Genomic DNA, 115343 nt, shown 5'->3' on the forward strand with positions numbered 1-115343 from the left:
ATACCGCTACACGGCGCTGCATTTTTGGCACGCCAGTAACTGTATCCAGAGCATAAATATAGCCGTTTGCTGAAGCAATCAGTACATGACGTGGGTCAAGTGCGACTGGTGCCGCCATACCACGCAGGCTGAATTGTACATTAGGTAGCTTATAAGTCCACACCTGTTTACCAGTACTGACTTCATGAGCGAAGACCATACCATCATTCGCCACGGTAATCACACGGTCTGCATGCACTAAAGAGGGCGCAATAATGGCACCCGACAATTGGGCAGCCCAACGCTGTTCACCCGTCTGCTGATCTAAAGCAAACAGCTGACCTTTGGTATTGCCTGCAATCACCAGACCAGAAGCCGCCTCCACACCTGCGCTTAAGCCGGCTTTAGACACTTTTTTCTGCCAAAGACGTTGCTTGCCCTGATAAGCAGAAATTTCCCCATTTGGATTAATGGCAAAAATCACACCGTTGTCTGCATCGAGGCGTAAACGTAATGGATCTGCTTCATCCGTAGAAGAAACACTGCTAGAAAATACAGGAACTAGTGATTTTGCCTGTGCAAGTTTAGGAAGTGGATTTGGCTTGGCTTCTTCCACTTTAATGGTTTTCCCCGCACAACCTGCCAAAGCAAGAGTTAAAACGGTTAAGGCACAGGTGAGTTTGTATTTTCTATTCATTCAGTTTCTTCCACTTGTGTATCTATAATCGGGCGTTCAATTTCAGGATCATCGACCAATACGCCAACACTTTCTAGTTTAATTTGTAAAATCTGACGTTCTTCTTTGCGTTCTACCAAAGCATCCCATGCACTTTGATACACTTTCTTGGCATTTTCAATATCATTTTTGGCAACATAGATATCTCCACGTGCTTCATCCGCAGTTGCTTTAAAAGCAGGCTCATTCACCGCTTCTAAAGTTTTCAATGCTGCATCATATTTTTTCTGTGCCAGCTGGGCATATGCCAGACGAAGTTTAACTACTTGCACCAGACCTGCATCATCCACCTTGGAGTTTTCAACTTTCTTCAGTGCACGTTCAGCTGCTGCATAATCTTCTTTGTCATAAGCCAGTTTTGCCATTACTAGCTGAGTCTGAATCGCCTGCGCTGAGTCAGGTGCTTCCTTGACAATCTTGTCCGCAGTATCAGACAGTTTAGCAAATGCATCGCCCTGAGTAGACCGTGCATCATCCATTAACTGCTGTACCTTGGCAGTTTGCTTCTGCGACTCCGCCAGGTTCTTCTTCTGCCAATATTCCCATCCAAAAAAGGCAATCAGCGCAACCAGAATCCCGGTAATGATTGAAGAGCCATACTTCTTTGTGAAGGATTTCAAACTTTCAAGTTGTTCATCACCACCAATTGCGCTCATGTGATTACCCCTTTCCTAATGTCTTATCGATTATTTTGAAGAAATTTTAGTTGTGAAGAATGCCACAAAATCAGTAAATGGCACATCTGATTGCTCTGCTGTTGCCAGCTCTTTTACAGTAAAGGTCTGTGCTTCAAGTTCACGTTCACCAATAATCGCGGCATAGATCGCCCCAGACTGGTCTGCCTTTTTCATTTGCGATTTCATTGAACCTTGTGAGCCAACTTTCAGGCGAATGCTACTCCCGGCAGCTTCTATCTGGTCACGGATCTGTTCAGCCAAGACCAGTGCCTGACCTTGAGAAGCAGGGTCTGCCACCAGAAATACTTCACAATCACGTACAGGTGTGTTGTTTTCAACTTGCTCCAGTAAAAGCAGTAAGCGCTCCATCCCCATTGCAAAACCAACCGCAGGTACAGACTGGTCCGCCTTACCTTTTAACTGACCCACCAGCCCATCATAACGACCGCCGGCACAGACTGTACCTTGTGAACCTAAATGTGTTGTGGTCCACTCAAATACGGTTTTGTTGTAGTAATCCAGACCACGTACCAGTTTCTGGTTGATGACAAAGCTGACGCCTGCATCAGTCAGGTATTGCTGTAACTGGTTAAAGTGCGCCAGTGTTTCTTCACCCATAAAGTCATGCAGTTTAGGTGCATTTTCTAAAATAGACTGAGTTTTGGCATCTTTAGAATCCAAGATACGTAAGGGATTGGTGGTCAAACGACGCTGAGAATCTTCATCCAGATCGGTTTTATGCGCTTCCAAAAATTCAACCAATGCCGCGCGGTATGCTGCACGTTCATCCGACTCACCCAAAGTATTGAGTTCAAGCTGGACTTTATCGGCAACACCCATACGTTTCCATAAACGCGCTGTCATTAAAATCAATTCAGCATCTTGATCTGGCGTGGCTACACCAAAAGTTTCCACACCAAACTGGTGGAACTGACGGTAACGGCCTTTTTGTGGTTTTTCATAACGGAACATAGGTCCGACATACCACACTTTCGGGGTCGCACCACGCAGCAGGTTATGCTCAAGCATGGCACGTACGCAACCTGCTGTACCCTCAGGACGCAGCGTCAAAGACTCCGGTGGATTGCCTTTGTCCAGAAAAGTGTACATTTCTTTTTCAACGATATCCGTTGCATCACCGATTGAACGTTTGAACAGATTGGTCTGTTCAACGATTGGCAAACGAATTTGTTGATAACCATAAGCATCCATCAGACCCGATAAATGCTGTTCAAGACGTCTCCAAGCTGGGGTTTGCGTTGGGAGAATGTCATTAAAACCTTTGATTGCGACGATTGAACTCATGATCTACTCAGGAAAACTTGTACGAATAATTTCTTTAGATTTAGCTTCTTCAAGCTCGGAAACACGTTGACGAACCATAGCCTCGATTTCATCAACCAGTTGATTAGTATCAATTAAATGACTTTTTTCGCCATTACGATACACCAGTGAACGTGGACTTGCACCTACTACACCAATGTCGGCTTCCTTAGCTTCACCCGGACCATTTACTTTACAGCCAATCACCGATACATCCATTGGTGTACGAATATCTTCCAAACGTTCTTCAAGCGATTGCATCACTTTAATTACATTAAATTCCTGACGTGAACAGCTCGGGCAGGCAATGAAGTTAATCCCGTTAGAACGTAAACCCAGCGATTTTAAAATATCGAAACCGATCTTCACTTCTTCTTCAGGTGCTGCTGCCAATGAAATACGCATGGTGTCACCAATGCCTTCCATCAACAGACCACCAAGGGCGATTGCAGACTTCACCGAACCTGTACGGTAAATGCCCGCCTCAGTCACACCCAAGTGCAGCGGGTTATCAATCTGTTTAGACAGCAGACGATAAGCATCCATAGTCAGAAACACATTCGATGCTTTTACCGATATTTTAAATTCATGGAAATCTAAACGGTCTAAAATATCGATATGACGCATCGCCGATTCAAGCAGTGCCTCGCCTGTTGGCTCGCCATATTTTTTCTGGATGTCTTTTTCTAATGAACCTGCATTGACACCAATACGCATCGAGATATCGTTATGACGCGCAGCTGCCACGACTTCACGAATCTTGGCTTCTGAACCGATGTTACCTGGGTTAATACGCAGACAGTCTGCGCCCAAGTCAGCTACTGCTAGGGCAATTTTGTAGTCGAAGTGAATGTCTGCAACCAATGGCACACTCACCTGTTTACGGATTTCCCCAAACGCTGCCGCTGCTTCCATACTTGGTACAGAAACACGCATGATATCAGCACCCGCATCGACACAACGCTGGATCTGTGCGACCGTTGCAGCTACATCACAGGTTTCGGTATTGGTCATACTCTGGATGCTGATAGGCGCATCACCACCGACATAAACAGAACCAACACGAATCTTGCGGGTTGGACGGCGTTGAATCGGATTCACAATCATGATTTGTATCTACTCTCTTGCCATTAACGTGATAAACGGAATTCTGCTTTTCCGTTTACAGTATATGGTGACAATGAAATATTTTCGTTATTCAGGGTCATGGCCACAGCGGTTGCATCATCAAGACGGATCTGAAATGGAGTTTCACCATTTAAATCCAATGTTGATGATTGACGACCAGTAGCGAGTACTTTACCGGTTGAGTCAACAATATGGACTGAAGTAGGACGGCTAAATTCAAGTTTTAGCTGATCACCAGATACTGCTACATTGGAATCCATATTAATGATTTCAACGTCTGATGCCTGAGTCATTACTTCTGGTTCTACTTCAGCGCTACTATTGCCTGACCAGTTTTGGATCATCGCGACCAATGCGCCTAAAACTGCTAACGCCACTAATGCGATTAAACCGCGTTTTAACCATTTACGGTTACGGTCACGATTAGAGCCTGGTAATTTACCCATAATCTTGATTGGGGAGTTGTTCAAGGCATGATTCGGCAACAGACCGGTATCATTAGCATAAATCTCATCAAAACGTTGAATGATATTCGATGCATCGACGCCTAAGAACTTCGCATAAGTACGATAATAACCCTTGATAAAGGTCGCTTCCGGTAAAGCTTTATAATCATCCTGTTCCAGTGCAGTCAAAGTTTTGACTGGAATATTCAGTTCACTTTCAACATCTTCCAGCTCAAGTTTCTGGTTGATACGAATCTGGCGCAAGTACTCACCTGGACGTTGAACATTTCCTAACGCGTTTGGCGCTACGCTCGAATTATTCGATGGTGAATTAGGATTTACTTCCATACGGCCTCAGTAGTGTACTGTAATTGCAAATAACGTTGGTATTCCGGGCTTTCAGGGAATAATGCGCGCAATTGGTTGACCAATACTTGCATGCCCATTTGATCACCCTCGGCACGCGCAGTACGAATGCCGATCCAGAGCGCACGAGCACCCTGGTTTTTGTGTCCCACTGAACGTACAAATTGTTGATACATATTCGACGCTGCCGGGAACTGCTGATTCAGATAAAAAATCTCTGCCAACTCTAACATTGAAATGTAAGAATCGCGATTGGCTTGCAGGGCCTGTTTGAATGATTTTTCAGCATTCACCAGATCACCTTGCTTCAGGTAGATCCGCCCCATATTTTCAAGCGCAAGATAACGCTGGTCATAGCCCAGTGTCGCGCCTGCAATTGCAAACTGTTCAATTGCATCATTATAACGTTCAAGCTGATACAAATAGGTGCCATAATTGTTACGTGCCTGTGCATTTTTAGGTTCGACTGAGATCGCGCGCTTAAAATAAGTTTCGGCACGATCCAAGTTCAGCTTACTGCCTTCCTGCTGTAACAAAACACCCATCATCATATTAGCTTGAGCATCACGTGAATTAATTTTAAGCGCCTCATCTAGCGCTCTTTTCGCTGAATCCAGATCACCAGTCTTCAGATATTCAACCGCCAATTGAGTACGCACCTGGGTCGCTTTTTTAGGATCTTTTTTGCCCACTTCTGCTGTTTGACATCCAGATAGAGCAATAGAAACACATACTGTTGAAATAAAAGCAATTTTAGATGTGAGATTTCTCAATTGGTGACCTCTTGTTATCCTTGTGAGCGCATAATCTCATTCGACTGCGCGATTTTCTTCTTCCACTGTTCCGCACGACGGGTACGGTCAGCAACTTGTCCCACTAATTGACCACACGCAGCATCAATATCATCACCACGTGTCTGACGAATCGTACACACAAAACCGGCATCAGACAAAGTTTTTTGGAAAGAAATAATCCGGTTACGGCTTGAACGGCCATATGGCGCATGCGGAAACGGGTTAAATGGAATCAGGTTAATCTTGCTTGGCAGGTCTTTGAGTAGCTTGATCATCTGCTGGGCATGTTCAGGTTTGTCATTTACGCCATCCAGCATCACATATTCGATGGTCACGTGCTTACGCGCACTTTCATTACCATCTTTAGTGATGTAGCGCTGACAAGCGGCAATAAGTTGCTCTAGCGGATATTTTTTATTGATTGGCACAAGTTCATTACGCAGTTCATCATTAGGTGCATGCAATGAAATCGCCAGAGCGACATCAATATCTTGAGCCAATTGGTCAATTTTAGGCACCACACCTGATGTTGACAGTGTCACACGGCGTTTTGACATACCGTAGGCAAAGTCATCCAGCATGATACGCATTGAATTGAGTACAGCATCGTAATTCAATAACGGTTCGCCCATCCCCATCATGACGACATTCGTCACTGAACGTTCACGCTCAAGCACGGGCACATCTTCCATATAGGAATAGTTTGCCATCCATAACTGGCCGATAATTTCAGCCTGGCTTAAATCACGCTGGAAACCCTGTTTACCCGTTGAACAGAATGAACAGTCCAGTGCACAGCCTACTTGTGAAGAAATACACAAGGTCTTACGTGAGCCAGTTTTATCTTCTGCCGGAATCAGGACAGTTTCAACCAGTGAACCTTCACCATCACCGACACGGAACACCCATTTACGCGTACCGTCTTTAGAATAATTTTTATGCACCACTTCTGGCGCTTTAATTTCACAAATCTTTTCCAGCTTTTCACGTAACTTGCCTGAGATATTAGTCATCTCAGCAAAATCAGTCACAAAAAATTGGTGAATCCACTTCATCACCTGCCCGGCACGAAACTTCTTCTCACCCATATCTTCGAAGAATTTTTCCATTTGTGGACGTGACATGCCAAGTAAGTTCACTTTCTCGACAGCCTTTTGCTGTGCTGGAGCGGATGGAGTGTGTTGCTGTGCATCAGAAACTGCTGATACAGCGACTGCTTCAGTACTCATGTGTATTACCTAAACCATGTCTAAAGATGAAAGGAGAAGCTCAATATCTGAGCAAAGAATTATTCAGGGAATAAAAAAACCAGATAAGTATAATAACACTTATCTGGCTTGAATACTGCGAATTAACGAGTACGTGGAGCAATCTCAGTTTGAGCGAAGAAGTAGTTAACTTCACGGTCAGCAGATGCTACAGAGTCAGAACCGTGAGCAGCATTTTCGTCGATGCTTACAGCGAAATCTGCACGGATAGTACCAGGAGCAGCTTCTTTAGGGTTAGTCGCGCCAAGAATTTCACGGTGAGCAAGAACTGCGTTTTCACCTTCAAGAACTGAAACAACAACTGGACCAGAAGTCATGAATGCAACTAGGTCACCAAAGAAACCACGTTCTTTGTGCTCAGCGTAGAAGCCTTCAGCTTCAGCTTGAGTCAGGTGCTTCATTTTAGTCGCAACAATTTTAAGACCCGCTTTTTCGAAACGAGCAAAGATTTCACCGATTACGTTTTTAGCAACTGCATCTGGTTTAACGATAGATAATGTACGTTCAATAGCCATGATTGGCTCCTTTAGTCAATGGTTGACATGAAAATTTGGCGCATTATACCGAGATAATCCGCAATTTTCTGCTTTTACTCTGTAAAAAAAATCGCTTTTTTAGATTAGGTCCTAGCGCGCCTCGTCAATCCATGCCATTTGAATGGCTTCAAGCAGACCTTCAGTTGATTTTTCAGGATTATCTTCAAAGTCTGGAAGTGCACAAACCCATGCATGCAAATCAGTAAAACGAATCCATTGCGGATCCACGTCCGGGTGTGCTTCATACAGTTCAATTGCGATATCAAGAGTATCAGTCCAACGTAAACCCATATCTATTCCTAACAGCCATTTGCTTCGATGTGGTACTTTAGCAAATCTGGCAGAATCTGCGAGTGTTTAACGGTTCCAGAGCTATATTTTTATAACACAATGTTCAAGAGCGGTGCCAGAGATATAAAACTTACCGCCACAGTTATACCGATGACAGCCCCCATTGCTACATCACTCGGATAATGCAGACCGAGTATCATTCGTGAGGCTGCGACTAACACAGTAAAAGGCAGCATTAAAATCAGTAGAACTGGAACTGCATAACCCAGCATCGTCGTTGCCATGACGGCATGCAAGGTATGTCCTGAGGGAAAACTGTAATAGTCTAGAGGATGGTCACCGAGACGAATAAGCTGATGCACCTGATAAGGTCGGGGGCGTACAGTTTTAGTTTTTAGTACTTTGTAGATTGCCGTACCAACAGTACTTCCCAAAATTAAATACAGCATTTGTAGACTGTATAATAAACCTTGTAGCGCCCAGGTAGCGATGATCATCACGTACCAGAATACGCCATTGCCAAGCCGACTGATAATTTTGAAAAAAGCAGCCACACGTCCAGAATGCGAAAGATGATTTAATACTACGCAACCTTTTAAATCCATCTCCATTAATTTTTGTTTTGCATGATGGAATTTCACCGTTTGGCTTCCTGTAATATTTTCAGTTCATTTTATCGATTCTTAGCTACCGAATTATTTAAATCAAATTTAGAAATTAATATCGACTGAAATCCGATCACGATAAGTACCTGCTGGAACACCATTAAAAGGATTATCTACCAGTTGAACAGATACGATAAATTTCTGTCGCTGGGCTGCGCTCTGTTGGAGTGGTACTCCCCACGCATTACCGCTTGCTCCTCTTAAATTTAACTTAGTGCGGAGTTTATAGGCGCCATTAGATACATAACTCATACCATCAGTACTAACCAGATTTTGGCTATTAAATAAAATTGAATAACCAGTATCACAACTGATATTAAAAGACGTGGCTGCCTGGCTACGCTGGTAGCTTTGCAAACGAAGCTCATCATTAGCAAAGCCATCAATTGAACAATATTGAGCAGATGCTATGGTGCTCATCGCGGATACTGCTATTAATAACAAGAGCTGTTTCATTATAATTTTCTCCTACTTGCAAACCGTTTCAAAAACATGTTTGTCCGCATTCTGAAATTGTATTTCATTCAGATTAAATTGTGCCTGGCATTGCTTTCCGCCTTGAGTTTTAATTTTCAGGTTATATGCACCTGCCTTAAATAAATAAAGATAGACCATACCCTGGCTATCAACAAAAGAAGATTCCTGACTGAGCCCGTCTACAAGAACTTCAGACCCTGCAACCAGCGAATTTTGCTGTGCATCCTTAAGTTTGACAGCAACCCGTTTTGTTTTATAAATCGGGAAATCCAGACGATATCCGCGTTGATCTAAGCCCACCAGTTTCTTAGAAGAGTGTTCAAAAGTTTCATCCATTGCCAGCTGGTTATGATCAAAAGAAATGTCATAATGAATATAAGGAATAAGATTATGAACAAACATATACCCTTGTTTATTGGTACTTCCTACACGTGTTGCCGAGCGATAAATATCAATATCTGAATGTTGGTCCACATTAACCAAGGCAAAAGCGTTATCAGCATATTTGGTCAAGGCAACTTTATTCCCCATCCAAACTAATGCGCCATCAAATGTAACTTGTGAATTACGGCGATCCTCATATTCATCATGAGATAATTGCAAGTTACCTACGCTGGTTTTCCATAAACCATAAGCATTGTAGTTAATTTCTTCATCACTTCGGTTTACACCCACGACATAATCAAAGCCATTCTGGGTCATGGTTCGATGGGCATAACTTAAACTTGTTTCATTATCTGCGGTATCATGATCCAGAGAAATCCGTCCTCGTTCGCCCCAATTATAATAAAAGGCGATACGAAATCCCTGATCTCCGTCCTCACTAAAATCTTTATAATAGCCAAAATCCGTATATAAGTTTCTCGTTAGACCTTTTGTCGCTCTAATATCAAAAAACTTACGGTCTTCTCGGGGTGAATCATCAAATTCATTATAATAAGATTGATAAATAAAATTAAAATTTAGACCATCAATAATTTTAAGATTAGAAAAGTTAAAATATAAAATACTTGAAGTCTCGATTTCGGAATCATATAAGTCAGTATTTAAATATTGATACTCTTGAGTAAAATATCGACTATTTAAGCCAACTGACCAGTATTGGGAACTTCGACTCAAGCCAACTGCAGCAGCATAACCTTGCTCATCTATACGATCTGCCTTGCTTGCTGATACGGCGGTATCTAAAAGAAAATACTTACTGATACCTTGGGTCCACAACACATCTACATTGCTAACATCTTCACTATAAAGTAAATCTAGGCCCAAGGTTGTAGAAGAGGTGATTCCTCGGCGAAAATAGAGTTTGCTAAAAAAATCACGATAATCATCATCCACAAGATCATAGTTATAACGCAGCTTTCCTAACGAAATATTGTATTCATTTAACCTTGGCTTCAATAACCGGCTATTAATATAAACAGGAAAACTCCGAACAGTACGATTTCCAAGTATATCCTCCACCACAATTTGAGCATCACCTGCCTGATTGACAACTCCTCCAGCTGGTAAATTGTAATTACCCGGGGTGATTGAATCCCGGTAAAGTCTTACACCATTAATAAAAAGATCTACCGTAGAGGGTAAGCTGGCGCTACCATTTAAGGCCGGGATATTCCAATACACAAAATCAGGACGATCAATATAATTGGTTCCAAAACTTAAACCGCCAAAACGAAAAGAATTATTTAGCAAGTTATAGGGACTGGTCGTATCACCGAAAGTCAGCTTTAAAAATTTTGTCGGAAAATCGATATCTAAGGTACTGTTTACGCGCAAAAACGTTTGTTCTGTTTCCTCAGGTTCATTCCGATAGAGAAACGCATTTTTAAACAACCAATAATCTTTAAAGATCCCAAACTCTGAGAACGTATTAAACTCCTGATCTTCTTCATCCTTACCATAGAACAGACTATAGTTCACAAAGCCACCAAAGTTTGCTTTTTCCGGAACTTCTATTTCCAGCTCATAATCGGTTCCTACGAAAAAATCTGCAGGAAAGAAGATTTTAATCGCCTGAAGACTATAATCATCCTCGACTGTAATTCCTGGCTGTGTTAATGAACAAAAATCTTTCTTAGCTAGGTGTCGTGAAATTTTTTCTACCCGTATTCCAATATCAGATAAAGCTTCACATTCAACAAATCTTTTCCCATTCTCAGAAAATGTTACAGTTTCAGTGTGATAATCCACACCATTGATCCATATATTAACGATAAGTACTTCTGGACTTTTTAGTTGATTTGATTCTTGACTAAGTTCTGCATTTGCATTTATCGCTCCCATACCACATGCAATCATTAGGAAAAGTTTTGTGGCTTTCATAGCATGATCCTTTTACTATTTCTTATTTTTATGAGATAGAACTATCACCCTTTTACTGGAAACTCTAAATACCCTGCCTGCTCATCTAACTTAATTTTTAATTTGGCTATATTCCCAGTTTTAATTTCACCTAATTCAAATTTAATTTTATTACCGCTTAACACATACAACGCCAAATCTTGTCGCAGTAATTCATTATTTTTATTATCGAGCACAACAACTTCAGTAATTTTCGCAAAAGAATTTTCTGAATTAATGATATTGAGATAGGCTACATTATTAATTTTATGTAGATCCACACTGAGCTTTGGAGGAACTACCTTTCCAGCAAAAAGTGGTAAAGAAAAATTAAATAAAAAGTTAATTGCAGACTCCTCTACAACCGGTGTTACTTCCTTAAAAACTACTCTCCAAGACTGTTGTTTTTCCAGGTTTTCTGGCGGCTGACTAAAGCCAATACGCACAATCTGCTTACTTTCTGGTTTAAGTTCAAAAGTTTTTGGATTAAATAATAAAGTTCTATCTTCTACGAGAACATCTTCTCCTTTTTCATCCTGCTGCCATTTAAATGCATTAACTTCATAGATTTTAGATTTAGATAGACCAGTACTTTCGATATTAACCGTAGTACTTTTCTGTCTTTTAAAATCTTGGATATTTAATTGTATTGGATTAAATTTAATTCCTGCAGACAAAGAAGCACTGTAGAGGAGCATAATTAGCAACCCTATTAATTTTATATTCACCTTTGACTCCAAATATTTAAATATAATTATTATTAATTTTTTATATTAAAGTAGGAGATGTTTAAAACATCTCCTAACGGTGTAACTATTTTATAAGAATGATTTTCTTATTTTTAGAATCGAACCGCTACTGTATAAGTACCACGGTAAGTACCAGCATCAGCGTTGTTATAATCATTTTGTGCAACTGTTGCAGTTACATTAAATGCCTGATCGGCATTGCCTGTACTAGCTAAAGTACCACCATTGTACGCATCAGCAGCGCCATTTTGACGTGTGCTCACTTGTACCGGTACTGCGCCACCCGCTCCAGTTAAAGTATTTGGTGCTGAGATTTGCAGTCTGTATGGTGCATTTGTACGTACATTAAATGTTCCTGTATCTGTCCAAGTACCATTTTGTGCTTGAGCCAGCGTTAAGGTTTCATCTACGACATCTAGGTCGCAATGTCGAGCAACATCTAGAACTACATTAATTTTTCCATCACACTTATCACCACAAGCATGCTTGCCTGGTTTATGTGGTTTAGTCGGTTTAGATGGACCTGGGCCACGATCTGGGCCACCTGCATATACACTTGCTGATCCTAAGCCAAGTACAACTGATGCTAATGCTGTTAGAACTATTTTATTCATTTTTTTCTCCATTCTTTTAAAAGAATATAAATATTTATTTCGAAGAACGGTTAATGCAAAACTCTTATTATTATGAGTGCAGCTACCTAACCGTAGGCTTATCTTATTATTATTAGTTCCAAAACATACAAATGTGATAACTTTCACAATATGTTTTATTATTCTTTCACAAAAGCACACTTTTATCTTAGATCACTATATTCTAAAGAATTATTTTTTTGAATTTTACAATTAAGGCAAATTAAAGAGAAATTTATAAAAACCAATTTTCTATCAATATTTTTAATCAAAAAAATCGATTAAAAATAAGTTATTGTTTTTTATTTTATTTATATTAAATAAAAAATAGTTGCATTAAATATTAAAACCTTACAAAATCTTACAATTTACAATCCAATATTTTAAAATAAAAAAATTACTAATTTTATTTTTTGATTTTTCATATATTTACATTACCTTTCTCATCAAAAACATTCAATATAAATAATTAAATTTTTACAATCAACAACTTAATAAATTATTTTTCACTATTTTAATACTTGTATCATAATTAATGACTTTTATTTCTTTTCTATACAAATTTATTCAACCTTAAATTTTATGATAATTTTACTGGATATAAATTTAGTTCAAATAATAATTTAATTAACTTTACATTAAAATAATTAAATTATTTTTCATTTTAAATATAAAAAATTTAATTATTCCTAAGTTATTAAGACCTGTTAATACTTAAAAACATTTTTACTTATTAATTAATTATATAAGCCACTATCTTCTATAGTTTATTTTATCTTAATTTTATTTATTAACTTTCTTTAATTCACCCTTAGATCTAATTATTCGCATTTCTAACTTATTAAAGAAAATTAATAGTCAACAAATAATCAATTATTTTTAAACCAAATAATATACATCTCTAAAAATAAAAATATAAAAACATCATTCAATTTGAGTGGTTTTTTCCTTTAAATCAAATGATCCGAGAAATTAGTTTTACGCTTTATAACGATCTTGTTTGCTTGAATTCAAGGTATGAACGAGTACAAAACACTGTTTTGTAAGAAGTGTAAGGAGGCAAAGCACTGCTTTGAATGAAGCACAAGAAGTGAAAGCACACTGTTTTCATCTATTTGAGGCATGAAGTTCAACTCAAATAAATCAGTTTTGTTTTTACAAGACATCAAAAAAGCCCCTGTTAAAAACAAGGGCTTTTCGACTTAGAAATTAGAACTTAGTTCTTTTCTTTGTCTACGATTTTGTTTGCTTGAATCCAAGGCATCATCGCACGAAGTTTGTTACCCGTTACTTCGATACCGTGAGCAGCATTTTGACGACGACGTGCAGTCATAGATGGGTAGTTCAACGCACCTTCTTGGATGAACATCTTCGCATATTCACCTGATTGAATACGTTTAAGTGCATTGCGCATTGCTTCACGAGACTGTTCGTTAATAACTTCAGTACCAGTTACATATTCGCCGTATTCAGCGTTGTTAGATACTGAGTAGTTCATGTCCGCGATACCGCCTTCGAACATTAAGTCAACGATCAATTTAAGTTCGTGTAGACATTCGAAGTATGCCATTTCAGGCGCATAACCAGCTTCAACCAAAGTTTCGAAGCCCATTTTAACCAATTCAACAGCACCACCACAAAGAACTGCTTGCTCACCAAATAAGTCAGTTTCAGTTTCTTCACGGAAAGAAGTTTCGATGATACCTGTACGGCCGCCACCAACACCTGATGCATAAGAAAGCGCAACGTTACGAGCGTTACCAGAAGCATCTTGATGAATAGCGATTAGATCAGGAACACCTGAACCACGTTGATATTCAGAACGCACAGTGTGACCAGGCGCTTTAGGCGCAACCATGATTACGTCAAGATCAGCACGTGGAACAACCTGGTTGTAAAGAACAGAGAAACCGTGAGCAAATGCAAGAGTCGCGCCTTGTTTGATGTTTGGCTCGATTACGTCACGATAAAGTTGTGCTTGGAACTCGTCTGGAGTCAAGATCATCACTACGTCAGCTTGAGCAACAGCAGCAGGAACTTCAGCAACTTTAAGACCAGCGTTTTCAGCTTTTTTCCAAGAAGTAGAACCAGCGCGAAGACCTACAGTTACGTCTACACCAGAATCTTTAAGGTTAAGCGCGTGCGCGTGACCTTGTGAACCATAACCAATGATCGCTACTTTCTTAGATTGGATGATAGATAAGTCGCAGTCTTTATCGTAAAAAATTTGCATTGCTGTCTCCGCTTAATGCTTGTTTGTCTGTTTAACCAGGCAGTGAATCTTGTATTTACACTGCCTGATACCCCCTTCTTTTTAGGATGAGGAAATACTTTAAAATTAGATTGTCAGTACTTTTTCGCCGCGTGCGATACCCGAAACACCTGAACGAACCACTTCTAAAATGGTATGTTCCGCAAGTGCATCAATAAACGCATCCACCTTTTCAGTTGTACCTGCAATTTGAATGGTATAAGTCGTTGGTGTTACATCAACAATCTGACCACGGAAAATATCGGCAGTACGTTTGATTTCATCACGCGATGAACCGAGTGCTTTGACTTTAATGAGCATCAGTTCACGTTCAATATGCGCACCTTCTGACAGATCCACTACTTTTACCACTTCAACTAATTTATTCAGCTGTTTAGTAATTTGTTCGATCTTGTGATCATCGCCATAAGTGGTCAATGTCAAACGAGAAAGTGTTGGATCTTCAGTTGGCGCAACGTTCAATGTTTCGATGTTGTAGCCACGTTGTGAGAATAAACCCACTAAACGGGAAAGCGCGCCTGCTTCGTTTTCAACAAGTACAGAGATGATATGTCTCATGCTGTGCGCTCCCCTTTTGCCAACCACATATCCTGCATTGACTGACCTGCAATAAGCATCGGATAAACGTGCTCAGAGCGATCAACCATTACGTTAATAAATACGCACTTATCATTGATTGCCATCGCCTCTTCAAGCTTAGACTCAAGCTCATCTGCATGATCAATCTGAATACCAACATGACCATAAGCTTCCATCAATTTTGCAAAGTCCGGCAATGACTCTACATAAGAGCTAGAGTGACGACCTTCATAGTTCATATCCTGCCACTGTTTTACCATACCCAAGGCACGGTTGTTCAGGCACAGAATTTTCACGTTCAAGCCGTATTGCTTACAGGTTGAAAGCTCCTGGATACACATCTGGATCGATGCTTCACCAGTGATACACACCACTTGCTGATCCGGGAATGCAAGCTTAGCCGCCATTGCATATGGCAGACCTACGCCCATCGTTCCTAAACCACCTGAATTGATCCATTGACGTGGACGCTTGTAGCGGTAGTGCAATGCGCCGAACATCTGGTGCTGACCCACGTCAGAGGTGATGATCGCTTCGCCATTGGTCACTTTGTCGAGCGCACGAACTACTTGTTGAGGCTTCATCGAACCATCAGTCGGTAGATCAAACTTCAAGCAGTTCACTTGACGCCATTCATCAATTTGCTTCCACCATGCCGCAATCGCTTCAGGATTTGGCTTGGACACATTCATCTGTTTCAGCTGGTTCAGCATTTCCTTTAATACAGGTTCTACTGCACCCACGATTGGAATGTGCGCCATGATGGTTTTAGAAATCGTCGCTGGGTCAATATCAATGTGAATGACTTTGGCATTTGGACAGAATTTCGCAGGATTATTGGTTACACGGTCATCGAAACGCGCACCGATACACAGAATCACGTCTGCATTGTGCATGCTCATGTTGGCTTCATAAGTACCGTGCATACCGAGCATGCCCAGGAACTGTGGATCATCGCCCGGGAATGCACCAAGACCCATCAAGGTATTGGTTACCGGGAAGCCCAACAGATGTGCAAGTTCAGTCAATTGTGCTGAAGCATTGCCTTGAACCACACCACCGCCAGAATAAATCACTGGGCGTTTAGCATGAATCAGTTCGTCAATCGCTTTACGGATTTGACCTGAATGACCACGGTATGGTGGCTGATACGAACGCATCTTCACTTTTTCAGGATATTCGTAAGCAAATTTCTCTGCTGGATTGGTCGCATCTTTCGGAATATCAACAACGACTGGACCTGGACGACCAGAAGCAGCGATATAGAATGCTTTTTTGATAATTGCCGGAATTTCGCTGGCATGACGAACCTGGAAGCTGTGCTTCACAATCGGACGGGAAATACCAACCATGTCCGTTTCCTGGAACGCATCCTCACCAATTAAGTGACTTGCAACCTGGCCAGACAGGATCACCATTGGAATGGAATCCATATAAGCTGTTGCAATTGGGGTTACGGTATTGGTTGCGCCCGGACCTGATGTCACAAGCACGACACCAGTTTTACCTGTTACGCGCGAGTATGCATCTGCCATATGGCCGGCAGCTTGTTCGTGACGTACGAGGTAATGATTAATTTTGTCTTGTTGAAATAGCGCGTCGTAGATATGTAGAACTGCGCCGCCTGGATATCCAAAAACATGTTCAACGCCTTCATCCGCTAATGCGCGAACGAGCATTTCACCACCAGATAGAAGTTCCAACGTGATTCACCCTAATATTATTCACTGCACAAATGGGAGGCATTTGCAGTGTTCATTCATTAACTGTCTGCACTGTTATAGCACATAAATTTCATAGTTTTCATAGCAATAGGAAAAAAAATCTGGCCTCTTTACTGTTCGAGCAATACAAGACCTAAAACATGTTGGGATAAACATATTTTGCTTAGCTTTGTTCAATTTCTCGGCTAGAGAAATCGCCCACTGCATGAAATGACACTTATTCGAAGGGTGATCGATCTAAGGCATATAAAACTATTGCAGCATTCTTGTGTTTTCAGTCTGTAAAGTCAAGTTCAAAAAACACTCTGTTTCATCTAGCTTATAGGGTTTTTGCTGTTTTTCTAAACTTTTATTAAAGATATAGCTTTACACCCCCTCTTTATAAAGAAAAAAATATTCAATAAAATCATTATGATAAATATTTATTTTTATAAAATTTTAGTATGCCTTATATAAAAAAAATGAATGAATTTTTCTATTTTTTGATTTTAATGTTTATAAATAAATTTACTTATTAGTCTGTTTATATTTTCTTCAATTAGCTTTTTCTGCATTTATTACGAAAAGTCGATAAAAATACTCCTCTGATTATTTAAACTGACTACAATATGCACAACCTGAATGCTGAAACTGCAAAGGATCAATAACCATGAGACATTCACTGTTTGCCATGTTAACAAACACCCTTCTACTCTGTTTTATGAGTGGAAACACCATGGCAAATCAATACTATAAATGGGTCGATGCCAAGGGAGTAACGCATTACACCAAAACACCACCGCCAAAAAATGCAAAAAAAGCAGGTAAAGTGGAAACTTATGGCTGGAAAAATTCAGCCCCAACCCCTCCTAGAAATACTGAACCTGCTGAACAAACTGAGCACGCATCTCAAGAACAGCTGCAACAATCGCCTCAAGCTCCAGCGAATCAAGACCAGCAGCAACGCGAAGCGAACGAAGCCTTGCAACAATCTAAAAAGCGTGCAGTCGCTTTATAAGGCATCCCTTTAATAGGACAGTCGTTTTTCTTCGGGAAATGTGAGTGCAAAATTCACTATAAGTGCATTTTGCGCTATGCTGTGCCTCATAATTTTTTAACCGTTCTCTTGTATTACGTATATGACTACTCACATTGACTCAGAATACCAAGCCAGTGCGATTGAGCCTCAAGTCCAACAGGACTGGGAATCGCAGAAAGCCTTTAAAGTTGCCGACACTGTAGAAGGTCCACGTCGTTATATCCTCTCGATGTTCCCTTACCCAAGTGGCAAACTGCATATGGGTCATGTGCGTAACTATACGATTGGTGACGTGATCAGCCGTTTCCACCGTTTAAAAGGTGAAACTGTGCTTCAACCAATGGGTTGGGATGCATTCGGTCTACCTGCTGAAAACGCAGCGATTGCACACCAAGTTGCACCGGCTAAATGGACCTTTGAAAACATTGATTACATGCGTAATCAGTTGAAAAAACTCGGTCTATCGATTGACTGGGATCGTGAATTTGCCACTTGTACACCAGAATACTATCGCTGGGAACAATGGTTATTCGTTCAGCTTTATAAAAAAGGTCTGATCTACCGTAAACTTTCAACCGTAAACTGGGATCCAGTGGATCAAACTGTTCTTGCAAACGAACAAGTTGAAAATGGTCGTGGCTGGCGTTCAGGTGCATTAGTTGAGAAACGTGATATTCCAATGTACTACTTCCGCATTACCGACTATGCGCAAGAATTACTGGATGATTTAGACACACTCAAAGACGGTTGGCCACAACAAGTCTTGACTATGCAACGTAACTGGATTGGTCGCTCACAAGGGATGGAAATCACCTTCCCTTCAGCGAATCCAGAAACCTATGCAGACGGCTTAACGGTATTTACGACTCGCGCTGACACATTAATGGGTGTGACTTATGTTGCGGTTGCAGCAGAACACCCAATGGCGCTGAAAGCAGCTGAAACCAACCCTGAATTACAAGCATTCATCGAAGAATGCCGTATGGGTTCTGTGGCAGAAGCAGACCTTGCCACTGCCGAGAAGAAAGGCATGGCAACAGGTTTGTCAGTTAAGCACCCTGTAACAGGTGAACAAGTTCCAGTTTGGATCGCAAACTACGTGCTTATGTCTTACGGTTCAGGCGCGGTGATGGCGGTGCCTTCACATGATGAACGTGACTTCGAATTTGCTAACAAATATGGCCTCACCATTAAGCAAGTCATTGATGCGAAAGGCGCTAATGATGCGGACTTTAATGCAACAGAGTGGCAAGAATGGTATGGCTCTAAAGAAGGTAAACTGGTCAATTCAGGTGAATTTGACGGTTTAGACTTCCAAGGCGCATTCGATGCATTCCTGGCAAAACTTGAACCTCAAGGTCTTGCCAACGTTAAAGTTCAATTCCGTTTACGTGACTGGGGTGTCTCTCGTCAGCGTTATTGGGGTTGTCCAATTCCAATGATTAACTGTGACACCTGTGGTCAAGTGCCAGTGCCAGAAGATCAACTTCCTGTTGTACTTCCAACGGATGTGGTGCCAGACGGTTCAGGTAACCCGCTTAATAAAATGCCTGAGTTCTATGAAACGAAATGTCCTTGCTGTGGTGGCGACGCTCGTCGTGAAACAGACACCTTGGATACCTTCGTAGAGTCTTCTTGGTACTATGCACGTTATGCATCGCCAGACTTTACTGATGGCATGGTGAAACCTGAAGCAGGTCAAACCTGGTTGCCTGTAAACCAGTATATCGGTGGTGTTGAGCATGCGATTCTACACTTGCTCTATGCACGTTTCTTCCACAAATTGATGCGTGATGAAGGTGTGGTACAAGGCAACGAACCATTCACGAACTTGTTAACACAAGGTATGGTACTTGCTGATACTTACTACCGCGAAGCTGAATCAGGTAAGAAAACCTGGTTTAACCCTGCGGATATCGAGTTAGAGAAAGACGAAAAAGGTCGTATTCTTTCTGCCAAATACAAAGGTGATGGTCAAGAAGTCACTGTCGGCGGTCAAGAGAAAATGTCGAAATCGAAAAACAACGGGATCGACCCGCAAGCGATTATTGACCAATACGGCGCAGACACTGCACGTGTATTCATGATGTTTGCTGCACCACCTGATCAATCTCTTGAATGGTCAGATGCAGGTGTGGAAGGTGCAAACCGTTTCTTGAAACGTGTATGGCGTTTGGCAACGGGTTTCCTTGAACAAGGTAACAATGTATCAGCTATTGATAAATCTACGCTTTCTACTGCTGCGCAAGACTTACGCCGTAAAACGCATGAAACCATCCAAAAAGTGGGTGATGACATCGAACGTCGTCATGCATTTAACACTGCCATTGCAGCGATGATGGAACTTCTGAACGCAAACAATAAGTTTGAAGCGAAAGATGACAATGACGTGGCGGTTGCACGTGAATCGATCATTACGCTTTTAACGTTGCTTGCACCATTTGCACCACACTTAAGCCAGACTCTATTGGCGCAGTTTGGTATTGAGTTAACTTCTGCTCAGTTCCCAAGCGTTGATGAGTCTGCATTAACCCGTAATACCCAAACCATCGTGGTTCAAGTGAACGGTAAACTTCGTGGCAAATTAGAAGTATCTGTCGATGCGTCTAAAGATGACATCTTGGCGCAAGCGAAAGCATTGCCAGAAGTTCAACAATTCTTGACGGGTCCAACCAAGAAAGAAATTGTGGTGCCGAATAAGTTAGTGAATTTGGTGGTTTAATATCCTCAAGTTCCCTCTCCTATTAGGAGAGGGTTAGGGAGAGGTAAGTTGAAAAAATCACCTCATCCTAGCCTTCTCCCAGAGGGAGAAGGGACTTTATAAAGGATTTCACAATTCCCAAACAAAGCCCGTTGCCAGTCAACGGGCTTTGACTTTACAATCCCCTACAGAATTTCAATATTTTCCCATTTTGGAAAAACAGAGGACAGCGCATGCATTTGGGCAAACGTTTAGCAGTAATTGTTTTAACTTGTGGCCTGAGTGCAGGCCTAGTCGGCTGTGGCTTCCATCTTAAAGGTAATAATCCAAGCTCAGTACCTGTGGCTTATTCAGTAATGAGTCTGGCTTTACCTGCCAATACCGAGGAACTTCAGGAAAAACTAGCAATTTATCTGGGTGCGGCCGGCGTACAATTGTCAAATTCACCAAATGCCTATGTATTGCGTGTACTGGATTATACTCCGCGTCGTTTGGAATTAAACGGTAAACTGGTAGAAACATTATTACGTCTCAATGTGACTTTCCGTATTGAAGATGCACAAGGTAATCCTGTGACTGAACCGCGTACGATCGTCGCGACCCGCACCTATCAATATGATATCGAGACAGTAAATACTGATGACCAGGAAGAAGTTTTCTTAAGACAGGTACTTGTAGATGATGTAGCACAACAGATTGCGCGTCAGATTTCGTCGAACCGTCTACCTTTGGCAAAACCTGCCACTCCTACTCAACCGGCACAATAAGACTGAACCATGAAACTTGATTACCTTCAGGCATTAAAACGTGTCTCCGATGCTCGCGGTGCCTGGGTGTTACATGGTCAGGAACCTCTGCTTGAGCAGAACTTGATGGATGCTTTTCGTACCAGCTGGCAACAGCGGGAAGTTGAACGTCAGCGCTATGATGTCAGTTCGGTCAGTGACTGGAAAAATGTCTTTAATGCATTAAATAGTTTGTCTCTGTTTTCGACTCAATTAGCGGTTGAAGTACATGGCAACATCAAGCCGGACGCTAGTGGCATCAAGCTATTAAAAAGCTATTTGCAGCAGGACAGTGACAATTTATTGCTGATCATCATGCCTAAACAGGATAGTAGCAGCCTGAAATCCAGCTTTTTCCAGGTCATGGATGCCAATGGCGTCAATGTCTCTCTGACAGCCAATTATCCGCGCGACCGTCAGCAAATTTTGTCAGTTGAGGCAGAAAAGCTCGGCATTAAACTTGCCAATGATGCCTGGGTATGGTTGGAACAACACCATGAGCATAACCTGCTGGCAGCCAAAAATAGTCTGATGCGTGTTAGTGATACCTTTGCTGAGATCGATGTAATCCAGGTGGATCATCTGTATGCCTGCCTGCAAGATCAATCACGTTATAGTACCTATGACCTGAGTGATGCCTTGCTAAATGGCAATCTGGCACAATCGATTAAAATTTTTCAGTATCTGATTGCTTCTGGTGAGCCATTGAGCTTAATTCTGTGGAGTATCAGCAAGGAAATGCGTTTGTTAATGCAACTGTTTGAACAGCCACAAAATGCGCTACAGATCGGTATCTGGAAAACCAAAGTTAGCCTATATCAACAGGCTTTACGTCGACTTAGCCCACAAACCTTTTTAGCTTGGCCGGCCCTGTTATTAAGAGTTGATGCTTCTATCAAAGGGTTGGGGCATGAAAACCCTGAACATTTGGTGCAGCAAGCCATTGCCAGCATGTGTGGCAAAACTTTATTTCATTAATAGCTTAATCATCAGATAAATAAAATAATAATCATTCTTATTTGTTAAAAAAATTCACGATTTATCCTTAATTCGCTTTTATAATCACTCACATATCTCTGACTTAAATCTGTTCACTATGCCAAAAATAAAACCGTCCAAACTGATCATGGCAGTAGTCATTGCCATTGCACTTATAGCCACCGGGTGGTATTTCCTCAAACCTGAAGAACAGCCAACACAATACATTACTGCTGAGGTGACTCAGGGAGATATTGAAAACTCGGTACTGGCAACAGGTGTACTGGAAGCCACCAAAATGGTCAGCGTCGGTGCGCAGGTTTCTGGTCAGGTGAAAAGAATGTATGTGCAACTGGGCGATCAGGTTAAACAGGGTCAGTTAATTGCTCAAATTGATTCTGTACGTCAGGAAAATGATTTAAAAACTGCTGAAGCCAGTATTAAAAACCAGATGGCTCAATTGGCAGTGCGACAAGCAAATCTGGCCAAAGTTGAAGCAGAATATAACCGTCAGAAAGCCATGTATGCACAGGATGCGACTTCTCGTTCAGAGCTGGAATCAGCCTTGGCAAGTTATAAGACAGCACAAGCGGACATTACTGCAATTAATGCTCAGATTGAACAGTCACGTTTAACTTTGGCCACTGCAAAAGAAGATCTGGGCTATACCCAAATCGTGGCACCGATGGATGGCACCATTGTGGCGATTGTGACTGAAGAAGGCCAGACCGTAAACGCGAACCAGAGTGCACCGACCATTGTGAAGCTGGCAAAACTTGACACCATGACCATCAAAGCCGAGATTTCTGAAGCAGATGTCATGAAAGTTGAAGAAGGCCAAACGGTTTATTTCACTACCCTAGGCAACAGTGAAAAGAAAATCTACGCGAAACTACGTCAGGTAGAACCAGCACCAAATTCAATTAATACCGATACCAATACTTCAAGTTCATCTTCTAGTTCTGCAGTGTATTACAACGCCTTGTTCGATGTACCGAATGAAGATGGCAAATTGCGTATTGATATGACGGCGCAAGTTTATATTGTGCTGGATGAAGCACGAAATGTATTGACCATTCCAGCCGCTGCGATTCAAACCTCTAACCGTCCACAACGTCCAAATCGTGGTGAAGGCGCTCAAGAAACACGCGGCGAGGGTCGTCCACGCAGCGAAGAGTCTGCTGCTCGTGATGAAAGCCGTGCTGACAATGCAAAAGGTGAACGCCCTGCCCGTCTGGAACTTTCTGATGCAGAACGTGCTCTGATTGAACAAGGCAAAGCTCAACGTGCCATGGTTCGCGTATTACAAGCGGACGGCACTGCTAAACCGACACCAGTGCTGATCGGTCTGAATAACCGTGTGACAGCGCAAGTGATTAAAGGCCTGAAACGTGGTGATCAGGTGATCATTGCCGATGGTTCAGACACTTCAAATGACGGTGCTAAACGAAGCGGTGGTGGTCGTAGTGGCGCCGGCCCAATGAGAATGTAAGCATGAGTCAACAACAACAGCCTCTGTTAGAGGTCAAGAATCTGATTCGTGAATTCCCAGCGGGTGAAAGTACGGTTCAGATTCTCAAGGGTGTTAACCTCGAAATCTATCCCGGCGAGCTGGTTGCCATTGTTGGTCAGTCCGGTTCAGGTAAATCCACCTTGATGAATATTCTGGGCTGTCTGGATAAACCCACTGCTGGTAGCTATAAAGTCAAAGGGCGTGAAACCCGCGAACTGGAAGCGGACGAGCTGGCCCAGTTACGCCGTGAATACTTCGGCTTTATTTTCCAGCGTTATCATCTTCTTGGTGACTTGAATGCTGCAGGCAACGTTGAAGTGCCTGCCATTTACGCGGGTGCGGACTCAACTGAACGCCATGAGCGTGCTGTCAAATTGCTGACAGATTTGGGGCTAGGTGAAAAAACCGAAAACCGCCCAAGTCAGCTGTCTGGTGGTCAGCAGCAGCGTGTTTCAATTGCTCGGGCCTTAATGAATGGTGGTGACGTTATTCTTGCCGATGAACCAACAGGGGCATTGGACAAGAATAGCGGTATTGAAGTAATGCGCATTTTGCGCGAGCTGAATGCCAAAGGTCATACCATTATTCTGGTTACACATGATCATAATGTGGCCAAGAATGCGACCCGTATTATTGAGATTTCAGACGGTAATATTATTTCTGATCAGCAGAATGTACCTGAAGTCGATGATGGTTTTACAAAGCAAACACTAGAACGCAGTGAACAGAAGAAAATCTCCAGCTGGCGTTCAGCGGTAGATCGTCTTGGTGAAGCATTCCGTATGGCGCTACTCGCCATGAATGCCCACCGCATGCGAACCTTTCTGACCATGCTTGGGATTATTATCGGGATTGCCTCCGTGGTTTCCGTGGTTGCGCTGGGTAACGGCTCGCAAAAGCAGATTCTGGAAAATATTAGCAGTCTCGGGACCAATACTATTACTGTATTCCAGGGCCGTGGCTTCGGGGATAATTCACGGTCCTCCCAAGCCAAAACCCTAATTCCTGCGGATGCAGATGCTTTGGCAGAACAGCCGTATGTTGATGGTGTCAGTCCATCGGTCAACAGCAGTGTCACTGGACGGTATAAAGAGATTGAAGCTTCAACCACCGTCAACGGCGTCAGTGAAGACTTCTTCTATGTCAGAGGCATGACTTTTAAGTCCGGTCAGCCTTTTGATAAGGAAAGTGTGACTGAACAGGCCCAAGATGTGGTCATTGATACCAATACCCAAAACACTTTCTTCAAAGATGGTACCAATCCGGTTGGACAGGTGATTTTGCTGGGTAGTGTACCAACCCGAGTGATTGGAGTCATTGATGCGCAAAAAGGCATGATGGGCAACAATGATACGCTGAATGTATACCTGCCTTATTCAACTGTCATGAGCCGTATGCTGGGACAGTCAAATGTGCGTCAGATCATTGTACGTATTAAAGATGAGTACCCAAGTGCCGCGGCTGAAAATGCGATCCTGAACTTACTGGTACAGCGCCACGGTGCGCAGGATGTATTCACTCAGAATGCGGACAGTATTCGTGAAACCATTCAGCAGACGACCCAGACCATGACCTTGCTGATTTCTGCGATTGCAGTCATTTCTCTGGTCGTCGGCGGTATTGGTGTGATGAACATCATGCTGGTGTCGGTAACAGAACGTACCCAGGAAATTGGGGTACGTATGGCGGTCGGTGCCCGTCAAAGTGATATTCTGCAGCAGTTCCTGATTGAAGCAGTACTGGTGTGTATTCTGGGCGGCATTTTGGGTGTGCTGCTATCCCTCGGGATTGGTCAACTCATTAACCATTTTGCTGGAGGTACTTTCCAGATGGCATATTCGACCACTTCCATTGTGGCAGCCTTTGTCTGCTCTAGCCTGATCGGTATTGTGTTCGGCTTTATCCCGGCGCGTAATGCAGCACGACTAAATCCTGTCGATGCTCTCTCTCGAGAATAAGGAATCTGATATGCAAATGAATTTAACCAAACTTGCCAGTGCCCTGCTTCTCGGGAGTTCACTGGTGGGGTGTGCAGCTGTGGTAAAAACACCCTATGAACAGCCAAGCATAGCTGTGCCTGGCAGTTTTCAGAATAATACTGCGCTAAGTAAGCAGATTTATGATGATGTCCTGGCTGACCAGTGGTGGACCTTATTTAGAGACCCACAGCTAAATACGCTTGTCGAGGATGTATTATCACGCAATAGCAACCTTGCAGTAGCCGGGATTAATCTGCAACAGGCACGTATTCAGACCAGACAAACACAAAGCCAGCAAGGTATACGCATTGGTGATGCACGTGTTTCAACTGGTCGTCAGTTTAGTCTGGATGGCGACGGTGACCGTTCTACTGGAATTTCACTAGGTTATCCTGGTCTTAGTTATGAGCTGGATCTATTTGGCAAGCTTGCCAATCAGACTGAAGCAGCCCGTTGGGAAGCTCGTGCTACTGAACAAGACTTGCAGGCAACGGCGCAAAGCCTGATTGGAACGACTGCACAGCTTTACTGGCAATTGGCTTATTTAAATGAGCGCTATAGTGTCGTACAGCAGAACCTGGCAACGGCACAGAAGACTTATGACCTGGTACGGGTACAGTATCGTGCTGGTGCAGTTTCCGGACTAGATCTGACCCAGGCTGAACAGGCAATCCAGAGCCAGCAAGCTACTTTAAGTCAGATCGAGCAACAACGCGTTGAAACACGTACCGCACTTGCAGTCCTTATGAATATGCCGGTGCAGCAGCTTTCTATTCAGGAACCACAACGTCTGCCGAATATTGCCTTGCCTGCGATTGAAGCGGGTTTGCCTGCAAGTCTGCTGTCACGTCGTCCAGACTTAAATGCTGCTGAATTGCGTTTACGTAAAGCGCTTACCAATAAAGATGCTAACAAGGCCAGCTATTATCCATCAATTAGTCTGACCGGTAGCTTAAGTACGGGTATTGGTACCAGCACGTCTTTGTCAGATGCGCTAAAAAATCCGGTTGCAACATTGGGCGCAGGTCTCACCTTGCCCTTCCTGCAATGGAATGACATGAAACGTGATCTACAAGTGAATGAACTGGAATATGAAAAAGCAATTCTGCAATATCGCCAAACCATTTATGAAGCTTTTGCCGATGTAGAAAATGCCCTGTCAAATCGTACTGAGCTGACAAAACAGGTCGAGCTACAGCGTCGTAATGTCGAGCTGGCAGAGAAAACAGAACGTTTGACTGAAGTACGTTATCGTAATGGTGCAGTTGCCTTGAAGAACTTACTTGATGCGCAGGAAACCACACGTAATGCGCGCCTCAGTCTGGTACAAACGCGTCAAAATCAATACAACGCTTATGTTACTTTGCTGCAGGCGCTGGGTGGTAGTCCAATCAAGCAATTACCATAATATCTTCAAATAAAAAACCGCTGCCGAGGCAGCGGTTTTTTATGCCAGTCTGTTTTTCATTTGCAGATAGGCATTTAAATTATTGAGCTGCTCCTGCGAAGCCGCATGTCCTAGCAAGCTTCCCTTCTCTAGCCATGCTCGGGCAAGCGTTACATCACGATCTACGCCAATACCCTTGGTGTATACACGTCCCAGATGACCATAAGCGTCAGCATTTACCTGTGCAGCAGCTTTATGATAGAACTGGATCGCTTGATCTATATTAGCTTCAACACCAATACCGTGTTCCATCACTTCCCCGAGTGCATTCAAGGCCATGGCATTCTGCTGGGCAGCTGCCTGCTTTAAATAATTCAGACCTAAAGCAATCTCCTGCTCTATGCCTTCACCTTTAAGATAATTCATACCGAGCTGTGCTTGTGCGTGTGCATGACCGAACTGGGCCGCTTGATGCAAATAGCGTTTGGCCTGTTCCTCATTCACTTCAAAGACTGGATAAAAACCAGAATATGCTTGATACAGATACCAGGCAGCCTTACTTGAACCTTTCGCCACCGCCTGATTCAAATATTGAATTGCCTTTTCTCGTGTCGGCAGTGGATATTCAGGCAAGCCATAAAAACGTCCCACTATATAAATCAGATCAGCTTCAGACTGTGCTGCAAGTTGCTCTTGCTGTGCAATTTCCTGAATCATTTGGGTAGCTTTAGCCGTATCTTTTGCTACACCTACTCCGTTTAAATAGCAGAGTGCCAGACCCATCTGACTAAAGCCATGATCAGGATCATTTTGCAAGGCATGTTGATAGAGTTCAAATGCTTTCTCCGGTTCATGTGCGACCAGATAAGACTCATAATATAACGCTGCAATCATGCACAAAGCTTGAGGAAACTGAGTATTCGCCGCTTCACTCCAATAGCGAAAAGCCATGGTTTCATTCTTATCGACAAACCAACCATAAAAATAGGCTAAACCAAGTAAAGTTTTGGCTTGAGCATCTTTATGCTCATAAGACAGCTGTTGCAAATGCTGCAAGATCCGCTGCCGCTGATCAACATCAATCGTACCTAGCAATACACCAGCATAATAATCATACAAACCATTCTGATCGCCCAAATTAACGCTTTGTTTAATGAAGCGTAAGGCTTTTGACTGATCCTGTGGTAATAGCTCACCGCTTGCATACAGTTGTGCAATCTGTTGGGTTGCTTCGAGATGATCTTGCTGCGCGGCCAGAAACAGATAATGGATTCCCAAGCTTAAATCTTGGGTGGTGCCCTCTGCCAAATAGTATTGTGCCAACTGGTACTGTGAACCAGAGTGTCCCTGATCTGCATTCTGAATCAGCAGTTGTAGACGATGCTGTTCTGCTGCATCCTGAATGGGTTCGGACAATTCGGTAATTCGATACTGGGCTTCCAGATTACCGCGTGCCACGGCATGACGATACCAATACAGTGCTTTTTCGCGATCTCGATGCTGATAACGGTCATCCTCAAAGACCTGTCCCAAATGGTAAGCAGCTTCATCACTGCCAAGACGGAATGCATTTTCAAACAGATTAATCGCATTTTCGGTACTTTGCGGACGCCCCAAACCTTTGAGTTGCATCAGCCCCATACCGACATAGGCCTGAGGGATTTCCTGCTGTTGAGCCAGATCCTGATAGATCTGATAGGCACGCGCATAATTCGACTGCTGCCCTTCAGTACTGAGACGAGCAGCGTGCTTGAGCTGGGCCTCAACCTGTTCAATCCATAGGTCATGTTGCACTGCCCTGGCTTGATCTCGTGTTACCGGGTCAGGACGCTTCCACATCCAGATCCCCAACGCCACGATTCCCAAAATCAGCACCAGTAAGAACCACATAGCTGCTCCCTGATATTGTTTTTTGTTATATGAATATAGTCTTCATTCTAAACGCAGGCACAAAAAAAGCACAGTAACTGTGCTTTTTTATTTTGTATATCAGTCTTTTGCTCGCTTCATATCCAACTTTTTCAACACTTCTGATACTGCAACCATGGCAAAACTGGAAGTCACCACTACCGCTGAACCATAGCCACCGCAACGTAAGCCCGCGCTTGGACAGACATCGGCACTGGAGAAGGGATTGTCGATTGAATAAACACAGGTGATGCCAAATTTTTCTTTCGGTTTTTTACAGATACCTTTTGCACGTAATTGCGTACGTAATTTTGCCAGCATCGGGTCCTGTTCAGTTTTGGATAAATCAGCCACCCGGATTTTTAATGGGTCCAGTTTACCGCCTGCTCCACCCGAGACAATCAGAGGAATTTTATTGAAACGGCAATGCAGCATCAAAGCAAATTTAGCTTTTACATCATCAATACAGTCCAGAATGATGTCAGGATTACCTGCCAGGATTTCTTTGACATTTTCAGGCGAGAGATAGTCATCAATCAAGTTTACTTTAATACGTGGGTTAATCGCACGGCAGCGTTCTGCCATGATTTCAATCTTTTCACGGCCTAAGGTGGTCGTCATCGCGGGTAACTGACGATTGATATTCGATGCCGCCACTACATCCATATCAACAAGAGTCAGTTCACCGATTCCGGTACGTGCCAGTGCTTCGACTGCCCATGAACCGACACCGCCAATTCCAATCACCATCACATGACTGTTTTCATAATGATTAAAGCTGTCATCGCCATAAATTTTGGCTACACCGGCAAAGCGGCGGTCATATTCATCATCTTGAAGCAGATCAGTCATAGGTCATCAATAGCAAGAAAAACATCGGGGGCATTTTAGCAAATTCGCAGCCGGTTGACTGCCACTAAAATTCAGACACAAAATCAGTCAAAAAACTATTCTTTAACCATCCATAAAAAGCTTAAAATCGATCAAATTCTATTCGCCATTAAAATCATCACAATAGATCTTTTTCAAAAATCAAAAAATGATCGTTATATTCATATTTAAATAGATATTGAAAGTTTCTTCTCCCTCTAGAATGAGAAGTATTACTTCGCAAGAGGAGAAGGGAGATTTCTTAGATATAACCTTTTCCTTGCGCAGTAGTGCTACTCATCTCCTACAAAGAGGAGAATTTCATTTTAATGATTAAAAAATGATTTATGAAAGAAGCCTAATAACCAGAATATTTTAATCCTTCTCAGCTTATAGGGAGTCAGGTCAGTATGCTATTTAACGCTCTTTATGCACTCATGGTTGTTCTGTTCCTGCTTTATCTTTATGGCTTAGTTTTCAAAAAGCAGAAAAATTATTATATCAGTATCATGATTCGCTTACTGACTTTGGGATTATTTGCTTTAATTGTCTTTGATCAACATGAAACCCAGATCCATCTTGCTTTGGTCCTGCTCACCTGGGTACTGTTTGAAAGCAGCGACAATTTTTATAATAAAAGACTCTCTTCAAGTAAATAAAAAAGAGGCTTTACGCCTCTTTTTCAATGTCCGGATTACTTGTTCATAATGAAAAAATATTCACGATAGTATTTCAGTTCAGCAATTGAATCACGAATATCATCCATCGCCAGATGTGAAGCATTTTTCTTAAGACCACTCATGATTTCCGGACGCCAGCGTTTTGCCAACTCTTTCACTGAAGACACATCCAGGTTACGGTAATGGAAATATTGCTCCAGTTCTGGCATCAGACGGTGCAAGAAGCGACGATCCTGACAGATCGAATTACCACACATGGGTGATACTTTTGGATTGACCCATTTTTTCAAGAATTCAATGGTTTGTTGTTCAGCATCTTGTGCAGTAAGTTTGCTGCGACGCACACGCTCCACCAGACCCGATTGTCCATGTTGACGGGTATTCCATTCATCCATGGCATTGAGCACACGATCCGACTGATGAACTGCAAGGACAGGACCTTCGGCAAGAATATTTAAATTGTCATCGGTTACAATCGTTGCAACTTCAATAATCTGGTCATTGTCTGTATCCAGACCTGTCATTTCCAGGTCGATCCAAATCAGGCGGCTATCAGGGGTGCTGCTCATAAATGTGCAATCTTATTAGGCTATAAAACATTTATAGTAGCAAATTTATTACGTCGATGCTGTAACTGACACCCTGCTTCATGCTATTTTTGCCATCTCACTCCCATGGTTTTTTAGGATTTGAATGGCTTTAATACGTAAACGTCGTTTAACTGAACAACAACAACGTCGTATTCAAAAACAGCACAAAACGCGTCAGGAAGAGGCGGATACCTCCCAAGACCTGGAAGGACTGGTCGTGCAGCATTATGGTCGACAGCTAGAAGTCCAGGCGCTCTCGGTTCCTGAACTACATCCTGAAAAACCGGTGGTGGCTGAAGGTGAACCTGAACCCTTCTGGAAAGAAATTGAAATGGGCAGTGTGTGGCGCTGTCATACCCGTACTAACCTTGAATTGCTGGTCACAGGTGACCGGGTCAAATGGCAGGCTGATCCAAATACTGGTTTGGGAATTATCACTGCGATTCATCCGCGTAAATCGCTGCTGACCCGACCTGACCGTTATCACAAGGTTAAACCGGTCGCAGCCAATATTTCCCTGATTGTGATTGTATTTGCACCATTGCCTGAGCCAGCACCAGGCCTGATTGATCGTTATCTGGTGGCTTGTGCCGATGCAGAGATTCCCGCACTCCTAGTCCTGAATAAATCAGACTTGCTCAAGGAAAATGATCCAATTCTGGAACTGCTCAAAGAATATGAAAATCTGGGCTATGAAGTCATGCAGACCCAGTCTGATGGAGATCTGACTGAACTTTCTGCGCGTCTCAATGATGAAACAGTCGCATTTGTGGGGCAATCAGGTGTAGGCAAAAGCACCCTGATCAATGCCATCGTGCCGGATGCAGCTCAAAAAACGAATGTTATTTCTGAAAACTCGGCATTGGGTCAGCATACAACAACTTCAACACGCCTGATTTCCTTTGGTGATGGCGCAGCGCTGATTGACTCTCCGGGGATTCGTGAATTTGGCCTGTGGCATTTGACTTTAGACAAGGTACAAACCGGTTTTCCAGAGATTGAAAATCTGCTAGGGCACTGTCAGTTCCGTAACTGCACGCATAAACATGAAAAGCAATGTGCTTTACGTCAGGCAGCAGATTCAGGTGAAATTTTGCCGCGTCGTTTGGACAGCTATCTGCGATTAATTGATGAAATCACGGAAGCTCAACAAAAAAATTGATATTCTTAAGCTTTAGCCCTTGAAGCGGTGATTTTGATCACCATATTTATGAGCTATACTCTTGGCAATTTTGAAATTGTAATTAGGTGAATTGTGGAACGTTGGTTCGAGTTTATGGGGAATCACCCCTTTTTGTTTGGTGCACTTGCAGCATTGGTGGTTTTGTTCTTCATTATCGAAGGTCAACGTAACGGTCGTAAAATTTCTCCGCAATCGCTGGGAATTTTGGTTAAGGCAAAAAATGCCATGCTGATCGACCTGCGTGATGCCAAAGATTTCCGTGAAGGTCATATCAGCGGTAGCCGTAATATTCCATACAGCCAAATTACCAAACATGTCGAAGAGTTAAAAACAGCAGATCGCCCATTGGTGTTCATTTGTAATCTTGGGCAAGTTGCAGGTACTGCGCTACAACAGGTCGGTCATGCAGATGCTTACCGTCTTGATGGCGGCATCAGCAACTGGAAAGCCCAAGGCTTACCTCTGGTGAAAAGTAAATAATTTACGATCAGGAGATTCATTCATGGCTGAAGTCATTATCTATTCAACGACTGTGTGTCCATACTGTGTCCGTGCAAAACAGCTCCTTGAGCGTAAGGGCGTAGAATATAAAGAAATCAATCTGTCTAAAGAAGATCCGCAGGTTCGTCTTGATTTGATGCAACGCACCAATCACCGTACCGTGCCACAGATTTTTATTAATGAACAATTTATCGGCGGTTTTGACCAGCTTTACGCTTTAGAGCGTGAAGGCAAACTCGACGAATTACTGGCTTAATTGCCTTTTAATTATCACCTCATATTAAGGATTAAAGAATGAGTGAAGAACAACAAGCTCAACCACAATTGGCATTAGAGCGTATTTATACCAAAGACATTTCTTTTGAAGTACCTGGGGCACAAGTTTTTACCAAGCAATGGCAACCCGAGCTGAACATCAACCTTTCTTCTTCTGCAGAAAAGATTGATCCAACTCATTTTGAAGTCGCTTTAAAAGTGGTAGTACAGGCAAACAACGAAGGTGATACAGCATTTATCGTTGATGTCACTCAAGCAGGTATCTTCCTGATTGATAGTGTTGAAGAAGAGCGTCTGCCTTACATTCTTGGTGCGTACTGTCCGAACATCCTGTTCCCATTCCTTCGTGAAGCAGTGAATGATCTGGTCACTAAAGGTAGCTTCCCACAGCTACTTCTTACACCGATCAACTTTGATGCTGAATTCGAAGCCAACATGCAACGTGCGCAAGCTACTGCTGTTGAAGGTCAAGCTTAATTGTTTGATGCTGAATCAAAAAAGACCGCAATTGCGGTCTTTTTTATGGTCTGTTTATAAGTTATTTAAAGGCTTGATGCCCCTTCTTTTTAATCTCATCCATTTTCACGGACAAATTTTGGGCTTCCTGTAACTGCTTAGCAGCAACCAGCTGTTCTGCCTTTTTAATCTCTATTAGCAAATCCTTTAGCAATCCCTGATAGGCCACTACATGTGCATCTTCGGCTTTCAGTTTTTGCAGCTTGGATGGTAAATGTTTCTGGTAGCTTTCTACAGTTTGCTGCATGATCTGTAATGCTGATTGTGCCTCTTTAGAATCCTCTGCAGCTTTAAATTTTTTCAAATTTTTATCCAGGTCATGCATGCTGTAATGCTGGTGCTCTTCTACTGCCATAGCCGAAGTTCCCAGACCTAAGCCTATAACGAAAATGATGCTAATCCACAGTGATTTAAACATGGTTATTTTCCTGATTTTTTTGTTTTAAGCATCTTAATGGCAAAATATTAAAAGATAAATTATCTTCATCCTATTTTTTTAGACTTGATGTCATCAGATTTACATCATTGTCCATTAGCATAAAAAATAAAAACCCCTCAATTGAGGGGTTTTCTTTGCTTGAAATAAGTATTAAAAATCTTATTCTGCATCCAGCATCAGCTCTGCGCTCATACCAACCGTATTATAACCGGCATCAACATACATGATTTCGCCAGTGATGCCATTTGCCCATGGTGAGCACAGGAATAATGCAGCATTACCAACATCTTCAATAGTGACATTACGTTTAAGCGGAGCCACTTTTTCATTCAGATCCAGCATTTTACGGAAAGATTTAATGCCAGACGCTGCAAGGGTACGGATTGGACCAGCTGAGATGGCATTAACGCGGATACCGTCTGCGCCCAAGCTAGATGCCAGGTAACGTACACCCGCTTCTAGTGATGCTTTCGCCAGACCCATCACGTTGTAGTTCGGCATCACGCGCTCAGAACCTTGATAAGTCAGAGTGAGTAGACAACCTTGGCGTGCAGCTAAAAGTGGCTTTGCAGCACGTGCCATCGCGATAAAGCTATAAGCACTGATGTCATGTGCAATCTTGAAACCTTCACGATCCGTCACATCAGTAAAGTCACCGTCTAAGGTATGTGCAGGTGCAAAACCGATTGAATGCACGACTCCATCCAGACCATCCCAGTGTTTTGCCAGTTCTGCAAATGCATGGTCAATTTCTGCATCTACCGCCACATCACAAGGAAATACCAATTCAGAACCGAATTGTGCAGCAAAATCATCTACACGTTTTTTCAGCTTTTCATTTGGATAGGTAAAAGCAAGTTCTGCACCTTCACGGTGTAATGCCTGAGCAATACCAAAAGCAATTGATAATTTACTTGCAATACCTGCGATCAGGAAGCGCTTACCCGCCAATAGTCCTTGTGCCATGTGAATCTCACTCAAAATAATTTATATGCATGATGCCAAGTCTAAAGCATTTTAGAAATTGCATAATGCGCCTTTTTTCATTGGATCATACATTGAAATACAGTTTTCGACTGATGCAAGGATTTTATATTAGATATCCAGATGCAAAGCCTGATGGGTATTTTTCCAGAGCTGTTCTGCCAGTTCCTCTTGATCCATATGCAAACTTTTAGCCAGTCCTTGCAGCACATAGGGCAGATTTACAGGCGTATTGCGGGTACGCTGTTCAGTAGAATGCTGACAACATAAGGGCGTCATGTCTGGACAATCGGTTTCAAGGACCAGATGTTCCGGGCCCATCTGCTGTACCACCTGATGCAGTTTTCTGGCATTAGGATTGGTAATTTGTCCTGTCACCCCAATCTTGAAACCCAGTTTAATAAAAGCCTTGGCTTCTTCGATTCCTCCACCAAAGGCATGCGCAATACCGCCCTGTTGAAATTGATGCTCTTTCAGTATTTTGAGTACTTCCGCATGGGATTTACGGATATGTAGTAAAATCGGTTTGTCATACTGCTGTGCCAGTTCAATCTGAGCAGCAAAAAAGTCTTTCTGCTTCTGGAAAATTTCTGCTTGCTTATGCTGTTTCAGAAACGTATCCAGGCCGATTTCACCAATGGCAATACAGTCTTCAGTTTGCAGGATCTGCTCTAAATCCTGCAAATGCTCCTGCTGATGTTGCTCGATATAAAAAGGATGTAAGCCGGGGGCTAGATAGCTCCTTGGCGCATCGGCAAGATTATTTAAAAAATGCTGGGTTTGAATCAGGTCCTGAAAACGCTGCTGTAAAAAGCCGATCAGGATTAGTCCTTCCACGCCTGCCTTTTTAGCGGCATAAGCTAACTGTTCCCGATCATGCTCAAAATCAGGAACATCGAAGTGGGTATGCGTATCAAACAGTTTTAGGCTCATTTTGCAACTTGGGCTTCTGAAGCAGCCTGTTCAGTTTTCGGCAGATACTCTGGTTTTAAGATTCCCTGTAAATCACTATAAGGAATATTTAAACGCGGCAAGCCGACCACATAAGGTCCAATTTCATATTCTGCATATTGCAGTGCCAGACCTTGTTTGGTCAGGAAGAAATTATCCGTTAACTTGAATTTCCAGGCCTGCTCGTATTCTGCAACATCAGTTGCCAGCTCTGAATCAATTACCCAGGTTTTAAAGGCTTCATGCGCTTTGGCTTCCAGTTGCGCCTTTTGTTTTGGCAGGACAATATCATCCAGTTTGACCAACTTTTTACTATCCAGGTCAAAGTTATAATAGTTCTGTGCAGTAGAACCATGTGCCCCACCCAAATAATGTGTGCTATTTAATACTACTGTTGCCAGCGGATTTCCAGGATTCAGGATCTTCGGCTTGATCATCAGGCTAATACTGTGATTGGCACTGAGTGCTTTCAGCTCCTTGTCCAGATTCAGGAAAGTCTGCATATAAGGAATAGTCTGCTTTTCCAGCTGCTGACGTGCACTGAGCTGGGGTTGAGTTACAGCTGCCTCTGAAGCTGCGGATTGAACAGGTGTTGGCTCACTGGCAGCTTGTACTTTCGCTGACGTAATCGCATCAACATCAAGCATACCCTTCAGTCGGGTTAAAATCTGTTGATCAATAAATTCATCAATAAAACGCTGATTACTGTTCAGACGTTCAATGGTGATTTCAGGACAGCTTTTACCATCACATTCCGGGAGATCCAGGTTAAGCTTTTCGGTTTCACCCTTGAGCTGGACGATTTCAGGCTCTGCCTGAGTGACTTCCGGTGGATTAACCTCTTTGGCTTCCTTTTCTCGAGGTTGACAGGCAGTCAACAGAATCGCTGTCGCCAGTACAGACAGGCCGAATATCTTGTTATATTTTGGCATTCAATAACCTTTTGTGTTACATCACATTCCACCCGTTCTCGGGCATCAATCCTAAAACATATGCTGATACACTTCAGCTTTCAAGACCTGTTGTGTTTGTTCTTGACTAAGATAAATATCAAGTTGTTTAGCATCCTTGACAATTTCCCCACCACGATAATGCAGCCCAATCCCCTCCTGATCAAAGAACCAGTCAGCTTGCCCCCAATACAATTTTTTCGGGGCAGTTTGTCGTACTTCTTTACTATTTTCTTTTAGCCATTTTGCATAAGCATCTTGCACGATCTTGTCCATCGTGACCCGCTTTTGTGGATCAATAATATCTAAGGCCGTCAGATTTTTTTGACTGCGGCGATCTGCCACATAAAAATAATAACGTTCCTTCACCGTAACATTTTCCTGCTCTGTATCCACCCCAATCTGCATTAACACATACTGATTATGCTGATAAGGGATGCGGGTATACATGGATAGTTGATAGGCTTTATTGATTTTAATCTGTTCCTGCCAGGCATCTGACTTTTTTATATAGGCATTGACGGCCTGCTGTAAGCTCATATCCTGCTGCTGATCTTTATCCCGAATCTGATCCTGAATCACCAGTGCCTGTTTACGTTCCATCCACTGGTTCAGCCATGGATCTACCGTATCTAGGGTCTGAATATCCAGTTCGATACAGTTTTTGGTTTCACAAAATGGGAGTGCAATCTTGGCCGGCTGTTCCTGAATATTTAGATAAGGCAATACATCTGCCTTTTCTACTTGCTCAATTTCGACTACCGCATCCTGAGTTTTTGTTTCTGGTTCTGATTTTTTTTGATCGCAGGCGCCCAGCAATAATCCTAAACTGATTGCTGAACTCAGCATGACTGCATTGCTAAGTTTCATATTCCCAAGCAAATTTGAAAAGATAAGTGAATGTAGCACAAAATAAAACAGCTTCCTGAGAAGCTGTTTTATTTTTAAATCATTTTATTAGTTAATGTTCACGGGTATTGCGGAACACGATGTCAGGGTAACGTTCCTGCATCAGTTGCAGATTGACACGGCTTGGTGCCAGATAAGTCAGGTGGCCGCCACCATCAACAGACAACTGGTCATGGGCTTTTTTCTTGAATTCATTAAATTTCTTTTCATCCTCACAAGAAACCCAACGCACAGTATTAATACTCACAGGCTCATACACGCAATCTACTTTGTATTCTTCTTTCAGACGATACGCCACCACTTCAAATTGCAGCACACCCACCGCACCAACGATCAGGTCATTATTATGTTGCGGCATGAAGACCTGAGTTGCGCCTTCTTCAGAAAGCTCTTTCAGACCTTTTTGTAACTGCTTAGATTTCAATGGATCTTTCAGACGTACACGGCGGAACATTTCCGGCGCAAAGTGTGGAATACCTGTGAACTGCAGATCTTCACCTGAAGTAAAAGTATCACCAATCTGAATAGTGCCGTGGTTATGCAGGCCAATAATATCGCCTGGCCATGCTTCTTCCAGATGCTGACGGTCACCCGCCAGGAAGGTCAATGCATCACTAATACGTACATCTTTACCCAGACGCACATGCTTCATTTTCAGGCCTTTTTCATACTTACCTGAACAGATCCGCATGAAGGCAATACGGTCACGGTGCTTCGGATCCATATTGGCCTGGATCTTGAAGACGAAACCACTAAAACCTTCTTCAGTTGCTTCAACTTTACGGTTTTGTGTTGGATGCGCTTTCGGCTCTGGTGCATATTCACTAAATGCATTCAGGACATGGTCTACACCAAAGTTACCCAATGCCGTACCGAACAACACTGGTGTTTGGCGACCTGCCAGGAATTCTTCACGGTCTAATGGCTCATTGGCCATTTGAACCAGTTCAAGAGATTCTTCAAATGCTGCCCATGCCAGCTCACCTACTTTTTCACGCAGGTCTGCATGGTCATAACCATCCCGTACTTCGATGTCAGTAATCACTGAACCGAAACCCGCCTTATAGACATAGAATTTTTCTTCGATCAGGTTGTATACGCCAGCGAAGTCACGACCAGTACCCAGCGGCCAGGTAATTGGCACACATTTAATTTTCAGGACGTTTTCGATCTCGTCCAGAAGCTCAAGCGGCTCACGGATTTCACGGTCCATTTTGTTGACGAAAGAGATGATTGGTGTATCGCGCATACGACACACTTCCATCAATTTAATGGTACGGTCCTCGACACCTTTTGCACCATCAATCACCATCAGCGCCGAGTCCACAGCAGTCAGGGTACGGTAGGTATCTTCCGAGAAGTCTTCATGCCCCGGGGTATCAAGCAGGTTGATCATCTTGTCTTTAAACGGGAACTGCATGACCGAGGTCGTGATCGAAATACCACGTTCCTTTTCCATTTCCATCCAGTCCGAAGTCGCCGCACGGTCAGACTTACGGCTTTTTACCATACCGGCAACCTGGATTGCCTGCCCCCATAACAGCAGTTTTTCTGTCATGGTCGTTTTACCGGCATCGGGGTGGGAAATAATCGCGAAAGTACGTCGCTGAGCGACCTGCGCCGCTAACTCTTGTTTAAAACTCATGGAAAATACCTACTGCAGATTCGCAGTGCAAAAGATCAAGCACGATCAATATGAAAAATTGGCGATATTGTAGCAGAATTTCTAAATGCAGTGCTCATTCCTGAATGCCCACCCTCTCCTGCACTTCTTCTTTACAGAATGGACAGTTTTTAGAAAAATACCGTCTTCAAGTTGAAATTTCGGGAGAAATATGGGCTTTTATCTCATGGTGAAACCTATTTAAATAGATTTATATTTTAAGAGATCTTTTAGCCTTTATAAATTTATTGAAGCGACTGATCACATTTAAATAAGGATAAAAAAATGACAAGGATTGCCTTTCAGGATCTGTATGCTGAACCCTACACCCACTGTTATGGCTGTGGACGTGACAATCCACATGGTCATCAACTGAAAAGTTACTGGGACGTTCCTTTTGTACAGACTATTGCACATATTTGCCCCGCCTCTCATTATACCGGCGGTGTACCCGATCATCTGTATGGTGGCTTGATTGCATCTCTTCTGGACTGTCATGGTACCGCCTCTGCGGCAGCATTTAAAAGTCATGCAGCTGGCATCGCCTTTGACGGTGGTGAAGCCTTAATTCGATGTGTCACTGGTAGTTTGAATATACAGTTTATTCGACCGGTACCTGTGAATACTGAATTGGTGTTGACGGGTAGACTACTAAAAATTGAAGGCCGAAAAATCCAGATCGTACTTTCTCTATCTGCCAATCATATAGAATGTGCTCAAGCTGAAATGCTCGCTATTCAAATTAAGCAGCTCCTGAATTCAGAGGCTGATTGATAAAATTAAACAGATTAAGAAACGATAGCGGCTTCGGGTAAATCCTTCACACTAACTGGTCTACTGAATAGGAATCCTTGTAACTGCTGGCAACCCAAACGGGTCAGGATGTCTGCCTGTAACTGAGTTTCTACCCCTTCAGCAGTAACCTGTAAACCTAGCTTAATTGCAAGATGGATAATACTTTCCAGGATCATCTCTTCCTTGGAACCTGCGGTCAGGTCTGCAATAAATTCTTTATCGATTTTCAGCTCATTCACTGGCAGGTTCTTCAGATACAGGAAACTGGAATGTCCTGTACCAAAGTCATCAATTGCTAGCTGAATCCCCATATCACGCAAGCGTTCCAGGGTACGCACACTGCTATCAATATGATGCATGGCTGTAGATTCAGTAATCTCAATCATCAAGTGATTCGGATTAATCTGGTAACGTGCTAACAGCTCTTCCAGATTTTTAAATAGGTTCTTATGTTCAAACTGCACAGCAGACAAATTAACAGCAATCGGGAAGAAATTCGTTCCTTCCGTTTCCCATTGATGAATCTGTTTACAGGCCTGCTCCAGTGCCCAATACCCCATCTGAATAATCAGGCCGGTTTTTTCCGCCCCCCGGATAAACATTACTGGTGATAACAAGCCCAGTGCCGGGTGCCGCCAGCGGATCAAGGCTTCAACCCCACAAATCTGCAAATCTTCGGTACGATATTTAGGCTGGTAATACAGCTCAAACTGGTGTTCTTCGACCGCTTTATACAGGTCATTAATCAGCTTGCTCTGACTTCTGGATTCCTTTTCATCATTACTGAAATTGAACAATGAATAGGTATTACGCCCCTGATTTTTGGAAGTCAGCATGGCTGAATCGGCATTGATCAGAAGATCCTGAACATTTTGACCATGTTCCGGGTACATTGAAATACCAATACTCCCTGAAACATTAATCACCTTGCCAGCAATCGTAAAGCTTTCCTGAATCATGCTTAAAATTTTTTCAGCGACTTCAGCGGCCTGTTGCGGTTCTGCATTTTCTAGAATCAACAAGAATTCGTCACCCCCAATTCGCAGCAATCTCGAGTGCTCATTGAGTAAACTATGAATCCGGTTAGCCAGCTGGATCAGGAGCTGGTCCCCCACATGATGTCCAAAGACATCATTTACTGCTTTGAAGCGGTCAAGATCAATATACAGAAAGGCAAACTGTGCATTACGGTAATGATGATCATTAAACAGAAAGTGAGAATACTCTGCCAGATAAAAACGATTGGGTAACTTGGTTAGATTATCCTGCACAGCCAGATTGGCCAGCTCTTTATTGGCCTCAGCCAGCTGACGATTGCGATGCTCAAGACGCTGTTCCAGCATGGCTACACAGAAACCGGCAACAAGAACCAGACAGGTAATGAAAACTATAGTAATCAGCAATTCGCGCTCGAGCGTGGACATTTCGGCCAAGCCCTCACCCACTATGGAATGAAAACTGGTCGCTGCCATCCCGGTATAGTGCATCCCGACAATGGAAAAAGTTAGCATCAATGCCACACCGGCTTTCAGCCAGAAACTACGGCGAGCAATACTGCGATTCTTGAACAGCATCCAGAAGCCTAAACCAGCCCCACTAATCGCAATGAGCACCGAGCAGATCACCAGTACCGGATCATAGCGGATCACATAACCTTGCACCACCATACTCATCATGCCGGTATAGTGCATGCCGGAAATTCCCAGCCCCATTAATACCGCGCCGAGTACCAGACGGGGAAAAGGCAGGGTTTGTCGTGTCGTCAGCCAGATGGCAAAGGTCGAGGCGATAAAAGCAATAATGTAAGAGGTAACAGTCAGTCCGGAATCAAAATAGGTATTGTCTGGCAAATGACTGGCGGTCATGCCGACAAAGTGCATACACCAGATAGAGAATCCTAAAATCGCACCACTTGTAACCAGAATCAGCTTTTCATATTTGGGAGGAGCTTTATCAAATAACAGCTGTTCAATTGAAATGGCAAGAAAACAAACTACCAAAGCTACAATGAGCGAGCCTATAACCAGATTAATGTCATAATGAACATGAATCATATAAGAGTCCTGTAGAAGCTTGCTTTCCCGAACTGCTTAAGCCCACATTGCATCTTTACCTGCCTAACTCGAGGGCACCCAAGAACATTGCTCAACCCATATACCCTTGGTCATACCTGACCCATAAAAAATTTTTAATCTATCGATACTTGAACCGCAATATTTAAAGTACAACAAAAACTATGATTTTACTGACTTAAATCCAAATCTGACAAAAATAAGAAATATGTGACATATATTAAAAGTGTTTCAAGTTTTAGCAAATGGTTAAATTCATTTATTGACTAGAATTTAACAGATCTAGATCACAACATTATGAATTTCAACAAAACAGATAGCATTTTTAACACTTATCAACTTTTTTCTTGTTTACTATTTTTCAACAAAAAATAGAAAAACAGCCTGCATATGCAGGCTGTTAGTCAAATTAAATTCTTCAATTCTGAATAACTATTTCGCTTTTCCTTGTAAACGAGCATAGTCATGCAAAACATTGGCAGCTTCTACAACAAATACTTCCTCTTCAGGGAGCTGCGGACGATCTTTAGCTTTCATCTTGGCACGTGCTTCAATCAATGCATCCATTGAGGCCTGATAGCTTTCCCAGTTTGGATAAGGTTTCTGACCCGTTGCTGCACGACGTGCATTTTCAGATTCCAAGGTCTTACGTTCAAGTTCCAGCAATTCCGCTTTACGCTGATTCAGATCCAATACTAGACGCTTTTTCTCGTCAGTTTTCTTGGCAATCGCTGTACGTTGCTCAAGATACTTGAATTGTGGATCCAGATTGACACGAACCTGTGAGCTCTTGATCAGATCAGGTACATATTTCTGTACTTCACCTTCACGTTTAAAGGGTGCCGTCGGAATGGTATCCCACTGCAAGGCATTTTTAGCCTTACGCTCACCAAACTCTTCATTGTAAATATCGACCAGTTTGATATCCGGGACCACACCCTTGTTCTGGGTACTGCCACCAGTGATACGATAGAACTTACGTTGTGTCAGTGTAGCCTGTCCATGTGCCAAGGTATCCAACTGTACCTGTGCAGTACCTTTACCTGTCGTGGTGCTACCAATGACAATACCACGTTCATAATCCTGAATTGCAGCAGAGTAGATTTCACTTGCCGATGCAGAAGCGAGGTTGACCATGACTGCCAGTGGACCGGCATAGGTCTGTGCACCGCCATCATCATCTTCAAAGACACTGACATTGCCATTGCCATCACGAATCTGTACTACTGGACCAGACTTGATCACTTGCCCCAGCATACGTGCAACTTCTTCTAATGAACCACCTGGATTATTGCGCAAATCAACAATAATCCCTTCCACATTCTTGGCTGAAAGTTCTTTCAGGGCATTGTTGGTATCTTCAGATACAGAACGATAATCTGTACCCGCACGTCGTGCACGATAGTTTAAGTAGAAAGATGGAATTTCTATCACACCATATTGATACTTTTTACCATCTCGTTGAATCTCGACCACACGGGTACGTACGCCAGCATCTTCTTCCTGGATCACATCACGGGTAATGGTGACATTACGCGCCTGTCCCAGTGTTGCACCAGCGCCCAGCAATTTCAAAGTAACTTTAGTACCACGTTTACCACGAATCAGACCGACAATTTCATTACTCGGCCAACCAATGACATCGACCATTGGTCCGCCATCCTGAGCGACCCCAATAATACGGTCACCGGATTTCACCTGACCTGATTTACTCGCCGGACCACCTTCCACAATAGTTTCAATCTTGGTGTAGTCTTCATTGCCACGTTCTGGGCGAATTGAAACACCCACACCTTCAAGCTGTAAAGTCGTTTGGCGGTTCAGCTCCATCGCATCCACAGGCGGGAAATAATTGCTATGTGGATCATAGGTCAGCATCATGGCATTCAGCGTTTTATCCAGCACATCATCGCTCTTGATGCGACTTAAACGTTCAAGCTGACGGGTATAACGCTTGGTTAAGGTCTGTGCCGGTGTCAAATCCTCTGGACCACTCAGATCCTGACCATTGGCCAGTTCTGGGTTGTCTTTTAATGCTTTTTGTTTGGCCTGCTCTTCTTCTTTACTGATGGTCAGATTAATCAGCTGAGAAACCAGCATTTTTGACCAGTAAGCGCGTTGTTCTTCTGGTGTCTTGAAGAATGGTGCTTTCTCACGGTCAGTCTCAATATAAACATTACTTTGATTCAGGTTTTGAGGCTTTTTCAGTTCATCCAGCATAAAGGTATAAAACTGCTTGAGGCGTTCACTATAATGTGCATGAATCTCAAATGGACCAGCCAGATTGCCTGATTTCAAGTTGGCACCAAAACTAGCACCATAACGTTTCTTATAGTTATCAATTTCAGGTGCCAGGAACAGGCTATGCTCTGGATCCAGGCTATCAATATAAAAATCAAAAATGCGCTGTGAGGTTTGGGCATCTAGACGCATATTCAAATAGTGCTGACGATCCACTAAAGTAGCCAGCTGTCTAGATACGAGCGCTTGTTCTTGAGATGGTTGAAGGGTTTTGCTTACGACTTCTGATTTTTCAGCAGCAATCGCGTCGCTCACCACATGGGTAAAAAAGAATCCGCCTGTCGCAACTGCAACTGCGCAAGCTACTGTTTGAAGTTTCATAAATAATTCGTACTTCCTTGGTCTTTTGACCAATTTAACCGTGTCGTTTTCCGATCTGAAATAAACGTATCCGCGATCTTAAACAACTTAATAAGTTTATGTTGTGTAGTTTTATCATATTCTGTGCAGTCAAAGTGTAGCAAAAGATTGCAGAAATCAGGTATTGTTTTCGCTGAAAAATTCTAATATGGACACCGCATATGATTGGCGCATTGATGCTCGACATCGCTGGCACTCACCTTACTCAGGAAGATATGGAACTGCTACAGGCTCCGCAGGTTGGCGGGGTCATTCTGTTTGGCCGTAATATTGAATCACCTGCACAGGTTCGCGCCCTGACAGATCATATGCGTCAGATTCGCCCGGATATTCTGATTGCAGTCGATCAGGAAGGTGGTCGCGTTCAGCGCTTGAAACAGGGCTTTACTCTACTCCCGGCCATGGGTCATTTTGGAGAACTTTACCAAAGCAAACCTGAACGTGCGTTAGAATTGTCAGAGAAATGTGGCTGGTTAATGGCGATTGAAGTGCTGGCAGTCGGCATTGATTTTAGCTTTGCTCCTGTGCTGGATCTGAATGATATCAGCGATGTTATTGGTGACCGTAGTTTTGCCACAAATATTCAGGACATCATTCCACTGGCAAGCGCTTTCCTGAAAGGTATGAAACGTGCTGGCATGGCATCGACCGGTAAACACTTCCCGGGTCATGGTTCTGTAAAAGCCGATTCTCATGTGGCAGCGGCTGTAGATCCACGCAGCTATGAAGAAATCCAGCAAAAAGACATGCAGACCTTTATTCAGCTACAGTCACAACTGGATGCCTTGATGCCAGCGCATGTGATCTACAGTCAGGTTGATCCCAATCCAGCCGGTTTTTCAGAATTCTGGATTCAGAAAATCTTACGTCAGGAACTTGGTTTTAACGGTGTATTGTTCTCGGATGATTTGAGTATGCAAGCTGCCTGTGTCGCAGGTGGCGCTGATGCCCGTATTCAGGCAGCGCTGAAGGCAGGTTGTGATATGGGTCTGGTCTGTAATGACCGGGCAGCACAATGCCTGGCCCTTGAGGGAATTGTAGATTTACCATTGCCGAATCAGGAACGTCTGCAACGCATGCGCGGTCGTATTCCTCAGATTCAGATTGATGACGTTTTAGATCTTGGTGAAGAATGGCGTCAGGTTCGTGATGAAATTACAGGATTTAGAAATCAGGTGGCTTCATAAGCATATTTAGCTAGTACGATTCAGGAATACGATAAAAGGAACACCACAAGTGTTCCTTTTTGTTTATGATGTAAAAATACAAAAACTTATACAATAACAATAAGGTCAGGAAGACATGACACAACCACTCTCGCAACATCGACATATCTCTTTTACTGCGCACTATACCGGCTATATCTGGTACCAAATGGGAATTTCTCATCCAGTGTTTGCGACTGGGCGAGGTAAATTTCTCGCTGCATTGGTTCATCCCTTGGAAACCTGGGCTGAAAAGCACGTGGGCGGCAGTATGCGTACTACCTTAAAACAGCGCCACCAGATGATTGATGAACATCTCTGTCAGCTCATTACTCAGCACCCACAGCTACAAGTACTGGAAATTGCTTGCGGACTATCTCCGCGTAGCTGGAATTTCAGACAAAAATTTCCTGAAATCAATTACCGTGAACTTGATCTGCCAGATATGGCCAAGATCAAAACTCAGGCGCTGAAAATTCTGGATCAGGATGCACCAGAAGTCTTGACCGCTGATATTTTTAGTGAAGAGCTTGTCAATATTTTTCAGGTTTTTGATTCTGAACGACCACTAGTGGTCATTAGCGAAGGACTGATCAACTACTTTGACAAGGACATGCTGCACACCTTATTAAAAGGTATTACCGAGTATGGACAACGCTTTCCGGAAATTCATTACCTCAGCGATATTTACCCTGAACCGGTGAAGAACCGATTAGCCAGCTTTATCTGGACATGCAGCCGTTTACTGAAGTTTATGTCACGTAGTGCTTTTACTTTCCACTTTAAGTCCCCCCAAGAATTACAGCAGTTTTGTCAGCAGACCGGTTTTATAGCGGTAGAAGTAAAACAGCCGCAGCGCTATTTTGCCCAACCTCAGCAGTCCAATCCAGCATCTGAGCAAGATGAGCATTTAGGTGATCTAGTCTGGATGATTCATGCGACCAAAAAAAACAGCGTTGAATAACGCTGTTTTTTTCAAAGTATCTATTTAACTTTCAAATTCAGGTCGGGAGCATTCTAAACGACTGCATCCAGCACTTGTGCTTCAAGTAGAGCTTTTTGAGTCTGCACAAAACCTAGCAAACGTTCCGCCACTTCAAAACTACCGTGCTTAAACAAGGCACGAATCTGCGTTTCATCATGCTGGAAGATCAGGCATTCAATTTTGAACTCACCTTCTTCATCTTCCAGATGCAAAGCCAAATCCCTTGGATACTGAATAGCCTGCTGCACCTGCGCTTCTTCCATTTCAAATAAGACACCAAAGAAACTTAAATCCACAATAGTGGTAGGCAAACGCAGATCCGAGTGTCGATGACTCAGGAAACGTTCTGGCTCTTGTACCGGAATACGGTCTTCACCACGACGTTCAAGTTTTAGCATCTGTTCCCGAGTAAAGGGAATAATCCCTTCCAGCTGATCTACAGGTTCATCACGCAGGAAAGTGGCGAACAGATGCATGGTTTCTTTACGGCGCTGCAGCTGTGGTACATGGTCGGCACTGGCAATCTGTACATACTGCATGTCTGGGCACTGTAGGGCAAAGCCAGCATTTTCATGCGGCAGGGTGAAACTGTCATATTGGCCGCAAGCGACGAGTACTTTACATTGTGGAATGGGCACATGTTTCAGGCGTAATAGACGGTTGCAGTTAACATCATAACGATCCTGCTCAGTTGCGGTAAACTCTGCCATCTGTCTGAAGAACAGACGCTTGGCCGTCGGTGACATACGGGTTTCTTTTAAACGGGCATGATTGACCAGATACAAAATGACAGCTTGACCAAACTCGTCCATACGCCCTTCTTTCATCAGGTGCAGGGATTCTTCCAGCAACATCCGCCAGCTCTTGCGGGTTTTTTGCATCACCCCCATCAGGATCATGCGATCCACCAGCTCAGGACGCTGATCCGCCAGACAGGAAGCCACGACAGATCCTAATGACATGCCCAATACTGCAACCTTAGGCAAACACATTTGCTCTAGCCAGCGTCCTAGCATGCCTGCCAGATCTTCCAGTTCCAGAGAGCCTGCAGAGATGCCAGTATCCACATTGGTGATCTGCTGGTTAGCACCCATTGAAGGCAAGTCAATCAGGATGATTGGACCTGCAGCGAATAGCTGTTCTACACAGTATTTATAGGAATTAAAGTTCTGAAATGCCCCACCAATAATAACCATCGGTGTCATATGCAGGGTTTCAGGGCGGGCGATTGCCATATATTCAATTTTCCAGCCATCCATCCAGGTCGTACGTGGTGGCTGTTTAAAACTGTTTTTATCGTATAGATCAAAAAACGCATAGTGGCTGTGTTGCTCAATGCGGTGGTGGTCCATCTGGATAATGGAATTCATCTTCCTTTCCTCCATCCTTGCCTTATTTTTATTGTGCAAGCAATTATTGAGAGATTTCATGCTTCAAGATCAAATGTGAAAGACTTGAATACGCGTCCTACTCTTTATTTATTATTGAATTCGACATCAATGTCGCTGTCATTCATTCTATACAGAGGTTCTTTTTACAAGCAACTAATCTTGCAACCGCTTGTCTGCTTTTAAAGATAAAACGATTTCAAAATGTTTAACGATTGTAAAAGCACATGAAATTTCGCCAGCAGACTTCATTGTATCGGCTCAGACTGTTAATATCAGAAGGATATTTCTAAGTGATCGAACCGCTATGCAAGAGTCTATTGAACAATATATGCAAACGGTAGGACAGCAGGCTCGTCAGGCTTCACGCATCTTGGCGCGTGCGTCCACCCAAACAAAAAATGATGCATTGTCAGCAATTTATACTGCTTTAAAAAACAGTGAAGCTGCGATTTTGGCTGCCAATCAGATTGATATGACCAAAGCGCATAGCAATAATCTGGACAGTGCTCTCCTCGATCGCTTAGAACTGACTCCCGCACGCTTCAAAGGCATGCTACAGGGCTTAAATGATGTGATTAGCCTGGTCGATCCGATTGGTGAAATTACCGATATGGCCTATCGTCCATCTGGTATTCAGCTGGGCAAAATGCGCGTACCTCTTGGCGTAGTCGGCATGATCTATGAATCACGTCCAAACGTGACCCTGGAAGCAGCATCTTTAGCACTGAAATCTGGTAATGCCATTATTTTACGTGGCGGTTCGGAAGCACTTGAATCTAACCAGGCCATTGCCAAAGCGATTCAGCACGGCTTGCAGGTTTCAGGCCTACCAGAAGCAGCCGTGCAAGTGATCAATACCACAAACCGTGCAGCAGTGGGTCAGCTGATTACCATGTCTGAATATGTCGATGTGATTGTGCCTCGTGGTGGTAAGGGCCTAATTGAACGCATTACCAATGATGCGCGTGTACCAGTAATCAAGCATCTTGACGGTAATTGTCATGTGTATGTAGAAGCACAGGCTGACTTGCTCAAAGCCTTACCTATTGCCCTGAATGCTAAAACTCATCGCTACGGCGTATGTAATGCCATGGAAACTTTGCTGGTCGATGAAAAAGTTGCGGAAGAGTTCCTGCCACGTATTGCCGAACTGTATGAAGAAAAGCAGGTAGAACTGCGTGGTTGTCCTGCAACTCGCCGTATTCTGGAAAATGCAGTACCTGCTTCAGAAGAAGACTGGTATACCGAATATCTTGGTCCGATCCTGGCAGTCAAGGTGGTTTCTGGCGTTGAGGAAGCGATTGAACATATTAATAAATATGGTTCACATCATACCGATTCAATCATCACTGAAAACTACAGTATTGCGCGCGAATTTTTAGCTGGTGTGGATTCAAGCTCGGTAATGATTAACGCCTCTACCCGCTTTGCTGATGGCTTTGAATATGGTCTCGGTGCGGAAATTGGTATTTCAACCGACAAGATTCATGCCCGCGGTCCGGTTGGTCTTGAAGGTCTGACTTCACAGAAATGGATCGTATTTGGTGACGGTCAGATTCGTCAATAACAATGCGGTAAAAAATCATTTTCAGCTCTGTTCGCAGGGCTGATTTTTTATAGAAGTAAATGAAGAAAATAAAAATCCAGCTCAGGGAACCTTTAGGTCACCTTTTATGAAGATTATCTTTGGAAATTTGTAGCTTGTTTAAATTTACAGCAATTCAATGTATAAACTATAAAAAGTGAATCTGTTTAGCATGCTTTTTATAAGGTTTATTGGCTCAACGCTATTTTGAATGAGGTGTGCTTTTATTACTATTTCATTGATAAATGAAAACGATGAACTGATAAATTTTAATTATAACTGGCAAAATGATCGATAGTGCTTAAGTCTAATCACCTAAAGTCTATCTAGGACAGAAAAATATCGCATGTTACAACTGCATCACTGATCTAAATTGCATCGCTTAGGCGCACAAAATAGATCAATCAAATGGATGAGAATTTTAATTAGAATCGGGTAAACAATCGTGTCTAAATCAGTATTAGTTATTAATTGTGGCTCTTCTTCAATCAAGTTTGCCTTATTACTTGAAGAACAGAATTTCCGTATTCACGGCTTAGCTGAGAACTTAGGCACAGAAAATGCCCGTATTAAAGGTGTGACTGTCGGTAATGAACCGGTAGACATCCATATCCCATTTGCAGATCATAAAAAAGCACTGGAAGTTGGTCTGGAGCGTCTAGCCAATTATAAACCAGATGCGATTGGTCACCGTGTGGTACACGGCGGCAGCTTGACTAAAGCCGAACTGATCAATGATGAAATTATTGAAAAAATTCGTGAAGCTACCCCGCTTGCACCGCTACATAATCCAGCACACCTGATTGGAATTGAAGCAACGCAACGCCTGTTCCCGGATCTGCCACAGGTTGCAGTATTTGATACCGCATTCCATCAAACCATGCCAGCACATGCTTACCGTTATGCCGTGCCGAAATTCCTTTACACTGACTTTGGCGTTCGTCGTTACGGTTTCCATGGTACCAGCCATGCTTATGTATCTGAGCGCGGTTCTGAACTGGCTGGCAGTTTTAAACAAGGTGGCTGGTTAACAGCACATCTGGGTAATGGGAGTTCGACCTGTGCCGTATGGAATGGGCAAAGTGTCGATACTTCTATGGGTCTGACTCCACTGGAAGGTCTGGTAATGGGTACCCGTAGTGGTGATGTTGACCCAAGTCTGCATAGCTTCCTGGCAGCGAATCTGGGCTGGGACGTCTATAAAATTGACAGAATGCTAAATAAAGAAAGTGGTTTGCTCGGTTTATCAGACAATCTGTCTAATGACATGCGTACGCTGATCGAGGCTTCAGAAAATGGCAATGAAGATGCAACGCTTGCGATTGAAGTATTCTGCTACCGTCTAGCGAAATCACTGGCTGCTTTAAGCTGTGGTCTACCGCGCCTTGATGGTTTGTTCTTCACAGGTGGTATCGGTGAAAACTCAGCTTATATCCGTGAAAAAACCATGGCCTACCTGCCACATTTTGGCTTTAACCTCGATAAAGATGCTAATAATGTATTAAAGCGTGGTACTGAAGGTCGCATCGATAATGGTACAGGCCCACAAATCTGGGTCGTACCAACCGATGAAGAAGGCCGTATCGCCAAAGAAACCCACAGCGTGGTTGAGCAGGAAGTGGAGAACACCACTGCAAAAAAGTCTGAACCTGAGGCTACGCTTGCTTAAGCAAGCGTAGGATTCCTATACCTTCTATTTGATTTTAGATATTTGAATACGCTATGAAGACCATTCTATTAGTTCCGACTGGGGAAGGCGTTGGTTTAACGTCAGCATGCTTAGGCCTGATTTACGCACTGGAATGCCAAGGTGTAAAGGCTGGTTTTGTCAAACCATTTTCTCAGGAAATTACGGATACGGCAGACCGTACCACTGCCCTGTATCGTCATATCTCCAATGCAAAGACTGTGGAACCCATCAGCTATAACGCAATGATGCAACGTCTCAGTCATGGCGAGCAGGATGAACTTCTAGAGGATGCCGTGCGTCTGCATCGTGAAATTGCCCGCAATCACGACCTGATTATTGTAGAAGGTGTAGTGCCAAATGGTCGTGACAGCTTTGTCGATGAACTGAATGCTTCTCTGGCTCAGGCGCTCGATGCCAAAGTCGTTATTATCAGCAATGCCGATATCCGTCATCCAGTACAAACAGCAGAAAAAGTTGAAAATCAGATTCGCAATTTTGGTGGTGCAAGCTCAACACGCCTGTCTAGTATCCTGTTCATGCGTACCAAAGGCTTACCTGAAGAATCTGCCCAGATTCCAGTGACCATTGATCCAGAACTGCGTCTGACTGCTGAAACTGAACAGTTTGTACAAGCTATTCAGAAAACCCATCCATATATCGGCTCTGACAAACTACCAGTGATTGGCTTGGTTCCGTTTAGTAAAACCCTGAGCGTGCCACGTATGTCCGATCTGGCTGTACATATTTCTGCGCTATGGATCCATCAAGGTGAAGCGGCTCAACGCCGTGTTCAGCATAGCAGCCTGATTGCATCCAGCATTGAACATGAACTGCATAAATTTGTCGCGGGTGAACTGATCATTACTGCCTCTGACCGGGTCGATGTGCTGCTGGCAAGTAGCCTGGCGAGCTGTAATGGTATTCCATTGGCGGGGTTAGTCCTGACTGAGCAACATCAGCCAAACGAACAGGTGTTAGGTTTCTGCCAGTCTGCAATTAAACATGGCCTGCCAATTTTACATACCCCATTAAGCACATTCGAAACTGCGCAGAAGCTGGCCAATCTTGGCAATGAAATTCCAGTTGATGATACAGAACGTGCTGATCAGGTCACCCGTTTTGTATCTAGCCATATCAATCCAGACTGGCTGATTCAGATGCTAAATGGCACCTACAAGCCACGCCTGTCTCCTTCTGCTTTCCGTCATGAGCTGGTACAGAAATCGATTGCAGCAAAAAAACGTATTGTGCTACCTGAAGGTGATGAGCCACGTACTATTCAAGCCGCAGCTATCTGTCAGTCACGTGGTATTGCGCATTGTATTCTGCTGGCTAAGCCTGAAGCCGTACTGGAAGTTGCCAAAGCACGTGGCATTGAATTGCCAGAAGGTTTAGAAATTGTCGATCCTGACCTGATTCGAGACGACTATGTCGAAAAAATGGTAACGCTGCGTAAAGGTAAACTGAATGAACTGCAAGCCAAAGAACAACTGCAGGATACTGTTGTTTTAGGTACGATGATGCTGGCACTTGATCAGGTGGATGGCCTGGTATCTGGTGCAGTTCACACTACTGCGAATACTGTGCGTCCAGCCTTCCAGCTGATTAAGACTGCGCCAGATTATTCACTGGTTTCTTCGGTGTTCTTTATGCTGTTACCAGATGAAGTATATGTATACGGTGACTGCGCGATTAATCCGGATCCGGATGCTGCGCAACTGGCAGAAATTGCCATCCAGTCTGCTGACTCGGCAAAAGCTTTTGGTATTGACCCACGTATTGCTATGATTTCCTACTCTACCGGAACTTCTGGTGCCGGTGCTGATGTAGAGAAAGTGGCAGAAGCTACCCGTATTGCCAAGGAACGTCGCCCTGATCTGTTGATTGATGGTCCATTGCAATATGACGCTGCATCAGTTGAAAGTGTAGGTCGTCAAAAAGCACCAGATTCCCAAGTAGCTGGTCGTGCCAATGTCTTCATCTTCCCGGATTTAAATACCGGTAACACTACTTATAAAGCGGTGCAACGTGCAGCAAATGTGGTGAGTGTTGGTCCAATGCTGCAAGGCCTGAATAAGCCAGTAAATGACTTGTCACGTGGTGCCTTGGTCGATGATATCGTCTTTACCATTGCACTCACTGCGATTCAGGCAGATCAGCAAGGTCAATAGATATATTCTAAATTTTTATAACCACCCATAAGGGTGGTTTTTTATTCTGTTTAAATAATTTTATATTTAAAACATATATTTATTTTTCATGTAAAAATTCATCTATTAATAATTTTGTTTAGTAATAGAAATACATTACCAAAAGAGCTTGACTTCCTTTTGTATAAATTATATACATCAATAATGATACGAATCGTATCATTATATGGAAATTATAAGAATATTTAAAATAGACAGGATGTGTGCCCATGATAGGACTGATAGGAATTGTCTTATCCTTAATATTGCTCATGTATCTAGCATATAAAGGATTTAGCGTAATTATTTTGGCACCTGCTTTAGCATTATTTGCCGTGCTTTGGAGCGGGTATAGTCATGAATTACTCGGGTTTTACTCGCAAGTTTTTATGACTGGCCTCGGTGGTTACATCATCAAATATTTCCCGTTATTTTTACTTGGCGCCATTTTTGGGAAATTAATGGATGACTCGGGTTCAGCAAATACTATTGCTAACTTCTTTGTAAATAAATTAGGTCATCACCGTGCAATGCTTTCAATTGTATTGTCATGCGCAGTACTGACATATGGCGGGGTTTCACTGTTTGTTGTTGGTTTTGCCGTATTTCCAATTGCAGCCGCATTATTTAGAGAACTAAATATCCCTAAACGGTTGATTCCAGGTGCAATCATGTTAGGTGCATTGACCTTTACAATGACTGCATTACCAGGTACACCAGCGATTCAGAATGCTATTCCAATGCCTTTCTTTGGAACAGATCTTTATGCAGCACCTGGTTTGGGAATAATTTCCTCAATCTTTATGCTAATTGCAGGTATGTGGTGGCTTAATCGCAGAATTGCGCATGCTGCTGCAAATAATGAGGGCTATGGGAATCATATAGAACATCATCAAGGCCCGCGTCACCAAGCAGGTCCTAGCTTGATGATCGCATTTGTCCCAATTATTGTGGTGATTGTGGCAAACCTTGTTTTAACTAAATTGATCTTACCTCAGCTTGACGTTTCATATTTAGCCACAGATAAATTCGGTAATACCTCTCTTAACTCTGTTGTTGGTTTATGGGCCATTATCTGCGCCTTAGTACTTGCCTGTTTAACTATTATTTTCTGTAACTGGAACAGGATTGCTGATGTTAAAGAGTCACTACAACAAGGTGTATCTTCTTCTTTCTTGCCTATTTTTAACACAGCATCAGAAGTAGGTTATGGCTCAGTCATCGCTTCCTTAGCTGGCTTCCTCATTCTTAGAGACTTCCTTGTAGGGCTTGCACCTCATAACCCTCTAATCTCAGAAGCAATCGTAATTAATGTCTTAGCCGGTATTACAGGTTCTGCTTCTGGTGGTTTGAGTATTGCCTTAAATACGATGGGTGAAACCTATATGAATTTGGCAACTGAATTCGGAATCAATCCAGAACTTATGCATCGTGTCGCCTCCATGGCTTCTGGTGCACTAGACTCTCTTCCTCATAACGGCGCGGTGATTACCATTATTACTTTATGTGGACTGACACATAAACAATCCTATTACGACATGTTTGTCGTCGCAGTCATTATTCCATTAATTGCACTGACTGGTGTTATTACACTTGGAACAATGTTTGGTTCTTTCTAAAACAAGTTGGAAAGTTATTAATAAAGGAAGATATGAATGACCCATACTATTAATTTGCCAAGAATTATGGAAATTGGTAAAAACTCAAGATTTAAACTCCCAGACATATTAAAAACCATAGGATGCAGCAAGCCACTTATTATCACAGATAAAGTGATGGTCTCGCTGGGTTATGTTTCAGAAATCCAGAATATTCTCAATGAGGCAAATATCACATCTGAATATTTTGATGAAACTATACCAGAACCGACATCGGGCTCTATTGAAGCAGGTGTAGTCAAAGTTAGATCAAGTCAATACGATTCAATTATCGCGGTTGGCGGTGGTAGTCCAATTGATAGTGCCAAAGCTATTAGTATCTTGGGAAAGTTTGGTGGTGAGATTCATGACTATAAATTTCCTCGCCAGGTCAATGAAACAGGTTTGCCTATTATTGCCATTCCAACGACAGCTGGTACCGGCTCTGAATGTACACGTTTTACGATTATTACCAATGATGCAACAAGTGAAAAAATGCTCTGTGCGGGAATAGGCTTTCTCCCTATTGCTGCGATCGTAGACTATCAATTAACTATGTCTTTACCTGCCCGGACAACAGCAGATACAGGTATTGATGCTTTAACCCACGCCATAGAAGCTTATGTGAGTAAAAAAGCAAGTCCTTATAGTGATGCACAGGCTATCGCTGCTATGCGTTTGATCGGTCCTAACTTACAACGTGTCTACCAGGAACCAAGCAATGAACTTGCGCGAGAAAGCATGATGCTTGGATCTACCTTGGCCGGTATCGCCTTTTCAAATGCCTCCGTGGCTCTCGTTCACGGTATGAGTCGACCATTAGGTGCTTTTTTCCATGTACCCCATGGCCTTTCCAATGCCATGTTATTACCCATGATTACTGAATACTCAATTGCAGCTGCATCTGAACGCTATGCTGATTGTGCCCGTGCCATTGGGGTCGCACATATTGATGATCATGATGATGTGGCCAACCAGAAATTGGTATCTGCACTTATTCAAATCAATCAAGAACTACAAGTTCCTACTCTTGCGGAATTTGGAGTTGAAAAGACATATTTTGATGAAGTCGTTCAGACTATGGCAGAACAGGCTTTAGCTTCTGGCTCACCAGGTAATAACCCACGTGTACCCTCTATTCCAGAAATGGTCGAACTTTATAACAAACTTTGGTAATTCAGGATTCAAAAATTCACCTAATCATATTTATTTAAGGAATTAGATTATGACAACTATCGGACATTTTATTAATGGTGAAACTTGCTTAGAAGCTCATCGCACTCAACCAGTTTTTAATCCATCAACTGGTACTTCAGAAAATGAAGTTGCGATTGCAAGTAAGCAAACAGTCGAACAGGCCATTGCCGCTGCAGAAGCTGCTTTTCCAGAATGGCGTAACACACCTGTACTCAAACGTGCTCGGGTAATGTTTAAATTTAAAGAATTACTTGAGAAAAATGCAGATAAAATCTGCGAGCTGATCGGTAGTGAACACGGTAAAATTGTTCATGATGCAGCAGGTGAACTACAACGTGGTATTGAAAATGTAGAATATGCCTGTGGTGCTCCTGAATTCCTAAAAGGCGAATACAGTAAAAACGTAGGACCTAATATTGATTCCTGGAGTGAAATGCAGCCTTTGGGTGTGGTTGCGGGCATTACACCATTTAACTTCCCTGTTATGGTTCCACTGTGGATGTTCCCAATGGCAATTGTATGTGGGAACACTTTTATACTGAAACCTTCAGAACGAGATCCATCTTCTACACTATTTATTGCCCAACTGTTAAAAGAGGCTGGTTTACCAGATGGCGTATTAAATGTTGTAAATGGAGATAAAGAAGCGGTAGATACCTTATTATATGATCCTCGTGTACAAGCGATCAGCTTTGTAGGTTCTACCCCAATTGCTGAATACATTTATACAACTGCTACTTCACAAGGCAAACGTTGTCAGGCTCTAGGCGGGGCAAAAAATCATGCCATTATTATGCCTGATGCTGATATAGATAATGTCGTTAGCTCTTTGCTTGGTGCTGCATTTGGTTCATCTGGTGAGCGCTGCATGGCTTTATCAGTAGCTGTCGCAGTAGGTGATGAAATTGCTGATCAAGTTATTGAAAAATTAAAAAATGAGATTCAAAAATTAAAATTCGGTCATTTTTCTGACAAAAGTAATGATTTTGGTGCAGTGATTACCGCTCAACATAAAGCTAAAGTAATTGGCTATATCGATAGTGCAGAACAGCAAGGCGCCACTATTGTAGTAGATGGCCGTCAGGTAGCCCCTGAAGGCTATGAAAATGGTTTCTATGTAGGACCTACACTCATTGATCAGGTACGTTCAGACATGGTGAGCTATAAAGAAGAAATTTTTGGCCCCGTGTTACAAATCTTGCGAGTAAATACCATGCAAGAAGCGATGGACCTGATTGATCAACATGAATACGGGAATGGGACATGTATCTATACTCGTGATGGTGAAGCTGCACGTTATTTCTCAGACCATATTCAAGTTGGGATGGTAGGGATTAATATCCCACTACCAGTACCAGTTGCATCACACAGTTTCGGGGGGTGGAAAAGATCATTATTTGGTGATTTACACGCTTATGGTCCGGACGGAGCTCGTTTCTATACACGCCGTAAGACAATCACGCAACGTTGGCCATCTGCCAATATTAGAGAAGGTGCGCAATTCTCTATGCCAACCTTAAATTAATTTCAACTATTCACCTCTACGAATGAGCAAATCTTCTAAAGATTTGCTCATTTTTACTCTTTATCTTCAATAAGTTTACTCAGTTCATGTGCTGCATTTCTTAATAATGGCTCAAATGCTAGCAAATCATCTAATGACTTTCTTATCGTGGGTGCATGAGTGTATAAGCAGGCTACAATATTGTCATTTTTTTGAATAGGTACAGAGCAAGCTACCATACCTGCAACAAACTCCTCGTTATCTGTTCCTAATTTTTTATTAAAAATTTCTTCCAAGTTTTGTTCTAAAAGTTCAGGATTAGTGATCGTATTTTTGGTAAGTTGAGTAATAGGTAAATGCTCAACAATATTTTTACGTTTATTTTTCGGCTGATAACTTAAAAATAATTTTCCACTCGAGGTACACCATAAAGGTACTTCTGAGCCTACAGGTAAGTAAATTTGTAATGGCCAGTTGGTTTGTACACGGTCGGTATAAAGCATCTGATTATTATTTAAAATAGCAATCCCACAAGTTTCATTAATCTGATTGGATAATTTCTGAAGAATCGCCAGTCGTTCGACTTTTCGAGACTCTTGTTCCCATGTGCACATCAGCATCTTATAGGTACGGTCAGCAATAATATAACCACCATACATATCATAGGTAACAAAACCTTCCTGTTCTAATGTCTGTAACAGTCGATGAATACTAGGCTTAGGGATATCAAGTTGAATGGACAAATCCAAGGGAGTTGGAGGATGTTTTGCTGTAGAAATTGCTTCTACAATATCCAATACTCGTGTAATCGATGATCCCTTTTTCATTCATCCCTCATAAGATTATGCAATTTATGTTTTTCATTCGCGCTCTTTATTTTAGAGTTACCTTTTAAATTAATCTATGAAAATCGAATTTACTATCTATTAATAAAATATTAATGATTAAAGCAACTCACTAACATGCCAACCCTATTCTCTATCTGTGCTTTCACCATCCAATGGACACCTTGGATGGTTTTTTGTTTTCAGTTCTTAAAAAATGCATATATAAGAATGCCAGTCGATTTGACTGGCATTCTTATATAAATCATTTGCTTTTCTTATCACTCTTATAGAAAGAAATATGAGTTAAAGAAAAGTAGTTTGACTTACATCGTGGTCCATTCATTACGGACATCATTTGCCGCTTTATTCAAAATGACCTGATCACCTTTTACTTCACTGACCCAGCTTAACGGAATCAGATGATGCTCATTATTTTCGTCGTCACTTCTTGTTAATTTAATTGAATCTTGGCCTTCTAAATGGTCCACTTTTCCAACTTGTGTTCCGTCTGAAGCAATTACTGATGCATGTTCCTTGATGTCATTTGGATTTACTGTAGTCATTACAATTGCCCTATTATTAATAGAAGTTGAGAGAAATCAGTCTAGGCAATAAAAATTCGACTGTGTGTAAGGGTTATCAGACTTTAAGTATTACTGGGTTAATAGTGTAATGATAAAAATACAGTGTGTTTCAACAAGTGAGTAGCGTAACGAATTGATGGAAAGATTTAGGGGATTGTCTGTTTAGAGAAATATGGGAATAATATTTTTATAAATTTTTTGGCATAAAAAAAGAAGATTAAGCTTAGGCTTGATCTTCTTTTTGACCGTACATCCAAGTTGCCGCGATATATACACAAAAACCGCTAGCCATCAAAATACCTGTAACCATTGTCTTAGGATCTCTTCGTTTCGATGTGTGCATTATGCGAAAGTTTTATGACAATTATATGACAAAACACAAAGTATTTTATTTTTAAAATAATTACAAATTTCAAATATTTATTAAAATAAATACTATTTTTTTAGTTTTGCAATATGAAATATAACGGTCATTATGACAATTTTTATTCAAATTATGACACGATAGACTTTATCTCTAAGCAGATAAGCGCGCATTAAACTTTCGCCCAAAAGCCTTGTAAAACGTCCCACAACTTTTATGTTTTGTCATATAATTTAGCCCGCTAGCTATCAGCCCGCTCAAGAGATTTTTGTATGACAACTATTATCAAGCAAGATGACTTGATCACATCGGTTAAAGATGCGCTTCAGTTCATTTCTTACTACCATCCACAAGATTTCATCCAAGCGATGAGTCGTGCGTATGACCGTGAAGAAAACAAAGCGGCTAAAGATGCGATCGCGCAAATCTTAATTAACTCTCGTATGTGTGCAGAAGGCCACCGCCCAATCTGCCAGGATACCGGTATCGTAAACGTATTCGTTGAAGTGGGCATGGACGTTAAATTCGATTTAACGATGAGCTTGGACGATGCGATCAACGAAGGTGTACGTCAAGGTTACCTAGAAAATTCTAATGTCCTGCGTGCGTCTGTACTTGCTGACCCTGCATTCGGTCGTAAGAATACGAAAGACAACACCCCTGCTGTGATCTACCACAAACTTGTTCCAGGTAATAAAGTTGACATCACTGTTGCAGCGAAAGGTGGCGGTTCAGAAAACAAATCTAAACTGGCAATGCTTAACCCATCTGACTCAATCGTGGATTGGGTACTGAAAACTGTTCCAACAATGGGTGCAGGCTGGTGTCCACCAGGTATGCTGGGTATTGGTATCGGTGGTACGGCTGAAAAAGCCATGATGCTTGCAAAAGAAGCATTGATGGAAGAGATCAACATGGACGAACTTCTTCGTCGTGGTCCACAAAATAAACTTGAAGAACTTCGTATCGAAATCTTCGAAAAAGTAAATGCTCTGGGTATCGGTGCACAAGGTCTTGGCGGTTTAACCACTGTTCTCGATATCAAAATCAAAGATTACCCATGTCACGCTGCGGGCAAACCAGTCGGCATGATTCCAAACTGTGCTGCAACGCGTCATGCACACTTCACGCTTGATGGTTCAGGTGTTGCAAATATTATTGCACCGAAACTTGAAGACTATCCTGAAGTAACTTGGGATTCATCTTCTTCTAAACGTGTTGACCTAGACACGATTACTCAAGAAGAAATGAACGCTTGGAAACCAGGCGATACTCTACTTCTTAACGGTACAATCTATACAGGTCGCGATGCGGCTCACAAACGTATGGTCGACATGTTGAACAACGGTGAAGAGCTTCCTGTCGATCTTAAAGGCAAGTTCATCTACTACGTAGGTCCTGTAGATCCAGTAGGCGACGAAGTTGTAGGTCCTGCTGGTCCAACCACGGCTACACGTATGGATAAATTTACACGTCAAGTCCTTGAAGCAACTGGCATGTTTGGCATGATTGGTAAAGCGGATCGTGGTCCTGCTGCTGTTGAAGCCATCAAAGATAACAAAGCAACTTACCTCATGGCTGTGGGTGGTGCTGCTTACTTGGTATCGAAAGCCATTCGTGAAGCTGAAGTGGTTGCATTTGCTGACCTTGGTATGGAAGCAATCTACAAGTTCGTGGTGAAAGACATGCCTGTATCTGTTGCGGTTGACGTAAACGGTACTTCTGTACACGCAACTGCACCAAAAATCTGGCAAGCTAAAATTGGCAAGATTCCAGTAGTTGACGCTGCTGCAGGCTAAGTTAATCTGCAAAAAAAGCACCCTTGATGGGTGCTTTTTTATTGCGCTCTTTTCCTATAAAAGTTTAATTACCAAGTACGCGGATCCCATAACTTAAATGGCGTAGTCAATTGTACGTCTTCAGTTGGATCATATTCGATGGCTTTAATTTTCTGGGCTTTCTTGCGAAGTTTCCCCGTTTCCTGATCTTGGGCAACAAAATTAAAACTATCCGACTTAAGCTGGGTAAATGCAATTTCATTTAAACCAACAGTTTCAGACATCAGCATTAGCGGACCTGTAGCTGTACGGCGAGTCGTTATATTTTCTTCATCATATTTAATGAAATAGGATTTGCCGGATTCCACGCTAAAATCCAGATATTTCGGTTTCTGGAAATGCAGTGCACCGAGCGGACGGCTGGTACTCAGACGATACGTACCTGGTGGCAGCTCAACCCAGTAATAATGATTATGCAACAGACTTGGAATACGTTCCTGATTGATAAAGATACTGGCAGCCACAATTTCCTGGCGGTTCCATTTCGAATCTGGACGATATAAGTAAACCATTGCCGCCTGTTCATGCTGCGGCTTCACTGGTGAAAAACGTTGACCCAGCTTTTGATTGACCCATCCACCAATCGTGAACATGCCTACCTTATGCTGCTCGACAAACCCCGGTTTTTTGTTCAGATCGATATTTTTCAGTGTTGATGTCAGTTGCTGTTCCTGAACAGCGTGCTTCGAATGACACCCCATCAAGGCTAAACTGCTGATGAGTACAATTGCGGCTCCACGCATGCTTATCCCTCACTGCGTCTTTATTATTTTATGTACATTTTTATAAATTTATATGAATGATCAGGCGTCCACGCCTAAGAAACGAGATTAACATTGTGATTTATTTTTGAAAATAAAAAACGTGCGAAAACAGTTCATTTTCGCACGTTTCAGACGAACAGCAGTTAAGCAGACTTGCTATTTACTACCTTTAAGTCAGCCTTGGGAGTAGCAGTCTGTTCAATAGCGGTCTGACGTTCCGGACGGAATTCCGGTTTAGCCTTGCCATTGATCACAGCCTCACTCACTACCACAGTACCAACATCGGTACGGCTTGGCAGGTCATACATGGTTTCAAGCAATGAGTTCTCAAGAATAGAACGCAGACCACGTGCACCTGTATTACGTTCCAGGGCTTTTTTCGCCACAGCGCGTAATGCAGAATCTTCAAAGACCAGGTCTACATTTTCCATATCGAACAGATGCTTATACTGACGAGTTAAAGCATTCTTTGGCTCAGTCAGAATATGCATCAAAGCTTCTTCATCCAGCTCATCCAGCGTTGCGATTACTGGCAGACGACCAATGAATTCTGGAATGAGACCGAATTTCACCAGGTCAGTTGCTTCAACTTGGCGGAACAGGTCAGATAGCTTCTTGGTTTCCTCTTTATTGCGTACTTCTGCAGTAAAGCCGATACCACCCTTCTCCTGACGTTGCTGCACAATTTTCTCAAGTCCTGAGAATGCACCACCACAGATAAACAGGATATTTGAAGTATCAATCTGAATGAATTCCTGCTGCGGGTGCTTACGGCCACCTTGTGGTGGAATTGAAGCAACCGTACCTTCGATCATTTTTAATAACGCTTGCTGTACGCCTTCACCCGATACATCACGTGTAATGGATGGGTTTTCAGACTTACGGGTAATCTTGTCAATTTCATCGATATAGATAATACCCTTTTGCGCTTTCTCGACATCATAGTCAGCTTTTTGCAATAGCTTTTGTACAATGTTTTCAACGTCTTCACCGACATAACCTGCTTCGGTTAAGGTCGTTGCATCTGCCATCGCAAAAGGTACATCTAAAAGACGTGCAAGGGTTTGTGCCAGTAAGGTTTTACCCGAGCCTGTTGGACCGACCAGTAAAATATTACTTTTGGCAATTTCAACGCTGTCATCAGCTTTTTTACCATTGGTCTGCACTTTTAAACGCTTGTAATGGTTATATACTGCAACAGATAACGTCTTTTTCGCTACGTCCTGACCAATTACATATTGATCTAGCGCCGCACGGATCTCATGCGGTTTCGGCAAAGGACGATTCGCCCAGTCATTGGTTTCTACCTGTTGACTGGTCTGAACCAGATCCAAGCATACGTCTACACATTCATTACAGATGTAGGCGTCTTCGCCAGCAATCAGCTTGCCGACTTCAGACTGCGTTTTACCGCAGAATGAACAATGCTTTTGTCCTTGAGTATGTTCGGACATAGTCTCTCCAATATCTCAATCTTTCAAACTTATGGACGTTTCGTTAGAACTTCGTCCACGAGACCATATTCTTTCGCTTGCTGAGCAGTCATGAAGTTATCACGGTCAGTATCACGCGCGACTTTATCAAAGTCCTGGCCACTGTGTTCTGCCATCAGACGGTTTAAACGCTCTCTGATAAACAGGATTTCACGGGCATGAATTTCAATATCAGATGCCTGACCCTTAAAACCACCCAATGGCTGGTGAATCATGACACGGGCATTTTCAAGGCAATAACGTTTGCCTTTTGCGCCCGCATTTAGCAGAAATGCACCCATTGATGCAGCCTGACCCATACAATAAGTCACAACATCCGGCTTAATAAATTGCATGGTATCGTAAATTGCCATACCTGCAGTCACCGAACCACCTGGCGAGTTAATATATAGATGAATATCCTTGTCAGGATTTTCAGCTTCTAAAAACAGCATTTGTGCAACAATCAAGTTGGCCATGTTGTCTTCAACTTCACCAGTCAAGAAAATTACCCGCTCACGTAAAAGACGTGAATAAATATCAAAAGAACGCTCACCACGAGATGATTGTTCTACCACCATTGGAACTAAAGCGTTTTCAATCGCTGGAACATACATACGTTTATTTATTCCTAAATTTTTTGTGACTTAACCCATAATTACAATATGAGGGATAATGATCTAAATTGCAAAATATTCGCCATGAATTCCATGATATTTTTTGCATTAGTTTTGTGAAAACTGATTAGGTCATAGAAAGCTAAAGTATTAAAAAAAGGCGCTTAAAGCGCCTTTTTTATGACCAGCTAAACTTAGCCTTGTTGGCGAGCTTGCTGAGCTTTTAATAGGTCTTCATAGCTAACCTTAGTGTCAGTCACTTTAGCAGCAGCTAGGATGTGATCAACAACTTGGTCTTCAAGAACAACTGCTTCGATTTGAGCACGTTGTTGCTTGTCATTTTTGAAGTATTCAATCACTTCAGCAGGATCTTCATAAGAAGAAGCCATGTCTTCGATGTAAGCTTCTACACGTGCTTGATCAACTTCGATTTTCGCGTCAGCAAGTACTTTACTTACCAACACGCCAAGTTTCACTGATTTTTCAGCTTGTTCTTTAAACAGTTCATCTGGAAGCATGCTTGAATCAAATGCTTTCGCGCCTTGAGCACCAAACTGTTGAGTGAACTGCTGGATCATTTGTTGACGTTGACGGTCAACTTCTTGAGCAAGCATTGCAGCTGGAATTTCAACTTCGTTTGCAGCTACAAGTGCATCAAAAGTTGCGCCTTTCACCTGATTGCGAAGACCGTTTTTCACTTCACGTTCCATGTTTTTACGAACGTCAGCTTTAAGTTTTTCAACGCCTTCTTCTTCAGTTAAACCGAAAATTTTAAGGAATTCAGCATCAATTTCTGGAAGTTTTTGCTTTTCAACAAGTTTCACAGTGATTTTGAATTGAGCTTGTTTACCCGCAAGGTTTTCAGCCTGGTAGTCTTCTGGGAAAGTTACATCGATAACTTTCTCTTCGCCTTTCTTCATGCCGATGATGCCATCTTCGAAGCCAGGGATCATACGACCAGAACCTAAAACAAGTTTAAAGTCTTCTGCAGAACCGCCTTCAAATTTTTCGCCATCAACTGAACCTTCGAAATCGAAAGTTACTTGCATGTCTTTTTTCGCCATGCCTTTAGTTTCAGCCCAAGCAGCACGTTGTTTTTGAAGATTTTCGATCATCTTCTCAACGTCTTTGTCGTTTACTTCAGCTTCGTTGCGCTCAACTTCAAGGCCTTCAAACTTCACTTCAACTTCTGGGTAAACTTCAACAGTTGCTTCATAAACTAAAGCATCATCTTTCATTTCAGTTTTTTCGATGTTTGGCATACCAACAGCGTTGATTTTCTCTTGTTGGATTGCTTCAAAAACTGTATCACGAATGATGTCGTTAACAACTTCTTGGTAAATACCAGCGCCGTATTCACGACGAATAACGTTCAAAGGCACTTTACCAGGACGGAAGCCGTTGATCTTCGCAGTTTTAGCAGTGCGTTTTAAACGAGCTTCAAATTGCTCATTAATTCGGCTCGTCGGTACAGAAACATTTAAACGACGGGCAACGCCCGAAACCGCTTCAGAAGTTACTTGCATGGCTTCCTCTATATATTTGGTAATAACAGGTTATAAAAAAATGTGCCACATTATATGACATCATTTAAAGATATACAAAACATACAGCCTTGTTACAGTTTTTAGAAACGATTTCTTCACATTATTCCTATTTATGCGATGAATTACTCGTTTGATTAAAATATTTATATGCACCTTGTTGCAAATGATAAATATTATCATTAATATTGCAAAAATTTGATATACAACTCTAATTTTATCTCCATTATCCTGGAATCTTGGTTATGCGCACTTTCAATCTTCGCCCTCTTGCAGTGGCTATCCTTGGGGTCACATCATCCTCAGTATTTGCTGAAACAACATTAACGCCTACAACAACACATCAAATGTCGACGATTGTCGTTTCTGCAGCAGGTTTTGAACAAGAGCTAAAAAATGCGCCTGCTTCTATTAGTGTGGTAACCAAAGAAGATATTGAAAAGAAAAATGCGACCAGCATTGCTGATTTGCTCGTTGATGTTCCTGGCGTAGACATTCGTGATGGTGTCGGCAAGACATCAGGTCTAAATATTAAGATGCGTGGTTTAGGTAATGATTACACGCTTATTCTCATTGATGGTCGTCGCCAAACGACGTCCTCTGATGTTGCGCCTAATGGTTTTGGTGAATCATCGAATACTTATTTACCGCCATTAGCCTCTATTGAACGCATTGAAGTGATTCGTGGTCCAATGGCAACACGTTATGGCTCAGAAGCTATGGGTGGTGTCATTAATATCATCACTAAAAAAGTTAGCGATGAATGGAATGGTAACGTTACCCTAAGTGGTAATGCCATGGAACACAGCGGTGAAGCAGATGCATGGAAGACAAGTTTTGCCTTAAATGGTCCTGTTATTAATGACCGCTTAGGCTTACAGTTACGTGGTTCTTATCTGGATCGCCAAAGATCTGAACGTATTGCCGAATCAGGACGTGACCCTCGTCCAAGTAAAGCAGATATTTATGATGTAGGTGGAAAACTCAATTTAACAGTTGATGACGCCAATACTCTCTGGATTGATGCATTTCATTCAAGCCAAACTTATCTCAATGAAGATAACCGCCTAGGTAACATCGACACCCCTACTCGTGCAAATGGTTATAAAGATGAACTCGAGTTTAATCGTGAACAATATGCTCTTGGTCATGATGGAGACTACAGCTTTGGTACCTGGAAAAGTTATATAAGCCAAACAAAAACTGAAACATTAGGTCGTACCATTCCACGTAATACTTTCCCTGATAATGCCTTCGCAGGAAATGATCGTACCCTTAAAAATACAGACTTGGTCTTAGATTCTCACATCATTGCCCCTATTGCCAATCACAAGATTACTGCGGGTGTAGAATATAAAGATTCAAAAGTTGCTGATGATATTGCGGGTATTGGAAAAGAATTTTCTAAAGACTCATGGTCATTCTATGCTGAAGATGAATGGAGCTTATTAGATAACCTTCGCTTTACTTTCGGTGGCCGTTATGAAGATCATTCAGGGTTCGGTGGACAATTCAGTCCTCGTGCTTATTTAGTCTGGAATACCAATGATGTTCTTACGCTAAAAGGTGGTGTAAGTACAGGTTATAAGGTTCCTTCTGCGAAAGCTTTACATGACGGGATTATTAACTACAGCGGTCAGGGTACAACACCAACTTTAGGAAATTCTGATTTAAAACCAGAGACCTCTACCAACTATGAACTCGGTTTAAATTTCCAACCAAACGATCGACTTAACTTGACTGCTACGGCATTCTTTAACCAAATTGAAGACAAAATTATGTCTTCAACTTATCAATGCCCAGCTTCACCAGAATGTTCAAGTTTGGCGTCTAGCGTGACAGAATATAGCAAAAGTTCAAATGCAGATGAAGCTGAAACTCAAGGCTTAGAACTTAGTCTTCATTACTCCATCCTGCCAGAATGGGATATCAAGACCGCCTATACATTTATGGAAACCGAAATTACGAAAGGTGACAAAAAGGGTCAATATTTTAGTAATGTACCGAAACATGCATTAAATACAACGTCTACATGGCACATTAATCCTGCCCTAGATATCTGGTTACAGCATGAGTATCGCTCGAGCAAAGACCGTTTCCAATCTAATCCAACTGCACCAGCAGCAGGCCTTGGTTCAAGTGATTATGAAGAGTCTTTGATTTTTGGTGATAAGTTTAGTGGTTATAACCTCTTTAACTTAGGTGCAAGCTATAGCTACTCTGATGCATTGCGTTTTAATTTTGCTGTAAACAACCTCTTAGATAAAGACTTCACCGAAGGTAGCACCACGTATTCTTATATTAATAACGATGGCGAAACTGTATCTGCCACTGGGTATAAATATCTTGATGTAGGTTCTTCTATCTCTGGTACTTACTTATCAGGCCGTAACTACTGGTTATCTATTTCATATGATTTCTAATCATATCTAGTCAATAAAAAAACCTGCTGCGGCAGGTTTTTTATGTTTTGAAAATTCTTATGAAATCCCTACTTCATGTACATAAAAAATCCCCATCAAAGAGACTTTAAGCACTTATTTCTCCGATATTTATTAAATTCATTAGCTTAGATATATTTTGTTATACTATTACATTTACATTTCCAAGTTTAGCCCAGCTAAACATTGCCAAAACCAATAACAAAAACAAACATTAAACAAATAAGAATAATTATTATTCGCACATCATAAATTACACGATTCAAGTATTCCATGTCATTCATCAAGTCACGTAAAAAAATCGTTTCTTCTGCGATCGCTTCTTCCCTCTCCATGATCGCAGTGAACGCTGTTGCTGAAGAAAAAGTTGTTCAACTTGAAACTATTCATCAAGAAATTACTGCTGAAAAACAACAAAGCTTAAAAGTAGATAATTCTGCCAATAAAAAATTTGTTGCACCTTTATTAGATACCCCGAAATCAGTATCTGTCATTTCTAAACAAATGATTGAGGATACTCAAGTTACTACTCTTGCTGACGCTTTACGTACTGTACCAGGTATTACCCTTGGTGCCGGTGAAGGTGGCAACCCGAATGGTGATCGTCCATTTATCCGTGGTTATAACTCTGAAAGCTCAATGTATGTAGATGGAATTCGTAGTGCAACTTCGCAAAATCGTGAAATGTTTGCTGTAGAACAGGTTGAAGTCACCAAAGGTTCGGCTTCTGCTATGGGCGGTGCAGGGACCACTGGTGGTAGCATTAACATGATTTCTAAAGTTGCCAAAGCAGGGGATTCTTTAGAAGGTTCTGTTGCTGGAGGCACTGACAGCTACGCACGTATTACCTTAGATGGTAATAAAGATTTTGGTAATGGTGTTGCAGCACGTGTGGCGGTGATGGGTCATCATAATGAAAAAGCCGGTCAAAAAGACGGTACTGAATATAAACGTGCAGGTATTGCGCCAAGTATTACTTTTGGCCTGGATACCCCTACCCGTGCAACCTTAAGTTATTACTACTTAAAAACTGATGACACGCCAGATTCAGGTGTACCTTATAACAATCCATTTGGTGCCCCAGCTGCTGGTGCGACAGACAATAGACCTTTAAATGGCAATGGTAAACCAATTAATGTTAAACAAGGCGTTTACTATGGTTGGGAAGATCGCGACTTCCAAAAACAGGAAAATCAAATCGGTACGATCAAACTTGAACATGATTTAACCGACAATCTGACAATTTCCAATACTGCTAGCTACAGTAAATCTAAAAATGATTACCTGTGGACCAATCCTGATGACTCAAAAGGTAACATTTATCTAAATAATAGTGTTTTTGCACGTGCAAATTCACGTGTAGCTGATACAGATACTTTTACGGATCAATTAGCACTTACAGGTAAATTCAATACTGGCTCACTACAACATAGCTTTAACTTGGGTGCCGAATATTCTGACCAAGAAAATGACCGTACTCAGTACATTATCAATGGCTTAAATGCTACTGGTAGTGCCTATCAAACATGTCCTGATAGTGCACCAGCTGGTTGGTGTACTCCAGTTCAAAATCCCAACCGAGGCCCATGGACTGGCACAATTAGTACAGAGGGTGCTGATCAATACAACACAAGAACCAAATCTACCTCGATCTATTTCTTAGACAGTATTGAATTTAATCCTCAATGGATTTTGGATCTAGGTCTTCGTTGGGATAAATTTGATACAGAGCAAACCATGACTTATGGCGCGAATAACGCTGCAACAAAGCCAACAACCGTAGATGGTGTTGTCATTCCTCCTAAGAAGAATGTTGGTGACCAAGACACGGTAACAAGCGATACCGACTTTTTCACCTACCAAGCAGGGGTAACTTTCAAACCTGTTGAAAATGGTTCAATCTATGCAAGCTATGCAACTTCAGCTAACCCAGTTGGTGTTGATGCAGGTGATGGCTCTGAAGGTATCGGAGAGGCTTACAGTAACCTTGACCCAGAAGAAAGCCGTACTTTTGAAGTGGGTACAAAATGGGATTTATTCGATGATCGCTTGAATTTAACCGCTGCGATTTTCCGTACTGAAAAACAGAATGCCCGTATCCAGCTTGATTCAACCACCTATGCAAATATCGGCGAAAGTAAAGTAGACGGTTTTGAACTTGGTTTGAACGGTAACATCACGGATAAATGGGCAGCTTCTCTAGGTTACACCTACTTAGATAGTGAACAAACAGATCCAGGTCCATCTTGTACACGTGCTGGTGTGTGCACCTACCCGAATGCTGCAAAAGGCAAACGCTTACCAAATGTTCCTGAAAACAGTGCAACTCTTTGGACGACTTATGACCTAACCCCTGCTTTCACAGTTGGTGCGGGTGCAGTTGCCATGGATAAAGTTTACGGTAATGCCGACAATACTAGATACGTTCCAGGTTATGTTCGCTACGATGCAATGGCGCGTTATAACGTGAATCAAAATGTTGACCTGCAGTTGAATGTAAACAATCTGACTGATCAACGTTATTTCACTAAAGCTTATGCATCTCACTATGCAACTGAAGCAGAAGGTCGCAATGCAGTCCTTTCTCTAAACTTTAAATACTAAATTTTCGCTTCTTCCCTATTTAAAAATAGCCTCATTCATGAGGCTATTTTTATTTCTATCCTATACATCAAGGACTACTTGAACATACTGTTTTAATGCCGGCTAACTTTTTTAAGTCATGGCTTAAAACCTCAAGAAAATATAGACCTTACCTTTTTTCTATAGAAATCCTGAATCAAATTCTAAAATTTAAACAGTAATTCCATGCACAAAGTTATAACAATGACTAAATTCAATATTGTTAATGATAATTATTATCACTACAATTCGCAAAATTGTTAGGGGCCATAACAATAACTCCATAATTGCTGCTATTTGATGAACTCGAGCATATCAAGGTGGTAAGGGAAATATTATTCAATTCAGGAATTCTGTCACATGGCGCATATCAAAAGCCGAAAACATCATTACAAGACTTCATTGGTCGCACTTGCTGCAACTTTGCCACTGATCACTCATGCAGATAACATCACCAATGAAAGCGTTATTCAGCTTCCAGAAATTACAGTTAAGAATAAAACTACAAATGAATATAAAATGGATCAATTAAGTTCTGCTAAATCTAGCCAAGCTTTAGTAGATACGCCTCAAACCGTTTCGATTATCAACAAGAACTTATTAAAAGAACAAGGTGCAACCACCCTGGTTGAAGCCTTACGTAATACGCCAGGAATTACCCTACAACTCGGTGAAAATGGTAATACCAGTGCTGGCGATGCCTTCCAGATGCGCGGCTTTTCAACTCAAAGCTCCACCTATCTGGATGGCATTCGTGACCTCGGCGCTGTGAGTCGTGATGTGTTTAACCTGGAACAGGTGGAAGTCGTAAAAGGCCCTGCGGGTGCCGAAGGTGGGCGTGGTACGGCGTCTGGTTATGTGAATCTGGTCAGCAAATTGCCTCATTTGGAAAACAGTCGTGAAGTCTCTGCCACCTACAATACGGCTGAACATACGCGTCTTGCCACTGACATTAATCAGGCGATCAATGACAGCGTTGCTGTCCGTTTAAATGCAATGGGTCAAGATGGCGGTGTAGAAGGCCGCGACTTTATCCAGAATCAAGGCTGGGCTGTTGCCCCTTCTATCGCCTTTGGTCTGGATAGTGATACTCGCCTGTATCTTTATTCCCAGCATATCCGCCAACGTAACATTCCGGATGGCGGTATTCCAACGATTGGCATGAAAGGTTTCTGGAATGCTGACCCACTGATTGCCAGTGCACCTAAAGTAGACCGTGAAAATTATTATGGCCATGCAGATGACCATGAAGATGTTGATGCTGACATGTATACAGCCAAAATCGAAAGTGACTGGTCTGAAAATCTGAAATTTACCAATATTACCCGTCTGGGCAATACCCATATGCAGCGTACTTTGACGGGGATTAATAGCCTTTCAAGAAATGACTCTATCAATCCTCAAGACTGGACAGTAAGCCGTTCACGCCAGGGTGTGGATCAGGAAAATAAAATTCTGGCTAATCAGAGCACGGTGAACTGGAATGTCAAAACCGGTTCAGTAGAGCATGATCTAGTCGCTGGTATAGAACTATTAAAAGAGCAGCAACATTCCAGAACACTGGCCACACAAATGCCAGGGCAACCTACTAACACTACACCACCCGCGAATCTATATCATCCTGACCGTCACCAGAATCTGCCTGATCCTGTGTATACGGGCGCTTATTCGGATGGTGAAACCCAGACGACAGCTGCTTATCTTTTCGATACGCTCAAGTTTGGTGAACGTTTTCAACTTAATGGTGGCGTCCGTGTTGATTATTACGATACCAATTACGATGCACTGGGTTATTCAACCGACAGTACGACACTAGCAGTGACTGAAACCAAAACAGATTTAAAAGCCCATGACACTTTATTCAGCTGGAAGCTCGGTAGTTTATATAAGCCAACCGCCTACAGCAGTGTCTATGCATCTTATGCCAAATCCCTGACACCGCCGGGTAGCAGTAACTTTAGCCTTTCAACCACAGGAATAAACAGCTCGGCTGCAGACCCTCAAGAAACCCATCATTATGAAATTGGTACTAAATGGGACCTAATGGATGGCGATCTAGCTTTAAATGCTGCTGCATACTACACCGAAAATGAAAACCAGTTTACCCAAGATCCGATTACCCGCGAGTCTGTTCAGGAAGGTAAAACTACAGTTAAAGGAATCGAATTGGGTGCTGTCGGTAAAATTACTGATGCCTGGAATATTTCAGCAGGTGTTGCCCATATGAAAACCGAGCAAAAAGACCAGTTCAGTGTCAACTCCAACACGGGTGTAGTGACCCAGGCCAATAGTGTACGTTGGTCACCTGAATGGACCGCTTCTTTATGGACGACCTATAACATTGCTGGTTTAAAACTGGGCTTGGGCGCACGTTATGTGGATGAGCAAAAACGTGTGATTACCGATAGTACTGCAGCAGCGAATATGCCAAGTATTCCAAGCTATGTGGTATTTGATGCTATGGCCGGTTATACCTTTAATGACCAAACTTCCTTAAACCTGAATGTTTATAATCTGGCAGATAAAGAGTACATCAGCACGCTGAATAATGGAGGTGGCCGTGTGATCTTAGGCCAACCACGTTCAGCAGCTTTAACCCTGAACTATAAATTTTAATTCAGCTTTTATCTCTATCTATCAATATCGTGTATTCTCTTGAATGCACGATATTTTCAATTGCAGGAATGCTTTTAAAATGATGTTACATATCCCAGCAGTATTAAGCAAAGCACAAGTTGCCGAACTGAGACAACAACTAGATCGTTCAGAACACTGGATGAATGGGCAACTCAGCGCCGGGAGTCAGGCACAGAAAATCAAAAAGAACCTGCAGCTGGATTCTTCTTCTGTCCTGTATCAGCAGATTAGCCCTATCATTTTACAAGCGCTTAAAAGTCATCATTTAATTACCTCTGCTGCCCTACCGAAACATATCCTGCCGCCCCTGTTTAACTGCTATCAGGATTCTGGCACCTATGGCAATCATGTCGATAATGCCATTCATTACTCTCCTCTACTCGGACAGGCCATTCGTACCGATGTGTCACTGACTTTATTCTTATCTGAAATCGATGAATATGAAGGTGGTGAGCTGGTCGTTGAAGACCAGTATGGCTGCCATGAAGTCAAGCTGGATGCGGGTAATGTGATTGTTTATCCATCGACCAGCCTGCATCGGGTTGAACCAGTAACTCAAGGCAAACGTATTGCTGCCGTAACCTGGATTCAAAGTATGATCCGTGAAGATGCTAAACGCAGTATGTTGTTTGATCTGGACATGACCATTATCAAACTACGCCAGCAGATTGGCGATACTGAAGAAGTCCTGCAGCTTACCCATCATTATCACAACCTGATTCGTCAATGGGGTGATTTATAATGTCACGTGAACCAATGGCGCCATTAACCCAGATCCCGGCCTACCTACAAACCATCGCCGATTATGAGGTCGAAGCAGAAAAACATCTCTCCAGTATGGTCTGGAACTATCTGCAAGGTGGCTCCATGGATGAAGTCAGTGTCCGGGATAACTTACAGCAATTTCAGGATATTCAGCTTCTGCCGCGTATGCTGAAAGATCTGACCCAAGGCAGTACTGAACTTGAAATGTTCGGACAAAAATTTCCGCATCCAATTTTTCTGGCACCGATTGGACATCAGCAGCAGTTTCATCCTGAAGCCGAAGCCGCTTCTGCCCTCGCCGCAGAAGTGATGGGTAGTAATATGATTCTCAGTACTTTTACGAATACTGACATGCGCGCATTGAAACAGGACAATCCACGCAAATGGTTTCAGCTTTACTGGCAAGGGAATCGGGAAAAATCTCTAGCTTTGGTCAAAATGGCTGAGGCACACCATTATACGGCGCTAGTGATTACGGTAGATTCACCACATACTGGCATCCGCGATCGTGAACGTCGTGCGTTTTTTCATTTACCGGAAGGCATGCAACATCCGCATACGCCTACGCATATTCCCTTACCAGAATTAAAGGAAGGTGATCATCCTGTCTTTAACGGACTAATGAAAATTGCCCCGACTTGGGAAGATATTGCCTGGATGGTACAGCAGACCCATTTACCCGTGATTCTAAAAGGAATCGTGCATCCCCTAGATGCCCAGCTGGCGATTCAGCATGGGGTAAAAGGCCTAATTATTTCCAATCATGGCGGTCGTGTGCTGGATACCTGCATTTCTCCTCTCATTGCCTTGCAATTGATTAAAAAGGTAGTGCCAGCAGATTTTCCTCTGCTCTATGATGGTGGTATCCGCCGTGGATCGGACGTATTCAAGGCAATTGCCTTAGGTGCTTCAGCGGTGCTGATTGGTCGTCCTTATATTTATGGTCTGGCGACTGCCGGAGCTTTGGGCGTAGCACATGTGATTAAAATCCTCAAAGAAGAATTTGAAATCACCATGGCGCTAATGGGAACAGCAACAGTAGCTGAAATTCAGCCGGGCTGTGTGTTGAATAGAATTGATTAATTGGGATTTAATTGAAAATAAAAGTGAAAAATCAATGATTTAAATTTTCATCCTTAACTTCTTGAGGTGTTTTGAAGGGCAATTCAACACAGCTTTCTATATCAATAGCTATTATCAATAAAAACTAAATAAAGCCTGTCTTTAATCAATCTATATTAAAAACATAGTTTTAATGCTCTCTGCTCACTATAATTTATCTATTTTTTAAATTGATTAAATTTTGTTCATCGCCAATATCAATACAAGAAGGATAGCAACGATAACAATAATAATTATTATTTGCGAATCCAAACTTAAAAATAAAAAAGAATCATTATGAGCTATATAAAATCTCGTAAAAAAATAGTTTCTTCAGCCATCTTTTCTTCCCTTTCTTTTGCATCTGCACACGCGATTGCACAGGAAAATGTGGTACAGCTTGAGACCATTCATCAGGAAGTACAAGCTGAACCCGTGCCGGGTCTAAAAGTCGATCAGTCAGCAAATAGCAAATTTGTTGCCCCTCTCCTGGATACCCCGAAATCTGTGGTTGTGATTCCTCAACGACTGATTGAAGACACTCAAGTTACCACTCTGGCTGATGCTTTGCGTACTGTACCGGGGATTACTTTAGGCGCAGGTGAAGGCGGCAATCCGAATGGGGACCGGCCTTTTATCCGGGGTTATAACTCGGAAAGTTCAATGTATGTCGATGGCGTGCGGAATTCAACTTCACAAAACCGAGAAATGTTTGCCGTCGAACAGGTCGAAGTCACCAAAGGGTCTGCTTCTGCCATGGGCGGTGCGGGCACTACGGGTGGCAGTATTAATATGATCTCCAAAGTGGCGAAAAAGGGAGATGCGCTGGAAGGCTCTGTTGCGGGTGGTACAGATATGTATGCACGTATCACTTTGGATGCTAACAAGGACTTCGGCAATGGCATGGCGGCTCGTATCGCGGTCATGGGCCACCAGAATGAAAAAGCGGGTCAACATGACGGTGCTGAATATAAACGTGCTGGTATTGCACCCAGCTTCAGTTTTGGCCTGGACAGCGCAACGCGTGGAACTTTAAGTTATTACTATTTGAAAACTGATGATATTCCAGACTCCGGCGTTCCCTATAATAATCCATTTGGAGCCACCAATGCCAATGTCGCTTTAAATGGTAATGGGAAACCAATTGATGTCAAAGCTGGTCAATACTATGGCTGGAAAGATCGTGATTTCCAGAAACAGGAAAACCAGATTGGTACCCTCAAGCTGGAACATGATCTAAATGACAATTTAACCCTCAGCAATACGGCGGTATTTAACCGTTCTAAAAATGACTACCTCTGGACCAATCCTGACGATTCACGCGGAAACTTCATTTTAAATGGCAATGTCTGGGCTCGGGCCAATTCACGTATCGCAGATACCGATACCTTTATTGATTTGCTGGCTTTAACCGGTAAATTCAACACCGGTATCATCCAGCATAGCTTTAATCTGGGTGCAGAATATTCGGATCAGGATACTGAGCGTACTCAATATATTATTAACGGTCTGAATGCGACTGGCAGTTCCTATGCAGCCTGTGGCACTCCTGCCAATATTGTCTTAGGTTGGTGTACTTCTGTAGACAATCCAAATCGGAGTACCTGGACGGGAACGATTAGTACGGATGGTGCAGACAGTTATCATATTGAGACAAAATCCCAATCGATCTACTTCCTGGACAGCATCGAACTGCATCCACAATGGATTGTGGATCTGGGAGTGCGCTGGGATGACTATAAGACCCAGCAAACATTAACCTATGGACGATTCAATAATGCGGTGACAGGTGCCAACAATACGCCGATTACAGCCGTTCCAGGCGATCAACTCAGCCTTGAAAATGAAGATGACTTTATTAACTATCAGGCTGGTCTGGTCTTTAAGCCAAGAGAAAATGGCAGTATTTATATCAGCTATGCCACTTCCTCAAATCCGGTTGGCATCGATGGCGGTGATGGTTCCGAAAGTATTACTTTAGCTATTGAAAATTTAAAACCGGAAAAAGTCCGTACCATGGAACTGGGGACTAAATGGGACATTCTGGAAGACAAACTTAATTTGACCGCCGCCATTTTCCGTACTGAAAAAACCAATACCCGTTCAACCGATGCTGATGGTACTACCCGTAATATCGGAGAGACTCGTGTTGATGGAATTGAGCTAGGTATCAATGGAAATGTCACTGACAAGTGGGCAATTTCTGCAGGCTACACTTATCTGGACAGTGAAATTGTTGACGATGGTACTGCTACTAATGATGGTAACCAGGTGCAGAACGTACCGGAAAACAGTGCAACCTTGTGGACAACCTATCAGGTCATACCTCAACTAACATTGGGTACCGGTGCTGTGGCAATGGATAAAGTTTATGGCAATGCCGCCAATACCAAATTTGTTCCCGGTTATGTGCGTTACGATGCCATGGCACGTTATCAGGTGAACCCCAATGTGGATCTACAGCTAAATATCAATAACCTGTCCGATACACGTTATTTTACCAAAGCCTATTCTTCCCACTATGCTACAGAAGCAGAAGGCATCAGTGCCGTTTTAGGCCTGCATTTTAAATACTGATCTGAGCAATCTTCATGATATTAAGGGCTAGTCTGGATTCATCAAACTAGCCTTTATTTTTTGATATGAAAGATTTCATGTATGCATTGCTTAAGAACTTCCAACAAAGCTATTATATAAAGAAATATTTTAGCCTTATCGCTTAATTACAGTAAAATCCAACAAAATTAAAATAGATTATAGAAATATTTTTCCAATTAATAACTTTATAAGAAAATCTTTTTTAAGATACGACTAAAATCCATAGAAAAAGCAAAAACTTTTCACGTTTTCTGGACTAAAATTTAATTATAGGTTCACCATGCAGGTGTCTGGTCGATCCTGATGATCAAGACTTTAAAAAATACAGGATTGATCTTATTTACCCACACCTGCCTGTAAACGAATATATAGACAAAATCTATACTGTAGACCGAGCAACTGCTGCACCAAGCGAGTTTGCCAGACTACCTAAGGAGCTCTCTCATGATGTTGGCTGATCCAAGTAAAAAATACCGTCGCATGTATCAACGTGTGGACTTACCAGACCGTCAATGGCCGAACAATGAAATCACTAAAGCGCCAATCTGGATGAGTACTGACCTGCGTGATGGTAACCAGGCGATCTTTGAGCCAATGAACATCGAGCAGAAGTTCAAAATGTTCCAGATGTTGGTGAAAATCGGTTTCAAACATATTGAAATCGGCTTCCCGTCTGCATCTCAAATTGATTTCGACTTCACCCGTAAATTGATTGAAGAAGGTCATATTCCGGATGATGTTTACATTGAAGTATTGGTTCAGGCACGTGATCATTTGATTGCACGTACCTTCGAATCTTTACAAGGTGCAAAACGCGCAATTGTGCATATCTATAACTCGAACTCACCGACCTTCCGTCAAAAAGTGTTAAATGTGGATGTTGAAGGTGCGAAACAGTTAGCGATCAATGCAGCGCAAAAAGTAAAAGACTATGCAGCGAAACAGCCTGAAACTGAATTTATCTTCCAGTACAGCCCTGAATGTTTCTCTGCAACCGAATTAGAAGTCGCGAAAGATGTCTGTGATGCAGTGACTGAAATCTGGGAAGCTTCTCCTGAAAACAAAGTCATCTTGAACTTGCCAGCCACTGTCGAAGTGTCTACACCAAACGTGTATGCCGACCAGGTGGAATGGATGCACCGCAACATTGAGCGTCGCGACGGCGTGATCATTTCAGTTCACTGTCATAATGACCGTGGCTGTGGCATTGCAGCGTCTGAATTGGCGATTATGGCGGGTGCTGACCGTGTCGAAGGTTGTGTATTCGGCAATGGTGAACGTACCGGTAATGTGGACGTAGCGGCAATTGCCTTAAACATGTATACCCAGGGTGTTGCACCAGAATTAGATTTCTCGAATATTAACGAAATCATCGCGACTGTTGAAGAATGTACCGGCTTGCCTGTACATCCACGTCATCCATATGCGGGTGATTTGGTGTTTACAGCGTTCTCAGGTTCACATCAGGATGCGATCAAAAAAGGCTTCGAATTCCAGAAAAACCAAGAAATCTGGGATATGCCGTACTTGCCAATCGATCCGAAAGACCTGGGCCGTGACTATGACGCCGTGATTCGCGTGAATTCACAGTCAGGTAAAGGTGGTATCGCTTACTTGTTAGAATCGAACTATAACGTGACTTTACCACGTCGTTTACAGATCGAATTCTCGCAAATCGTGCAGCAAAAAACCGATGAAGACGGTACTGAGATTTCAGCACAAGCGATCTGGACATTGTTTAAAGACACCTACGTCGATGCCAAAGATGCGCACTACGCTGCCAAGAACTATAAATTGTCAGATGAAAATGGCAACCAAGTAATTGAGCTAGATGTTGAAGTCAATGGTGAAACTCAGCGCTTACGTGGTGAAGGTAACGGTCCAATTTCTGCGATTTTGGATGCATTGCAATTGCCAATTGACGTGTTGAACTATGAAGAACGTAGCATCAGTTCTGGTGCACATGCCAAAGCCTTGGCATTGGTTGAACTTCAAGTGAAAGGTACCGGTAAATCTGCCTTTGGTGCTGGTGTTCACGACAACATTGTGACCTCTTCAATTGAAGCGATTATCGCATGTACCAACCGTCTGATTGACCAAGGTGTGTTAAGCACTGAACAGGTGATTGCTGCTGCCGTCTAGACACGGTATTAGAATTAGCGATAATTCATAGCACTAAAAAGACTTTAGAAGGATACCTGCAAATGGTATCCTTTTATTTATTCATACTAAAGATTTAAGGCGAATCATTCCCGTGTCTTTTCCAGCTGACTCAGTGGGCCTTGTTGTCCCACAAAAGTTCCAATTCGAACAGCCGTTAGAGCTTGAATGCGGTCGCATCCTCCCCCGTTTTGAACTGATGGTTGAAACTTATGGCGAACTCAATGCCGATAAGTCCAATGCCATTCTGATTTGTCATGCCCTTTCCGGTCATCATCATGCTGCTGGCTATCATCATGAAGATGATAAAAAACCAGGCTGGTGGGAGGCCTGTATTGGTCCAAACAAGGCAATTGATACCAATAAATTTTTTGTGGTTGCCCTGAATAATATTGGTGGCTGTAGTGGTTCAACAGGTCCAACTTCTCCGAACCCTGAAAATGACAACCGCCCTTATGGTCCTGATTTTCCTCTAGTGACTGTACGTGACTGGGTGAAAACCCAAGCCATGCTGTCTGACCGTCTCGGTATTGATGTGTGGTATTCCATCATCGGTGGTTCATTAGGCGGTATGCAGGCATTACAATGGTCGGTAGATTATCCAGATCGTCTGCAAAAATGTGTGATTATTGCCAGCGCACCTAAATTATCTGCACAGAACATTGCCTTTAATGAAGTCGCACGTCAGTCAATTCTGTCAGATCCGGATTTCCATAATGGCCGTTATCTGGAACATGATAGCTATCCAAAACGTGGCCTGATTCTGGCACGTATGGTCGGTCATATCACCTACCTGTCTGAAGAAGCCATGAAGCAGAAATTTGGTCGTGATTTAAAATCCGGTAAATTTATGTATGGTTTCGATGTGGAGTTCCAGGTCGAAAGCTATTTGCGCTATCAAGGTGAACAATTTAGCCGGAACTTTGATGCCAATACTTACCTGATTATGACCAAGGCGCTGGATTACTTTGATCCTTCACGTGAATACCAACAATCATTGGTAAAGGCAATGGCCCAAACCAAATGTAAATTCCTCGTGGTCTCTTTCACAACTGACTGGCGGTTCTCACCTTCACGTTCTGTTGAAATCGTAGACGCCTTAATTACCAATAATAAGCCTGTCAGCTATCTGGATATTGATGCTGAGCAAGGCCATGACTCCTTCCTGTTCCCGATTCCACTGTATGTGAAGTCATTGCGTGCCTTCTTGGGTGGTGAAGAACTGTTAAAATCAACCCCGAAGGAGGCTGTGTAATGCGTATTGATCAACAACTGGCAGAACGTTGGATTAAACCGGGTTCACGCGTCCTAGACCTGGGCTGTGGTGACGGTGAATTATTGGCTCATATGAGCAAAAAGCACAATATTCGCGCATACGGATTAGAAATTGATCAGGAAAAGATTGCAATTGCAGTCAGTCGTGGGTTAAATATCATCCAGCAAGACTTAAATCTGGGATTAAGTCGTTTTGCAGACCAGTCTTTTGACTATGTTGTCATGGCACAGGCTTTGCAAGCTGTAGATGCACCGGACGTTTTATTGCGTGATATGGTGCGAGTGGGTAAACAGGCGATTATTACTTTCCCGAACTTTGCGCACTGGAAGACTCGTTCTTTCCTGGCACTAAAAGGGAAAATGCCTGTTTCGGAAGCTTTACCCTATATGTGGTATAACACACCGAACATCCATTTATGTACTTTCCGTGACTTTGAAGCACTTTGCGCGGAAAATAACATCAAAATTATTAACCGACTCGCTGTGAATGGGAATCAACAAGACAGCATGCTCAGCAAGCACCTCCCTAATCTGTTTGGTGAAGTCGCAATTTATCGAGTGAGCGCTCTATGAAAAAATTATTACTAAGTACGACGCTACTGGCTGGACTTTTTAGCTTTCAGGCCCATGCAGACTATGTTGCACCAACGCCTTCTGTCGCAAGTCAGGCCGCACAATATTCCATCATGGACATTAATAGCCTGATTAAGGCAGCGAAGGCAGGACAGCCAGGTGCACAATTCTATTTAGCAACCAAATACCAGTATGGCAAAGACATTCAGAAAGATGAACGTCAGGCTTTTGCCTGGTATAAAGCAGCAGCCGATCAAGGTCTGGCAGTTGCTCAATTGAATGTAGGCCGTATGCTGGCAGATGGCATTGGCACCAAGAAAGATGAAACGCTGGCTCGCCAGTACTTTGAAAAAGCAGCCAGCCGTGGTGATAACCGTGCCAGCTTCAATCTGGCCATGATGGAAGAGAAGAAGAAAAACTACATGGGTGCTTACCAGTGGTATGAGCTTTCTACCCGTGACGGCATGCTGGACAATAAAGTGATTACTTTATCTGAAGGCAAGAAAACTGCATTGGCAGCCAACTTGACCCAGGAACAGATCCGTCAGGCACGTGATCGTGCTGACAGATGGATTCAGGCACAATAAGCTGAATGGTATAAATAGCACCTTCGGGTGCTTTTTTATTGCTACAAATTCTTCATCCATTGCTAAAATAGCGCCCATTCTTTATCTAATAATGAGTTTTAACATGGCTGCAACTGACTGGTTATCCCAAGGCACACTGGTACTGGCAAGTAATAATAAAGGCAAGATTGCAGAATTTGAAAAGATGTTTGCAGAACTCAAACTTCCAGTTGAAGTGATTCCTCAAGGTAAGCTGAATATTGAAGACGCAATTGAAGATGGTTTGAGCTTTGTTGAAAATGCCATTATCAAGGCACGTCATGCCTCACGTATTTCTGGCAAACCTGCGATTGCTGATGATTCAGGGATTTGTGTACCAGTTCTGGGCGGTGCACCTGGAATTTACTCTGCACGTTATGCGGGTGAACATGGTGATGATGCAGCGAACAACGAAAAATTACTGGCTGACCTGAAACCACTGCGTAAAGACGGTGAACCGATTGAAGGCATGTTTGTGTGTGTACTGGCCTTAGTTCAACATGCCGAAGACCCATTACCACAAATCTTCCAGGGCATCTGGAAAGGTGAGATCTTGGAAGCAGCCCGTGGTGAAAATGGCTTTGGCTATGATCCGCTGTTCTGGTTACCTGAACTGGGTATTGCGAGTGCGGAAATGAGCAAGGAAGAAAAAAATAGAATTAGTCACCGTGGTCAGGCAATGCAACTATTTAAAGCGAGTCTGGAAAAGTAAGTTTCATCTCTCATGGCTCCCTCTCCCGTTGGGAGAGGGCTGGGGCGAGGGATTTAAAATGCATCTTATTCTCTCTCGGGGAAAAGGACTTTTCTGATATTTTTATAAACCCGGCACCAACGCATGCACCACCACTCCATATACGCCGATCAAGATCGCACTGGCAATCGTTCCTGAAGCAATATATTTCGCTGAATAACCTGTGCCTTGATAATGGGTTTCCAGTGCCACAATATTGGCTGCTGGTGGAAGCAGGAAATACATCATTAAAACAGCATAAGTTAGTATTTGATGCGGAATTGGCAATAAGAAATAAGCACCTGCTGCCAGTCCTAAAGACAGAATAAAGCGACCACTAATCAATATTAAACTACGGGTCAAATCACTTAGCTGAATCCGGACATGACGGAGCCACATGCCTAGAATACACATACCAGCAAAGGTCACCAGAAACTTGTTCGCGGCATAGCCCCACTGAATCACTGGATGCGATTCATAAGCACTAAAATCCCAAAATGATAAAACTGCTGCAACCGTCAGTGCAATCACCGGTGGAGACTTCAGCATATTTTTAATAATGAATTGCGGTGTCTGCTTTTCAGCACTCACTGCTACAACTGCACTGACATTTCCAAATAAAGAACCGCCGATATATAAGGCAACAATGGTATTTAAAGCATCAGGACCAAATAACGCCAAGGCAAAAGGAAATCCCAGCCAGACACCATTCAAATAACTAAAACATAGTGCACGTAATTTATCTTTGGAGAAAAAGTAGAACAGACCGAACAAAAACAGCGAGCTAAAGATACTAAAACCAATCAGCCACAAGCTACCCTGCTTATAGAACGCCATGTTGTAAATTATAATCAACGGGATCAGCAGACGAGCCAGTAAAGCGGCCATAAATGGACGAACCGGCTTTAAATAATGGATGCCCCAGAATCCAATTAGAAATGAAATAAGTGGTAGGAGCAGTGCCATAAAAAAGATAAAGTCAGGAGTAGTAGACAGGCTTCATTCTAGCACACCTCTATATACTCAGAAGGGTGTTGTTTAAACTGATATCTTTATAAATATCATCACCAATACTGTTATTTAGCTAATAATCGGAATAACTTGTTCAACGATCTGTCCTGCTGTTTCACCCTGCTGGGATTTTTCCAGCCACTGCCACTCATCGGTTTTCATTCTCAGGAAATTGGAACAGCGCGTGCCATAAGCCGGACTTTGAATAAAGGTTGAAGACAACAACTGTTCCAGTTCATGTGAAATCCCGGTCTTCGGCAACAACTCCGGAATGATCTTGCGTTCATCTTCCAGAATATCCCAGACGGCATAATAAAGATCCGACTCAGGTATATCGGGATGCTGCATCATGGGCAGGAATTCCTGGGTAAAACGCTTGCGTAAGTGACGGGTCTTTTCCCAATGTTCAGTCAGCAAACCATTGGATACCACATATACACCATGTGCCAACACTTGCGGTGCTTCACCACGGTTACTCATATAGACCGCCTGCTCTCGATCGCCGACAAACAGGTTAAAGCCAGCATAATCATATTGATGTTTTTCTAGTTCTTGAGCAAACCGGATAGGTGTCAATTCAGATTCCAGAAAATGCTGAATGATATGTCCACGTGAAGTTGGGTAGTTATTCTTGTCATTACCATCCCTGAAATTGGTAATCACTGCCCATCGTCCTGAAGTAGTTATACCCATCCAGGTACCACCAGACTGAAGATCCTGCCCTGCAATAATTGGGCTATTTTGCCAGGCATGCAGGGCGACTGTCGGACGCTGATAAAACTCATCCCGGTTTGAAATCAGACAAAGTGGCGTGTCATCCAGTACACGCCAGGCCAAGGCAACGATACACATAATTGATGCTCTAGATCTTTACACATTGAATGTACAACATTTTTCCCAAGTTTAGGCTAAAATCAGGGCAAAACAGAAAGACAAAGGAAGATGCATGCTCAACTATCCCAATATTGATCCTGTAGCGATTTCGCTCGGGCCATTGCAGGTCCACTGGTATGGACTGATGTACCTGATGGCATTTTTATTTGCTTGGGGGCTGGCGACGTATCGCGCTAAACAACGCGGCTGGACATCAGATATGGTCTCGGATTTAATCTTCTTCGGGGCGCTTGGGGTGATTATCGGTGGCCGTGTTGGTTATGTATTTTTCTACGGTTTTTCCCAGTTTCTGGCAGACCCATTGTGGCTGTTCCAGATCTGGACAGGTGGCATGAGCTTCCATGGCGGTTTCCTAGGTGTAATCCTGGCGATGCTACTCTGGTGTAAAAAATACAACATGACCTGGTTCCAGACTCTGGACTTTATCGCGCCGTGTGTACCGACCGGTCTGATGTTTGGCCGTATTGGTAATTTCATCGGCGGGGAACTGTATGGTCGTCAGGTGACTGATCCAAACTTTGCTTTTGGCATGATTTTCCCAACCGATCCACTCCAACTGGTTCGTCATCCATCACAACTGTATCAGGCACTTTGTGAAGGTCTGATTCTGTTTATTGTACTATGGTGGTTCAGCTCTAAACCTCGCCCACGTATGGCAGTTTCTGCGCTCTTCCTGATTGGTTACGGTCTGGCACGTTTCATCGTCGAATTTTTCCGTGAACCGGACAATGGTCAATTGTTTATTGGCTGGATGAGTAAGGGGCAATTCCTCAGCCTGCCAATGATTCTGATTGGCCTATGGATGATGTGGTATGCCTACCAGAAAAAAATTTATGACTGGGGTCCACAGAAAAACGTATAAGATATCCTGAACATATTGCGAGGCATCTGCCTCGCTTTTTTATATCTGAAATATGCTAAAGTGCAGATCAACTCTTTTGGATCTTCACGGTTGCCATGCTTGAATACTGGTTTAATCCGCAAATTTCTGTCATTAAAAAATTACTGATTTTTATCGTGATTGCCGTACTGACAGCAGTGCTGTACTGGATAGAACCTTTACCGCTGGATGCGATTCTGATGTTCGCCGGTACTGGAATTATTTTTCTGATCTGCCGTTATTGCAAAATTCATTTTGCTGCAAAGAATCCGACAGGCTTGTTCTATCGCATACTGACCTGGATTCCAATTGCCCTATTATTGGCATTAGTCTTCATGAATATGAAAGATGGCGAGATCCTGGTTGCAGGTGCGCAGGGCATTGGCTTTATGGCGATTGCCATCTGCCTGTTTTCACCACTGTCTTTAATGCATAAAAACACGGACACTCCACCGCCTCATGCTTAATTACTGGTATTCCGAACGCTGCACACGCCAGATCAGGCTGATCGTCTGTATCGCCACCTGTGCAGTGATTTATTACGCTTCTACCTTTGCAGAACTAAATACAATATTTGTCGGCATCAGTCTGGCAATTGGGATGCTTAGTCATGGCTTACGTACAGTCGCCTTGAAACTGCCTGAACAGAATCCCTATCGGGAAGGTTTTACACGACTGTTTTTCTGCATTCCGCTGATTGCCCTGATCACCCTGTTTGGCTATCTGCCTGAACAGCACAAGATAGCTTTAGGCATTCAATGCATTGGCTTCAGCGCGCTTGGATTATTTATCCTGTCTATTTACGGGAATCGTGCGAAACGCTTCGAAGATTGAACCATTTCGCAAATGCTACTTTTAACTTCTAACTTAAAGGTGAGAATCCAGGCGGTAATAAGTGTATTTCACATCAGAATTACGATAAACCGCATAACCTGACTGTCTGAAATCTGATACCCATGCAGAACCTGAGTATGCTGCAATATGCCCGTACTTATGCTTGGAAGTCCGGTCAATGATATAGATATCACCCTTTTTCGGACGGTCAAATGACAGGTTGATTTTGCGGTAGCCCAATTTCTGTAAGGTACTGCCCCAGTCAGCTGCTGCTACAGGATGATTCACAATTTTTGCACCTGAAGATTGCAAGCCGATACGAATACTGCGCGCACATTTCTGTGTACTGGTACTACGGGTAATGCCTTGCAGATAACTGGTGAATTTTTCAATATTAAAACGCTGGCCATTCATCGCACTAAAAGTCTTGCGTGATTCAGAACTTGTGTTACGAGCTGATTCAGAGCTGTTACGCTGAGGCTGACGTTTAGAATTTTGTCCCGACTGGGAACGAATTATGACGTTCGCTTGAACAGGAGCATGAACTTCACTCATATTCACTTGATGATCATAAATCATATTAAACCAAGTACTCCTCGCCCTTAAGCAGGCGTTCATATCTTTTGAAAGGCCCAAATACTAGCCCCATTAATGTTATTTTTCACGTTCAAAATGTAAATAAATTTATCAATATTTAACTGATTAAATGTAAGCTACTATTCCGCATAGAATTATTTAACTCTATTAAGTTACAAAAATTTTTATTATTAAGTTTTATTGAATAATAAATTAATTAATCGACATACTTTTAAGCAATAAATTATAAAAAATGACTAGATTTCGACCTACTTAACATTTCTTATATATGCTCTACCCATTCCCATCTCATTGAAAACAAACACAACATTTCACTACATGATTACATCTTTTCTTTAGCAGCTCCATGTTTAGACTGATTGAGCGAAAAAAAATGAACTGAAATAAAGCGGAGAAAATAATGAATCATGATATCCCTACCGTTTCAAATTTTGATCTCACCAAATATTTAGGCACTTGGTATGAAATTGCCCGTCTCCCAATGAAACATCAACCTGAAGACAGCACTGATATTTCAGCTGTTTATAGCCTGAATGAAAGTGGTAGCGTACGTGTTCAGAATCGTTGTCTGGATGGTGATGGCAAGCTGGATGAATCCATTGGTGAGGCAACGATTGTAGATGCTGCCAATGCCAAACTTGAGGTCAGTTTCCTGCCAGAAGGTTTACGCTGGGTGCCATTTACCAAGGGAGATTACTGGGTATTGAAGCTGGATGCTAGTTATCAAACGGCTTTGGTCGGTGAGCCAAGCATGAAATATCTGTGGCTGTTGCATCGCACCCCAACCATTGATGAAGCGACTAAGCAGGAATATCTGGCTTATGCACAATCGCTCGGTTATGACTTGTCTAATCTGATTGACACAGTACATACTGGTAAGCCAACAGCTTAAAGCAGGCGATAAAAAGGCATCCATTATGGATGTCTTTTTTATTGTATTTTCTCTCTCCTCCAGTCACCTTCCCGGCGATGTGGAACTGAGAAAAAGTCATGATGAGCGCAATTTTAAGATGAAAGCGCCTTGAGATTATTATGAGATGTTATATAAAGCGGATCGGGAGTCTCTTTTTAATGCTGAACAGGAAATTGAGAAGTTAAAAAATTATTAGAACTCAAAGGTATTAATTCAAATCAGCTCACATAATAATATCGATAGCAGAAAATCACCTATCTTGTCTAGGAGGTTAAATCGCAATCAAGATAGGTGATTTTCTAAAGTTATATGTCAAGAATCAAAGTAAACGTGTTTGCCACCAATTCTCATTTTATTTTGATGAGATGTTTCTATACAGAAAATGGATACGCGATATGTTCATGATATTGATATCCTTCAACTTCAAAATCATCCAATGTCACCCATGTTTCAATATCTTCTAGACTCTTAATATCAGGATTGATATGAAGCTTAGGCGATGGATAAGGTTCACGTTTTAGCTGAACATCACGCATGAGTTGTAATTGATCTTCATAAATATGTGCATTTACTATCTTATGATATGCCTTTCCAGCCTTATGCCCTGTGATTTGGGCCATCAGAGCGAGTAAAGTAAAAACTTGAATTTGATTAAAGTTTTGACCTAAGGGCACATCACATGAACGTTGAGATGAGGTTAAATAAAGGGTATCCCCCACTAAAGAAAAGGTATGAGTATGCATACATGGGCGTAAGCATCCCATATCAAACTCACCTGGGTTATAAAAAGTTAGAATTTCACCACGATCATCAATGCCATTACGTAAGTCATCGTAAATTTTACGAAGTTGATCAAACTCTTGACCTTCGGAGTTACGCCAATGACGTCCTTGAACTCCATAAACGCGCCCCATATCATCTTCACCTTTACGATGGGGGTTAGCTAACCAAGCTGCATTTTCGTTAGCATTCGCATTCCAAGTATTACAACCAATCGCTCTGAATTGAGCAGCATTGTCATACCCACGTAAGTAGCCTAGCAACTCTGCAATAGCTGCCTTCCAATAACTTTTTCGAGTTGTCACTAAAGGGAACTCATTTGTCCCTACATTGTATTCTAAATCAGCATTAATAACGGTTAAACAACGCTTTCCAGTTCGTTCATTCTCAACCCATACGCCTTCATCAACTATGCGTTGACACAAATCTAGATATTGCTTCATTTAACTACCTTAATTGTTATAGCTTAACAATCTGACTATTGCCTAATTTTAAGTAATTATCAAATTCGCTCAGCTAAATTAACTTCTCATCAGGTCACAATTTCTGTGGCATTTAAACAAAAAATTTCTCCCCAACGAAATCAATTCACATTATAGAGTTTAAGAGCCCTTTTTCACAAATCTATAAGTGATTATCCTAATTTTTGATTAACCAGCATACCAACAGACAAGGCACTTAAAAAAATAAAATATAATTATCAAATGCTTATAATAAATTCAAGTAACTTTTGGACTCCGAATTGATTAATCTTACACTTTCTTATAAACCTTAAAGTAGAATGCTGACTGCTCTATAACCATTAAGTTTTCTCATTGTTAATATGGATTTAAATTATCAGGCTAAAAAACTTTAAATTGGTTACTAACCTCAAAATCTATAATCAAGAAATCAATGAAAGAAGAATAGATATTAAGCACATATTTGGCAGCACAAAACCTCTAAAATCTTTGTTGAGTGTTATCAAAATAGAGGCAAAAGACTTGGTTTGAGATTCAATTTAATCACCGGAATCTATACATAAAAAGTGATTTACGAAAGAGAGCTCATATTTATATTTCGCTATTCTATAAAAATAAACTAGAGGTAAAATTATGATTTTCTTTTAATTTAATTCATGATTTAAATAATTAAAATGTACATAATTTGGTATTTAAATCCATCTACAAAGAGAGCATAAGGATGACTTAACCACTAGTAAAAAATAAGCCATCCTACGCTGAATTCTTCATAAACTATGCTAAAAATACAGTGCTTGTTTTCTTGTTTGAATACCGCATATTGCGAATAGACTATGCGACTTTTGCCGCTATACCATTTCGACCAGGAAAATCTTTAGCTAGTTCACGTGCATTCGACATTTTCAACCATAAACGTAGTAGTTTTCTACGCTGACTCTGCTCTTCAAAATCTTCAAATGCTGTTCTTGAATGCATGACACTATAATTGTTACAGAACTGCATATCTCCTGGTTCAAGCATCATGTCTAGTCGAAGATCTGGATTATTAATAAAATGATCAAAAATATCAAATGCTTGCTTTTGTACACTAGAAAGTGGTATACCGAGACGCTCATGCCCTAACTCGATATATGCTCGCATATATCGGCAGCTTAATTTACCTTCCCAATAGCTAAAAATGGGCGTTAAACTTGGCTCTGGATCACCTAAATGATCACAATAGGTCGGATGATAGTAATAACCGAGATATTCAGGGTATTTTTCCAAAATTTGATTATATACAGTGGCTGCACTAACTAAACTGCTAAGCCCGCCTTGCTTTGCTTTACGAATCGATAATAGACCAACGACATCGGACAAATCAGTGTGATATGGAAGATAGGCATTGGTTTCGTATACACGTGTTGACTTATTCTTTAAATCACCTACATTTTCAACCTTGCCAAGTAAATCACCATGTGCGTTTTGTGTGACAGGTTGCCCCATATATAAACCAATCACAAAATACAGCGTAGCCATTTGATCTTCAGAATAACGGTTAACATCTAATCCTTTTAAAAGGAAGAATCCATATCCATTTTCTAATTCGTCTGACCATTTGGAAAATTCCGCCAGAATTCCTGGATCTTTTACGGTCAGATGCTCATGATTGATCTGTGCTAGCGTAAGTTTTTCCGATTCTATATAAGCTAGATTTTCATCTAAAGCCTGAATTGCATTTGCTGACAAATGATAAATCCAGTCATCTTTATGGATTAGATCTTTTCCAACCCATGCAGTTCTTTCTTGGATTGGTGTTGTCAAAATAATATTTTTATTAAGATTAGATTCCATTGTTACGCTCCCCCTATTCTTTAATGGTTTTCTTGCATTTTTCTGACCATGGCATTGAAAAATTTATCGGCAAAACTACTTTCCTTGATCAGCATTTGTGTGAGGTCTGCACACTTTTGCTGTACTGTTTCAGTCAAATGAACATCTTCTCCTTGCATTGCGTCTGCCTGACACTGAATTTCCGCTGCACGCTGTACTGTCCAGAGCAAGAAAAATGCTTTTTCAATACTGCTTTCACCGACAGCCACACCATGATTACGTAAAACCAAAATATGATGATCGCCTAAACTTTCAATCATGCGCTGTTTTTCGTCTTCGAAAAGCGTAATACCTTCAAAAGTGTGGTATCCAATTCGACCATATAGCTGTGCACCATAGAAATTATCGTATTTAAAGCCCTGCTTTTTTTGTGTAATCGCACTAATTGGTGTTGTATGGGTATGGATCACACAGCGGATATCATCGCGGGCACCATGAACCGCACTATGAAGAGCAAAACCTGCAGGATTGGCATCATATTCGGAAGGCATTACTTTATTGCCTTTTAGATCCACTTTTAATAGATTTTCAGGGGTGATTTCTGTGTAATTGAGACCAAATGGATTCACTAAATAATAATGTTCATCACCTGGTAGACGGGCAGAAATGTGGTTAAAAATCGTCTCTGTCCAGCCAAAAAAATCAATAAGATGATAACAATGAGCAAGCTTTACTCTGAGTTGCCATTCAGTATCTAAAACATTTAAAGGATTTACAGTTGAATTCATGATGCAGCTCCTTCTTGCTTAAGTGATTGTGTGCTAAGAAATTGAGTAAGGTCGTAAATACAGCGTGTCATGGGCATTTCACAGCCATAAACTTCAGCAAGTTCAAAAACTGCGTCTGCAATACTTTCTAATTCCAGCCGATGTTTTTTTTGATAGTCGTACCACATGGACGTATAGGTTGCGCCCATTTCTGTACCAAGTTTCAAAAAAGTAGTGGGATCAATAGTGATACGGGCACCATAACACGCTGCGACTTGCCTAACCTCTTGGGTGATAGCACGTGAGATAGGATGTAAATATGGATGAGAATAAATTTGGTCTAGGCTGGTATTGGCTACTACTGAAAGTGGGTTAGAACTCAGATTAGCCATCACCTTAGTCCAAATTTGATCACGAATTGTTTCAACTGGTCGAGCTTCAATGTTGGTATCTACAAACAGTTCAACAAGTTGTTTTAATCGATTACTAAGTTGATGGTCTGGTTCACCAAAAATCAACAAATAAGGATTAATAGACTTCACTTTTCCAGGTTGCAATAATTGTGCAGTAATAAAAACAACTGACCCGATTAAATTCTTCAAAGGAAATTGTGTTGATAATTGCGCATTGGGATCTAAGGATTTGATATAAGTCTTTTCACTTGAATGCTCTATTCCATAAAAATACCAGAATGGAATTCCATTCATTAATGGAACAATCACCGTATCATCATGCAATAAAGCTTTTAACTGCGGTGTAATCTCAGCCAAGGCATGAAATTTGGTTGCAATAAAAATATAATCCTGTGGTTCAAGTTCACTCACATCACTCACCACACGGTAAGGCCGGATGTGGTGATGACCGGTGAGATCTTCAAGATGGATACCCTCTTGAGAAATCACATGATAGTTTTCCCCACGTGCAATCACGCTGACTTGATGGCCAGCCAGTGTCAATCGAACAGTCAATACGCTTCCTATCGCACCTGCTCCATAAACCAATATCTTTTTAGCTGATTGTTGCATCATCGCCTCCTTTATTGCTGAGTTGCACTCAACAGTTGCGATTAAACCGCCAGAATATCTTGGTGCTTACTATTAATGCCTAAATAGCTTTCAATGATTCTTGGATCTTCAACAAGCTCACTGCCCTTCCCTTGCATAGACAACTCGCCCATTTCAAGTACATAGGCATAATCAGCAAGTTTTAAGGCTGCACGTGCGTTTTGTTCAACCAGTAAAATTGAAACACCTTGACCACGTAATTGATCGATCACTTTAAAGATTTCACGTGTAATAAGTGGTGCTAAGCCCAGACTCGGTTCATCTAACATCAGGAGTTTAGGCTTTGCCATTAATGCACGTCCTACAGCCAGCATCTGTCGCTCACCGCCTGAAAGTGTACCCGCCTCTTGTCCGCGACGCTCTTTGAGACGTGGGAAAATGGTATAGACCTCATCCAAGGTATCTTTCAAAGAACGATCACCTTGACGATAACGCTGGAACGCGCCAAGCATAAGGTTGTCTTCGATACTCATAGAACCAAAAAGCTCGCGCTTCTCTGGAACTAAGCCTAAACCTCTGACCACCATAGTTTCAACTTGTGGCCCTTGTTCAATATGCCCATCAAAATCGACCTGTCCTTTAGAACCTAATAGTCCCATGATTGCGGACAATAGAGTGGTTTTACCAGCACCATTTGGACCGACCACTGAGACGATCTGACCTTCATTGACGCGCATATTAAAATTCATCAAAGCTTCAACTTTGCCGTAGGCAACACTCAAGTTTTTTACTTCGAGTAAAGATTTACCTTGATCATTTTGATTTGTATTTATGAGTGTCATGCCACACCTCCAAGATATGCTTCGAGAACAGCCTCATTTTTTTGGATTTCTTCCGGTAAGCCTTCAGCAATTTTTTGACCGAATTCCATCACGACAATGCGATCTGCAAGGTTCATGACAAAGTCCATGTCATGTTCAACCAATAAAATAGCCATACCTTGTTCACGTAATCTGGAAAGTAATTCTGCTAAGGCTTGTTTTTCCTTAAAACGTAAGCCTGCTGCAGGCTCATCAAGGAGTAATAAACTTGGGCTTGCACATAAAGCACGTGCAATTTCGAGAATACGCTGTTGTCCAAGTGCCAAACTGCCTGCTTCAGCATATAAATAGTCACCTAGACCAACACGTTCGAGTTGAGTTTTAGCTTCGTTTAACAAGATATTTTCTTGTTCACGATCTAGATAAAACATGGAGGATAAAACCCCTTTATCACCACGCAAATGCGCCCCAATCGCGACATTTTCCAAAACGGTCATTTCAGGCAAAATTTTGACATGTTGGAAAGTTCGACTTAAACCTAATTTGGCAATTTCACGAGAAGCTATTCCGTTGGTTTTTTTACCCTGGAATATTACTTCTCCGCTGGTTGGAACATCTACACCGGAAATTTGGTTAAACATGGTACTTTTACCAGCACCATTCGGACCAATGAGTGCCAGTACTTCACCGGCATGAATTGTTAAATTCATATCGTTATTGGCAACAAGACCACCAAACTTTTTGGTAATGTTTTTCGCTTCAAGAATCACTGTTCCTTTTGCAGGAATTTCGGTTTCTTTCAATGTATTTTCGACGGGTTGGATTGTCGGATGAATATCAACTGGTTTAAAACGACTTGGCGTATATTTAACAATAAATGCCCAAAGACCAGCAGGTGCTTTTTGCATCAGAATAATAATGATCAAACCAAAGAAAATGGTTTCATAATGACCTTCACTGCCAAAAATGATTGGCAAAATATCCTGAAGCCATTGACGAACCATAGTAAAAATACCCGCACCCAGTATTGCTCCCCAGATACTTCCTACACCACCTAAAAGTGCCATAAATAAGTAGTCAATACCCATTTGTAATCCAAATGGAGTTGGGTTAATAAAGCTTTGGGTATGGGCATACAGCCAACCTGAAACAGAGGCAAATAAAGATGCTGTAATAAATACCATCATTTTTGAACGGAAAGTATTTACGCCCATCGACTCAGCCATGAGCTGTCCACCTTTCAGTGCACGTATCGCCCGTCCTTCACGTGAATTAAGTAAGTTCTTGGTAATAATGATTGCGCCGAACAAAATTAACCAAATGAGATAATAGATTTTGTTGCTGCTATCAAAGGCATAACCTGCCACAGAGATACTAGGGATATTTGAAATCCCGGAATGCCCACCCAAAGATTCAATGGTCGAGAAGAAGTAATAAAGTGAAATGCCCCAGGCGATTGTGCCTAAAGGTAGATAATGCCCTGATAATTTAAGGGTTAGACCACCCACAAGAACTGCTGATACCAGCGTAATAACAATACCTAACAAGAGTCCTAACCAAGGATTACCCCCTGTCCAAGCCAAAAACGAAGGAAGCTGTTCGGTCACTGTTAAATACGCAGTTGCGTATGCACCAATACCAACGAGGGCTGCTTGACCGAAACTGGTCATACCACCAACACCCGTCAGTAGCACTAGACCTAATACAACCAGCGCATTTAAACCAATGTAATTCAGTAAGGTCACTTGATAGGTTGGTAGAAAAAATGGACTCACAAATACCACTAAGGCAAAGGCTAAAAATAAATATTTAGATTTCATTCTTCATCCTCCTCGACGTGACGAGCAGTCAAAGATTTCCAGAGTAAGAAAGGAATAATGAGTGTGAAGACAATAATTTCTTTGTAGTCACTTGCCCAAAACATAGAGAAAGCTTCAATGAGTCCGACAACTAAAGAACCTATTGCTGCAACGGGGAAGCTAATCAAACCACCGATAATGGCGCCTACAAATCCTTTAAGGCTAATCACGAAACCTGAATCGTAATAAAGCGTCGTAATAGGCGCGATTAATATGCCCGAAAGGGTGCCAATGAAAGCAGCCAGAATAAAAGTCAATTTACCTGCAAAAATTGGTGAAATACCCATAAGCTGAGCACCGACACGATTCACTGCTGTTGCATGTAAAGCTTTGCCATATAAGGTTTTTTCGAAGAAATACCACAATAAAAAAATTAAAATAAAGAATGCTGCAATAATCACTAGTGTTTGACTATTGACCATCAAGCTACCCAATTCAAATGTTGCATCACTGAAAGGTTGAGTTTGAGCGCCATTCGGCCCAAAGATCAGTAATCCGATACCCACTAAAACCACATGAACAGCAATAGAAACAATTAAAAGGACTAATGGTTTAGCAGCCACTAAAGGCTGGAAGAAAGTTCGATAAAGTTGCGGACCAAGTGGAGTAATGACTGCAAGCGTTAATATAACTTGCCACCACATTGAAAGTTCAGCTAAAGGTAATTTGTACATCGCAGCAATAATGAGCCCGATGTAAATTGCACTGAATAATGTGACTTTATGATTAAAGGTTGCGTTATGTTTGAATTTTGCATACAGATCTAAAACCGTATTGATGCAAAATAGCGCAGCAACTAGCCAAACGATTAGACTAGGATGACCTGCTTGTATCGAAGCTAATGTTAATGCGCCAAAAACTGAAAATTCACCTAAAGGAATCAATAAAATACGTGTGACTGTAAAGACTAAGATGATGCATAAAGCCAATAATGCATAAATTGCACCACTGGTTATCCCATCCTGTCCAAGAATTAATGCGATATTCAAATCCATAACATCTTCCTAACCATTCTTGCGGATGAATCATCCCAAAGTGATGAATGAATCATCACTTTTGGGTAGTTATTGAATAATATTTAAAAAATGAGGAATTACTTGAGAAGTTTCCACTGACCGTTCTTAACAATAATTAACTCACGACCACGTTTATCGAATCCGCTATGGTCTTTGGCATTCATGTTATAAACACCTTGCGTACCTGCTACTTCTTTTGTATTTTCAAGTGCTTGGCGTAGTTCCTTACGGAATTGAACTGTGCCCGGTTTTGCTTTTTTCAAGGCTACTGGAATCGCCTTTTCTAGTAGCAAGCCAGCATCATAGACATTGGCACCAAAGGTTGCAGGAACCTGTTTATATTTTGCTTTATAGTCATTGATATATTTCAATGCCACTTTTTTCGAAGGATGCGTATTAGGCACTTCGTTAATAACCAACATTAAACTTGCAGCTAAAATCGTATTTTCTACTTTCTTGCCACCAAGTTTTAGATACTGATCCAGTGCAGCACCATGCGTTTGGTAGACTTGCCCACGATAACCTCGATCATAAAGTGCCGCTTGTGGTGGAACGGCAGAGCTACCAGGCGCGGCAACTAAAATCGCTTGAGGCTTTTGACTAATAAGTTTTAAAGCTTGCCCTGTCAAAGAAGTATCTTGACGTTGGAAAGACTCTTTAGCGACAATCTTAATGCCATGTTTTGCAGCAAGGTTTGCAAGTACCTTACCCCAGTTCTCACCATACGGATCCGCTGTTCCAATAAAACCTAAGGTTTTAATTTTACGCTTCACCATATCCTGAACGAGAGCTTCTGCAATAATTTCATCGTTTTGTGTAGTTTTAAAAACCCATTTCTTCTGTTCATTCATTGGTTGAACAATTGAAGAGGTACCTACAGGAGCAAGAAGTGGAACTTGTGCTTTAGCAATTGTTCCAATGACTGCAGTTGCATTCGGTGAACCTGATGGACCGATAATTGCGTCAACCTTATTTTCTTTAATCAGCTTTTCAACAGCTTTTACAGATGCTGTGGGATCACTTGCATCATCAAGTGAAATATAACGCACATTTTCATTACCAATTTTTTTAGGTAATAAGGCAATACTGTTCTTCTGCGGAATGCCTACCATTGCAACTGGACCAGATGATGACGTGACAACGCCAATTGTAATATCTGCTTGCGTAGTACTTGCGGCAGCAATGACACAGCTTGCCATCAATAGTTTTTTAAAATTCATCTGTATCTCCATTATTCAGATTATTCTGTCTTTTTTAGTACTTAGAATTTATAGGTGTAAGTAGTGATAATTCGGTTTTCAACGAAATCTGTGCCTGGTGTATTACCTGCGCCATATTTTGTGGTTGTGTCGATATAACGCCATTCCAAACCTAGCCCTTTGAATGTGCCTTGAGGAACGGTGTAGCCTAAAATGAAGTTGGTTTCAGTTTCTTCATTATCTTTAAATCCAGCACGAGCAATATCGCTACCATGCAAGTAACGTGCTGTCGCACGCAAACCTGGTACACCTAGTGCTTTAAAGTCGTATGAATAAAGAATGTGATAGGTCAACTCTTCTGGTTTAATAAATCCAAGTAATGACCATGTATGTAAAAATGGTTGAGGTGCATAACCTGCCAATGTTGGGAACGGGCTATCGCCTTTATTTTTTTGCACACCTGCTGTAATAGTATGTGGACCGTTGTTTAAATTGGCTTGTATACCAAAAGTTTGGCTGTCGATGTTACCGTAATAAGCATCACCCGCTTCACTGTTATTAAAATAACGTGCATCAAATTTCACCTTACTCTCACCGATTGTGGTGTTATAAGCAGCATTTAAATAATGCTGTTGATAGATATCTTCTAATTGACCATACCAATATGCACCCGTGACACTTGGAGTAAAGTTGTAGTCCAGCCCCAAGTAATTTAGACCATCACTTTCAAATCGCGGACCATTCGGTGCAAATAAACTGAGTTTTTCAAATGAATCATCATTACGAGCATTAATATGGGTAATGCGTCCTAGAGATAGCTTCAGGTTATCAATCGCTTTAGTTTCAAGTGCCACACCTGCATAGGTTGTCACCAGTTGGCGTGAATCATCAATAAATGCCACTGGAGTACGTGGCATAAGCTCACCAATACGCAATTCAGAATCTTGATATTTAAGCTTAAGCGTTGCACCTAACTTATGATAGTGATTCACCTGTTTTCCATCTTCAAATGGCAAAACGGTATCTGGGCGCTCTTCATTTCGATCAGACAAACGAAGTGCGTAATTTGCCGTGAGATCAAGACCTACTTGCAGTGGGGTCTCCGTATAACCAGATGAAAATTTAATACCTGCTGCTTGAGACCAACTGCCAATGTCAGGTTGAGCACTATCAAAATCTCGTTCTAAATAAAAATTTCTAAAATTTAAAGATGTTTCACTATCTTTGACAAAATCAGCATATGCAACACTGCTACAGCTCAATGCTAATAATGTGTAGGCTGATATAAATTTGAGACGATTTTGTTTCCCCACTTTGACTGCTAATTCCATTATTTAGACCTTTTTATCAAATTAATTTTTATTCTCACTGGCGCTCTTTTTTAGCTGGCGAGAAATGTATTCCATTGCAGAACTCTCAGCATATTTAAGTTTCCAATACTTAATGATGCTCTTTGATTCTTTTATAATTCCATAGAAAATTCAATTATCTTATAAGTATATTAATATACTTAAAATAAAGAATATTCAATGTAATTTGCAATAATTAAATTAAGCGAATTCCATGCCAATTTAAAATTTTTACGTGATTTTTATTCTTTTTTACAACAGTGATATCTATATTAGACTTTTCTATAAATATCACTAACTTATACCTTAAAGAAAAGCGGTTTTACGACTAAATTCCGGCAATATCTCTCAATATTTTAGTAAAATTTTCTTTTTCAATTTCACTATATTTTGAGAACACCTCATTTTGGTGCCTATTTGCGATATCAAATAGAGTATGTGCAGTTTCTTGCCCTTTTTCAGTGAGTTGGAAGAATTGCTCGGTTTCAATTAACAGACCATCTTTTTTCAGGATTTCTGCAGCCTGTTCTACTTGCTGCATCGGCATAGCAATATCACGAGGTAAATCTGCTTTGCTTGAAGTTGTACCACTACCCAACACTAACAGTAAGCGAGCCTCACTGGTTCTAAAACCACTACCCAGTTGTTTAGGAATATAATCATTTTGGTAAAACTTAAAAGCGCGACTCATGAGATAGCAAACATTCTGGTTTAAATAACCGTGATGCATCTTGCCCAATTCACCTTCTTGGATGGACTGTTTCAATTGAACCATGGGATGCGGTGTGACAGCGGAATAAGCTCCTTGATGGTATACCAGCGGGCTACGACCTTCATCATGGAAAGCCACAACTTTACCAATGATAATCCAGTGATCTCCACCTTCAATAACTTGATGACGCTCACACTCAAAAACAGCTGAACAGTTGGCTAAAATTGGGGCATTGCCCTTGCCTGGTTCGTAGTTCACACCATCAAACTTATCTACAGTACGGCGTGCAAATTTGTTCGATAATTCAATTTGGTTTGCAGATAAAATATTTACCGCAAAATGTGTCGCTTCAGAAAAAACTGAATAGCTTGAAGATTTTTTATCGATACTCCATAAAATAAGTGAAGGATCAAGTGAAACGGAGTTAAAACTATTGGCTGTGACCCCGACTTTCTCACCCATTGAATTTTGTGCTGTCATAATGGTAACACCAGTCACAAAGTTACCTAGAGCACGTCTGAATTTCATTGGATCAACGCTATACTGCGCTTGTGATAATGTAGACATAATATTCTTTCCTTTTTATTCCTAAAGTCGGATCTTAAATATCTAAGACCAGACGAGCAGATTTAGAACGAGAGCAACATACTAAGATTTGTTCATTCTCTGCTTTTTCTTCATCCGTTAAATACACATCACGATGGTCAGGTTCGCCTTCTAATACGTCACACAAACATGTACCACAGACACCTTGTTCACATGATTTTTCGATTTTGATGCCTTCTCTTGCTAATGCATCAATTAAGCTTTCATCCGCTGCAACTGTAATAATTTTATTACTTCGTTGAGCCACAACTTCAAAGGTATCGCCAGTAACATCTATTTCTACGTTGAAATATTCTTTATGGATTTGCTGATCTATAAATTGATTTGCCTTCGCTAAATCGATTACCCAATCCATAAAGCCATTCGGACCGCAAGTATAAATATGTGATTTAGTATCGAGCTGTTTAAAATGGTCTGTCAGATAGTCACGGTGACTTGCACCTTCGGCTTTAAAATGGAATTGTGTAAACTCACCCAGCGGACCATGTTCAATTTCTTCAACAAAAGCACAGTATTCACGACTACTTCCGCAATAATGCAATTCAAATGATTTACCTTGCGCTAGTAATTCATATGCCATCGTAATCAATGGTGTAATTCCGATGCCCCCACCAATTAATATCGAATGAGAAGCGTCTACGAGTGGAAATAAATTTCTGGGTGCACTCACTTGTAAATGCATGCCTGGTGTCAACTCATCAAATGCACAAGTTGACCCACCACGCGATTGTGGATCCTTTAAAATACCTAGACGGAAAATTCCAGTTTGCTTGGGATTCTGACATAGGGAATATTGGCGTATTAAACCATTTGGCAAATGCACATCGATATGTGCCCCTGCTTCTATACTTGGTAATGTAACGTTATTTGCTGAGGTGAGTTCTAGCACAGCAATTGTGCCACCCTCTACTCGGCGGCTTTGGAGTACTACATCAAATAATTCAGTCATATTTTCACCTTATACGCATTTAGCGCATAAATAAGCCACCATTAATGTCCCATGTTGCACCTGTAACAAAGGCCGCCTCTGGCTGAGCCAATAAAGCAATTGTCTGTGCTATAAAATGCATAGAACCAAGTTGTTGGACAGGAATATTGGTCACGAATTTTTCGAGATTTTCTTCGCCGACAACTTGACGAACCATTGGTGAATCCATTGGACCTGGCGCAATTGCATTTACAGTCACTCCTTGTGCTGCAAACTGCTTAGCAAAAATTTTGGTCAATGTTGTAATGGCACCCTTAGATGCGGCATAGTGTGCACCCGTTGCAGTTCCGCCATTTTGACCCGCCAGCGAAGACAGGTTGATCATACGGCCATAGCCTTTACTTGCCATGTATTGACCAAATACTTGGCAGGCAGTGAACGTACCTCGTTGATTGACTTGACAAACCCAGTCAAATTCTTCTGCTGTAATTTCAAGTACCGGCGTCGCTTTAGTCACTGCTGCATTATTCACTACGACATCTAAACGCTGAAAATTTTGCTCAATAAATACAATCGCATTTTTAAAATCAGCACACTCTGCTATATCCAGTTTCAAAACAGACATATTTGCCGAAAATTGACTTTTAGCAATATTTTGCTGAGCGAGCTCAGGATTCATGTCTGAGACGATAACCTGATAATCTAATGATGCAAAATGTTCTGCAATCGTCCAACCTAAACCTGATGCTGCACCTGTAACTAAAGCGACTTTTTTCATCTTCACTCCATTACAAGATATAGCTAATACCAGCTAAGGTATCAGTTGAGTTAATTAAATTAATGATTTTACGACGGATCTTAAAACCTTGTTCTCCATCGCGAACTAAATGATAAGTAACGTCTGCGGTATAATGACGCAAGTTTTCTTTACGGAATTCGCGTAGGTTTTGCGCACAACGTAATACGATTTCATTGTTGTCATTTTGAAGAATACGGACACGTGATAAGCTACGAATTGTATTGGCCTTCGGTGAAGTTGAAATTGCTTCACCATTTTCTAAACGCTCTACACGTAGCTGACGCATATGGTGATTGTCATAGGCATAGTTCAGATGATTTTCATAATCGGTTAATGCAGGATCAATCGGGATAATATAGAGACCTTGCTCTTCCCACAGTGATAACCATGTCCGATACTCGGAATGATCAAGCATGTCAGCTTCTGACCAGATAAATGCTGTTACTTCATTCACTAAATTCACATCAATTTTCATTGCATTCTCCTTAGACCGTCATCATCTTTTTCCACTGCTGGTAAGCAGCACGCATGCCTGTTTCCGCACTTACATCACTCTTCAAGCCATCTTCAGTTTTGATTTCGCCTGGTAGACCACGATGTAACATGATCCAAAGATCATTGCCTGCACTTGAACCTTTTTGCACGCGTTCCCATGCTTCTGCATCATCAGGCGTACCGAAACCAAATGGGCCTTGGAAATGTTCATGCAAACGTAAACGATATTGGTTGGCAATTTGTGGACCGCCATCCATAGTGATGACTGAATGATGAATTTCCGTTTTATCAACTGCTAAAGGCTGCATAACCCGGAAGAATGCCATTGAGCATGCGATATTTGGGAAAATATTCAGGTTAAAACCCGATCCACCCACTGCACGGCATATACGACGAACTTCGAGCTCTTCATGACCTTCGTTGCGTAGTGCTTGAGCAAGTTCTTCAAAGCGTTCTTGAATAGGGCGCTCCATTAACTCTTCTTCTAAATCAATAAGTTCTGGAATCATCACCATGACGCTGTGACCATTACCTAAATCTTCAACGTAACCCGGCTGATTTTCGAAGTTAAAGAGTTCTTCTGTTTTTTCATCAACTGAACTTAAGAAGGATTTGTGTACCAAGGGGAAGTGATACGCATCTGTTGTATTTTCAAGTTGGATTTTCCAGTTGCCCGGGAAAGTAAAACGATGTTCTCCTAAGACTTTAACTGGATAACCTGCACCTTGTTTCATAAATAAATCAATCCATTTTTTCGCAGGACCAAGGAAGTCTGCTAATGGTTCGATGTCTTGTTTGAAGGTTGCGAAGATCATGCCGTTATATTCTTCGACACGCAGACTCACCATTGGCAATTCTGATTTATCTAAGCATTCGCCATAACTTTCTGGAGACGGAACGCCACGTAATGTGCCATCCAATGCATAACTCCAACCATGATATGGACATACGAAGCTATTGGTTTTACCTTTTTTATGTTCACATACTGTTGCTGCACGGTGACGACAACGGTTGAGTAAAACGTGTACTTGTTTTTTACGATCACGCACGACTACAACAGGTTGTAAACCTATATTGATGGTTTTATAACTACCCGTATCTGGGATTTCACTGGCATGTGCGACCCAGACCCAAGTATTATTAAAAATCTTATCCATTTCCTGTTCGAAAATAGTTGGATCTTTATAAAGTGATGTATGCACACGATCACTTTGGACTAATTCGTTGTAATCAAGTTCAATATTTTGTGTTGGAATAAGGCTATTCATATCTATTTCCTATTTTTTTTGACTAGTCTTAAGCTTGCATATCTGAGCTATGCGCTTGAGGTACAGGTAATTCAGCAGTGCTATTCCAGTGATCTACAGGACGACTAAAAATGTTTTCCGTTTGAAAGTGTTTAATCTGCCATTGCCCATTTGGGTTTTTATTAAATTGAACCGTCAACTTTGCAGCATTGAGATGGCTCTGATGGCTTTTAAAGGTAGAGGTCTGTAGCATTAACCAACTACCTTTTGCTGTCGTGCCATCTACATAAATCTGCTCGGAACTCAAAAAATGAGCGTTCATAAGAAAATGGGAATCTTTTTGTGTATAGCTTTTGAACATGTCGTAAATAGATTGCCACGTTGTATAACGTCCAAAACTTTTACTATATTTCTCACCAATACCTTCCCAAATACTGTCAGCAGCAAATAGCGCCATGAGCTCATCTAGATTTGTATTTGCATCTAAATTGTCACAAATTTCCATATAGCGATTAATACAATTTCGGATCGCATTAGCTGCTTCTAAATGCTCCACACGTTTAATCAATTGATTAAGATCTAATTCGCTGACATCCATAACACTACCTTCAAACGGTCTAAACTTAACGTTGGATAATCAATTCACGTCCTGTACGTGCTTCAATTTTGCAGTACTTCCACAATTTATAAGGACCTTCACCCACAAGTGTTGTACGCACTAAGTTACATGCTGCATGTACAGTTTCAATGTCAGGTACATCTGCTAACAGATAAGTTGTCCAAGGAAAACCAGTACTTGGACCAACCATACTTTGGTCATCATCTAAATTGCCGTATACATGTACACCTGGTAGGTCATGAATACCATTCCACATTTCACCAAATGCTGCCCACACTGCTTTTGCTTCTTCTGGAGCAGCATCAAAAAAGTTTTGGTTAATGCCCATGCAGAATAAAACGCGTAAAGGTGATTTTTTTTCCATGAGATTTTTCCTTTTAGTTCATTTTAAAATGTGATCAATTTTGTCTTTTAAATTACAAATAGCCTGGAGTTGGTGGTAAGCCAAAGCTCATTGCTCCTGCATTTAATAATGTTGCATCCCCCATGAATGCATGTTGCGTCACCACATTTGCATCATTGACATAGCGGCTAAATGGGTTGTTGGTATAAATGGCTGTCATACCTGCTAGCATTTGTATTTTTCGTGCGACTTCGGCACTGGTTCTCGCTGCATGTGTACATGAAAGACGCATATTGCTGATTTGTTCAGGGCTTGGTTTTTCACCATTCAAAATTGCCTGCCAAGCATTATCCATCGTCTGATAGAACCAAGAACGAGCAGCTTGAAACTCAGCTTCAGCTTGAGCAAACTCGTACTGAGTAACAGGGCGATTTGCGATTTCAGAACCGCCTGTGATTGAAGCTTTTCCGGGCGCTAAAGCCTTAAATTCTTCCAGTGCTGCTGCTGCCACACCAATTCCAACCACAGTTAAAACTTGTGTCGCAAATGATAAAGATGGATATTTAAAAAAAGGTTCAGGTAAAGGTGAAGCCACCCCTCGAACAAATGTCCAGTCTTCACTTACTTCAACGTTATCAACAACAAGATCATGACTACCTGTGCCCTTTAAACCGACGGTGTCCCAAGTCATTTCAATTTTCAATTTGCTTGCAGGCATCACTGCAATTCGAGGTAGACCTGAAGCTTCATTGACTTTTTTCGGTGCAATTCCCACGCCGATAATGTCCGCCCCTAAGCATCCACTTGAGAATTTCCAACGGCCTTTGACTCTAAAACCGTTATCTGTGACCTCAGCAGGTTGTGGCGGAAAAATACCGGCAGCAAAAACCACATCAGGTCCATTTTGATAAATTTTTTCCAAAGTAGGGACTGGTAGACACCCTAAATAAGCTGGGCTCATTCCAAAACTTGCCACCCAACCTACGGATCCATCTGCCATCGAAATACGTTCAATACATTCACAGAATTGTCTTGGAGAACATTCATCACCACCAAAACGTGCTGGAACCAAAGCACGATAAATCCCAACTTCTTTTAATTTTTCGATAATATCTTGAGACACGTATCCCTGATCATCAAACTCGCCAGTACATGCACGTGTTTTAATTTCCTGACATAACGCTGTCATATCCGTTATTTCTATTTTTGATTTTTTTTCAGCTAAAGCGTTCATGAGCTAGCTCCTTGTGCAGATTTATTCGCATCTGAAATATATTTTGCTATGGCACAGAGTTGTTCATCTGCATGGTGTTTAGCGACCAGTTGCAACCCTACGGGTTGACCTTGTGCCGTTTCATAAGGAATAGTGATAGCCGGATGACCTGATAAATTAAAAGGTCTTACTAATGCCGTTAAATTTAGGAACGCAACAGTATTAGCAGCATCAACTACTTTAGGTGGAATCTGTGGAAGTGTTGGCAAACAGATCGCATCAAATTTTTCTAAGATGTCATCAATTTCTTTACGGAATTTTTCTCGAATTTGATTTGCATTATCGACTTGTTCCAGTGTTGTAGCAGATGCCTTAAGCAAACGCTGCTGAACATCATCTGCAATTTTTCCAGTCTCAGTTAAATGACCAAAGGCTTGCCATGCTTCATAATTAATCACATGCATGCCTGCTTCGAAAGCAGCCTTAAAAGACTCTGCTTTCACAACCTCATAAGCGATACTTGTATTTTCCAATTCCTGTAACAGAGTCGATTTCACGACTTCTTCTGCATCAACATCAAGTAGTGCTAAGCGTGGCGGCTTATTAATAAGAGGGAAAGGTTTGAAGGTTGGATCAATGCACTGCATTGCAAGTTCAATTGCATCTACAGAGTTTGCAAATGGACCTACACAGTCAAGTGACGTATCCTTAGGATGAACTCCGTTACGGCTAACGCGTGCGAAAGTCGGTTTTAGACCATATACGCCACAACACGCTGCTGGCATACGTATAGAACCACCTGTATCTGTACCCAAACTAAATTCAGCCAAATTTTCTGCAATGGCTGCTGCAGAACCACTCGACGAACCTCCAGGAATCAGTTCAGGATATTTAGGATTAGTTGGCGTTCCAAAATGATAGTTTATTCCTGTAATGCCATAAGCAAGCTCATGCATGACTGCCTTACCGACAATTTGACAATCATGAGCTAGTAAATGGTTTATCACATCTGCATTCTTTGTAGCTGGTGCTACATCAAGTAGTGCACAACTTCCCAAAGTTGTTCGCAATCCCTTAATATCAATTGAGTCTTTTATGATTACACGATGGCGGCCTGAACCGATTAACGTAGCTTCATATACACTATTCAATTCACTTTTCCATGTAATTTTATTAATTAAATCCAATATCTGAAAATTCAATGTAATTGTCAAGTAAATAAGTTATTTATTTTTCCGTAATATAATGAATGCTTGTATAATACGATTTATTTCAATTTACTAGCGTACGATTATGTTGAAAGATTTTGAGAGTTTCTTACCTAACCAGGACCCTAAAAGCCTCGAGAAGTTTCCTTTCTTCTGGATCTCACAGGTGAATGGAAAATATGCTCAACTAATTGATAAATCTTTAAAAAAAATTGGATTAGACAATACAAAGCGTAAAATCATTCTCAGCTTAAATGCGCTCAATGAAGCGAATATTACTGAGATTTCAAATTTATCTACCATTAAGCTTACGACTGCTACAAAAGCAATTTACCGTTTGGTTGATGAAGATATTGTGACCATTTTTTCCTCACCTTTCGATGAACGGATCTCAATGGTGAAGTTAACTGATAAAGGTTATGACCTCGTTGAACAGATTAATCAGATTAACAAAATTACTTTAGCCGGGATTTTAAACTCTTTTGAAGAAGAGGAGCTTTTGCAGCTTAATACCCAATTAAAGAAAATTTTTGATTTAATGCCTACACGCTAAATTGGTATTTAACTTGCTATCTTTGCTGCCTTAATTCTCTTTCCTAAGGCAGCGATTGAAAACTCTTTTGCTCTATTACTTAAATTATCTTATGAACATCCCTCATACTCATATGGATGTATTTGTTGGGGAAAGCTCATGCATATAATCTAAAATCTGAGAGATATAGATATTATTATCAATGCTGCGATAAGCAATTGAAATAGGACTATATGCCTCATTATCTAGGATAGGAATATATTGCAAATTACGCATACCAATAGCACTCGCACTTGCCGGAATAATGCAAATCCCTTCACCAGATGATACCAATCCTAATGCCATGTGAATTTCTCGTACTTCTCTAAGGTTCTGTGGAATTAAATCTAACTCTGAAAATAAACTCTGAATAAATGTCGAGAAACTTGGTTTTGGAGCATTTGGATAAATGTAGATGATTTCGTTAAGAAATTGTGATAGATAAACCCCCTGCTGCTGATATTGAGTTAGAGGATGATCCTTATGTACGGCTAAGAGCAATTTTTCTCGCTCTAGGATTGTTCTACGTATAGATGGGTCACTAATACCGAGACGACCGAATCCCATATCAATCTTACCCATTTTCAAGGCTTCAACTTGATCTCGCGTACCACATTCGATAAGTTCAATTTTAATATCTCTTATATTCTTACGAAGATGATCTATGATTTCAGGCAACTTCCAATAGAACAGTGAACCCACGTAGCCGATTCTGATCGCAGTGTTCTTAACATTGTAGCGGCTTACCATCGTTTTAGCATGTGCCGTAAGTGTTAAAATTTGCACAGCATATTGATAAAAATACTCACCGACTTCGCTAGTTTTTATCGGCCGTGTACCTCTTTCAAATAAGGTAACCCCTAATTCATCTTCTAAATTTTTAATCTGTCTCGTTAAAGGTGGCTGGGCGATACATAATCGTGCCGCAGCTTTGGTAACACTTTTTTCCTCAACCACTGCGACAAAGTACTTTAAACTTCTCAATTCCATTGAAATTTCCCACTATTATACCTTTTAAGTATTTTTAAATACTAAAACATTTCTATTTAAAAAGAAAAATATCAACTAAGGTATTTACAGCAATATATGGATTATAACGCTATATGTACAAGAATATAGAAACTATACTCGCTGAGATACCGACAATTCGCCCTCATAAAATGGCCGTTGCAACAATGCAAACCCAAACATTAGTCTTAATCAAAATTGAGACTGAAGATGGATTTGTAGGTTGGGGTGAGGCAACCACGATTGGTGGCTTAGGTTATGGTGAAGAAAGTCCTGAAAGTATCAAGGTAAACATTGATACTTACTTCTCTCCTCTACTTAAAACTTTATCACATTTGAATATCGCACAAACATTGCAGATTATTCAAAAAAATATCAATGGGAATCGTTTTGCTAAATGCGCAATACAAACAGCTTTACTGGATATTCAAGCACAACGTTTAGGTTTGCCATTATCAGAAGTTCTAGGTGGCCGACTACGTGACAGCGTTCCAGTTCTATGGGTATTGGCTTCAGGTGACACAGATAAAGATATTGCTGAAGCACAAAAAATGTTGGCAGCAAAACGTCATAATTTCTTCAAACTAAAAATTGGTTCACGCCCAGTTGAGGCTGATGTCGAACATGTATTGACCATTAAGAAAGCACTCGGCCCTGACGTGTCAATCCGTGTAGATGTAAACAGAGCTTGGTCTGAACTAGAAGCGATTAAAGGAATTCAACTCCTCCAAGACGGTGGTGTCGATCTAATCGAACAACCGTGTGCAATTGATAACATCGACGCTATGCAGCGATTAACCCATCGATTTGATATTGCCATTATGGCTGATGAATCTTTGATGGGCCCTGCTTCTGCTTATCGTTTAGCAAAAACGAATGCTGCATCTGTCTTTGCTGTCAAAGTTGCGCAATCAGGTGGCCTATTTGAGGGACGTGATGTTGCAACTATTGCAAATCTAGCTGGAATTGACTTGTATGGCGGGACCATGCTTGAAGGATCCATTGGAACGATGGCCTCGGCACATCTTTTTTCTACTTTTAAGAATCTAGCATATGGAACCGAATTATTCGGCCCCCTACTTTTGACTCAAGAAATTTTAAAAACACCCCTTCAATACGAAAACTTTGAACTGCATTTACCCCAAGGTAATGGCCTAGGTATTGAAATTAATGAAGATAAACTAGATCAACTTCGACGTAAATAATTTGAACATTGATATTAAGGAGTGAAACTATGTTGTTTCATGTACGAATGGATGTGAATATTCCTCGTGACTTGCCAGAAGCGCAAGTTAACGAAATTAAAGCTGTTGAAAAAGCGTATTCACAAGAATTGCAACGTCCAGGTAAATGGCGTCATATCTGGCGAATTACGGGACAGTACTCGAATATCAGTATTTTTGATGTGGAAAATAATGAGGAATTACACAACCTTTTACAAGGCTTACCGCTTTATCCATTTATGAAAATTGAAGTGATGGCCTTAAACCGTCATCCATCTTCAATTCGAGATAATGATAGTTAATTGATTTGTTTCAATATCTTAAGATCAATCTAATAAATACGATAAATAGTTAGTAATAAGGATCAGGACAAGATTTTTTCAAAAGTAAAAATTGTCCTAATTAATAAAAAATACTTAAGGAGTAAGTAGCATGAACCATCAAGAAATCGATGCTTTAGTAAAAAAAATGAACGTAGATACTGCAACTGGGCCTATAGATGCACGTGTACAGCAAGTTGTTGTTCGTTTGGTTTCAGATCTATTTAAAGCCATTGAGGATTTAGACTTAACTCAATCAGAAGTTTGGAAAGGTCTTGAATATTTCACTGATGCAGGTCAAGCAAATGAACTTGGTCTTCTTGCAGCGGGTCTAGGCTTAGAACATTTCTTAGATCTTCGTGCTGATGAAGCTGATGCAAAAGCAGGAGTGACAGGCGGTACTCCGCGTACCATCGAAGGTCCTCTGTATGTAGCAGGTGCACCAGAGTCTGTAGGTTTCGCACGCATGGACGATGGATCGGAATCTGACAAAGTTGATACTTTATTTATTGAAGGTACCGTGACTGATACTGAAGGCAATATTATTGAAGGTGCTAAAGTTGAAGTTTGGCATGCAAATAGCTTAGGCAATTATTCATTCTTTGATAAGTCTCAATCAGACTTCAACCTTCGCCGTACGATCCATGCAGATCAAGACGGTAAATATGTTGCTCAGACCACAATGCCTGTCGGCTATGGCTGCCCGCCAGAAGGTACCACTCAATTTGTTTTAAATAAATTGGGCCGTCATGGCAACCGCCCTTCTCATGTGCATTACTTCGTATCAGCACCTGGTTATCGTAAGTTGACGACTCAATTTAACATCGAAGGTGATCAATACCTTTGGGATGACTTTGCTTTTGCTACCCGTGATGGCCTAGTGGCAACAGCTGTAGACATTACTGATGAAGCGGAAATTGCACGTCGTGGTGTAAATAAGCCATTCAAACATATTCAATTTAATGTTCAACTTGTAAAAGAAACTGCATCTGCGCCAACTACAGAAATCGAGCGTCGTCGCGTCAGCGCTTAATCACTCTTAAGAATGGATAGTCCACACTATCCATTCTTTTCCTCTCTAATTGAATTGAATCATTACTAATCACTATAAGTAAAAATACTGATTAATAATGATTTAAATATAAATTAATATTAATTTGAGCAATTTTTATGATTAATAAATCAACATCATTACAAACAGCTCTTTCCCAAATCAAAGACGGTTCAACCATCATGATCGGTGGTTTCGGTACAGCGGGTCAGCCTGCTGAGCTGATTGATGGTTTGATCAAACTTGGTGTGAAAGATCTGGTGATCGTCAATAACAATGCCGGTAATGGCGACTACGGTCTGGCTAAATTACTCAAAGCTGGTGCAGTGCGTAAAATCATCTGCTCATTCCCGCGTCAGTCTGACTCGTGGGTATTTGACGAGCTTTATCGTGCAGGAAAAATTGAACTGGAACTGGTACCGCAAGGTAATCTGGCTTGCCGTATTCAGGCAGCAGGTATGGGCTTGGGTCCAATCTACACCCCTACCGGTTTTGGTACTTTGCTGGCGGAAGGCAAACCGACCATGAACTACAAAGGTAAAGACTACGTTTTAGAAAATCCAATTAAAGCTGACTTTGCTTTAATTAAAGCTTCTAAAGGCGATCGTTGGGGCAATCTGGTCTACCGTAAATCTGCGCGTAACTTCGGCCCAATCATGGCAATGGCAGCAGATGTGACCATTGCTCAAGTTTCTGAAGTGGTTGAACTGGGTGCACTGGATCCAGAGCACATCATCACCCCGGGAATTTTTGTTCAACACATTGTTCAAGTTAAGCCTGCACAATAATTGGCATCGGAGATAAATAATGAGCTATAGCAAACTGACCCGTGACCAGATCGCTGAACGTGTGGCACAAGATATTCCTGATGGCGCTTATGTGAACTTGGGTATTGGTTTACCAACAAAGATTTCAAGCTATCTGCCAAGCGATAAAGACGTCTTCCTGCATTCTGAAAATGGCCTGTTGGCTTTCGGTCCTCCTCCTGCTGAAGAAGACCGCGATCCTGAACTGATTAATGCTGGTAAAGAATTCGTGACCTTACTTGAAGGCGGTTCTTTCTTCCATCATGGTGACTCTTTCGCAATGATGCGTGGCGGTCACTTAGACATCGCCGTACTGGGTGCTTTCCAGGTCGCTGAAAATGGTGACTTGGCGAATTGGCATACTGGTGCTCCAGATGCAATTCCTGCAGTCGGCGGTGCGATGGATCTGGCTGTGGGTGCAAAAAAAGTCTTTATTACCACAGATCACGTGACCAAAAAAGGCGAGCCAAAAATTGTGGCTGAACTGTCTTATCCTGCGACTGGATTGAAATGTGTCGATCGCATTTATACCGACCTTTGTGTGATTGATGTGACCAACGAAGGTATGAAAGTGATTGAGAAAGTCGAAGGTCTGTCATTTGAAGAATTGCAGTCATTGACCGGTGCCAAACTAATTGATGCGACTCAATCAAATTAAGGGGAAGTCCTCCTTTATTAAAGGAGGGATTTAGGGAGGATTTTTTGAAGAATAAAATTACTTCATTAAATCCCTCCCAACCTCCCTTTAAAAAGGGAGGAGTTTTCTTCTTTTAAATATGTGAGCAAATACACAATGAAAAACGCATATATTATCGATGCCATCCGTACTCCATTCGGTCGTTATGCCGGTGGCCTCGCGCCTGTCCGTGCAGATGACTTAGGTGCGCTGCCAATTAAAGCGTTGATGGAGCGCAATCCAAGTGTGAACTGGGAACAGGTCGATGACGTGATCTATGGCTGAGCCAATCAGGCCGGTGAAGACAACCGTAACGTCGGTCGTATGTCTTCTCTGCTTGCAGGCTTACCTTATCAGGTGCCAGCGACGACCGTAAACCGCCTGTGTGGTTCATCAATGGATGCAGTCGCGATGGCAGCACGGGCGATTAAAGCCGGTGAAGCCAATCTGATTATTGCTGGTGGTGTAGAAAGCATGTCGCGTGCCCCATTCGTGATGGGCAAGTCAGAAACAGCCTATGGCCGTAGCCAGAAGATTGAAGACACCACCATGGGCTGGCGTTTTATCAATCCGAAACTGAAAGAAATGTACGGCGTAGAAACCATGCCGCAAACCGCTGAAAATCTGGCGAAACAGTTCAATATTAACCGTGAAGACCAAGACAAGTTTGCCCTGACCAGCCAGCAACGTACCGCAGCAGCGCAGGCCAAAGGTTTCTATAAGAATGAAATCATTCCTGTGGTGATTCCGCAGCGTAAAGGCGATCCGATCGTTGTCGATACTGATGAACATCCACGTGCTTCAACCACAGCAGAAGCATTGGCAAAACTGAAACCTGTGGTGAAAGCAGATGGTACGGTAACGGCGGGTAATGCTTCAGGTATTAACGATGGTGCGGCTGCTCTTTTAATCGCATCTGATGAAGCGATTGCTCAACACGGCTTAAAACCACGTGCCAAAATTATTAGCTCAACGGTTGTGGGTGTTGAGCCACGCATCATGGGCTTTGGTCCTGCGCCTGCTATCAAGAAATTACTAGCGCAAACCGGTCTGACTTTAGAGCAGATGGATGTGATCGAGCTGAATGAAGCTTTTGCTGCTCAGGCGTTGGCATGTACACGTGACTT

General features: G+C 41.9%; 100 protein-coding genes and 1 pseudogene (2 of these 101 running past the window's edge). 44 read left to right on the forward strand and 57 right to left on the reverse strand.

Annotated elements, in window-relative coordinates:
- The 17 genes from bamB to FSC11_RS12255 all read right to left on the reverse strand — a co-directional run.
- On the reverse strand, positions 1–676 hold the 5' portion of the coding sequence (bamB, locus tag FSC11_RS12175; protein ID WP_163167146.1) for an outer membrane protein assembly factor BamB. It extends 473 nt beyond the left edge of the window; 676 of the gene's 1149 nt are visible here — the first part of the coding sequence; its start codon is at positions 674–676; its stop codon lies beyond the left edge, outside the window.
- The gene (locus FSC11_RS12180; protein WP_004889998.1) at positions 673–1371 is read right to left on the reverse strand and encodes a YfgM family protein; all 699 of its coding nucleotides are present in this window, start codon (positions 1369–1371) and stop codon (positions 673–675) included. The genes bamB and FSC11_RS12180 overlap by 4 nt, the downstream gene beginning before the upstream one ends.
- Positions 1372–1401: 30 nt before the next feature.
- The gene (hisS, locus tag FSC11_RS12185; RefSeq protein ID WP_163167148.1) at positions 1402–2697 is read right to left on the reverse strand and encodes a histidine--tRNA ligase; all 1296 of its coding nucleotides are present in this window, start codon (positions 2695–2697) and stop codon (positions 1402–1404) included.
- Positions 2698–2700: 3 nt separating this feature from the next.
- Entirely contained in the window at positions 2701–3822 is a 1122-nt protein-coding gene (gene ispG, locus FSC11_RS12190) for a flavodoxin-dependent (E)-4-hydroxy-3-methylbut-2-enyl-diphosphate synthase (protein WP_004890004.1), read from the reverse strand.
- A 23-nt stretch (positions 3823–3845) separates the two neighbouring features.
- On the reverse strand, positions 3846–4637 hold the full coding sequence (locus FSC11_RS12195) for a helix-turn-helix domain-containing protein (protein WP_163167150.1): 792 nt from the start codon (positions 4635–4637) through the stop codon (positions 3846–3848).
- Positions 4628–5428, reverse strand: a complete 801-nt coding sequence (gene pilW / locus FSC11_RS12200; protein ID WP_163167152.1) for a type IV pilus biogenesis/stability protein PilW — start codon at positions 5426–5428, stop codon at positions 4628–4630. Before pilW ends, FSC11_RS12195 begins: the two co-directional genes overlap by 10 nt.
- A gap of 14 nt (positions 5429–5442) precedes the next feature.
- Positions 5443–6678: a dual-specificity RNA methyltransferase RlmN gene (gene rlmN, locus FSC11_RS12205; protein WP_163167154.1), complete on the reverse strand. Its 1236-nt coding sequence runs from the start codon at positions 6676–6678 to the stop codon at positions 5443–5445.
- A 122-nt stretch (positions 6679–6800) separates the two neighbouring features.
- Positions 6801–7232 carry a nucleoside-diphosphate kinase gene (gene ndk, locus FSC11_RS12210; protein ID WP_004813112.1) on the reverse strand — a complete coding sequence of 144 codons (432 nt, stop codon included), beginning with the start codon at positions 7230–7232 and terminating at the stop codon, positions 6801–6803.
- A 111-nt stretch (positions 7233–7343) separates the two neighbouring features.
- Positions 7344–7544, reverse strand: a complete 201-nt coding sequence (iscX, locus tag FSC11_RS12215) for a Fe-S cluster assembly protein IscX (RefSeq protein WP_004813114.1) — start codon at positions 7542–7544, stop codon at positions 7344–7346.
- Positions 7545–7633: 89 nt separating this feature from the next.
- Positions 7634–8185: a phosphatase PAP2 family protein gene (locus FSC11_RS12220; RefSeq protein WP_005220946.1), complete on the reverse strand. Its 552-nt coding sequence runs from the start codon at positions 8183–8185 to the stop codon at positions 7634–7636.
- Between the two features lie 69 nt (positions 8186–8254).
- Positions 8255–8665: a hypothetical protein gene (locus FSC11_RS12225; protein WP_163167156.1), complete on the reverse strand. Its 411-nt coding sequence runs from the start codon at positions 8663–8665 to the stop codon at positions 8255–8257.
- A gap of 12 nt (positions 8666–8677) precedes the next feature.
- Positions 8678–11011, reverse strand: coding sequence for a fimbria/pilus outer membrane usher protein (locus FSC11_RS12230; RefSeq protein ID WP_163167158.1), 2334 nt, complete (start codon positions 11009–11011; stop codon positions 8678–8680).
- Positions 11012–11055: 44 nt separating this feature from the next.
- The gene (locus FSC11_RS12235) at positions 11056–11757 is read right to left on the reverse strand and encodes a fimbrial biogenesis chaperone (RefSeq protein ID WP_004813121.1); all 702 of its coding nucleotides are present in this window, start codon (positions 11755–11757) and stop codon (positions 11056–11058) included.
- A 113-nt stretch (positions 11758–11870) separates the two neighbouring features.
- Positions 11871–12392 (reverse strand): DUF4402 domain-containing protein, encoded by a 522-nt coding sequence (locus tag FSC11_RS12240; RefSeq protein WP_004813123.1) that lies wholly within the window; start codon positions 12390–12392, stop codon positions 11871–11873.
- A gap of 1234 nt (positions 12393–13626) precedes the next feature.
- Positions 13627–14643 (reverse strand): ketol-acid reductoisomerase, encoded by a 1017-nt coding sequence (gene ilvC / locus FSC11_RS12245; RefSeq protein WP_163167160.1) that lies wholly within the window; start codon positions 14641–14643, stop codon positions 13627–13629.
- Between the two features lie 105 nt (positions 14644–14748).
- A complete protein-coding gene (gene ilvN / locus FSC11_RS12250) occupies positions 14749–15240 on the reverse strand; it encodes an acetolactate synthase small subunit (protein ID WP_004813125.1) in 492 nt (163 codons plus the stop codon).
- Positions 15237–16964, reverse strand: coding sequence for an acetolactate synthase 3 large subunit (locus tag FSC11_RS12255; protein ID WP_163167162.1), 1728 nt, complete (start codon positions 16962–16964; stop codon positions 15237–15239). The genes ilvN and FSC11_RS12255 overlap by 4 nt, the downstream gene beginning before the upstream one ends.
- A 691-nt stretch (positions 16965–17655) precedes the next feature.
- Between FSC11_RS12255 and FSC11_RS12260 the strand changes: the two genes are divergently transcribed.
- From FSC11_RS12260 to FSC11_RS12290, 7 genes are all read left to right on the forward strand, one after another.
- Positions 17656–17982 carry a DUF4124 domain-containing protein gene (locus FSC11_RS12260; RefSeq protein WP_227591025.1) on the forward strand — a complete coding sequence of 109 codons (327 nt, stop codon included), beginning with the start codon at positions 17656–17658 and terminating at the stop codon, positions 17980–17982.
- 121 nt (positions 17983–18103) lie between these two features.
- Positions 18104–20725 (forward strand): leucine--tRNA ligase, encoded by a 2622-nt coding sequence (gene leuS / locus FSC11_RS12265; protein WP_163167164.1) that lies wholly within the window; start codon positions 18104–18106, stop codon positions 20723–20725.
- A 212-nt stretch (positions 20726–20937) separates the two neighbouring features.
- Entirely contained in the window at positions 20938–21471 is a 534-nt protein-coding gene (locus FSC11_RS12270; protein WP_163167166.1) for an LPS-assembly lipoprotein LptE, read from the forward strand.
- A gap of 9 nt (positions 21472–21480) precedes the next feature.
- Positions 21481–22467, forward strand: coding sequence for a DNA polymerase III subunit delta (gene holA / locus FSC11_RS12275; protein ID WP_071320456.1), 987 nt, complete (start codon positions 21481–21483; stop codon positions 22465–22467).
- A 118-nt stretch (positions 22468–22585) separates the two neighbouring features.
- Positions 22586–23959 (forward strand): efflux RND transporter periplasmic adaptor subunit, encoded by a 1374-nt coding sequence (locus FSC11_RS12280; protein WP_163167168.1) that lies wholly within the window; start codon positions 22586–22588, stop codon positions 23957–23959.
- A 2-nt stretch (positions 23960–23961) separates the two neighbouring features.
- Positions 23962–25938 carry a MacB family efflux pump subunit gene (locus FSC11_RS12285; protein ID WP_163167170.1) on the forward strand — a complete coding sequence of 659 codons (1977 nt, stop codon included), beginning with the start codon at positions 23962–23964 and terminating at the stop codon, positions 25936–25938.
- A gap of 10 nt (positions 25939–25948) precedes the next feature.
- The gene (locus FSC11_RS12290) at positions 25949–27367 is read left to right on the forward strand and encodes an efflux transporter outer membrane subunit (protein ID WP_163167172.1); all 1419 of its coding nucleotides are present in this window, start codon (positions 25949–25951) and stop codon (positions 27365–27367) included.
- 39 nt (positions 27368–27406) lie between these two features.
- Here the strand turns inward: FSC11_RS12290 and FSC11_RS12295 are convergent, their stop codons facing one another.
- The gene (locus FSC11_RS12295) at positions 27407–29236 is read right to left on the reverse strand and encodes a tetratricopeptide repeat protein (RefSeq protein WP_163167174.1); all 1830 of its coding nucleotides are present in this window, start codon (positions 29234–29236) and stop codon (positions 27407–27409) included.
- A gap of 99 nt (positions 29237–29335) precedes the next feature.
- Positions 29336–30106, reverse strand: coding sequence for a tRNA threonylcarbamoyladenosine dehydratase (locus tag FSC11_RS12300; RefSeq protein WP_163167176.1), 771 nt, complete (start codon positions 30104–30106; stop codon positions 29336–29338).
- A gap of 428 nt (positions 30107–30534) precedes the next feature.
- Here FSC11_RS12300 and FSC11_RS12305 point away from each other — a divergent pair, with 428 nt between their 5' ends.
- The gene (locus FSC11_RS12305; protein WP_004813139.1) at positions 30535–30783 is read left to right on the forward strand and encodes a hypothetical protein; all 249 of its coding nucleotides are present in this window, start codon (positions 30535–30537) and stop codon (positions 30781–30783) included.
- A 35-nt stretch (positions 30784–30818) separates the two neighbouring features.
- Here FSC11_RS12305 and orn read toward each other — a convergent pair whose 3' ends face one another.
- Positions 30819–31373 (reverse strand): oligoribonuclease, encoded by a 555-nt coding sequence (orn, locus tag FSC11_RS12310; protein ID WP_004813140.1) that lies wholly within the window; start codon positions 31371–31373, stop codon positions 30819–30821.
- Positions 31374–31497: 124 nt separating this feature from the next.
- On the opposite strand from orn, the gene rsgA reads away from it, so the two are divergent.
- From rsgA to secB, 4 genes are all read left to right on the forward strand, one after another.
- Complete coding sequence (gene rsgA, locus FSC11_RS12315; protein WP_004813141.1) at positions 31498–32556, forward strand: small ribosomal subunit biogenesis GTPase RsgA; 1059 nt, start codon at positions 31498–31500, stop codon at positions 32554–32556.
- Positions 32557–32649: 93 nt separating this feature from the next.
- Entirely contained in the window at positions 32650–33057 is a 408-nt protein-coding gene (locus FSC11_RS12320; protein ID WP_004813143.1) for a rhodanese-like domain-containing protein, read from the forward strand.
- Between the two features lie 22 nt (positions 33058–33079).
- A complete protein-coding gene (grxC, locus tag FSC11_RS12325; protein ID WP_004813145.1) occupies positions 33080–33334 on the forward strand; it encodes a glutaredoxin 3 in 255 nt (84 codons plus the stop codon).
- A 38-nt stretch (positions 33335–33372) separates the two neighbouring features.
- Positions 33373–33831 carry a protein-export chaperone SecB gene (gene secB, locus FSC11_RS12330; RefSeq protein WP_004813149.1) on the forward strand — a complete coding sequence of 153 codons (459 nt, stop codon included), beginning with the start codon at positions 33373–33375 and terminating at the stop codon, positions 33829–33831.
- A 61-nt stretch (positions 33832–33892) separates the two neighbouring features.
- Here the strand turns inward: secB and FSC11_RS12335 are convergent, their stop codons facing one another.
- The 6 genes from FSC11_RS12335 to FSC11_RS12360 all read right to left on the reverse strand — a co-directional run bounded on the left by FSC11_RS12335 (position 33893) and on the right by FSC11_RS12360 (position 39748).
- Complete coding sequence (locus tag FSC11_RS12335; protein WP_163167178.1) at positions 33893–34288, reverse strand: cytochrome b562; 396 nt, start codon at positions 34286–34288, stop codon at positions 33893–33895.
- A 180-nt stretch (positions 34289–34468) separates the two neighbouring features.
- Positions 34469–35275 (reverse strand): enoyl-ACP reductase FabI, encoded by an 807-nt coding sequence (locus FSC11_RS12340; RefSeq protein WP_004890043.1) that lies wholly within the window; start codon positions 35273–35275, stop codon positions 34469–34471.
- A gap of 129 nt (positions 35276–35404) precedes the next feature.
- Positions 35405–36226 carry a TatD family hydrolase gene (locus FSC11_RS12345; protein ID WP_163167180.1) on the reverse strand — a complete coding sequence of 274 codons (822 nt, stop codon included), beginning with the start codon at positions 36224–36226 and terminating at the stop codon, positions 35405–35407.
- On the reverse strand, positions 36223–37176 hold the full coding sequence (locus FSC11_RS12350) for an RsiV family protein (RefSeq protein WP_163167182.1): 954 nt from the start codon (positions 37174–37176) through the stop codon (positions 36223–36225). The genes FSC11_RS12345 and FSC11_RS12350 overlap by 4 nt, the downstream gene beginning before the upstream one ends.
- Before the next feature lie 51 nt (positions 37177–37227).
- Complete coding sequence (locus FSC11_RS12355; protein WP_163167184.1) at positions 37228–38064, reverse strand: hypothetical protein; 837 nt, start codon at positions 38062–38064, stop codon at positions 37228–37230.
- Between the two features lie 91 nt (positions 38065–38155).
- Entirely contained in the window at positions 38156–39748 is a 1593-nt protein-coding gene (locus FSC11_RS12360; protein ID WP_163167186.1) for a peptide chain release factor 3, read from the reverse strand.
- A gap of 303 nt (positions 39749–40051) precedes the next feature.
- On the opposite strand from FSC11_RS12360, the gene FSC11_RS12365 reads away from it, so the two are divergent.
- Entirely contained in the window at positions 40052–40540 is a 489-nt protein-coding gene (locus FSC11_RS12365; protein WP_163167188.1) for a PaaI family thioesterase, read from the forward strand.
- 14 nt (positions 40541–40554) lie between these two features.
- On the opposite strand, the gene FSC11_RS12370 is transcribed toward FSC11_RS12365, so the two are convergent.
- Positions 40555–42615: a bifunctional diguanylate cyclase/phosphodiesterase gene (locus tag FSC11_RS12370; protein ID WP_163167190.1), complete on the reverse strand. Its 2061-nt coding sequence runs from the start codon at positions 42613–42615 to the stop codon at positions 40555–40557.
- A 450-nt stretch (positions 42616–43065) separates the two neighbouring features.
- Positions 43066–45255: a carboxy terminal-processing peptidase gene (locus FSC11_RS12375; protein ID WP_163167192.1), complete on the reverse strand. Its 2190-nt coding sequence runs from the start codon at positions 45253–45255 to the stop codon at positions 43066–43068.
- A 200-nt stretch (positions 45256–45455) separates the two neighbouring features.
- Between FSC11_RS12375 and nagZ the strand changes: the two genes are divergently transcribed.
- Positions 45456–46481: a beta-N-acetylhexosaminidase gene (gene nagZ / locus FSC11_RS12380; RefSeq protein WP_163167194.1), complete on the forward strand. Its 1026-nt coding sequence runs from the start codon at positions 45456–45458 to the stop codon at positions 46479–46481.
- A gap of 115 nt (positions 46482–46596) precedes the next feature.
- On the forward strand, positions 46597–47463 hold the full coding sequence (locus FSC11_RS12385; RefSeq protein ID WP_004890128.1) for a class I SAM-dependent methyltransferase: 867 nt from the start codon (positions 46597–46599) through the stop codon (positions 47461–47463).
- A 53-nt stretch (positions 47464–47516) separates the two neighbouring features.
- Here FSC11_RS12385 and FSC11_RS12390 read toward each other — a convergent pair whose 3' ends face one another.
- Positions 47517–48854, reverse strand: coding sequence for an alpha/beta fold hydrolase (locus FSC11_RS12390; RefSeq protein WP_103800315.1), 1338 nt, complete (start codon positions 48852–48854; stop codon positions 47517–47519).
- 325 nt (positions 48855–49179) lie between these two features.
- On the opposite strand from FSC11_RS12390, the gene FSC11_RS12395 reads away from it, so the two are divergent.
- The 6 genes from FSC11_RS12395 to FSC11_RS12420 all read left to right on the forward strand — a co-directional run bounded on the left by FSC11_RS12395 (position 49180) and on the right by FSC11_RS12420 (position 58698).
- Positions 49180–50442 carry a glutamate-5-semialdehyde dehydrogenase gene (locus tag FSC11_RS12395; RefSeq protein ID WP_103800314.1) on the forward strand — a complete coding sequence of 421 codons (1263 nt, stop codon included), beginning with the start codon at positions 49180–49182 and terminating at the stop codon, positions 50440–50442.
- 463 nt (positions 50443–50905) lie between these two features.
- Positions 50906–52129: an acetate/propionate family kinase gene (locus FSC11_RS12400; RefSeq protein ID WP_004890138.1), complete on the forward strand. Its 1224-nt coding sequence runs from the start codon at positions 50906–50908 to the stop codon at positions 52127–52129.
- Between the two features lie 53 nt (positions 52130–52182).
- On the forward strand, positions 52183–54321 hold the full coding sequence (gene pta / locus FSC11_RS12405) for a phosphate acetyltransferase (protein ID WP_163167196.1): 2139 nt from the start codon (positions 52183–52185) through the stop codon (positions 54319–54321).
- Positions 54322–54569: 248 nt separating this feature from the next.
- Positions 54570–55958, forward strand: a complete 1389-nt coding sequence (locus tag FSC11_RS12410) for a GntP family permease (protein ID WP_004890141.1) — start codon at positions 54570–54572, stop codon at positions 55956–55958.
- 36 nt (positions 55959–55994) lie between these two features.
- The gene (locus FSC11_RS12415; protein WP_163167198.1) at positions 55995–57152 is read left to right on the forward strand and encodes an iron-containing alcohol dehydrogenase; all 1158 of its coding nucleotides are present in this window, start codon (positions 55995–55997) and stop codon (positions 57150–57152) included.
- A 49-nt stretch (positions 57153–57201) separates the two neighbouring features.
- On the forward strand, positions 57202–58698 hold the full coding sequence (locus FSC11_RS12420; RefSeq protein WP_163167200.1) for a CoA-acylating methylmalonate-semialdehyde dehydrogenase: 1497 nt from the start codon (positions 57202–57204) through the stop codon (positions 58696–58698).
- 53 nt (positions 58699–58751) lie between these two features.
- Here the strand turns inward: FSC11_RS12420 and FSC11_RS12425 are convergent, their stop codons facing one another.
- Together FSC11_RS12425 and FSC11_RS12430 are read right to left on the reverse strand one after the other, a co-directional pair.
- Positions 58752–59504, reverse strand: coding sequence for an IclR family transcriptional regulator (locus tag FSC11_RS12425; protein ID WP_163167202.1), 753 nt, complete (start codon positions 59502–59504; stop codon positions 58752–58754).
- A gap of 323 nt (positions 59505–59827) precedes the next feature.
- Positions 59828–60067, reverse strand: a complete 240-nt coding sequence (locus tag FSC11_RS12430; RefSeq protein WP_163167204.1) for a DUF2171 domain-containing protein — start codon at positions 60065–60067, stop codon at positions 59828–59830.
- Between the two features lie 657 nt (positions 60068–60724).
- Between FSC11_RS12430 and FSC11_RS12435 the strand changes: the two genes are divergently transcribed.
- On the forward strand, positions 60725–62251 hold the full coding sequence (locus FSC11_RS12435) for a fumarate hydratase (protein WP_004813196.1): 1527 nt from the start codon (positions 60725–60727) through the stop codon (positions 62249–62251).
- Positions 62252–62319: 68 nt separating this feature from the next.
- Here the strand turns inward: FSC11_RS12435 and FSC11_RS12440 are convergent, their stop codons facing one another.
- The 4 genes from FSC11_RS12440 to tig form a co-directional block, all read right to left on the reverse strand.
- Positions 62320–63033 carry a DUF2846 domain-containing protein gene (locus tag FSC11_RS12440; protein WP_163167206.1) on the reverse strand — a complete coding sequence of 238 codons (714 nt, stop codon included), beginning with the start codon at positions 63031–63033 and terminating at the stop codon, positions 62320–62322.
- Between the two features lie 164 nt (positions 63034–63197).
- A complete protein-coding gene (clpX, locus tag FSC11_RS12445) occupies positions 63198–64508 on the reverse strand; it encodes an ATP-dependent protease ATP-binding subunit ClpX (RefSeq protein WP_163167208.1) in 1311 nt (436 codons plus the stop codon).
- 29 nt (positions 64509–64537) lie between these two features.
- A complete protein-coding gene (clpP, locus tag FSC11_RS12450; protein ID WP_004813202.1) occupies positions 64538–65143 on the reverse strand; it encodes an ATP-dependent Clp endopeptidase proteolytic subunit ClpP in 606 nt (201 codons plus the stop codon).
- Between the two features lie 194 nt (positions 65144–65337).
- Entirely contained in the window at positions 65338–66669 is a 1332-nt protein-coding gene (gene tig / locus FSC11_RS12455; protein WP_004890158.1) for a trigger factor, read from the reverse strand.
- Positions 66670–66932: 263 nt separating this feature from the next.
- Here tig and FSC11_RS12460 point away from each other — a divergent pair, with 263 nt between their 5' ends.
- From FSC11_RS12460 to rdgB, 11 genes are all read left to right on the forward strand, one after another.
- Positions 66933–69110, forward strand: coding sequence for a TonB-dependent receptor domain-containing protein (locus FSC11_RS12460; RefSeq protein ID WP_163167209.1), 2178 nt, complete (start codon positions 66933–66935; stop codon positions 69108–69110).
- A 291-nt stretch (positions 69111–69401) separates the two neighbouring features.
- Positions 69402–71732, forward strand: a complete 2331-nt coding sequence (locus FSC11_RS12465; RefSeq protein WP_005220903.1) for a TonB-dependent receptor — start codon at positions 69402–69404, stop codon at positions 71730–71732.
- 378 nt (positions 71733–72110) lie between these two features.
- A complete protein-coding gene (locus FSC11_RS12470; protein WP_163167211.1) occupies positions 72111–74366 on the forward strand; it encodes a catecholate siderophore receptor Fiu in 2256 nt (751 codons plus the stop codon).
- Positions 74367–74445: 79 nt separating this feature from the next.
- Positions 74446–75129, forward strand: a complete 684-nt coding sequence (locus FSC11_RS12475; protein ID WP_163167213.1) for a Fe2+-dependent dioxygenase — start codon at positions 74446–74448, stop codon at positions 75127–75129.
- On the forward strand, positions 75129–76235 hold the full coding sequence (locus FSC11_RS12480) for an alpha-hydroxy acid oxidase (protein WP_163167215.1): 1107 nt from the start codon (positions 75129–75131) through the stop codon (positions 76233–76235). Before FSC11_RS12475 ends, FSC11_RS12480 begins: the two co-directional genes overlap by 1 nt.
- A 315-nt stretch (positions 76236–76550) precedes the next feature.
- Complete coding sequence (locus FSC11_RS12485; RefSeq protein ID WP_163167217.1) at positions 76551–78830, forward strand: TonB-dependent receptor; 2280 nt, start codon at positions 76551–76553, stop codon at positions 78828–78830.
- A gap of 465 nt (positions 78831–79295) precedes the next feature.
- Entirely contained in the window at positions 79296–80993 is a 1698-nt protein-coding gene (gene leuA, locus FSC11_RS12490) for a 2-isopropylmalate synthase (RefSeq protein ID WP_163167219.1), read from the forward strand.
- A 112-nt stretch (positions 80994–81105) separates the two neighbouring features.
- Positions 81106–82266: a homoserine O-succinyltransferase MetX gene (metX, locus tag FSC11_RS12495; protein WP_163167221.1), complete on the forward strand. Its 1161-nt coding sequence runs from the start codon at positions 81106–81108 to the stop codon at positions 82264–82266.
- Entirely contained in the window at positions 82266–82859 is a 594-nt protein-coding gene (gene metW, locus FSC11_RS12500) for a methionine biosynthesis protein MetW (protein WP_163167223.1), read from the forward strand. Before metX ends, metW begins: the two co-directional genes overlap by 1 nt.
- On the forward strand, positions 82856–83446 hold the full coding sequence (locus tag FSC11_RS12505; protein WP_004813225.1) for a tetratricopeptide repeat protein: 591 nt from the start codon (positions 82856–82858) through the stop codon (positions 83444–83446). Before metW ends, FSC11_RS12505 begins: the two co-directional genes overlap by 4 nt.
- A 103-nt stretch (positions 83447–83549) precedes the next feature.
- A complete protein-coding gene (rdgB, locus tag FSC11_RS12510; RefSeq protein WP_163167225.1) occupies positions 83550–84176 on the forward strand; it encodes an RdgB/HAM1 family non-canonical purine NTP pyrophosphatase in 627 nt (208 codons plus the stop codon).
- A gap of 102 nt (positions 84177–84278) precedes the next feature.
- On the opposite strand, the gene FSC11_RS12515 is transcribed toward rdgB, so the two are convergent.
- Positions 84279–85160, reverse strand: a complete 882-nt coding sequence (locus FSC11_RS12515; RefSeq protein ID WP_163167227.1) for an AEC family transporter — start codon at positions 85158–85160, stop codon at positions 84279–84281.
- Between the two features lie 114 nt (positions 85161–85274).
- The gene (locus FSC11_RS12520; RefSeq protein WP_163167229.1) at positions 85275–86057 is read right to left on the reverse strand and encodes an NRDE family protein; all 783 of its coding nucleotides are present in this window, start codon (positions 86055–86057) and stop codon (positions 85275–85277) included.
- Positions 86058–86151: 94 nt separating this feature from the next.
- Here FSC11_RS12520 and lgt point away from each other — a divergent pair, with 94 nt between their 5' ends.
- From lgt to FSC11_RS12535, 3 genes are all read left to right on the forward strand, one after another.
- Positions 86152–86961: a prolipoprotein diacylglyceryl transferase gene (gene lgt, locus FSC11_RS12525; RefSeq protein ID WP_004813235.1), complete on the forward strand. Its 810-nt coding sequence runs from the start codon at positions 86152–86154 to the stop codon at positions 86959–86961.
- A 95-nt stretch (positions 86962–87056) separates the two neighbouring features.
- Positions 87057–87446: a hypothetical protein gene (locus FSC11_RS12530; protein ID WP_004890194.1), complete on the forward strand. Its 390-nt coding sequence runs from the start codon at positions 87057–87059 to the stop codon at positions 87444–87446.
- Positions 87439–87813 (forward strand): hypothetical protein, encoded by a 375-nt coding sequence (locus tag FSC11_RS12535; RefSeq protein WP_163167231.1) that lies wholly within the window; start codon positions 87439–87441, stop codon positions 87811–87813. The genes FSC11_RS12530 and FSC11_RS12535 overlap by 8 nt, the downstream gene beginning before the upstream one ends.
- Before the next feature lie 33 nt (positions 87814–87846).
- Here the strand turns inward: FSC11_RS12535 and FSC11_RS12540 are convergent, their stop codons facing one another.
- Positions 87847–88392 (reverse strand): CHAP domain-containing protein, encoded by a 546-nt coding sequence (locus FSC11_RS12540; RefSeq protein ID WP_004890200.1) that lies wholly within the window; start codon positions 88390–88392, stop codon positions 87847–87849.
- Between the two features lie 418 nt (positions 88393–88810).
- Here FSC11_RS12540 and FSC11_RS12545 point away from each other — a divergent pair, with 418 nt between their 5' ends.
- Entirely contained in the window at positions 88811–89302 is a 492-nt protein-coding gene (locus FSC11_RS12545) for a lipocalin family protein (RefSeq protein WP_103800890.1), read from the forward strand.
- Positions 89303–89694: 392 nt separating this feature from the next.
- Here the strand turns inward: FSC11_RS12545 and FSC11_RS12550 are convergent, their stop codons facing one another.
- From FSC11_RS12550 to FSC11_RS12635, 18 genes are all read right to left on the reverse strand, one after another.
- Positions 89695–90546, reverse strand: coding sequence for a thymidylate synthase (locus FSC11_RS12550; protein WP_163167233.1), 852 nt, complete (start codon positions 90544–90546; stop codon positions 89695–89697).
- A gap of 849 nt (positions 90547–91395) precedes the next feature.
- Positions 91396–92397 carry a TauD/TfdA family dioxygenase gene (locus FSC11_RS12555; protein WP_163167235.1) on the reverse strand — a complete coding sequence of 334 codons (1002 nt, stop codon included), beginning with the start codon at positions 92395–92397 and terminating at the stop codon, positions 91396–91398.
- Positions 92398–92417: 20 nt separating this feature from the next.
- Complete coding sequence (locus FSC11_RS12560; RefSeq protein ID WP_163167237.1) at positions 92418–93164, reverse strand: class II aldolase/adducin family protein; 747 nt, start codon at positions 93162–93164, stop codon at positions 92418–92420.
- Complete coding sequence (locus FSC11_RS12565; RefSeq protein WP_163167239.1) at positions 93161–94168, reverse strand: ketopantoate reductase family protein; 1008 nt, start codon at positions 94166–94168, stop codon at positions 93161–93163. The genes FSC11_RS12560 and FSC11_RS12565 overlap by 4 nt, the downstream gene beginning before the upstream one ends.
- 41 nt (positions 94169–94209) lie before the next feature.
- The gene (locus FSC11_RS12570; RefSeq protein WP_163167241.1) at positions 94210–94989 is read right to left on the reverse strand and encodes an ABC transporter ATP-binding protein; all 780 of its coding nucleotides are present in this window, start codon (positions 94987–94989) and stop codon (positions 94210–94212) included.
- On the reverse strand, positions 94986–96788 hold the full coding sequence (locus tag FSC11_RS12575; protein ID WP_163167243.1) for a branched-chain amino acid ABC transporter ATP-binding protein/permease: 1803 nt from the start codon (positions 96786–96788) through the stop codon (positions 94986–94988). The genes FSC11_RS12570 and FSC11_RS12575 overlap by 4 nt, the downstream gene beginning before the upstream one ends.
- The gene (locus FSC11_RS12580) at positions 96785–97822 is read right to left on the reverse strand and encodes a branched-chain amino acid ABC transporter permease (RefSeq protein WP_163167245.1); all 1038 of its coding nucleotides are present in this window, start codon (positions 97820–97822) and stop codon (positions 96785–96787) included. Before FSC11_RS12580 ends, FSC11_RS12575 begins: the two co-directional genes overlap by 4 nt.
- A 98-nt stretch (positions 97823–97920) precedes the next feature.
- Complete coding sequence (locus FSC11_RS12585; protein ID WP_004890224.1) at positions 97921–99063, reverse strand: ABC transporter substrate-binding protein; 1143 nt, start codon at positions 99061–99063, stop codon at positions 97921–97923.
- 41 nt (positions 99064–99104) lie between these two features.
- Positions 99105–100373 (reverse strand): OprD family outer membrane porin, encoded by a 1269-nt coding sequence (locus tag FSC11_RS12590; RefSeq protein ID WP_004890227.1) that lies wholly within the window; start codon positions 100371–100373, stop codon positions 99105–99107.
- Between the two features lie 346 nt (positions 100374–100719).
- A complete protein-coding gene (locus FSC11_RS12595; RefSeq protein ID WP_163167247.1) occupies positions 100720–101670 on the reverse strand; it encodes a p-hydroxyphenylacetate 3-hydroxylase reductase component in 951 nt (316 codons plus the stop codon).
- Between the two features lie 34 nt (positions 101671–101704).
- Positions 101705–102658 (reverse strand): PDR/VanB family oxidoreductase, encoded by a 954-nt coding sequence (locus tag FSC11_RS12600; protein WP_163167249.1) that lies wholly within the window; start codon positions 102656–102658, stop codon positions 101705–101707.
- A 19-nt stretch (positions 102659–102677) separates the two neighbouring features.
- On the reverse strand, positions 102678–103415 hold the full coding sequence (locus FSC11_RS12605; protein ID WP_163167251.1) for an SDR family NAD(P)-dependent oxidoreductase: 738 nt from the start codon (positions 103413–103415) through the stop codon (positions 102678–102680).
- 10 nt (positions 103416–103425) lie between these two features.
- Complete coding sequence (locus FSC11_RS12610) at positions 103426–103911, reverse strand: aromatic-ring-hydroxylating dioxygenase subunit beta (RefSeq protein WP_163167253.1); 486 nt, start codon at positions 103909–103911, stop codon at positions 103426–103428.
- Between the two features lie 10 nt (positions 103912–103921).
- Positions 103922–105199 carry an aromatic ring-hydroxylating oxygenase subunit alpha gene (locus FSC11_RS12615; RefSeq protein WP_163167255.1) on the reverse strand — a complete coding sequence of 426 codons (1278 nt, stop codon included), beginning with the start codon at positions 105197–105199 and terminating at the stop codon, positions 103922–103924.
- 28 nt (positions 105200–105227) lie between these two features.
- A complete protein-coding gene (locus FSC11_RS12620; protein WP_163167257.1) occupies positions 105228–105776 on the reverse strand; it encodes a nuclear transport factor 2 family protein in 549 nt (182 codons plus the stop codon).
- Positions 105777–105801: 25 nt separating this feature from the next.
- On the reverse strand, positions 105802–106161 hold the full coding sequence (locus FSC11_RS12625; protein WP_004890246.1) for a hypothetical protein: 360 nt from the start codon (positions 106159–106161) through the stop codon (positions 105802–105804).
- Positions 106162–106213: 52 nt separating this feature from the next.
- Positions 106214–107374 carry an acyl-CoA dehydrogenase family protein gene (locus tag FSC11_RS12630; protein ID WP_004890248.1) on the reverse strand — a complete coding sequence of 387 codons (1161 nt, stop codon included), beginning with the start codon at positions 107372–107374 and terminating at the stop codon, positions 106214–106216.
- Entirely contained in the window at positions 107371–108504 is a 1134-nt protein-coding gene (locus FSC11_RS12635) for an amidase (protein ID WP_163167800.1), read from the reverse strand. Before FSC11_RS12635 ends, FSC11_RS12630 begins: the two co-directional genes overlap by 4 nt.
- Before the next feature lie 142 nt (positions 108505–108646).
- On the opposite strand from FSC11_RS12635, the gene FSC11_RS12640 reads away from it, so the two are divergent.
- Positions 108647–109114 carry a MarR family winged helix-turn-helix transcriptional regulator gene (locus tag FSC11_RS12640; protein WP_004890253.1) on the forward strand — a complete coding sequence of 156 codons (468 nt, stop codon included), beginning with the start codon at positions 108647–108649 and terminating at the stop codon, positions 109112–109114.
- Positions 109115–109222: 108 nt separating this feature from the next.
- Here the strand turns inward: FSC11_RS12640 and FSC11_RS12645 are convergent, their stop codons facing one another.
- Positions 109223–110122, reverse strand: a complete 900-nt coding sequence (locus tag FSC11_RS12645; protein ID WP_004890256.1) for a LysR family transcriptional regulator — start codon at positions 110120–110122, stop codon at positions 109223–109225.
- 113 nt (positions 110123–110235) lie between these two features.
- Here FSC11_RS12645 and FSC11_RS12650 point away from each other — a divergent pair, with 113 nt between their 5' ends.
- The 6 genes and pseudogenes from FSC11_RS12650 to pcaF all read left to right on the forward strand — a co-directional run.
- Positions 110236–111345: a muconate/chloromuconate family cycloisomerase gene (locus tag FSC11_RS12650; protein WP_004890259.1), complete on the forward strand. Its 1110-nt coding sequence runs from the start codon at positions 110236–110238 to the stop codon at positions 111343–111345.
- A gap of 29 nt (positions 111346–111374) precedes the next feature.
- A complete protein-coding gene (gene catC, locus FSC11_RS12655; RefSeq protein WP_163167259.1) occupies positions 111375–111665 on the forward strand; it encodes a muconolactone Delta-isomerase in 291 nt (96 codons plus the stop codon).
- A gap of 130 nt (positions 111666–111795) precedes the next feature.
- Positions 111796–112716: a catechol 1,2-dioxygenase gene (gene catA / locus FSC11_RS12660; protein ID WP_163167261.1), complete on the forward strand. Its 921-nt coding sequence runs from the start codon at positions 111796–111798 to the stop codon at positions 112714–112716.
- A 137-nt stretch (positions 112717–112853) separates the two neighbouring features.
- Entirely contained in the window at positions 112854–113522 is a 669-nt protein-coding gene (locus tag FSC11_RS12665) for a 3-oxoacid CoA-transferase subunit A (RefSeq protein WP_163167263.1), read from the forward strand.
- A 19-nt stretch (positions 113523–113541) separates the two neighbouring features.
- Positions 113542–114198 (forward strand): 3-oxoacid CoA-transferase subunit B, encoded by a 657-nt coding sequence (locus tag FSC11_RS12670; RefSeq protein ID WP_163167265.1) that lies wholly within the window; start codon positions 113542–113544, stop codon positions 114196–114198.
- 135 nt (positions 114199–114333) lie between these two features.
- Positions 114334–115343 (forward strand): annotated as a pseudogene (gene pcaF / locus FSC11_RS12675) (3-oxoadipyl-CoA thiolase); it runs 196 nt beyond the window's last position.

Source organism: Acinetobacter schindleri (assembly GCF_010918895.1).
Taxonomy (GTDB): domain Bacteria; phylum Pseudomonadota; class Gammaproteobacteria; order Pseudomonadales; family Moraxellaceae; genus Acinetobacter; species Acinetobacter schindleri.

Excerpts from the sequence above, each read along its gene's own strand:
- FSC11_RS12260 (WP_227591025.1), top strand. The coding sequence starts at position 17,656 with ATGTTAACAAACACCCTTCTACTCTGTTTTATGAGTGGAAACACCATG.
- ispG (WP_004890004.1), bottom strand. The coding sequence starts at position 3,822 with ATGATTGTGAATCCGATTCAACGCCGTCCAACCCGCAAGATTCGTGTT.
- FSC11_RS12640 (WP_004890253.1), top strand. The coding sequence starts at position 108,647 with ATGTTGAAAGATTTTGAGAGTTTCTTACCTAACCAGGACCCTAAAAGC.
- tig (WP_004890158.1), bottom strand. The coding sequence starts at position 66,669 with ATGCAAGTAACTTCTGAAGCGGTTTCGGGCGTTGCCCGTCGTTTAAAT.
- iscX (WP_004813114.1), bottom strand. The coding sequence starts at position 7,544 with ATGGGTTTACGTTGGACTGATACTCTTGATATCGCAATTGAACTGTAT.
- ndk (WP_004813112.1), bottom strand. The coding sequence starts at position 7,232 with ATGGCTATTGAACGTACATTATCTATCGTTAAACCAGATGCAGTTGCT.
- FSC11_RS12435 (WP_004813196.1), top strand. The coding sequence starts at position 60,725 with ATGACAACTATTATCAAGCAAGATGACTTGATCACATCGGTTAAAGAT.
- FSC11_RS12350 (WP_163167182.1), bottom strand. The coding sequence starts at position 37,176 with ATGCCAAAATATAACAAGATATTCGGCCTGTCTGTACTGGCGACAGCG.
- FSC11_RS12485 (WP_163167217.1), top strand. The coding sequence starts at position 76,551 with ATGAGCTATATAAAATCTCGTAAAAAAATAGTTTCTTCAGCCATCTTT.
- secB (WP_004813149.1), top strand. The coding sequence starts at position 33,373 with ATGAGTGAAGAACAACAAGCTCAACCACAATTGGCATTAGAGCGTATT.
- FSC11_RS12470 (WP_163167211.1), top strand. The coding sequence starts at position 72,111 with ATGGCGCATATCAAAAGCCGAAAACATCATTACAAGACTTCATTGGTC.
- FSC11_RS12560 (WP_163167237.1), bottom strand. The coding sequence starts at position 93,164 with ATGAATTCAACTGTAAATCCTTTAAATGTTTTAGATACTGAATGGCAA.
- FSC11_RS12475 (WP_163167213.1), top strand. The coding sequence starts at position 74,446 with ATGATGTTACATATCCCAGCAGTATTAAGCAAAGCACAAGTTGCCGAA.
- lgt (WP_004813235.1), top strand. The coding sequence starts at position 86,152 with ATGCTCAACTATCCCAATATTGATCCTGTAGCGATTTCGCTCGGGCCA.
- FSC11_RS12300 (WP_163167176.1), bottom strand. The coding sequence starts at position 30,106 with ATGACTGATCTGCTTCAAGATGATGAATATGACCGCCGCTTTGCCGGT.
- FSC11_RS12515 (WP_163167227.1), bottom strand. The coding sequence starts at position 85,160 with ATGGCACTGCTCCTACCACTTATTTCATTTCTAATTGGATTCTGGGGC.
- grxC (WP_004813145.1), top strand. The coding sequence starts at position 33,080 with ATGGCTGAAGTCATTATCTATTCAACGACTGTGTGTCCATACTGTGTC.
- FSC11_RS12285 (WP_163167170.1), top strand. The coding sequence starts at position 23,962 with ATGAGTCAACAACAACAGCCTCTGTTAGAGGTCAAGAATCTGATTCGT.
- FSC11_RS12610 (WP_163167253.1), bottom strand. The coding sequence starts at position 103,911 with ATGAAAATTGATGTGAATTTAGTGAATGAAGTAACAGCATTTATCTGG.
- FSC11_RS12420 (WP_163167200.1), top strand. The coding sequence starts at position 57,202 with ATGACAACTATCGGACATTTTATTAATGGTGAAACTTGCTTAGAAGCT.
- metW (WP_163167223.1), top strand. The coding sequence starts at position 82,266 with ATGCGTATTGATCAACAACTGGCAGAACGTTGGATTAAACCGGGTTCA.
- FSC11_RS12270 (WP_163167166.1), top strand. The coding sequence starts at position 20,938 with ATGCATTTGGGCAAACGTTTAGCAGTAATTGTTTTAACTTGTGGCCTG.
- FSC11_RS12540 (WP_004890200.1), bottom strand. The coding sequence starts at position 88,392 with ATGATTTATGATCATCAAGTGAATATGAGTGAAGTTCATGCTCCTGTT.
- leuA (WP_163167219.1), top strand. The coding sequence starts at position 79,296 with ATGATGTTGGCTGATCCAAGTAAAAAATACCGTCGCATGTATCAACGT.
- FSC11_RS12430 (WP_163167204.1), bottom strand. The coding sequence starts at position 60,067 with ATGACTACAGTAAATCCAAATGACATCAAGGAACATGCATCAGTAATT.
- FSC11_RS12585 (WP_004890224.1), bottom strand. The coding sequence starts at position 99,063 with ATGAATTTTAAAAAACTATTGATGGCAAGCTGTGTCATTGCTGCCGCA.
- leuS (WP_163167164.1), top strand. The coding sequence starts at position 18,104 with ATGACTACTCACATTGACTCAGAATACCAAGCCAGTGCGATTGAGCCT.
- clpX (WP_163167208.1), bottom strand. The coding sequence starts at position 64,508 with ATGTCCGAACATACTCAAGGACAAAAGCATTGTTCATTCTGCGGTAAA.
- FSC11_RS12395 (WP_103800314.1), top strand. The coding sequence starts at position 49,180 with ATGCAAGAGTCTATTGAACAATATATGCAAACGGTAGGACAGCAGGCT.
- FSC11_RS12565 (WP_163167239.1), bottom strand. The coding sequence starts at position 94,168 with ATGCAACAATCAGCTAAAAAGATATTGGTTTATGGAGCAGGTGCGATA.
- FSC11_RS12335 (WP_163167178.1), bottom strand. The coding sequence starts at position 34,288 with ATGTTTAAATCACTGTGGATTAGCATCATTTTCGTTATAGGCTTAGGT.
- FSC11_RS12340 (WP_004890043.1), bottom strand. The coding sequence starts at position 35,275 with ATGGCACAAGGACTATTGGCGGGTAAGCGCTTCCTGATCGCAGGTATT.
- FSC11_RS12645 (WP_004890256.1), bottom strand. The coding sequence starts at position 110,122 with ATGGAATTGAGAAGTTTAAAGTACTTTGTCGCAGTGGTTGAGGAAAAA.
- FSC11_RS12600 (WP_163167249.1), bottom strand. The coding sequence starts at position 102,658 with ATGACTGAATTATTTGATGTAGTACTCCAAAGCCGCCGAGTAGAGGGT.
- FSC11_RS12385 (WP_004890128.1), top strand. The coding sequence starts at position 46,597 with ATGACACAACCACTCTCGCAACATCGACATATCTCTTTTACTGCGCAC.
- FSC11_RS12365 (WP_163167188.1), top strand. The coding sequence starts at position 40,052 with ATGACAAGGATTGCCTTTCAGGATCTGTATGCTGAACCCTACACCCAC.
- FSC11_RS12505 (WP_004813225.1), top strand. The coding sequence starts at position 82,856 with ATGAAAAAATTATTACTAAGTACGACGCTACTGGCTGGACTTTTTAGC.
- FSC11_RS12195 (WP_163167150.1), bottom strand. The coding sequence starts at position 4,637 with ATGGAAGTAAATCCTAATTCACCATCGAATAATTCGAGCGTAGCGCCA.
- FSC11_RS12360 (WP_163167186.1), bottom strand. The coding sequence starts at position 39,748 with ATGAGTTTTAAACAAGAGTTAGCGGCGCAGGTCGCTCAGCGACGTACT.
- FSC11_RS12555 (WP_163167235.1), bottom strand. The coding sequence starts at position 92,397 with ATGGAATCTAATCTTAATAAAAATATTATTTTGACAACACCAATCCAA.
- nagZ (WP_163167194.1), top strand. The coding sequence starts at position 45,456 with ATGATTGGCGCATTGATGCTCGACATCGCTGGCACTCACCTTACTCAG.
- FSC11_RS12545 (WP_103800890.1), top strand. The coding sequence starts at position 88,811 with ATGAATCATGATATCCCTACCGTTTCAAATTTTGATCTCACCAAATAT.
- rsgA (WP_004813141.1), top strand. The coding sequence starts at position 31,498 with ATGGCTTTAATACGTAAACGTCGTTTAACTGAACAACAACAACGTCGT.
- FSC11_RS12650 (WP_004890259.1), top strand. The coding sequence starts at position 110,236 with ATGTACAAGAATATAGAAACTATACTCGCTGAGATACCGACAATTCGC.
- FSC11_RS12345 (WP_163167180.1), bottom strand. The coding sequence starts at position 36,226 with ATGAGCCTAAAACTGTTTGATACGCATACCCACTTCGATGTTCCTGAT.
- rlmN (WP_163167154.1), bottom strand. The coding sequence starts at position 6,678 with ATGAGTACTGAAGCAGTCGCTGTATCAGCAGTTTCTGATGCACAGCAA.
- FSC11_RS12535 (WP_163167231.1), top strand. The coding sequence starts at position 87,439 with ATGCTTAATTACTGGTATTCCGAACGCTGCACACGCCAGATCAGGCTG.
- FSC11_RS12580 (WP_163167245.1), bottom strand. The coding sequence starts at position 97,822 with ATGGATTTGAATATCGCATTAATTCTTGGACAGGATGGGATAACCAGT.
- FSC11_RS12625 (WP_004890246.1), bottom strand. The coding sequence starts at position 106,161 with ATGGAAAAAAAATCACCTTTACGCGTTTTATTCTGCATGGGCATTAAC.
- ilvN (WP_004813125.1), bottom strand. The coding sequence starts at position 15,240 with ATGAGACATATCATCTCTGTACTTGTTGAAAACGAAGCAGGCGCGCTT.
- FSC11_RS12230 (WP_163167158.1), bottom strand. The coding sequence starts at position 11,011 with ATGAAAGCCACAAAACTTTTCCTAATGATTGCATGTGGTATGGGAGCG.
- FSC11_RS12480 (WP_163167215.1), top strand. The coding sequence starts at position 75,129 with ATGTCACGTGAACCAATGGCGCCATTAACCCAGATCCCGGCCTACCTA.
- FSC11_RS12620 (WP_163167257.1), bottom strand. The coding sequence starts at position 105,776 with ATGGATGTCAGCGAATTAGATCTTAATCAATTGATTAAACGTGTGGAG.
- FSC11_RS12415 (WP_163167198.1), top strand. The coding sequence starts at position 55,995 with ATGACCCATACTATTAATTTGCCAAGAATTATGGAAATTGGTAAAAAC.
- FSC11_RS12630 (WP_004890248.1), bottom strand. The coding sequence starts at position 107,374 with ATGAACGCTTTAGCTGAAAAAAAATCAAAAATAGAAATAACGGATATG.
- orn (WP_004813140.1), bottom strand. The coding sequence starts at position 31,373 with ATGAGCAGCACCCCTGATAGCCGCCTGATTTGGATCGACCTGGAAATG.
- FSC11_RS12440 (WP_163167206.1), bottom strand. The coding sequence starts at position 63,033 with ATGCGTGGAGCCGCAATTGTACTCATCAGCAGTTTAGCCTTGATGGGG.
- pta (WP_163167196.1), top strand. The coding sequence starts at position 52,183 with ATGAAGACCATTCTATTAGTTCCGACTGGGGAAGGCGTTGGTTTAACG.
- FSC11_RS12590 (WP_004890227.1), bottom strand. The coding sequence starts at position 100,373 with ATGGAATTAGCAGTCAAAGTGGGGAAACAAAATCGTCTCAAATTTATA.
- FSC11_RS12290 (WP_163167172.1), top strand. The coding sequence starts at position 25,949 with ATGCAAATGAATTTAACCAAACTTGCCAGTGCCCTGCTTCTCGGGAGT.
- catC (WP_163167259.1), top strand. The coding sequence starts at position 111,375 with ATGTTGTTTCATGTACGAATGGATGTGAATATTCCTCGTGACTTGCCA.
- FSC11_RS12575 (WP_163167243.1), bottom strand. The coding sequence starts at position 96,788 with ATGAAATCTAAATATTTATTTTTAGCCTTTGCCTTAGTGGTATTTGTG.
- FSC11_RS12410 (WP_004890141.1), top strand. The coding sequence starts at position 54,570 with ATGATAGGACTGATAGGAATTGTCTTATCCTTAATATTGCTCATGTAT.
- FSC11_RS12225 (WP_163167156.1), bottom strand. The coding sequence starts at position 8,665 with ATGAAACAGCTCTTGTTATTAATAGCAGTATCCGCGATGAGCACCATA.
- FSC11_RS12355 (WP_163167184.1), bottom strand. The coding sequence starts at position 38,064 with ATGAAACTTAGCAATGCAGTCATGCTGAGTTCAGCAATCAGTTTAGGA.
- FSC11_RS12425 (WP_163167202.1), bottom strand. The coding sequence starts at position 59,504 with ATGAAAAAGGGATCATCGATTACACGAGTATTGGATATTGTAGAAGCA.
- FSC11_RS12460 (WP_163167209.1), top strand. The coding sequence starts at position 66,933 with ATGCGCACTTTCAATCTTCGCCCTCTTGCAGTGGCTATCCTTGGGGTC.
- FSC11_RS12665 (WP_163167263.1), top strand. The coding sequence starts at position 112,854 with ATGATTAATAAATCAACATCATTACAAACAGCTCTTTCCCAAATCAAA.
- FSC11_RS12295 (WP_163167174.1), bottom strand. The coding sequence starts at position 29,236 with ATGTGGTTCTTACTGGTGCTGATTTTGGGAATCGTGGCGTTGGGGATC.
- rdgB (WP_163167225.1), top strand. The coding sequence starts at position 83,550 with ATGGCTGCAACTGACTGGTTATCCCAAGGCACACTGGTACTGGCAAGT.
- FSC11_RS12390 (WP_103800315.1), bottom strand. The coding sequence starts at position 48,854 with ATGAATTCCATTATCCAGATGGACCACCACCGCATTGAGCAACACAGC.
- ilvC (WP_163167160.1), bottom strand. The coding sequence starts at position 14,643 with ATGCAAATTTTTTACGATAAAGACTGCGACTTATCTATCATCCAATCT.
- FSC11_RS12240 (WP_004813123.1), bottom strand. The coding sequence starts at position 12,392 with ATGAATAAAATAGTTCTAACAGCATTAGCATCAGTTGTACTTGGCTTA.
- FSC11_RS12520 (WP_163167229.1), bottom strand. The coding sequence starts at position 86,057 with ATGTGTATCGTTGCCTTGGCCTGGCGTGTACTGGATGACACGCCACTT.
- hisS (WP_163167148.1), bottom strand. The coding sequence starts at position 2,697 with ATGAGTTCAATCGTCGCAATCAAAGGTTTTAATGACATTCTCCCAACG.
- FSC11_RS12605 (WP_163167251.1), bottom strand. The coding sequence starts at position 103,415 with ATGAAAAAAGTCGCTTTAGTTACAGGTGCAGCATCAGGTTTAGGTTGG.
- FSC11_RS12670 (WP_163167265.1), top strand. The coding sequence starts at position 113,542 with ATGAGCTATAGCAAACTGACCCGTGACCAGATCGCTGAACGTGTGGCA.
- FSC11_RS12305 (WP_004813139.1), top strand. The coding sequence starts at position 30,535 with ATGCTATTTAACGCTCTTTATGCACTCATGGTTGTTCTGTTCCTGCTT.
- FSC11_RS12280 (WP_163167168.1), top strand. The coding sequence starts at position 22,586 with ATGCCAAAAATAAAACCGTCCAAACTGATCATGGCAGTAGTCATTGCC.
- FSC11_RS12570 (WP_163167241.1), bottom strand. The coding sequence starts at position 94,989 with ATGACACTCATAAATACAAATCAAAATGATCAAGGTAAATCTTTACTC.
- FSC11_RS12530 (WP_004890194.1), top strand. The coding sequence starts at position 87,057 with ATGCTTGAATACTGGTTTAATCCGCAAATTTCTGTCATTAAAAAATTA.
- catA (WP_163167261.1), top strand. The coding sequence starts at position 111,796 with ATGAACCATCAAGAAATCGATGCTTTAGTAAAAAAAATGAACGTAGAT.
- FSC11_RS12465 (WP_005220903.1), top strand. The coding sequence starts at position 69,402 with ATGTCATTCATCAAGTCACGTAAAAAAATCGTTTCTTCTGCGATCGCT.
- clpP (WP_004813202.1), bottom strand. The coding sequence starts at position 65,143 with ATGTATGTTCCAGCGATTGAAAACGCTTTAGTTCCAATGGTGGTAGAA.
- FSC11_RS12550 (WP_163167233.1), bottom strand. The coding sequence starts at position 90,546 with ATGAAGCAATATCTAGATTTGTGTCAACGCATAGTTGATGAAGGCGTA.
- holA (WP_071320456.1), top strand. The coding sequence starts at position 21,481 with ATGAAACTTGATTACCTTCAGGCATTAAAACGTGTCTCCGATGCTCGC.
- FSC11_RS12180 (WP_004889998.1), bottom strand. The coding sequence starts at position 1,371 with ATGAGCGCAATTGGTGGTGATGAACAACTTGAAAGTTTGAAATCCTTC.
- FSC11_RS12595 (WP_163167247.1), bottom strand. The coding sequence starts at position 101,670 with ATGTCTACATTATCACAAGCGCAGTATAGCGTTGATCCAATGAAATTC.
- FSC11_RS12370 (WP_163167190.1), bottom strand. The coding sequence starts at position 42,615 with ATGATTCATGTTCATTATGACATTAATCTGGTTATAGGCTCGCTCATT.
- FSC11_RS12615 (WP_163167255.1), bottom strand. The coding sequence starts at position 105,199 with ATGAATAGCCTTATTCCAACACAAAATATTGAACTTGATTACAACGAA.
- FSC11_RS12375 (WP_163167192.1), bottom strand. The coding sequence starts at position 45,255 with ATGAAACTTCAAACAGTAGCTTGCGCAGTTGCAGTTGCGACAGGCGGA.